Source organism: Pseudomonas shirazensis (assembly GCF_014268785.2).
Taxonomy (GTDB): domain Bacteria; phylum Pseudomonadota; class Gammaproteobacteria; order Pseudomonadales; family Pseudomonadaceae; genus Aquipseudomonas; species Aquipseudomonas shirazensis.
Genome location: NZ_JABWRD020000003.1, coordinates 744,308 through 856,698 on the forward strand (window position 1 = coordinate 744,308; position 112,391 = coordinate 856,698).

The window sequence follows — 112,391 nt, forward strand, 5'->3', positions numbered from 1 at the left end:
GCTTTGCCGCGCTGACCTGAGCAAAAAAAAAGGCCACTGCATGTGCAGTGGCCAATCTGGACGTTAGATCAAGGAGCTTCTAAATCAACGTCGTCGAGCGTGGCCTGCACTCAGGGCGGGGGAGTGCGCTGCGTGCTGGCCAGTGAAGTCAGCATAAGCCGCTGTTGCGGCGAGAAAAATAGCCCTAGGCGACATTCACCTTTACGCGCCGGGTAAGAGTCACTGCTCAAGCCGCGTAGCCCATCCGCCAGCTGATGTCGCGGGTGGCAGCCAGCAACTTCTGCGCCGCCGGGCCATGCTCATCGGCATGGAAAATCGAGGTCGGCCCTACCACGGTCATCACCGCTACGATGTGCCCCATGGCATTGAAGATCGGCGCCGACAATGCGTCGACGCCAGGCATCAACAGCCCATGCACATGGTGCAGCCCCTGCTCGCGAATCCCTGCCAGCAGTGGCTGATAAGCATCGAATGTCTGCGTCATGGCGGCCAACTCACGCTCACGCAGGTCAACCGTTTCGCGCTCGGGCAAATGCGCAGCGAACACCAGCCCGGTCGATGAGCTGAGCAGCGGCAGCACCGAGCCGATCTGCGTCACCACGGTAACGGCGCGCACCGCCGGCTCGATACTGACCACGGTCGCGCCCTGATTACCCCACACAGCAATGAAGCAGCTCTCGTTGAGCGCGTCGCGCAATGCCGACAGCGGCAGCGCCGCCACCTTGAGCACATCGATGCTGCCCAGCGCCGCCATGCCCACCCGCAACGCTTCGCGGCCCAGGCCGTAGTGGTTGGTGGCGCGATCCTGCTCGGCGAAACCGCTGGCAATCAGCGCCTGCAAATAGCGATGCACCTTGCTCGCCGGCATGCCGACGTGCTCGGCCAGGCGCGACAGCGAGGTCGACGGCGAAAGCTCGGCAAGGGCCTTGAGGATATCGGTGCCGACTTCCGCCGAGCGGACCTTTTGCTTGCCGGTGTCGGCAGGGGTGCTGGCTTTGGACATGGGGAAAGGAATCCACATTGACAGATGGCGACTTTATAACTTGACGACGGGCGGCGAGCAAATTACGTTATTCGTAATCTGATTACGACAATAACAATGCAGACGCGCTGCCAGCCACCGTGATACGGCCCGGTTCAGCCCAGCAGCCCCTGCCAGCATGGCTCTCAGTGAGCCTGGAGGCACAGATGACCCGCGACACCGCCCTCGACTACCTCAGCGGCTTTGGCAACGAGTTTGCCAGTGAAGCGCTGCCTGGCGCCCTGCCGGTCGGGCAGAACTCACCCCAGCGTGCGCCTTACGGCCTGTACGCCGAATTGCTCTCGGGCACCGCGTTCACCATGGCCCGCAGCGAACTGCGGCGCACCTGGCTGTACCGCATTCGCCCGTCAGCGCTGCACCCGCGCTTCGAACGCCTGGCGCGCCAACCGCTGGCGGCGCCACTGGGCGCGGTGACGCCCAATCGCCTGCGCTGGAACCCGCAGCCGCTACCGACCGAAGCCACTGATTTCATCGAGGGCTGGCGGCCGATGGTTGCCACTGCCGCGGCGGACAAGCCATCCGGCGTCAGCATCTATATCTACAGCGCCAACCGCTCGATGCAGCGGGTGTTCTTCAATGCCGATGGCGAGCTGCTGCTGGTGCCTGAGCAAGGCCGCCTGCGTATCGCCACCGAGCTGGGCGTACTCGATGTCGAACCGCTGGAAATCGCCGTGATTCCGCGCGGCATGAAGTTTCGCGTCGAGCTGCTCGACGGTCAGGCGCGTGGTTATCTGGCCGAAAACCACGGCGCGCCACTGCGCCTGCCCGATCTTGGCCCGATCGGCAGCAATGGCCTGGCCAACCCGCGAGATTTCCTCGCCCCCGTGGCCCATTACGATGACAGCGACGGCCCGGTCCAGTTGGTGCAGAAGTTTCTCGGCGAACACTGGGCCTGCGAACTGCAGCATTCGCCATTGGATGTGGTCGCCTGGCACGGCAGCAACGTCCCGTACAAATACGACCTGCGTCGCTTCAATACCCTCGGTACGGTCAGCTTCGACCACCCGGACCCATCGATCTTCACTGTGCTGACTTCACCGAGCAGCGTCCACGGTCTGGCCAACATGGACTTCGTGATCTTCCCGCCGCGCTGGATGGTCGCCGAGAACACCTTCCGCCCGCCGTGGTTCCACCGCAACCTGATGAATGAATTCATGGGCCTGATCCAGGGCGCCTACGACGCCAAAGCCGACGGCTTCCTGCCCGGCGGCGCGTCGCTGCATGGGGTGATGAGCGCCCATGGCCCGGATGCCGAGACATGCCACAAGGCCATCAATGGCGAGCTGGCACCGCACAAGATCGACAACACCATGGCCTTCATGTTCGAGACCAGCCAGGTCCTGCGCCCGAGCCAGAGTGCGCTTGAATGCCCGCAATTGCAGGCCGACTACGACAGCTGCTGGGCCACCTTGCCGAGCACCTTCAACCCGAATCGGAGATAACCCATGAACCACACCGCGACTGCCCGTAGTTGGGTCGAACAGGCCAACGGCCACAGCGACTTCCCGCTGCAGAACCTGCCATTGGGGATTTTCAGCCGGCCAGGTGAAGCACAGCGCTGTGGCGTGGCCATTGGCGATTCGATTCTCGACCTGCAGGCCGTGCTTGGCGCCGGCCTGTTCGAGGGTGAAGCCAAAACTGCGGTCGAGGCCACCGTCGACGCCACGCTGAATGCCTATTTCGCCCTTGGCCGTTCGGCCCGGGTTGCGTTGCGCCAGCGTTTGCTGGAACTGCTGGGCGAGCACAGCGAACATCAGGCTGCACTGCAAGCGGCGCTGTACCTCGCCAGCGACTGCCAAATGCACCTGCCGGCCAAGGTGGGCGATTACACCGACTTCTATGTCGGCATCGAACACGCGAAGAACGTCGGCAAGCTGTTCCGCCCGGACAACCCGCTGCTGCCCAACTACAAGTACGTGCCAATCGGCTACCACGGCCGCGCCTCGACCTTGCGCCCGTCGGGCACCGATGTGCGTCGGCCCAAAGGCCAGACCCTGCCTGCGGGTCAGACCGAGCCAAGTTTCGGCCCTTGCGCCCGGCTCGACTTCGAGCTGGAACTGGGCATCTGGATTGGCCAGGGCAATGACATTGGGCAAGCGATCCCGATTGGCGATGCGGCCGAGCATGTTGCTGGTTATTGCCTGCTCAACGATTGGTCGGCGCGCGACATTCAGGCGTGGGAATACCAGCCGTTGGGACCTTTCCTGTCGAAGAGCTTCATCACCACGCTGTCACCGTGGGTAGTCACTGCCGAGGCACTGGAACCGTTCCGCTGCGCTCAGCCGGCGCGTCCCGAGGGCGATCCGCAGCCACTGTCGTATCTGCTCGATGCACGCGATCAGGCCAACGGCGCGCTCGACATCGAACTGGAAGTGCTGCTGATCACCGAGGGCCTGCGTGAACAAGGCTTGCCGCCTCACCGCCTGAGCCTGAGCAACACCCTGAGCATGTACTGGACCGTGGCGCAGATGGTTGCCCACCACAGCGTCAACGGCTGCCAGTTGCAAGCAGGCGACCTGTTCGGCTCGGGCACGTTGTCCGGCGCGCAGCCAGGGTCACTTGGCAGCCTGCTGGAGATGACGGATGGCGGCAAGCAGGCGATCGAGCTGGCCAGCGGCGAGGTGCGCAAGTTCCTCGAAGACGGCGACGAGATCATCCTGCGTGCTCGCTGCAAGCGCGACGGCGCGGTCAGCATCGGCTTCGGCGAGTGCCGCGGCAAAGTCATCGCGGGCAACTGAGAGGGCTGGCCATGCAGCTGTTCGGCTATTACCGTTCGACCTCGTCCTATCGGGTTCGGATTGCCCTGGCGTTAAAGGGCCTCGCGTTCGACAACGTGCCGGTCAACCTGCTCAAGGGCGAGCAGCGCAGCGATGTCTACCTGGCGCTCAATCCGCAGGGCAGGGTGCCCGCGCTGGGCTGTGACAGCGGTAGTATGCTGGTGCAATCGGCGGCGATCATCGAGTACCTGGAGGAGCTTTATCCACAGCCGCCGCTATTGCCTGCCGAGGCTGAGGCGCGGGCGAAGGTACGGGGCGTCGCTGCGATCATCGGCTGCGATGTGCACCCGCTGCACAACGTCAGCGTACTCAATCAGTTGCGTCAGCTGGGGCTGGACGAGGCGCAGGTCAATCAATGGATTGCCCAATGGATTGGCCAGGGTCTGGCAGCGGTGGAGCAGTTGATCGATGATCAGGGCTTCTGCTTTGGTCTGGCGCCGGGTTTGGCTGATGCCTATCTGCTGCCACAACTGTATGCGGCCGAGCGGTTCAGTGTCGATCTGAGCCGCTACCCGCGGATCAACCGGGTGGCAGCGCTGGCTGCGCAGCATCCGGCGTTTATCCAGGCGCATCCATCACGTCAGCCTGATACCCCGCTTCAGTGAATCGATGGGCTGCTGGCGGGTAGGTGGCCAAGACGTTCGCTCAGCTTCAAGCGCTGCGCCGGGTCTTCGCTGAGCAGCAATGCCCGTTCCAGGTCAAAGCGCTCGGCCTGCGGGCAATCCAGGCGCTGGTACAGCGTGGCGCGCGCCAGATAATCGCTGACCAGCACCGGCCCCAGCTGCATGACCCGTTCGGCGTCGATCAATGCGGCGAGGTCATTGTCGTTGCTGATATGCAGCTGGCGCAGGTTGCGTGACAGCCGCTGCAGCATCTGCAACGGGCTGGCCACCTGCATGTGTTCAGCCGTCAACGCTACCTGTGGGCCGAACTGACGGGCCAGTAGCTGGCGGCACTCAGCCGGGTACAGACGGCGACCGCCGCACGGGTCGAGCAGGTGATCCGCGCCAGGCACGCGCAGCAGAAAATGGCCTGGGAAGTTGACCCCTTCCAGCGGGATCGACAAACTCCGGGCCAATTCCAGGGCGAGGATTGCCAGCGCCAGCGGCTGGCCACGGCGGCGCTGCAACACTTTGTCCATCAGTGCCGCGTGGGCACGCAGTGGCAGCATTTCGTCTTGCTGGAAGCCCAGCGTGTTGAGCTGGCGCAACAGCGGCTGGGCGAGCTCACTGAGTGGCAACATCGGCAGGCTGGCATTGATTTGCTGGTGCAGCTCACGCACCTGGGCGAGGGCGTGGGCGGGCACGACACTGGGATCGTGCTCGGCGGCAACCCACAAGGTTGCTTCCAGCAGGTCGACGGGCGCGCGTTCCAGGCACGCCAGGCAGGCTTTACGTGGGTTCATCAGACTCTCCCCGACACGCTTGAGTATTAGCTCTGACAGCGCGGTTCGTCCAGTGGTCCGACCAGCCCGCGCTGTGCATCGCGCTGCCTATACTGTCAGGAGCACCTCGCTGGAGGCGGTCGATGTTCGCGCTCATGCAAAGCACCCGCACGCAGTCACTGCACCTGTTCGTTGATCCACCCAGCGGCCTTAGAGCCGTGGTGGCGATCCACAACGAGCAGTTGGGCCCCGCCATGGGCGGCTGTCGCTACCTGGCCTATGCCGACGACGAAAGCGCCGTCACCGACGCCATTCGCCTGGCTCAGGGCATGAGCTACAAGGCTGCACTGGCAGGCCTGGCACAGGGCGGTGGCAATGCCGTGATCATGCGCGGGGCCCATGTGGAAAACCGCGCAGCACTATTCGAGGCGTTTGGCCGCGCGCTCGACAGCTTGAATGGGCGCTTCATCACTGCCGTCGACAGTGGCACCTCAACCCTGGACATGGACTGCATTGCCCAGAGCACTTCTCACGTCACCAGTACCACCGCTTCGGGAGACCCCTCGGCACATGCTGCCATCGGGGTGTTCGCTGGCATCCGGGCCACAGCAATGGCACGGCTGGGCACCGATAATCTGGAGGGCTTGCGGATTGCTGTACAGGGCTTGGGTAACGTCGGCTTCGCGTTGGCCGAGCAACTGCACGCGGCGGGCGCGGAACTGTTGGTCAGCGATCTTGACGCGGGCAAGGTACGTTTGGCGGTAGAGCAATTCAATGCCCAACCAGTGACCAATGATGCGCTGGTCAGCACCCCGTGCGACATCTTCGCACCTTGTGGTGTGGGCCAGGTACTCAGTGGCCAAAGCGTCACGCAATTACGCTGCGCTGCCGTGGCGGGGTCTGCCAACAACCAGCTGACGACCCTGCAGGTGGCCGATCATCTGGAAAAGCGCGGGATACTCTATGCGCCGGATTACGTCATCAATGCCGGTGGCTTGATCTACGTGGCACTGACCCACCGTGGCGAGAGCCTCAGCACCATTACCGCGCATCTGTCCCGAATTCCGTCACGCCTCACCGAAGTGTTCGGCCATGCCCAGGCGGAAAAACGCTCGCCAGCGCGGGTGGCGCAGATGCTGGCGGAGCGCTTGCTGTATGGCTGACGGCAGTTATTCTGCAGCGCTGCCCTCAAGCAGCTCGGCCAAGGCATCGGGCTGGCTCTTGAACGCTCGGGCGAACACATCGCGATTCTTCGCCATGTAAATGCCGGCTTCCTCGACTTGTTGTTCGGTCAGCGACGGCACCGCTTTTTGCAGCACATCAGCCAGGCGCTCGGCCAGCTCGAGCATCTTGTCGTGACGATCCGCTTCGGCTTTATCCATGAACAACTGCTCCGGGTCGCGACTGCTGCGGTATACCACTTCGACGGCCATTCATCACCTCTGTGCCTTTATAGCGGGTTATGCAAATAATTTACTGTATGGGTGTACAGTACTCGCATAGGCCACCCCAGCGCAACCCGATAGTGGCCATTTATCTGCACGAAAGCGTAGCTCATAGGTGCCTTGCGGCAATCGGTCGCCTTCCAACCCTCGTGTCTGGCCTTTTAACTGCATGGCACAAGCGTCACACAGGTGGCGCACCATCCTTCAGTCGTATCGGGGAATCGAGCATCGTGAACATCAAATGGGCAGAAAAAATGCGCAAGGGCCTGCACGGCTCTGCCGACTCGCTGGGCAACCTGTGCGTCGAGGGGTTTCACTACCTGGCGTTGTTCGGTATCGGCGGGATTACCGCGTGGGCGGCGGTCGAGGCGTTTCTGGACATGCTCAGCAAGGGCGGGGTCAGCGTCGATGACATTCTGCTGCTATTCATCTACCTGGAGCTGGGGGCGATGGTCGGGATCTATTTCAAGACCAACCACATGCCGATCCGCTTCCTGCTGTACGTGGCAATCACGGCCCTGACGCGCCTGCTGATCGGCGATGTGTCCCATCACAAGGCGCCGGACGTTGGCCTGCTGTACTTGTGCGGCGGCATCTTGCTGTTGGCCTTCGCGATTCTGGTGGTGCGCTATGCATCGTACCGCTATCCCTCAAGCCGGGCGCTGGACGCTCACGGCAAGGAAGTCGACGAAGGCCGCTAGCGCTCAGTTGGCGAGCTGGCTGGCGGCGTGACGTTGCTGGCCAGGGTCGCGGGTGAGGGCGGCGAGTACCTGCAGCGGGTTTTCGCCTTGTTCGATGGCCAGCCCAAGGCGGATGCTGTCGATGACCCGCTGCAAGCGTACCGGATCGTTGCGTTGGGCCTGGCTGATCAAACGCTTGGCCACGGCGCCGCTGTCGTCGGACAGGGTCAGCATGATGCTGCCGTCGAGGCGGGCGATGCTCAGGTTGACCCGATAACGCGGGGAGAAGGCATTGCTGATCTGATCGAATGGATTGTGCATGGTCGCGGATCTACAGGTTAACTGGATGGAAAAGTTGACCGGGTATTCGCGCAGATGGTTCACAGCCGCTGATCGGCGTGGCTTTGTGGTGAGTTGGTTGAATCAGAAAGGGCCGCGAAGCGGCCCTTGTGCGACTAACTGAACAGCGCTGTCATCACTCCTCGATTTCTTCATTCACTTCCAGCATTACACGCTTGCTGCGCAGTTTGCCGAACAGGTGATCCAGCGCGTGGTCGAGTTTGGTCGTGGCGCCCTCGACAGCCTGCTCCAGCGAAGTGGCCGTGTGGCTTACAGAAATCGGTTGATGGCCTTTGGGGCGAGCCTCCATCTGGCAACGTTTGTCATGCGGTCCGGGCTTGGCGCCGTTGTCGTCGCGCAGGTGCACCTCGATGCGGGTGAGGTCGTCCTCGTAACGTTCAAGACTGCTCTCAAGAGTACTACGGACCCACTCTTCAAGCCGGATGCTGCCGTCGATCTGGTTGCTGCTGTTGACTTGGATTTGCATGACTTCAATCCTTATTCAGCTTGCTCGCAAGAGTCGCCCAGGCCATTGAGGCCTGTGGAAAAATTATCGCCTCTTGACTGTAAGGTCAGGCATCCGCGCAGCGATTTCAAGCCCTTTTCAAATATAAATTTTTTGAATTAAATCACCTGGATGAGCGCAGCCGAGCGCAGCATGTTCGGCTTGGGGCGCCGATGCGCCCCTCACCCCGTCAGAATTCGACCGAGGTCTGAACGTACAACGTGCGTGGCTCACCGACATATTTGCCGCGATTGTTATCGTCGAACGAGCGCGTGTAGTACTCGCGGTTGAACAGGTTCTTCACCCCAATAGCGAGCTTCAGGTTCGATAGCTGCGGGCCAAAGTCGTAGCCCGCGCGGGTGCTTACCAGCATGTAGCCGGGGATGCGGCCATTGGCGCCATTGGCGCTTTCCTCGCGAGTGTTGGCGTTGTCGGCGAACTGGCTGCTCTGGAAACTGCTGTCCAGGTTCAGCTGCCACGGCCCATCGGTATAACCCAGGCCGAGGGTGCCCTTGTGGCGAGACGAGAACGGCACCTGATTGCCCTTGTTGGCGCCGTCTTCACGGATGGTCGCATCGACGAACGCGTAGCCAAGGTGCACATCGAAGCCGCTTAATACCGGGCTCAAACCATCGAGCGCGTAACGCAGGTTGGTCTCGATGCCCTGGTGGCGCGTTTCGCCGCGTGCGATGACCGCGTCGTTGCTCTGGTTGCTTTCATATTGGTTGTCGAAATTGATCAAGAATGCGCCGATCTCCGCCTGCAGGTCGCCATTGTCGTAGCGCGTGCCGACTTCCCAGGTGCGGGCTTTTTCCGGTTTCACTTCGCCGCTGGTGACGCGATTTGGCATCTGGCTGTACTGCACGCTGCCGAATGAGCCTTCGGTGTTGGCATACAGATTCCAGCTGTCGGTCAGGTGGTACAGCACGTTCAGGGCGGGCAGGGCGGTGTTGTAGCTGCCCTGGAAGCGCTGGCCGCTGATCTTGTTGCTCTGCTCGGAGTCGATCATCTCGTAGCGCACGCCCGGGGTGATGGTCCAGCGGCCGATATCGATACGGTCGTCCAGGTAGATCGCATGCGCTTCGGTGCTGCCACGGGTGTCGCGACCGAGGAAGCTGCTGCTGTTCGGCAGGTCGCCATTGACCGGTGCCTGGTAGCGCAACTCGTGGCCGGCTTCGTTGATGTAACGGTAGCCCACGCCGACTTCATGCCAGCTGTCACCCAGGGCGAGGCCTTGCGAGAAGCGCGTTTCGATGCCGCGTACCCAGTATTCGCGTGGCGACAGCGAGACGAAGTTGCCCTGGTCCAAATAGCCGCTGCGCAGGGTCTTGGTGAAGAAGCTGTTGACGCTGACCTGGCGATCATCCTGCTTGTAGTCGTAACCGACGTTGACCAGCGTGCGCCGGCCCCAGAATTTGTCCTTGAGTCGGGTCGACTGATATGGATCGGCGTCGTAGGCTGCCTGGCTCAAGCCGCCGGGCATCTCGGCTTCACCTTCATAGTATTGCGCCATGGCGTGCAGGCTGTTGGCCTCATCGAGCTGCAGCTTGCCCTTGAGCATCAAATCGTCGATCTGCGTATCGCTGTGCTCACGCCAGTCGCCGCCGCGGCTGCCGGAATACAGCAAGGCGCCGCCCAGGCCATTGGCGTTGGTGCCGCCGACCAGCAGGTTGGCGCTGTTCTTGATGCCATCGTGGCTGGATGACGGCGTCAGCTGGTTGTGCATGGCCGCCTTGAACGTGGCTTCTTCGGGGATCGCCCGGGTCACGAAGTTGACGATGCCGCCGACGTTCTGCGGCCCATAGCGCACCGCACCGCCGCCGCGCACCACGTCTACCGCGTCCATGTTGCCCAGGCTCAGCGGGGCCAGCGACAACTGCGGCTGGCCATACGGCGCGAACGGCACCGGGATACCGTCCATCAACACGGTCGAGCGCGAGGCCAGGCGCGGGTTGAGGCCGCGGATGCCGAAGTTCAGCGCCAGGTCGTGGCCGCCGGTGCCGCTGGTGTCCGGCGCATTCACCCCTGGGATGCGGTTGAGCACTTCACGCGGGCTGCTGGCGCCGCTGCGTTCGAACTGCTCGCGGCGGATCACGTCACGTGCGCCGGGGTGGTCGAAGACATTGTCGGCCTGCGCTTCGGCCAGCCAGTCACCGACCACGGTGGACGCGCCCAGCTCGATCGGCGCGCTGGCTGCAGGTGCCGCGACAGGCTGTAGGCTGAAGGCATTGGCACCTTCCTGGCGAGCCTGCAGACCGCTGCCGCGCAGCAGTGCCTCCAGGCCCTGATCAAGCGCGTACTCGCCTTGCAGGCCCGGGCTCTGCAAGCCTTGGGTGAGCTGCGAGCCATACGAAATCAACGCACCACTTTCGCGGCCAAACTGGTTCAGCGCCTGCTCCAGCGAGCCGGCGGCGATGTGGTACTCGGCGGCCAGCACGGCAGGCGCGGCGAGGCTGAAGGTGGAGGCAAGCAACAGGGCGAGGGAGCTGGGACGCAACAGCATGAGCGGGTCCTTGAGAGGGGGTCTGCCTTGTCTGTCACGCGAGCTTGCAGAAATGGCTCAGGTTATTTGAAAAATACTTGCTGACTAGCCAACGCGGCGCTCGAACGTGACCCAATAGCGGGTGAAACGACGCACGCTGACCGGCAGTGCGACTTCGAGCATCTGCAGGATCCGCTCGCTGTCATCCAGCGGATAAGAGCCGGAAATACGCAGGTTGGCGACTTGCTCGCTGCAGCTCAAGCGGCCGTGGCGGTAGCGGCTGAGCTCGTCGAGAAAGTCCGCCAGGCGCATTTGCGCGGCCACCAGCATGCCGTCGACCCAGGCACCGCGATCTGCCTGCAACGGCGCAATACCCTGCCAGCCAGCGTTGGCAAAATCTGCCTGCTGGCCCGCCAGCAATGACTGCCCGTCGAGACTGGCGCGGCCGCTGTACACCGCCACTTGGCTGAAGCCGCTGAACTGACGCAGGTTGAAGCGCCCCGGTTCCAGCCGCAGCACGCCTTCGGCGCTGCGCAGCAGCAGCGGCCGGCTATCGTTGACCACCTCAACTTGCAGCTCGCCCTCGACCAACCGCAGCAGCCGCTGCTGGCTGTCGAAACGCACATCGGCGGCGCTGCCGGTGTTGAGTTGCAGCTGGCTGCCGTCCTCAAGGCTCAGCCGCCGGCGCTGGCCGACCGGGCTGCGGTAGTCGGCCAGCAGCCCCGGCACGGGGCTATGTTGCTGCACAGCGAGCCCGCTGGCGCTTGCTACGCCCAGCAGCAAAGCCTTGAGCGCACGCCGCCGGGCAGGCGATGGCGGCGCCTGCAAGGTCGCATGCACAACGGGCGAGGCCACCCCACGCAAGCGCTGGTTGACCTGCTGGATATGCGCCCAGGCGCGCTGGTGCTCGCCGTCAGCCTCCAGCCAGCGCTGCAGCGCATGCTGCTGGCGCGCGTCGAAATCATCGCCCTGGGATTCGATCAGCCAGTGCACCGCCTGCTCGGCGACCTCGGCGCCAAAGCTGCTGTTCACAGGGCGAAGTAGCAGCGCAGGGCTGCCTTGCTCAGATAACGCTTCACCGTGGCCAGCGAGATACCCAGTTCACGGGCGATTTCGCTTTGCCCGAGGCCATCGACCTGGGCCAGCAGGAAGGCGCGCTTGACCAGCGGCGACAAGCCGTCGAGCAAGCGGTCCAGCTCCAGCAGGGTCTCGAAGATGATCGCCTTCTGCTCTTCGCACGGGGCGAACTGCTCGGGCACCTGCGCCAAAGCTTCGTGGTAGGCGCGTTCCAGCTCCTGGCGGCGGAAGTGATTGCACAGCACCCGCTTGGCCACGGTGGCGAGAAACGCCCGCGGCTCGAGCAGTTGCGGCGCCTCGCGGGCCTGGAGCAGGCGCAGGTAGGTGTCCTGGGCCAGATCGGCAGCGCTGTGCGGGCAGCCCAAACGACGCCGCAACCAGCTGGTGAGCCAGCTGTGATGCTCGTGATAGAGGCCTTCGATGGTTGCAGAAAGGGCGCTGGACACCGTAATGACTCCGGCGCTGATCGGCGCGAGTGCTAGTAAGAATGGTTCGCATTGTAATTTCCTAGCAGCATGTCGGCAATCCTCAAAAAACCGATAGAAGCCGCAGCCGAGCTTTGCTTATGAGAATTGAAATCATTATTATTGGTGGCTTCAATTAGCGGACCTTGTCATGAAGCGCAAAGCTGGCGGGATTCTCCTGAGCTATCGACTGGCTGTGGCCTCGCGCTGCCTGGCGGCATTGCTTGGCGGCTATCTGCTGGCGTCGATGGCCAGCGTCTGCATCACCTTGCTGGTGCCAATGACCCCGGTCGACGCGACCTTGACCGGGATGATGCTGTCGTTCGTGTTTTACCTGCTGGCGTTCATCTGGTGCTTCGCCTGCCGCACGGCCACCCGCGCCTGGCTAGGTGTACTGCTGCCAAGCCTTGCGCTGGCGCTGATCAATGGGCTGGCTTACTGGATGAAGAACCCATGAAAGAGGGCTTTCGCCAGGCCATGGCCTGGCTGCACACCTGGACTGGGCTGCTGTTTGGCTGGCTGTTGTTCGCGATTTTCCTGACCGGCACGCTGTCGTACTTCAAGGACGAGATCACCCATTGGAGCCAGCCCGAGGTACAGCGCCATCAGCTCGACCCGGCTGCCAGCCTTGGCCTCGCCAAGCGGTATCTGCAGAGCAACGCCGCCACTGCCGGCAGCTGGTTCATCCGCCTGCCCAGCGACCGCGAGCCTGCCCTCAGCGTCAGCTGGCGCGACCCCAACGCCACCGGGCGGCGCGGTTTCATCAGCCATGAGCTGGACGCGCGCAGCGGTGAGCGGGTAGAGGTGCGCGACAGCCGCGGTGGCGACTTCTTCTACCGCTTCCACTTCCAGTTGCAGATGCCGCACCCGTGGGGCCGCTGGCTGGCGACTTTCTGCGCGCTGATCATGCTGCTGGGGCTGGTCACGGGGATCATCACCCACAAAAAGATCTTCAAGGAATTCTTCACTTTCCGCCCCGGCAAGGGCCAGCGCTCGTGGCTGGACGGCCACAACGCGATCGGCGTGCTGGTGCTGCCGTTTCACCTGATGATCAGCTACAGCAGCCTGCTGCTGTTCATGTACATGGTCATGCCGGCGAGCATCATGGCGGCGTACAAGGGCGACTCCGACAGTTACTTCAGCGAGCTGTTCGGCCGTGACGACGCGCCCAAGGCCGCCGGCGTGGCAGCGCCGCTGACCGATCTGCCGGCGCTGTATGCCAAGGTGCAGACCATCGTGCCCGGCGCCCGTATCGGCTACTTGCAGATAGCCAACCCCGGCGACAGCAATGCCCAGGTGACCGTGACCCAGGCCGCCGCCGATCACGTCGCCTATCAGCGCAGCGCCAACTGGACCTTCGATGGAGTCAGCGGCGCGCTGCTCAGCCAGGGCGAGCCGGAAAGCGCGGCGATGATGACCTCGTTCACCATCGCCGGCCTGCACATGGGCAACTTTGCCGGGCCGTGGCTGCGCTGGTTGTACTTTGTGTTTGGCGTGGCGGGTACTGCGGTGATCGGCACCGGCCTGGTGATGTGGCTGGGCAAGCGCCAGCTCAAGCACGCCAAAAGTGGCCGCTTGCCGTTTGAGCTGCGCCTGGTCGAAGTGCTCAATATCGCCAGCATGAGTGGGCTGTTGCTCGGCGTGGCAGGGTTCTTCTGGGCCAATCGGTTGCTGCCTGTCGGCATGCAGGGGCGGGCTGATTGGGAAATCAACGTGTTCTTCCTGGCCTGGGCGCTGTCGCCGCTGCACGCGCTGCTGCGGCCGGGGCGCAAGGCCTGGGGCGAGCAATTGGCGCTGGGGGCGCTGGCGTTTGCCGGGCTGCCGCTGCTCAACGCGCTGGTCACCGGCCACGGCCTTGATCAGTCGATCGCCCGTGGCGACTGGGCCATGGCCGGCTTTGACCTTACCGCGCTGGGCACCGGGCTGTTCCTCGCCTGGGCCGCTGGCAAGATGCTGCGCACGCCCAACGTGCAGGCCAAGCGCGCACCGCGTGCTGCCAAAGCCGCCTCGACCACGGCCGAGGTGAACTGATGCTGAGCGTTGCCCTGATCACTTTCGCCGGGCTGGTGGCCCTGTGTCTGGCTATGGAAAAGCACTTCGGTGAGCTGCTCAAGCGCAAACCCAAGCCTGGGCAATTACCTGCCCTGCGTTGGGCAGGCTGGGCGCTGCTGGTGCTGTCGCTGATCCTTGCCGTCAACATCCGCGGCCTGGCCTTCGGCCTGGTTGAGTGGTTTGCGCTGGTGATGGCCGGGCTGACCCTGTGGGTGTTCGGCCTGCCTTATCAGCCACGGCTGTTGCTTGGCCTGGCACTGGTCAGCATGCTGCTCGGTCCGGTGCTGGCTGCGCTGGGTGTGTGAGCGCTTGAACGAGCCAACGCCCAGTAACCCGGCAGACGCCGACGCCGCCAGTGGTCGGGCGCGCTTCGTCCAGGTGTTTCTCGCCCAGCGCGGGCGTATGGAAGCGCTGGTCAGCCGCCGCGTGGGCTGCCGGGCTACGGCGGCGGACCTGGTGCAGGAGTTGTTCCTGCGCTTCTGGCGCCGGCCCGAGGTCAAGGTCGACGCACTGGATACCTACCTGCTGCGCTGCGCCGGCAACCTGGCGATCGACCACCTGCGCAGTGAGGGCAGCCGTGGCCGAGTAGTCGAAGGCTTGCCGGTTGCCGATGACAGCCCGGCGCCAGAGCAGGCGCTGGCTGCCGAGCATGATCTGCAGCGGATCGAGGCCGCGTTGCGCGGCCTGCCCGAGCGCAGCCGGCAGATATTTCTGCTCAGCCGCGTCCACGGCTGCACCTACGGCGAAATCGCCAAGGCCATGCAGTTGTCCCAGAGCGCTGTGGAAAAGCATATGATGCGCGCCCTCGAAGCGTGCAAGGCAAGCGTTGCCGCGCCGCGCAGGCCAGGAGGCGGCCTATGACCAGCCACACCGAGCCGAGCAGCCCGGCTCCCGAGCAGGCGGCGCTGCACTGGCTCACCCGCATCATTCACAATCCAGGCGAAGCCCAGGCTGCGCCGTTCAAACGCTGGCTGCTGGCCGACCCAGCCAATCGCGAGGCGTATGCGCACGCAGAGCATGTCTGGCAACTGAGCCAACTGCCGGCGGCCAAACTGGCCGAAGAACAGCAGGCCAGTCTGCGGCCTTACCTGGACGCTATCCGCCAGGCTCGCCAGCCCAAGCGCTGGGGCCGTCGTGGTGGTGCTTTGGCTGTCGCCGCCTGCCTGCTGCTGGCGCTGGGCAGCGTCGGCGGCTGGCAGCCGCAGCATTGGTTGCAGGATGCCCAGGCCGACTACCGCAGTGGTGCTGAGTTGCAGCAAATCACCCTGGCCGATGGTTCGCTGATGACCCTGGATGCGGGCAGCGCGGTGGCGGTCGACTTCGACCACGGTGAGCGGCGAATTCAGCTTTTGCGCGGCGCAGCGTTCTTTCAGGTGACCCACACCGGTCAGCCCTTTCTGGTCGACGCCGCTGGCGGTGAAGTGCGCGTGCTCGGCACCCAGTTCGAAGTACGCGAGCAAGGCGAGGGCGCCCAGGTCACGGTGCGCAGCGGGCGCGTTGCGGTAACGCCGACGGCAGGTCAGTCGGCCCGCGAGCTGACGGCCAACCAGCAACTGACCTATGCCGCAGGCCGCGCCGGGCAAATCGAAGCCGTCGACAGTGACAGCCGCCTGGCCTGGCGTCAGGGTTGGTTGAGTTATCAACAGGTGCCCCTGGCCGAAGTGCTGGAAGACCTGCGTCGCTATTACCCAGGGCGGATCGTGCTGCTCGACGACACCCTGGGCCAGCGCTTGGTCAGTGCCAGCATCCCGGCCAATCAGCCGCTGCTGGCGCTGGATTCGCTGGGTAAGGTGGTGGGTTTCTCGCAGCAGACGCTGCTCGGCCGGCTGACATTGATCAGATAATTACGCACTGCTGAAAAATAATTGCGAATTGTTGTGAGGTAAGCGGCGACGCCATCCGTGTAGTGAGTGAAAAGCGATTCATTCGCATGCGATCACCCTCTTTCAGGTCAGCGTCCATGAAGTTCTCCTCGCGTTGCGTTCCCCTCTGGCTGGGTCTTGCCACCCTGTCCGGCGCCGTCGTTGCCCCGCTTGCCAGTGCTGCGGCGCAAGCACAGCTGTACGGCTTCGCCCAGCCCAGCCAGCCGTTGCCGGCGGCACTCAACGCCTTCAGCCGCACCACCGGCCAGAGCCTGGTCTATACCGTCGAGTTGCCCAAGTTGCAGGCTCCGGCCCTGAATGGTTCACTCAGCGCCGAACAGGCCTTGCAGCAACTGCTGGGCAATGCCGGCCTGAGCTGGCGGCGCGTAGACGCGCGCACCCTCACTCTGGAGCCGGTGGATACTTCCGGCGCGCTCAACCTGCAGGCGATCAACGTCAATTCGCAAAGCGACCTGTACAGCTATCAACCCCCCGCCAACCCCTCGATCATGCGCGGCCAGGGCGCGGTGCAGGACATCCCCCACAGCATCAACGTGGTCCCGGCCCAGGTCATCCGCGACCAGGCGCCGCGTAACCTGGACGATGCCCTGGCCAACGTCAGCGGCATCACCCAGGGCAACAATTTCGGCGGCACTTCGGACACAGTGATGAAACGCGGTTTTGGCGACAACCGCGACGGCTCGATCATGCGCGACGGCATGCCGCTGGTGCAGGGGCGCAGCCTCAATGCCAGCACCGAGCGGGTCGAAGTGCTCAAGGGCCCGGCCTCGCTGCTGTACGGGATTCAGGATCCGGGCGGGGTGATCAACGTGGTCAGCAAGCGCCCGCAACTGGAGCAGTACAACGCCTTGAACCTGCGCGGCTCGACCTACGGCAGTGGCAAGAACGGCAGCGGCGGCGGCTTCGACAGTACCGGCGCGCTGGGCGACACGCCGCTGGCCTACCGGCTGATCATCGACCACGAAGACGAAGACTACTGGCGCAACTACGGCGTGCACCGCGAGTCGATGGTCGCGCCGTCGCTGGCCTGGTTGGGCGAGGATACGCAAGTGGTGCTGGCCTACGAGCACCGCGAGTTTCTCTATCCGTTCGACCGCGGTACCGCCTTCGGCAGCAATGGCCACCCGTTGAATATCCCGGCAACCCGGCGTCTTGATGAGCCGTTCAACGACATGCAGGGGCGCAGCGACCTGTACCGGCTCGAGCTGGACCACCAGCTCAGCGACGACTGGAAGGTCCATGCCGGCTACAGCTTCAACCGCGAAACCTACGATGCCAGCCAGGTCCGCGTGACCGGCGTCAACGAGGCACGTGGCACCTTGACCCGGAGTATCGATGGCACCCACGGCGCGATGAGCCGCGACCAGTTCGCCACCGTCAGCCTGAACGGCAACCTCGAATTGGCCGGGCTGCGCAATGACCTGCTGCTCGGCCTTGATCACGAAGACCGCAAGGTGTTTCGCGGCGACCTGATTCGCCAGACCAGCCGCTCGACCTTCAGCTACCAGAATCCGGTGTATGGCCAGGAGGTGGAAGGCAGCAACGTACGCGCCAGCGACAGCGACCAGACCGACAAGCTGCGCACCGACTCGCTGTTCGTGCAGGACGCGCTGCACCTCGATGAAAACTGGATTCTGGTGGCCGGCGCGCGCTTCCAGCAGTACGACCAGTACGCTGGCCGCGGCCGCCCGTTCAACGTCAACACCGACAGCAACGGCCAGACCTGGGTGCCGAATGCCGGCGTGGTGTACAAGGTCGATGAGCAGTTGTCGCTGTATGCCAGCTACAGCGAGTCGTTCAAGCCCAACTCGACCATCGCGCCGCTGAGCGTCGGCGGCGGTCAGACCCTGACGCTGGACGGCGGTGTTGCCCCGGAGGAGGGCAAGTCGTGGGAGCTGGGCGCCAAGCTGGACATGCCAGGGCAGTTGACCGGCAACATTGCTCTGTTCGACATCGCCAAGCGCAACGTGCTGGTCGCCGACGGTGACAGCAACCCAGGCACGATCATCTACAGCAACGCCGGTGAAGTTCGCTCGCGTGGGCTTGAGATGGACCTCAGCGGTCAGCTCAGCGAGCGCTGGAGCCTGATCGGTAGCTATGCCTTCACCGACGCCGAAGTGACCAAGGATCCAGAGCTCAAGGGCAAGCGTTTGCAGAACGTCGCGCGCAACAGTGGCTCGCTGTCGGCGGTGTATGACTACGGCAGCCTGTTCGGTGGCGACCGCCTGCGCCTGGGCGCTGGCGCTCGCTATGTCGGCGAGCGTGCCGGCAACGCGGCCAATGATTTCGACCTGCCGGCCTACACCGTGGCCGATGCCTTCGCCAGCTACGAAACCCAACTTGATGAGCACAAGGTGCGCCTGCAACTGAACGTGAAGAACCTGTTCGACAAGGTCTATTACAGCTCGGCAGTGAACCGTTACTTCGTTGCTGTTGGCGATACGCGCCAGGTCAGCCTGTCGACCACCCTGGAGTTCTAACCGCGCCAGGCTGCCCGGTATTCGCCAGGCGTCGCCGCAAAGGCCTGACGGAAACGGTTGCTGAAGTGGCTGGCGCTGGCAAAACCGCAGTGCAGGGCAATCTGCAGCAGGGGTTGTTGGCCGTGACGCAACATCTGGCAAGCACGCTGCAGGCGGCGGGCCAGCAGGTATTGATGCGGCGGCAGGCCGAAGCTTGCACGAAACATCCGCGCAAAGTGGTATTCGGAGAGGTTGCAGCGCAGCGCCAGCTCGCCGAGGCTGAGCGGCTGGTCCAGGTGCGCTTCGATGTACTCGGCCAGTTGCCGGCGCACACTTGGCGCCAGGCCGCCCTTGAGGCGTAAGCCCTGGCGCAGTCCGGCCTGGCTGAGCACCGCATGGTCGACGATGGCATGCGCCAGGCTGCTCGCCAGCAGGCGTTCGCCGGGTTCGTCCCAGGCCATGCCGATCAGCTGGCGAAAGCGCTGCGCCTGCTCGCGGTCATCGACGAAGGTCGCTTCGCGCAGCTGCATTTCCCGCGGTTCACGGTCGAGTAGGCGAATGCAGCCGAGGGCGAACTGTTCCTCGCTGATGTACAGGTGGGCCAGGCGGATCGAGCCGTTGACTACCCAGTTCGACTCGGAGCCAGCTGGCATGATGCACAGCTTGTCCGGGGCGCCCTTGTCCGAAGGGCGCTGACGGCGAAAGGTGCCGGTGCCGTCGCTGATGTAGCACGACAGCGTGTGGTGGCTCGGCGCCTGATAATCGCGGGCGTCGTCGCGGTTGCTCCACACCGCCGCCGACAGGCCGTCAGCCAGCTGCACGCTGTGCTCCAGGCGTGCGTTGGGCGCTGCATGCATGACGTTGAAGACTTGCAACTGGCTGAATGGGGTCATGGTGAAATCCTCTGATTGCCATCCTACTGCGCTGGCGCGCGGATGGCAGCCGCTGGCGAAGCAAAAGCGCAAGTTTGTGCAAGCGCCGCGAGCAGCCGAGCCGGACACTGCCTGCATCGTCATGCCTTGCCAGAGAGTCCCGCCATGAACCTGTCGCTGTACCTGCTGACCGTACTCATCTGGGGTACCACCTGGATCGCCCTGAAACTGCAGCTGGGGGTGGTCGCCATCCCGGTATCGATCGTCTACCGCTTTGCCCTGGCCGGGTTGCTGCTGTTCGTCATCCTGATGCTCACCCGTCGCCTGCAACCGATGAACCGGCGCGGGCATCTGATCTGCCTGGCGCAGGGCTTGTGCCTGTTCTGCGTCAACTTCATGTGCTTTTTGACCGCCAGCCAATGGATCGCCAGCGGCCTGCTGGCGGTGGTGTTCTCCACGGCAACCCTGTGGAATGCGCTGAATGCGCGGATATTCTTCGGCCAGCGCATCGCCAGTAACGTGCTGGCCGGCGGCGCACTGGGGCTGCTCGGGCTGGGGCTGCTGTTTTCGCCAGAACTGAGTAGCCACGGCGCCAGCCGCGAAACCTTGTACGGCATCGGCCTGGCCTTGCTTGGCACGTTGTGTTTCTCGGCAGGCAACATGCTCTCGAGCATGCAGCAGAAAGCCGGGCTGCGGCCATTGACCACCAACGCCTGGGGCATGCTCTACGGTGCCGGGATGCTGGGAATGTACTGCGTGCTGCGCGGGATTCCGTTCGACATGGAGTGGAACAGCCGTTACATCGGCTCGCTGCTGTACCTGGTGATACCGGGTTCGGTGATCGCTTTTACCGCTTACCTGACGCTGGTTGGGCGCATAGGCCCGGAGCGGGCCGCATACAGCACGGTGCTGTTCCCGCTGGTAGCGTTGAACGTGTCGGCATTTGCCGAAGGCTATCAATGGACCACGCCAGCGCTGTTGGGCCTGGTGGCGGTGATGGCAGGCAACGTGCTGGTGTTTCGCAAGCCCAAGGTCAAGCGGCCCGAAGCTGTAGCGGTGGCGCCGTAAACTTTAGATCGCTGGGGCTGCAAAGCAGCCCCCTACGGTAGATGATCAGCCCTTCCAAACCTGCGGATTGACCAAATCCCGCGGCCGCTCACCGAGCAGCGCCGAACGCAGGTTGTCCAGCGCGCGGTTGGCCATCGCCTCGCGAGTCTCGGCGGTGGCCGAGCCGATGTGCGGCAAGGTCAGCGCATTGGGCAGCCTGAACAACGGCGATTCAGCCAGCGGCTCATGCTCGTAGACGTCCAGGCCCGCGCCACGAATGGTCCCGGCCTGCAGCGCCTCGATCAGCGCCGCCTCATCCACCACCGGCCCGCGGGCGATGTTGATCAGGAACGCGCTGGGCTTCATCAGTCGCAGCTCGCGGGCGCCGATCAGCTTGCGCGTGGCCTCCGACAACGGCACCACCACGCAGACGAAGTCAGCTTCGGCCAGCAGTTGCTCGAGGCTGCGGTACTGCGCGCCGAGCTCTTGTTCCAGGGCCTGCTTGCGGCTGTTGCCGGCATACATGATCGACATGTTGAAACCGAAGCGGCCACGGCGGGCAATCGCCGCGCCGATATTGCCCATGCCGATGATGCCGAGGGTCTTGCCATGTACGTCAGTGCCGAAGCGCTCCGGGCCGACCGTGGCTTTCCAGTTGCCGGCCTTGGTCCAGGCATCCAGCTCGGCGGTGCGTCGGGCGCAGCCCATGATCAGCGAGAAGCCGAGGTCGGCGGTGCTTTCGGTGAGCACGTCGGGGGTGTTGGTCAGGGCGATGCCGCGCTCGTTGAAGTAGTCGACGTCGTAGTTGTCGTAGCCGACCGACACGCTCGATACCACTTCCAGCTTGGCCGCGCCTTCCAGCTGCGCGCGGCCAAGCTTGCGCCCGGCGCCGATCAGGCCGTGGGCCTCTGGCAGTGCTTCGTTGAACTGGGCGCTGATGTCACCCAATTTGGGGTTGGGCACGATCACGTTGAAGTCGTGCTGCAGGCGCTCGGCCATGGCCGGGGTAATGCGGCTGAAGGCCAGGACGGTCTTTTTCATCGGCAACTCTCTGCAAGGCGCTACGGGTATGCCGGCCTCGACGGCGTAGGTCGAGGCTGGCGCCAGAACAATGCATAGCAACCTACCATTGGTCCCGGCCCCAATGCAGCAGCTTTTTCAGTGGGCAACCAGCAGCTCGTGGGTTTTCAGGTCGGCTTCATGGGCGGCGAGGATCTCCGGCAGCGAGTTGCGCAGGTACTCGACCCAGGTCTTGATCTTGGCATCCAGGTATTGCCGGGACGGGTAGATCGCGTACAGGTTCAGCTCCTGCAGGCGGTAGTCCGGCATCACCCGCACCAGGCTGCCATCGCGCAGGCCATCGATGGCCGAGTAGATCGGCAGAACGCCGACGCCCATACCCGAGCGGATCGCGGTCTTCATCGCATCGGCCGAGTTGACCTGAAACGGCGAGCTGTTGATGTTGACCAGCTCCTGGCCCTCAGGCCCGTCGAACAGCCATTTTTCCAGCGGAATGACCGGGCTGACCATGCGCAGGCAGGCGTGCTTGAGCAGATCGGCCGGCTTGTGCGCCATGCCGTGGCGGGCGACGTATTCCGGCGAGGCACAGACGATGCTGTAGGTGATGCCCAGACGCTGCGAGACGAAGCCGGAGTCGGGCAGCTCGCTGGCGAGCACGATCGACACGTCGTAACCCTCGTCGAGCAGGTCCGGTACGCGGTTGGCCATGGTCAGGTCAAAGGTAACGTCCGGGTGGGTTTCGCGATAGCGAGCGATGGCATCGACCACGAAGTGCTGGCCGACGCCGGTCATCGAGTGCACCTTCAACTGCCCGCCGGGCCGCGCATGGGCGTCGCTGGCTTCGGCTTCAGCTTCCTCGACATAGGTAAGGATCTGCTCGCAGCGCATCAGGTAGCGCTTGCCCGCTTCGGTCAGGGCAATGCGCCGGGTGGTCCGGTTGAGCAGGCGGGTTTGCAGATGGGCTTCCAGGTTGGAGACCGCTCGCGACACGTTGGCGGTGGTGGTATCCAGTTGCACAGCGGCGGCGGTGAAGCTGCCCAGCTGGGCCACGCAGCTGAACGCACGCATGTTTTGCAGGGTGTCCATGGGTCACTCTCAAAATAGAGGCCGAAATTGTGACATGAAGTTACGAATTCGTTGCTTCGACCAAAGGCGGATTATCGCTGTTTTGGTAACAAAGATTCGCAGGTTTATGCGCTTATCGCCAGTCCGGCGGCCCCCTAGAATTGCCCGGCCTCATCCACTTCTCGGGAAATCGCAGCTGTGCCGCGTCGCATCATCGGAGCGCTGAATGCGCTCAGTGCCTGTGCCCTGAGCCTGACCTTGTCGGGCTGTATCGGAACCTGGGGCATCGCCCCGCAAACCCAGACGCTGCAAGCCAACACCCTGCTCACTGACCACGCCATCGCCGAGGCCGCCACGGACGCCCACTGGCCGCGCCAGCAGTGGTGGCGTGCCTATGGCGATCGCCAGCTGGATCGCTGGCTGGAACTGGCCATAGCCGACAGCCCAAGCCTGGCCATGGCCGCCGCGCGGGTCCGCGAAGCGCGGGCGCTGGCCGGTGTCAGCGAAGCGGCCGAGCAGCTGCAGGGCAATGGTCAGGCGAACCTGAAACGGCACAACTGGCCGGAGGACCAGTTCTACGGCCCCGGTGCGCTGTCGGGTGCCAACACCTGGGACAACAGCGCTGGCCTTGGTTTGAGCTACGCGCTTGACCTGTGGGGCGGTGAGCGCAGTGCCAGCGAGCAGGCGCTCGACCTCGCGCACATGAACGTGGCCGAAGCGCGCCAGGCCCAGCTCGAGCTGGAAAACAACCTGGTCAAGGTCTACATCCAGTTTGCCCTGCACTTTGCTCAGCGCGACATCGTCCAGGCCGAGCTTGAGCAGCAGGAGCAGCTCGTGGTCCTGGCCAGGCGTCGCCTTGATGGCGGCATCGGGACCCACTTCGAAGTCAGCCAGGCCGAGGCGCCGCTGCCCGAAACCCACCGCCAGCTGGATGCAGTCAACGAGGCGATTGCCCTGGCGCGTAACCAGCTGGCAGCGTTGGCAGGCAAAGGCCCGGGCGAGGGCGTGCAGTTGCAGCGGCCGACCCTGGCCCTCGCTGCGCCGCTGCAATTGCCCTCGACACTGCCCGCCGAGCTGGTCGGCCAGCGCCCGGATGTAGTCGCCAGGCGGTGGCAGGTGGCGGCTCAGGCGCGCGGTATCGAAGTCGTCCACGCCAGCTTCATGCCCAATGTCGATCTGGTCGGCAGCCTAGGGTTCATGGCCACCGGCGGTGGTGCGCTGGCGTTTCTCAGCGGGCGCAAGTTCAACTACAACGTCGGCCCGGCGATCAGCCTGCCGGTGTTCGATGGCGGCCGCCTGCGGGCACAGCTGGGGGTCGCTTCGGCCGGTTATGACGTGGCGGTGGCGCGCTACAACCAGACGGTGGTCAGCGCGTTGAAAGGCATCTCCGACCAGTTGATCCGCCGTGAGTCGATGCACGAGCAGGCGCACTTCGCCGAGCAGTCGGTGGCCGCCGCGCAGAAGACCTACGACATCGCCCTGGTGGCCTTCCAGCGCGGCCTGACCGACTACGTCAACGTGCTTAATGCGCAGACGTTGCTGTTTCGCCAGCAGCAGATTCAGCAGCAGGTACAGGCCGCGCGCCTGACTGCTCACGCCGAACTGGTCACGGCGTTGGGCGGCGGCTTGCAGGCCGGGGACGACGTGCCCGCGCCAGCGCAACAGGCCGCGCCGAAACCGCCGGCCAGCCTGGCCATAGTCGATCGTCTTGGCGACCGCCGATGAGCCTGCTCTGGAACTGGCTGCACAGCCTGGAATGGCGCCGCGGCTTCTTTGCCTGGGCGCGCACCGACGGGGTGACCTGGGTGTACATCTTCAAGGTGCTGGTGGCGGCGTTCATTACCCTGTGGCTGGCCATGCGCCTGGAACTGCCGCAGCCGCGCACGGCGATGATCACCGTGTTCATCGTCATGCAGCCGCAGAGTGGGCACGTCTTCGCCAAGAGCTTCTACCGGGTGTTAGGCACCTTGGCTGGCTCGGCGATGATGGTCGCGTTGATTGCGATCTTCCCGCAGAACAGTGAGCTGTTCTTGCCAAGCCTGGCGCTGTGGGTCGGCCTGTGCTCGGCCGGGGCCATGCGCTATCGCACCTTCCGTGCCTATGGCTTCGTGCTGGCCGGCTACACCGCAGCGATGATCGGCCTGCCGGTACTGGAGCACCCCGAGCAAGCGTTTATGGCGGCGGTGTGGCGGGTGCTGGAAATCTCCCTGGGCATCCTCGTGTCGACCCTGGTCAGCGCGGCGATCCTGCCGCAGTCGGCCAGCGCCGCCATGCGCAATGCCTTGTATCAGCGCTTTGGCGTGTTTGCCGGGGTGGTGGTCGAGGCGCTGCGCGGCAACACTCAGCGCGACCGTTTCGAAGCCAGCAATGTGCGTTTCATCGCCGAGGCGGTGGGCCTGGAGAGCCTGCGCAACGTCACCGCCTTCGAAGACCCGCACATGCGCCGTCGCAGCGGCCGACTGGTGCGCATGAACAGCGAGTTCATGGCCGTCAGCACCCGCTTCAATGCCCTTCATCAACTGCTCGAACGGCTGCGCGCGCGTGGCCCTTTGCAGATTGTCGGCGCCATCGAGCCGGGCCTGGAAACCCTCGTCGAGCTGCTCGAACCCTACGTGGGCCGGGCCCTGACCGAAGCCGACGCATTGCGCCTGACCCTCGAACTGGCCGCCTACAAAGATGGCCTGCAAGCCCAGGTGCGCGGCCTGCGCAGCGAGTATCTGCAAACCCATCCCAGCGAAGCCGAGCTGCTCGATTTTCATACGGCCTTTGAGCTGCTCTATCGCCTGGTCGATGAGATGTTCAGCTATGCCCAGACCCACGCCTCACTGTCGGCGCATAGCCACCAGCGCGAGCAGTGGGACGAACCGTACGTGTCGCGGACCAACTGGCTGGTGTCGCTGGCGGCCGGCCTGCGCGCCTCGGTGGTACTGCTCTTGCTCGGCAGCTATTGGCTGCTCAGCGACTGGCCGAGCGGGGCGATGATGACCCTGATCGCAACCGTCACCGCCGGTCTATCGGCTGCTTCGCCAAACCCCAAACGCATGTCGTTCCAAATGGCCTGCGGCACGCTGCTCGGGGCCTTCATCGGCTTTTTCGAAACCTTTTTCGTGTTCCCCTGGATCGACGGTTTCCCGCTGCTGTGCATGGTGCTGGCGCCGGTGTTCGTGCTTGGCGCGTTTCTCTCGTCGCGACCAGCCTATGCCGGTTATGGGATCGGCCTGCTGGTGTTCTTCGCGATCGGCTCGGTGCCGAACAACCTGACTGTGTACAACCCGTACACCTTCATCAACGACTACATCGGCATGCTCCTGGGCATGCTGGTCTGCGCCGCCGCCGGGGCCATCATCCTGCCGCCGAACAGCCGCTGGTTATGGAGCCGGCTGGAGCAGGACTTGCGCGAGCAGGTGCTGTTCGCCATCGGTGGGCGCCTGCGCGGGCTCGGTTCGGCCTTCGACAGCCGCACCCGCGACCTGCTCCATCAAGCCTACGGCCTGGCTGCCGGCAAGCCGCAGGTACAGAGCCAACTGATGCGCTGGATGTTCGTCGTGCTGGAAATCGGCCACGCCGTGATCGAGCTGCGCAAGGAGCAACACAACGCGCCCGTGCACCCGGCCTATGCCGAGTCGCAGCCTTGGCGCCAGGCGATCCGAGTCATGGGCCGTGCCCTGGCGCGGTTGTTCCTGCAGCCCAGCGCCAGCAACCACGAACGCGCGCTGGTCGCCGTCGACCACGCCATCAGCCGCGTGCAGGCCACCGACGAGCCGTTCGCCCGGCACTTCGACACCTCGCTGCTGCGCCGTGCGCAGAGCTACCTGCACTTCATCCGCAGCTCGCTGCTCGACCCCCAATCGCCACTGGCGCAAGGACTGCCGCATGCCCCGTGAAATTGCCTTCCATGGTGTGTACATGCCGACCATGACCTTGTTGTTTGTGCTTGCCGCAGGCCTGGCCTGGGGCCTGGACCGGTTTATCGCCAGCCATGACGGCTACCGCTTCTTCTGGCACCCGGCGCTGCTGCGCCTGTGCCTGTTCATCTGCCTCTTCGGCGCGCTGGCGCTGACTGTCTACTGGTGAGAACCCCTCGATGAAAAAGTTCTTCAGCCTGATCGCCACCCTGCTGGTGCTGGTCGCAGCCGTGGCCATTGGCCGCCAGCTGTGGCTGCACTACATGACCACCCCGTGGACCCGCGATGGCCGCGTGCGCGCCGACATCATCAATGTCGCCGCCGATGTGCCGGGCTACGTCACCGATGTGCCGGTGCGCGATAACCAGCGGGTCAAGAAGGGCGATGTGCTGATCCAGATCGACGCCGAGCATTACCAGGTTGCGGTCGACCAGGCCAAGGCGCTGGTGGCTTCACGCAAGGCCACCTGGGAGATGCGCAAGGTCAACGCCAAGCGCCGGGCCGATCTCGACAACCTGGTTATTTCCAAGGAAAACCGTGACGACGCCAGCAACATCGCCAACTCGGCCCATGCCGATTACCAGCAGGCCCTTGCGCAGCTGGCCGCCGCCGAGCTGGACCTGAAACGCACGCGCATCCTCGCCACCGTCGACGGCTACGTGACCAACCTCAACGTCCACCGCGGCGACTATGCGCGCACCGGTGAGCCGGTGATGGCGGTGGTCGACGAGCACTCGTTCTGGGTCTACGGCTTTTTTGAAGAGACCAAGCTGCCGCACGTGCGCGTCGGTGATCAGGCCGAGCTGCAGATGATGAGCGGCGAACGCCTCAGCGGCCATGTCGAGAGCATCGCCCGCGGCATCTACGACCGCGACAACCCACAAAGCCGCGAGCTGATCGCCGATGTCAACCCGACCTTCAACTGGGTACGTCTGGCCCAGCGCGTGCCGGTGCGGATTCGTATCGATGCAGTGCCGGAGGGGTTTCTGCTGGCGGCCGGGACGACCTGTACGGTGGTGGTGAGGCCTGGTGGAAAGTAGCGAACGCGATAGTGTCCATTACTGCTGGGGCGCTGCGCGGCCCTTTCGCGACACAAGGCCGCTACAAGTGACCGCGCACGATCGACTTACGCGGTCGCCGTAGGAGCGGCCTTGTGTCGCGAAAGGGGTGCGCAGCGCCGCCGGCGTACTCGAACCAAACGCAAGCTTCTAATCCGCCACCCCCACCAACACCGGTATCTCGACCCGATCCAGCACCTTGGCGCTGATCGACGGATCCAGCAGCCGCCCCAGCCGTGACATGTGGCGGTGGCCCATGACGATCAGTTCGCAGTCCAGCGCCTGGGCTTGAGCGATGATGGCATCTACCGGTTGGTCGGCACGCAGGCTGCCTTCAGCTACAAAGCCGCCAGCGCGCAAGGTCTGTACCGCGGCGGCGATGGCGGCCTCTGCGTGTTGCTGCTCTTCGCAGGCAGCGGGGTATTCCTCGCGCTCAGCCTGGGTGAAGGGCGCGGGTTGCTCATGCACGGCGAAGGTCGAGTCGATCGCCAGCAGCACATGCAACTGGTGCAGATCGGGGCGGCAGAAGCGCTGCGCCAGGGCCAGCAGGGTGCTGGTGGCGGGGGATGCGTCGATGGCGATCAGTACAGAGCGGAGCATAGGGGGTCCTCGCGAGGCGATGTGGCCGGCAGGCCATTTTGAGCGGAGCTCCAGCTGTGGATAAATGGCCCCGCACGCACGGTGTCGTTGCGTCTGGCGCAATCGTGCGAGCTGTTAACATGCACATTCCCACAACAGTCACGGAAACCGGCCATGCAACTCCCGGACATGAACCTGCTGGTTGCCCTTGATGCCTTGCTTGATGAGGGCAGTGTGGTCGGTGCTGCGCAGCGGATGAACCTGAGCCCGGCGGCGATGAGCCGGACCCTGGGGCGGATTCGCGATGCGCTCGGTGACCCGATTCTGGTCCGCGCCGGTCGTGGCCTGGTGCCGACGCCACGGGCGCTCGCCCTGCGCGAGCAGGTCAGCGTGCTGGTGGAACAGGCCGGACAGGTCTTTCGCAGTGCCGATACGGTCGATCTGGCCAACCTCGACCGTGCTTTCAACATCCGCACCAATGACCTGTTCATTGCCCTGTACGGCGCGCAGTTGCTGCGCATGATGCACGAGCAGGCGCCGCGTACGGTGCTGCGCTTCATCCCGGAAAGCCCAGGCGGCGACGACGACAGTGTGCTGCGTGATGGGCGCACCGACCTGATCATCAGCTCGACTGTCGATCTGGGCCCGGAGATCAAGGTACAGAGCCTGTTTCAGACGTTCTATATCGGCTTGGCGCGGCAGGACCATCCGATCTTCGCCGAGCCGGTGACAGCGCAGAGCTTTGCCAGTTATCCACAGATCAGCGTATCGCGCCGGGGGCGCGCCAACGGGCCGATCGATGTCGAACTGGCCCACTGCAAGGTGCAGCGGCGGGTGGCCCTGATCACCCCGAGCTTCCACTCGGCGTTGTTTTCACTACCCGATTCGGACCTGATTCTGCCGATGCCGGCGAATATTCTCAGCAGTGTCAGCAAGCTCGGCCTGCCGCTGCGCTCGTTCGAGATCCCTCTGGCGCTGGAGCGGGTCAATGTCATGCAGGCCTGGCACCCGCGCTTTGATAGCGACCCAGCGCACCGTTGGCTGCGCCAGACCTTGAAGGCCTGTTGCGGGCTTGAACCTTGAACTCGAGACAAATGCGGATTGCGTCTGACGCAATTTAAAGCTGGCGATAAGTCAGTTTTCGTAAGCATTCGATCTTTTTAAAATGCCTCCAGTGCAAATTGTTGCTGGAGATTTCGCTGATATGACCTCGCTTTCCGCCACCCCTGCGGCTTCCGCCCCCGCTCAGGCCGCATTTGGCCTGCGCGTGGTGGTCGGGCTGTTCGGTGTGCTGCTGGCTGTGCTCTGCGCCGGGTTGAATGAGGCGGTCACCAAGATTTCCTTGAACGACATTCGCGGCGCGATGGGCATCGGTGCCGACGAGGGCGCCTGGTTGCTGGCGGTCTATGCGGCTGCGTCGGTGTCGGCGATGGCCTTTTCGCCGTGGCTGGCGACGACCTTTTCCCTGCGTCGCTTCACCCTTTGCGCAATAGCCGTGTTTGCCATGTTGGGCCTGCTGCAACCCTATGCGCCGAACCTGCACAGCCTGATGCTGCTGCGGATCGTTCAGGGCCTGGCCGCAGGCGCCTTGCCGCCGATGCTGATGAGCGTGGCGCTGCGCTTTCTGCCACCGGGGATCAAAGTCTATGGCCTGGCCTGCTATGCCCTGACCGCTACCTTCGGACCCAATCTCGGCACGCCTCTGGCGGGCCTGTGGACCGAATACGTTGGCTGGCAATGGGCGTTCTGGCAGATCATCCTGCCGTCGCTGCTGGCCATGGCTTGTGTGGCCTGGGGCCTGCCGCAGGACCCGCTGCGGCTGGAGCGCTTCAAGCAGTTCAACTGGCGCGGCGTGCTGCTGGGCTTGCCTGCACTCAGCTGCATCGTCCTCGGGTTGTCGCTGGGCGACCGCTGGGGCTGGCTGGACTCGCCGCTGATCTGTTGGCTGCTCGGCGGCGGCCTGCTGCTGTTGCTGCTGTTCATGTACAACGAGTGGTCCGAGCCGGTGCCGTTCTTTCAGTTGCGCATGCTCTCGCGGCGCAACCTGAGTTTTGCCCTGCTGACCCTCGCCGGGGTGCTGATTGTGTTGTCCGGGCTGGGCTCGATCCCTTCGGCGTACCTGGCGCAGATTCAGGGCTACCGGCCGGCGCAGAGCAGCCCGCTGATGCTGCTGGTGGCGATGCCGCAACTGGCCGCGCTGCCGCTGACTGCCGCGCTGTGCAACATCCGCGCAGTGGACTGCCGTTGGGTGCTGGCGCTGGGCCTGGGCATGCTGGCGCTGTCTTGTGTGGGCAGCAGCCAGTTGACCTCGCAGTGGATTCGCAACGATTTCTACGGCTTTTACCTGTTGCAGGTGTTCGGCCAACCGATGGCCGTGCTGCCGTTGCTGATGCTCTCCACCAACGGCATGTCGCCGCAGGAAGGGCCGTTCGCTTCGGCCTGGTTCAACACCGTCAAAGGCCTTGCGGCAGTGATCGCTGCGGGCCTGCTGGAAGCCGTCGGCACGCTGCGCCGGCACTTTCATTCCAATCACCTGGTGGACAGCCTGGGCAATGCACCGCTGCTTGATGACCGCACAGTCGGGCTGGCTCAGCGCGTGCACCAGCAGGCGCTGGTGCTGACCTCGGCCGACCTCTACCTGCTGCTGGCCTGTGTCGCCGTGGCCCTGATTTGCCTGATTCCTTTTGCGCCCACCCGGGTTTACCCACCCCGCGCGGTGGCCTGAACCCGACTGAATTCGAGAACACTGAACATGAGCAACAATCGCAAGACTATCGTCATCGGCTCGGTGCTGGCCGTGGCTGTGCTGGCTGCACTGGTTGGGCCGTGGCTGCTGAGCAGTGATCACCGGCAGCAGACCAACGATGCCTATGTCAGCGCGGACTACACCGTGGTGGCGCCAAAGGTTGCCGGGTTTATCCAGGAGGTGCTGGTCGAAGACAACCAGCAGGTCCAGGCTGGTCAGCTGCTGGCCACTATCGATGCCCGCGACTATGAGGCGGCTTTGGCCGCCGCGCAGGCTCAGGTGCTGGTGGCCAAGGCGCAGAGCGCCGATGCGCGCGCCACCCTTGAACGCCAGGCTGCGCTGATCGCCCAGGCCGAGGCCGCGCTCAAGGCGGCTCAGGCGCAGGCGGCGTTTGCCGAACAGGAGGTCAAACGCTACGGCCGCTTGGCCGAGCAGGGCGCGGGCACCGTGCAGAACGCGCAACAAGCGCGCAGCCGGGTCGATCAGGCGCGGGCGCAACAAGCCAACAGCCAGGCCGCATTGGTAGCGACGCGCAAGCAGGTGGATATTCTCACGGCCCAGGTCGCCAGCGCCGATGGCCAGCTCAAGCGCGCTGAAGCCGGTGTCGACAAGGCCCAGTTGGACCTGTCGCACACCCGCATTACTGCGCCGGTAGCGGGCATGGTCGGCGAGCGCGCCCTGCGGGTTGGCGCCTATGTCACCCCTGGCGCCCGGCTACTGTCGGTGGTGCCGCTGGAGCAGGCCTACGTGGTCGGTAACTTCCAGGAAACCCAGCTGACCCATGTGCAACCGGGGCAGCCGGTCAGCATCAGCGTCGATACCTATTCCGACGTGACCCTCAAAGGCCATGTGCAGAGCATCGCCCCTGCCACCGGCGTGACCTTTGCCGCAGTCAAACCCGACAACGCCACCGGCAACTTCACCAAAGTTGTGCAGCGGATACCGGTGAAGATCGTTTTCGATGATGGCCAGCCGTTGCTGTCGCGCCTGCGCGTGGGCATGTCGGTGGTGGTCAGTATCGACACACAGGGCGATTCGCTCGACAGCCAGCAGGTGAGCACGCGATGAGTGCACTTGTCCGCTTCAGCCCGTTGCTGCTCGCTGTCGCATTGGCCGGTTGCAGCCAGGGCCCTGATTTTCAGCGCCCGGCCAGCCAGGCACCACAGCAATGGGCGCCGGTGCAAGGTGAGGCCGCCGCCAGCCAGCCCTTGGCCGAACCACTGCAAGTGCGTTGGTGGGAGAGTTTTCACGATGCCAGGCTGAGCGCGCTGATCCAGCGCGTCGCCGCCAACAACCTCGATCTGCAGATTGCCAGTGCGCGCCTGCTGCAAAGCCGCGCGCTGCGCAGCACGATTGCAGCTGACGAGACGCCTTCGTTAGGTCTGGATGCCGGCTACAGTCGCGCGCGCAACAGTGCCGAGGGTCTGAATGACCCGTCCGGCAATGCCGGCAAATCGGCCTACAACCTTTGGCAGGGCGACCTGGTTGCGGGCTGGGAGCTGGATCTATGGGGCCGGGTGCGCCGTCAGGTGGAAGCTGCCGATGCGAGCGTGGCGGTTGCCGAGCAGGACCGCCGCGGCGTGTTGCTGGCGCTGCTCGCAGAGACCGCCGGCGATTACATCCAGTTGCGTGCCGTGCAGCAAACGCTGGAGGTGACCGAAAACAATCTCAAGGTCGCTCGGCACAGCCTGCAACTGTCCCGCGACCGTCAGGCCGAGGGCGTCGCGACGCGCCTGGATGTCGCCCAGGCCAGCGCTCAGGTTGCCTCGATCGAAGCGCGTTTACCTACCTTACAAGCGAGGCGTGACGACCTGATCAATGCCCTCAGCCTGCTCGCCGCCGAGCCGCCGCGCAGTTTGCAGGCCGAGCTGCTGGCGCCGGGCGAACTGCCGGTGCCGCAGCAGCGCTTTGCAGTTGGCTTGCCGTCGGAGTTGGCCGAGCGCCGCCCGGATATTCGCCAGGCCGAAGCGCGCCTGCATGCGGCAACTGCCAGCATCGGCGTGGCCAAGGCGGACTTCTATCCGCGTATTCGGCTGTCGGGCAACGTCGGTATGCAAGCCCTGCAATTGGCGGACTTTAGCGGCTGGGACTCACGACGGTTTGCTTTTGGCCCGCAACTGTCGCTGCCGATCTTTGAAGGTGGCCGGCTCAAGGGCACGCTGCAGTTGCGTGAAGCGCAGCAGCAGGAGGCCGCGCTGAACTACCGCAAGGTGGTGCTCGGCGCCTGGCACGAAATCGACGATGTGCTGCGCCTGTACAACGCCAGCCAGCTGCGTCGCGATCACCTGGCCGAGGCCGTGCGCGAAAACCGCATCGCCCTGGACACCGCTCAGCAGCAGTACGTGGAAGGCGCGGTGGACTTTCTCAACGTGCTCACGGTGCAGACGGCGCTGCTGGCCAGCGAAGAGCAGTGGATCGACAGTTCGGCGGCCGTCTCGCAGGCGATGGTCGGCTTGTACAAGGCGCTCGGTGGCGGCTGGCAAGCATTCGCCGAGGCGCCGCCGAAGGCTTAGCTGTCAGAGCGGTCGTAACAGGCCAAAGCGCTTGCGCAGGATGCTGTCGAGCAAACGTCGCGGCAGCAGCCACGCCAACAGTGGCAGCGCCCGGCTGCCGTTGCCCAGCCGCACCAGGGCCGGCACCGGTGACTTGCCCGCTGCCGCCAGCACGCCTTGGGCGAACTCGGCGGTTGGCGTTGGCTTGTCCTGCGAGGCGCGGGCTCGCGCGCGGATGTGCTCGCGCAGCGGCCACCACGGTGAATCCGCCGCTATCAGGTGTTCAGCCTGCTGCTGGGCGTTGCTGGCAAATTGCGAAGCGATGGCGCCGGGCTGGACTTCCATCACGCGAATGCCAAACGGCGCCAGCTCCAGGCGCAGCGCGGTGTTCAGCGCGTGCACGGCGGCCTTGGACGCGCAATAAGTACCGGCGAATGGCGTCACCAGCACGCCAGAGACGCTACCGATGTTGATCACCAGGCCGCGATTACGCCGCAGCAGCGGGAACAGCGTGCGAGTTACCCCGACCAGCGCGAACACGTTGGTTTCGAATTGCTCGCGTAACCCATCGACACCGCCATCGAGCACAGGGCCCATGGCGCCGTAGCCGGCATTGTTGATGAGGATATCGAGGCCGCCATGGCTGGCTTGCAGCTCATCTGTGAGGCGTGTCAGCTCGGCGCTGTCATTGACGTCCAACTGTCGCGCGGTAAAGCCCGCTGCAGCCAGTTGGGCAACGGCTTCGGGCTTGCGCGCGGTGGCCCAGACCTCATGACCGGCATCACGAAAGGCATCGGCAAGGGCGCGGCCGATGCCGCTGGAGCAACCGGTGATCAGGACTGTGGGCATGGCGGGGCCTGTGGGCTGTGCAAGGTGCTCGATCATACCCCAGACAAATCAGCCTGCGGCTAGTTGGCAAACGAGCCTTGCAGGCGTTCGGCACGAAACTCCAGGGTTTGCGCGCGGTAGCCGGAGCGCAACGGCGGCAGTGGCAGGCAGTCGTTCCACTCGGCGCCTGGCTGCAGGTCGCCGGGGCCGCGATAGCGCGGCGTGCTGTAGGTGTTTTCGGCGAGGTTGACCGTGTCGCCGGGGGCGTAGGCGCCGACCTGCCAGCGCAGTTCGGTGAGCGGCACGCTGTTGGCGTTTTTCATGCTCACGCGCAGGCTGCGGTCGGCTGGGCACAGTTCAGGGGCGTATTGCAGGCGCAGGTCGAGGCGGGCCAGTTGGTTGGATTCGCGAGTGTCTTGCCAGGCAACCCAGAGGGCGATCAAACCGAGGCCGAGCACAGCAGCAAGGGAAATCGGCAGAGCCTTGGCCGGGTAGCGAATGAGCAGAACCAGCCAGGTCAGGATAAGCAGAGCGCCGATGATCATGGGGAGGGCAAGCCTTGGGTGTGCGGGTTGGCACATCCTAGCTGAAATAGTGGTGGGGATGAAAAGCGGTGTGACATGGACGACACGGTCGCGTGTAGGAGCGGCCTTGTGTCGCGAAAGGGCTGCGTAGCGGCCCCGCATTTTCAGCTTCGCCGCTGACATTGCCGGGCCAGCTACGCTGGCCTTTCGCGACACAAGGCCGCTCCTACACGGACCGTGTATGGCTGGGAGGATTACTGGGCGATGGTTTTCACCGAAATGCCGCGCTCGATCGGCGTGGCGCTGCGGCCGTAGACGTCTTCGAAGCGTTCGATGTCGTCTTCACCCAGGTAGCTGCCGGACTGCACTTCGATGATTTCCAGCGGGATCTTGCCCGGGTTGCGCAAGCGGTGCACCGAGGCGATCGGGATGTAGGTCGATTGGTTTTCGGTGAGCAGGAACACGTTCTCGTCACAGGTCACTTCAGCCGTGCCCGATACCACGATCCAATGCTCGGCGCGGTGGTGGTGCATCTGCAGCGACAGGCTGGCGCCGGGCTTGACGGTGATGTGCTTGACCTGGAAGCGGCCGCCCATGTCCACCGAGTCGTACGAGCCCCATGGGCGATACACCTCAAGATGGTTCTGGGTCTCGCTGCGGCCTTGCTTGTCGAGGGTGTTGACCATCTGCTTGACGCCCTGGACCTTGTCTTTGTGGGCAATCATCATGGCGTCCTTGGTCTCGACCACGACGATGTTCTCAAGACCGATCACCGAGACCAGCTTGCCGTTGCCGTGGATCATGCAGTTGTGGCTGTCCTGCACCACCACGTCGCCTTTGGTGACATTGCCGTTGGCGTCTTTCTCGTGCACATCCCACAGCGACGACCAGCAGCCGACGTCGCTCCAGCCTGCGGTCAGTGGCACCACGCAGGCGCGCTGGGTCTTTTCCATCACGGCGTAGTCGATCGAGTTGTCCGGGCAGCAGGCGAAGGTGGCTTCGTCGATGCTCAGGTAGTCGCCGTCTTCTTCGCTGCGCTCGAGTGCCAGCAGGCAGGTGTCGTAGATATCCGGATCGTGTTTTTTCAGCTCTTCGAGGAAGCGGCTGGCGCGGAACAGGAACATGCCGCTGTTCCAGAAGTAGCCGCCGCTGCGGACGAACTCGGTGGCGCGTTTTTCGTCAGGCTTTTCGACAAACTGCGCAACCCGGGCGACGCCTTCCGGCAGCAGGGCATCCTGGCTGGAACGGATGTAGCCGTAGCCGGTTTCCGGTTTGGTTGCCGGCACGCCGAACAGCACCATCTCGCCACGCTCGGCCGCCACGGTGGCCAGGGCGAGGGCACGTTGCAGGGCCTTCTGGTCATCGATCACATGGTCAGCCGGCAGCACCAGCATAAGCTCGTCGCTGCCTTCATTGACCAGTTTCATCGCGGTGATGGCCACGGCCGGCGCGGTGTTGCGGCCAAACGGCTCCATCAGGATCGCCTGGGTCTGCAGGTTCAGTGCAGTCAGCTGCTCGTTGACGATGAACTTGTGGTCCTTGTTGCAGACCACGATCGGCGCTTGCATGCCTTCGAACACCAGGCGCTCGAGGGTTTGCTGGAACAGCGTGTGCTCACCGGTCAGGGCGAGGAACTGCTTGGGGAACTGTTTACGCGACAAAGGCCACAGACGCGAGCCGCTACCACCAGAAAGGATTACCGGAATCATGATGTTTCTCCAAAGGTTGATAGAGGCAGAAATCAGTTGGTCGAGACAGGACGGGTTACCCACACCGGGGCCAGGCTGCTGCCGGAGCCGGTGACGTACAGCACGGCGGCTTCACCGCGTTCCAGCGCGACAGGTTTGATGTCGCTGACTTTCTTGTCGCCTTGGTACAGGGCCAGGTTGACCTTTACCGGATTGATCTCGCGCTCGCCGCGCGCATGGGCGGCTACCGGCTTGACCACTTCGGTCTTGCCGTCGGCGGTTTTCAGGGTCAGCGCCTGGTCGGTGAGGTTCTGCACCCGCACCAATGCCTTTTGCTTGTTCTTGAACGGTGGCTCTTCGATCAGTTGCGGGCTGCCGCTGGCGTTGTTGACCAGGGTGTAATACTTGTCCGAGGCGAGCTTCACCGGCACCGACTTGCCACCGACCTGGGCGCTGTAGTCGCCGCCCGGGAGGAAGCTGAAGTCACTGCTGGACTGCGCGCCGACCTGCTTGATCTGGGTGTTGCCGACACTGGCGGCAGTCGGTGCGCTGCTGGCGTTGTACAGGCGCACGAAGCTTGAGCCTTTCGGTGCGCTTGGGCCGTACAGTGCGGCGTCGGCGCCGGCGAAGGCTTGCAGCGAGGCCAGCGACAGGCCCGCAGCGAGGGTGAAGACTTTGGCAAAAGATGGCTTGATGGACATGTGCGTGTTCCTCTCTTTCAGTGTTCCGTCCGATTGGACGACAGGGCCAGGTTTTCTTCGGATTTACGGGTGTTCTTCAATTGCGCGATCCACTGCGGGTCGAACCCGCTGAGGTCGTTTTTCATCGGCAGGTAGCGTTCCGGGAATTCCCACACCACCACTTGCGGCGGGGCATCCCTGAAGGCGTCGCTTTGCAGGTACTTGAGCATCGGCAGCAACGGCCCATGGCCGTCTTCGGCGTAGTTGGCGACATCGCTGTGCAGCGCCTGCTGCAGCGCGCCGAGGAAATTCCAGTGCGGGTTGGCGCTGTAGCTGGTGCCAACCAGCGCCACCGGGATCTGGCTGTCGGCGAACAGCGCGTCACCGCTGTCGGCGTTGCCGGCAGCTGGGCGGGTAGTGCGTTTTTGCAGGTTGTCCGGCGCTGGCAGCAACTCGCTGAACAGCGGGTCGAGCGGCAGGAAGTTGGTCAGGTCGCCTTTGTACGGCGCACTGCTGCCAGCGTCGGTGACGTAGGCCTGCGGCTCGGCTTGCAACAGCTTCTGCCGGGAGACGGCTTCGGCCACGGTCTGCGCTGCTACCTCGGCGCCCAGCGGTGTCCAGTGCGTGTCGGTGCGCAGGAACACCTGGCCGCGGGCCTTGGCCTGCTCCATTGGTGCTTGCAGGTCAGGTGCAAATACGTTGGCCTGGCGCGCCTGGGCATGGAACTGGTTGAACAGGTCGCCATGCAGGCTGGCCGGCTGCTCTTCGCCGAGGTACTCGGAGTAGATTCGCGCCTTGGCCGGGATGATCGCCAGCACCAGCTGCACGCCCTGGCGTTGCAGGGTGTCGCGCACGCCGCGGATCAGCGCCAGGTTGTCCTGCATCAACTGGTCAGCACCGGCGGTGGGTTTGAACTCTTCGTCGCTGAACAGCCATTGCTCGCGGCCCAGCACCACGCCGGGGCGGCCTTCGTTGAACAGCTTGTAGTCCAGTGCGGCCCACAGGTTGGTGCTCAGGCGCTTGATCGGGAACTGCTCGTCGTAATGGGTCTCGGCGGCTTTGGCCAGCTTGCCGTTGAGCACCGTCATCTGCTCGGTGCGCTGGAAGCTTGAAGCGCCGCTCAGCGACCACACGCCAAGGCCGGTGAGCAGGCCAAGGAAGGTCAGCGAGTAGGTGATGCGAAGTGTCCGGGTCATGGTCGTCCGTGCCTCAGAACTGGAAGTAGAGGAATGGCGAATAGCTTTGCGCCGAGAGTTTCAGCACCGAGGCAACGAACAGCAGCAGCACCAGCACGCGGGCCATGACCCGGCTCCAGTCCAGGCCGATCGAGCCGTCGCTGTTGATCTGTACCGGGATTGCCTTGGGCGTTGGCTTGGCATTGCGGTAGAAGTCGCGCAGGCCGAAGAACGCAAGCGTTGCGTAGGCGATGAACATGGTTGCCACCTGCAGGCCGGTGAGGTTGGCGCGGTTGAGTTCCGACAGCTGCCATTGGCCGAAGCTGAACATGGCGGCGTACATGCGCCCGGCCACGTCGAGGTTCTCCGAGCGGAACATCACCCAGCCGGTCACCACCAGCAGGAAGGTGAACGCCCACTTGATCGGGTTGAAGCGCTGCGGGTTGGTGTCCAGGCCCAGCGCACGTTCGATCGCAAGCCAGATGCCGTGCCAGGCGCCCCAGAGGATGTAGGTGATGTTGGCGCCGTGCCACAGGCCGCCGAGCAACATGGTCAGGAACAGGTTGCGGTAGGTGTTGAAGGTGCCTTTGCGGTTGCCGCCCAGGGTGATGTACAGGTAGTCGCGCAGCCAGGTCGACAGGCTGATGTGCCAGCGCCGCCAGAACTCGGTGATCGACTGGCTGATGTACGGCTGCTTGAAGTTCTCCATGAAGCGAAAGCCCATCATCAAACCGAGGCCGATGGCCATGTCGCTGTAGCCGGAGAAGTCGAAGTACAGCTGCGCGGTGTAGGCCAGGGCGCCGAGCCAGGCGTCACCGGTGGTGGGGTTTTCCAGGGCGAAGCAATGGTCGGCAACCACCGCCAGGGTGTCGGCGATGAACACCTTCTTGATGAAGCCCTGCATGAAGCGGGTGCAGCCTTCGGAGAACTTGTCGAGGGTGTGAGTGCGGTTGTTGAACTGGTCGACCAGGTCCTTGAAGCGCAGTACGGGGCCGGCGATCAAGTGCGGGAAGATCGCCACGAACGCTGCAAAGTCGATCAGGTTGCGAGTCGCCGGGGTATCACCGCGGTACACGTCGATGATGTAGCTGATCGACTCGAAGATGTAGAACGAGATGCCGATCGGCAGCAACACGTGAGTGATGATGAACGGCTCGAAACCGAACGAGGTGATGATTGCGTTGAGGCTGTCGACGCCGAAGTTGGCGTACTTGAAGTAGCCGAGAATGGCCAGGTCGACACCTACGCCGAGCAGCAGCCAGCGTTGTGCGGGTTTGGTGCGCACGCCTGCGGCGCCGACTTTGAGGCCGATCCAGTAGTTCCACAGGGTCACGCCGGCGAACAGGGCGAGGAAGTCGACCCGCCACCAGGCGTAGAAGATGTAGCTGGCGACCAGCAGCAGCAGGTTGCGATAGCGTTGCCCGCTCAAGTAGTACAAGCCGAGGAAGATCGGCAGGAACAGGAACAGGAACACATTTGACGAGAAGACCATCCTCGTTCTCCTGATGGATGTACGTAGCTGGGGCAGCAGCCCCCCAAACCCCCCATTTAAAAATGGGGGGGATTCATGATCTGGCGAGGGCGTTGCCCTCGTTTCGCGACTGTAGGAGCGGCCTTGCCGGGGCGCCGGACCGGTCGCGATGGGCCGCGCAGCGGCCCCAATCCAGCCGCCGCTATTTCTTCTCGGCCGCCGCCGGGTCATACACCCGGGTCATGTTGCCGCCCAGGCGGAAACTGTCGAACGGCTGCATGCCATGCTTGCGCGACAGCGTGTCGCCAACGCACTGGTACAGCGCGCACCACGGCTCGAGCCAGGCGTACTTGCTGTCGACCTTGAGGTCTTTCATGTCCTGTTTTACGCCGGTACGGGCTACGAACTGACGCGGATCACGGGCACCGGCCAGCACCCCTTCGCCGAGGCGCTGCAGGGCAAAGTTGTTCTCGCTACGCAAGTCGACCCCGTTGACCTTGGCGAAGCTGGCGATCATCGCCAGCGGCGGCAGAGCGTAGTTGTGGTAGGCCAGCGCGCGCTGGCGGCGCTTGAGCTCGTTAGGCAAAAAGCCCTGCTCGTCGATCTGGTTGGCGCCGACGCGGTATTCCTTCACGGCCCAGTCGAACAGGTCGCGGCGGTCGGTGGCGACGGCAGTAGCCATCACCGACCAGGCGGCCCAGTAGCTGTGGTTGTTGATCTTCTCCAGCGGCAGGTCGCTCCAGTCCCTGACGGTCTGTTCGGCCAGGCGGGCGAACCATTTTTCGATGGCTTCGGCTTCGGCCTTGTGCGCCGCCAGCGGCTGCGAATTGGAGAACTTCAAGCGCAGCCAGGAGCCGCTCATGCTGCCCAGTGCCCATTTGCGCATGGACTTGCCGGTGTGGTTGTAGTCGGTCGAGAGCAAGGCATCGGCCTGCGCCCACTGGCTCAGCCAGCCAAGCGCGCAATCGAGCTGCGCCGGGCGGCCGTCACGCATGTACTGGCCGACCATCTTGCTGACGCCACGCTCGAGGGTGGTGATGTCTTTGGTCGAGTCGCGAAAGGCTTTTTCCGAGCGCAGGTTGAGCGTCGAGCGGGCCTTGTCCGAGCCTTCGTACTTGCTGCGAAACTGCAAGGCGCCGGTGTAAGGCTTGGGCGCCTGTTCACAGCGGAACTTGCCGTCGGTGGTTTTCATCTGCTCGATGCCGGCGTAGTAACCCTGTGGGGGTACCAGCTCGGCCTGCGCAGCGCCGGCAAACAGGGCCAGGGCGAGCAGGGCAGGGGCGAGCAGGGCAGGGGCGAAGGTCGTGCGGGGCTTGATCATGTGCACCTCACTGGCCAGCTTGCGCTGTGTGCGCAGAGCTGGCGAAGTTGTTGCGTTTGCAGAGCTTGGCTTCGACTTTCTGGGTGCCTTGTTCCGGGCCTTGCAGCTCCAGCGCGAGCAGGTTCTGGCTGGCCCAGTCTTCGTCTTCACGCAGTTGGAAGACAAAGCGCCCGTCGGTGTCGGAGGTCTCTGGTTTTTCGATCTTGATGTCCTCGTGGCGCCCGTTCAGATACCACAGGGTCGCTTGCAGGACCTTGACCGAAGTGTCTTCGAACTTGATGTCCATCTGCAGGTTGCGGTTGACCAGGTCCTTGATCACGCCGCCCTTGCCGTTGACCATGACTTCGTTGGTGCCGGGCTTGAGCGTGGTGCTGGCGCTCATCTGTGCTGGGCGGTCATCGCAGCCGTTGTCGAGCAGGCCGAGGATCTGCCGCCAGATGGTTTCCTGGTCGAGGCGATACAGCGGCGAGAATTCCCAGATGAGGATCTTCGGCGGGTGGGTCTTGAACTCTTCGCTGCCCAGGTACTGGATCATCGCACCTTCCAGGCCACCGCCCGGGAAGGCGACGTTGAGCACGTCGGCGCCGATGTATTGCTGCAAAAAGCCCGAGAAGTTGTAGTTCTTGCCGCTGTGGCTGGTGCCGACCAGGGTGATCTCGGCATTGCCGCTGTCGCCGAACAGGTCGTCGTCGCCGGCGGCGCCTTTCGGCTCGGTGGCGAACTGGTCCATGTACTGCACCGCGTAGCTGCTGCCGCAGAGCTGGCCGGCGACGTTGTGCAGGGTGCCGGTCTTGCCCATGCGCCCGGACTTGTGGGTTTCGAATTCCTTGCGCGGGATGTCGGCGAAGGCCGGCATCTGCTGCACGCTCTTGGCGATGATCTTCGCCGCTCGTTCAGCGCCATACGGCGTCCAGTGCTGGTCGCCACGGAAGTAGAAGTCCTTGCCCTGATCGGCTGCCGCCAGCTGCTCGTTGGTCAGTGGCGACAGGTCAGGCACGGTGTAGCCCATCTTGGCAAAGCGCTTGAGCATGGCCTGGTAGTTGCCCAGCGCCTTCTGGTAATCGAACGCGGCCTTGTCGGCCGGATTGAGCATGTTGCGGTTCACCAGGCCACGGGTCGGCTGATAGACCATCACCAGCTCGATGCCGCGTTTCTTGAAGGCATCGTGTACCTGCTGCAGGCGCTGGTAGCCGGCAGCGCTGGTGCTGAACTCGGTGCGCAGGTCTTCGCGGGTACGGAACAACCAGTCGCCCTGCGCCTGCACCAGGGTGGTGAAGTTCTGCTGGTAGCGGGTGGTGTAGCGGCTGGCGTCGTGCGCTGCGGGGCACAGCTGGCAGCATGGCTCGGCGGTGAAGCTCGGCGCCTGGACCTGTTCGGCGCGCACGCCCTGGCTGATCGCCAGCAGGGCGGCAGTCAGGCCGAGCAGTTTCATCAAAGGTGCAGTGGTCATGGTCAGCATTCCTTAATCGATCATTTCGGTCTGGCGTTCAACCGGGTCGATCAACACAGCCTTCTGCTGGCGCACCAGCAGGTCGAGGATTTCATCCTGGCGCTCGCCGAGCACGCCATTGAGGCTGATGCCGCTGGCTTTGCGCGGGGCGAGCATGGCCACCTTGTACAGCTCGACCGACAGCGGCGAGTCGATCGACAAGGGGCCGGAGCCATTGGCGGTCAACTCGCCGCCCACCACGATCAGCGAGACCTTGGTGTCGAACGGGTCGAGGGCGATGTCGCGGTCGGTGTCGGACAGGTCCTTGATGTGCCCGTAAACACCGACCAGGCCGTTGGCCATGGCGATGTTTTCGTACAGGCGAATGTTGACGCTGTTGCGCACGCGGATGCCGTGGCGACGGTTGTTGATGACCTTGTTGCCCCAGATCAGGTTGTCACCGCTTTCGTACACGGTGATGCCGTCGGTGTGGTTGCGGTAGATCTCGTTGTAGGCAATCAGGTTGTTGACGCTGTTACGGTCGATCACCACCCCGGAGAGCTTGTTGTCGTAGCTCTTGTTGTTGAAGATCCAGCTGTCGTTGACCTCACGCGAAACGATGATGCCGTGCTTTTTCCTGGTGCCATGCACGGTGTTGCCGGCGATGATCAGGCGGTGCGAACGGTCGTGCGGGTCGATGCCGTAGACGATGTTGTCGCGGTAGGTGCTGTCCTTGACCACGAAGTCGCTGGTCTCGTAGCAGTAGAAGCCGTACCACATGTCACTGAATTCGGAACCGATGATCCAGCCGGTCGGTTCGGCACGGCCCATCTTTTTCGCCATGTTCGGCGTGTACTGCGAGATGCTCACGCCGTACGACTTGGACTGGGAGTAGCCAAAGCTGGCCATCTTGCTGTTGACGATGTAGGTCTCGGTGCCGCCCCACGACAGCAGGAACGGGCGGAACTCCTTGGGCGAGCGGAAGCTTGCCGGGCCGTTGTCCTTCTCGCGCCAGCCGGTGACCTGGGTGTCGCTGACGAACAGCTTGCCGTCGTTGACCAGAAACGCGCCGCGCTCCTGCGACAGACGCAGCTCTTTGACCTTGCCGTTGATTTCCAGAACGCCCTTCTGTCCGACCACGATCGGCAAGCGTGCCAGATACACGCCCGGCGACACTTCGCTCAGGTACTGCTTGGGCACTTGCTTGCTCAGTTCGGTCAGGTCGACATGGCCGTCGTCGACAAAGATCGCCTGGGGGATACCCTGCTGGCGCTGGACCCACTCGGCGGCCTTGTTGTCGCCGCCGATGAATTCCTTGAGCGATTCTTCCTGAAGCATGCGGCGCACGCTGACCTTGCCCTTGCGGCTGCGGTCGATCTTGGCTTGCACCGCTTGCGCGGTGTAACCAGTCAGATCAGGCAGCTTCGGCGGCTCCATGTGCAGCGGCTCGACTGGCGCGCTGGTCACGGTGTAGGTCTTGGCCTGCTGCAGGCCTTTGGCCGTGCCTGGCTCGGCGGCCTGAGCCACGCCTGCGGCGAGCAGCAGGGCGCTGGCAAGCAGGCTGTAGCGAAGCTTGGGTTGCAGGTTCATATCCAGTCCTCGGCGCACGTCAGAAACGCCAGATCACGTCGACAAAGGCGCGGTGCATGTACGAGTCGGCCTCTTTGCCGTAGGCATCGCCAGGCTTGAACACGCCAGCACGCAGGCGTACCAGCGCCGACGGTTCGTCGATCGACTGGCTCAGCGATGCTGGCAGCAGGCCTTGCTTGAAGTACTTGGTGACGACCACGTCCATCTCCTGGCCCAGGTCCTTCTCGCCGTTGACCAGTGGCCGGTTGACGCCTTCGTCATCGACCACCGCATTGATGCCGCTGGAGCCGATGTTCTGCTGGCCGTTGACGCGCCAGAACTTGTGGTAGATCAAGCTGGCGTCGTAGTCGTCGCGCAGCTGCCAGGAGGCGAACAGGGTGGCTGCCTGCAGGTTGCCCAGCTCACCGCGGAAGGCTTCGCCGAAGCGGTGCACCCGCGAGCGGGTGCCGGTGAAGCTGGAGCGATTGCTCTCAAGGCCGGTCTGCTCGTAGTTGTTCGAACCCTTGCTGCCGCCGCCACCGCTGCCACGGGCATAGGCTGCGCCGACTTGCCATTGCGGGTCGAGGCGCAGGCGGATACCGAGGTCGGTAGCCCAGGCATTGACGTCGCCGCTCTGCTTGCCGGTGGCGATTTGCTCGTTGCCGACCAGCTCGCTGTTGAGCTTGTCGCGGTCACCGGTCAGCCAGGTCAGGCTGCCCCAGTAGTTGACGGTGTGCTGGTTGCGCCAGTTGTAGGCATCGCTGTTGGCTTCCAGGCCCAGCCAGGTCAGGTCGCCGGTGCGGCGCTTGTCCAGGCCATCAAGGCTCTCGCCAGTGTTTTTCAGGCTGCCGCTGTCATGGGTGTGGTGCGCGCGCAGGCCAACCCAGTGACCGGGGGTCCACTGCGTGGCAACGTCGCCGTAGAAATGGGTGCGGTCCTTGTCTTCCGGAGCCAGCTCGGTGAGGTCGGTGCGGTATTCGCTGAAGCGCTGGGCCATGCCCAGATTGGCCCGCAGCAGGGTGGTGTCGAAGGTCCAGTTGAGCGCTTCGATGTTGCTGTCACGCCACATGCCGTCGTCGTTGCGCAGGCGCTGGCGGCCGAGCCGCAGTTGCTCGCCGGGGTAGGCGGTGAAGCCGCTGTAGCCGACCCAGAACTCGCGCATGGCCAGGTAGCTTTTATCGGCTTTGCGGCCGTCGGCAGCGGTGTCGACGGTGCTGCCATCGTCGGACTGGCGCAGGGTGTCGGTTTCGATGGTGTCGGTGGCCGCGACCGCCTGGCCCATGGCAAAGGCGCTCCAGTTGCCACGCTCGCCGTAGACCCAAGGGCGCAGGTCCAGACCCAGGCCTTGCACATCACCGCCGGAGCGGGTGCCGAGGTCGCGGTCGTCTTCCGACTGGCCGGTGATTTTCACGTCGAGGCCGAAGTTCTTCTCGGCGGTGATATCGGCCAAGGTCGGGCACGACCAGAGCAGGGCGAAGCTCAGGCCGATCCCGGCCTTCACGAAGGGGTTGAGCGTCATAGGGAGGAATCCTCGGCGTCTTCATCGTCTTGCAGGGCTTCGATGGCCATCATGCTGTTGCCGGCTTTGGCCATGCTGCCGCGCGCCTGCTGCTCTTGCGCAAGCAGGCGCTGGGCCTGGCTGCGCTGCTCAGGCGTCAGTTGCTGATCGAGTTGCTGCAGCAGTTCGGTCGACTGCTGCGACGGGTTGGCCTGCGCCAGGCTGGCGAATACCCAGGCATTGCCAGGGTTCGGGCGGATGCCGTGGCCTTCGCTGTACAGCTGAGCCAGCGCATAGTCGGCGCTGAGCTGGCCGCCGCGGGCGGCGTTGAGCAGGTGATCGACCGCCTTTTGCGGCTCGACCTGGCCGAGGTAACCACGGCGGTACAACTGGCCGAGGTAGTAATGGGCGCTGATTTCGCCGGCAGCGGCGGCGGCTTGCAGATGAGTTTCGGCTTTGGCCGCATCGGCTGGCAGGGTCTTGCCTTCGTAGTACAGGCGGCCCAGCAGCAGCTCGGCACGCGGCTGTTCGGCGGCGCGGCCTTTGTCGATGTAAGCCAGCAACTGGTCGGTGTCGCCCAGCTCGGGGAAGTCATACAGCAACTGCGCCAGGCTGACCCAGGAGGCCGGGTTGGCCGGGGCAACCTGCTCGAGCAGGTCCTTGGCGGTTTTCTCGTCGGTCTGGCCCAGGCTGCGATCAGCCAGTACCCGCGCCACGCTGTCGACCCGGCTGGCCGGTACGCTGCCGCGGGCATAGGCCGACTTGAGCTGCTCAAGCAGGGCAGTGCGTTGCTCGGCCTGGTTGCGTTTCTGGTAGACGGTGGCCAGCTCGACATAGCAGATGTCGGTGCTGTTCAGGGCGGTTTTGCAGATGCGCTCGACGTCATCCAGGTGCTGATCGTAGCTGCCCTGGGTGCGGTAGAGGAGGATCTGCGCCAGGCCCGCTTCCGGGTTGCCGGCAGCGCGCCATTGTTCGATCTGTTGCTGCGCGTTGACCTTGGGGAAGCTCTGCGGGTATTGCAGATACAGCATCGCCAGCGGGATCAGGGTGTTGCTTTCGCCCTGGGCGGCGGCGCGCTTGAGCAGGCTTTCGGCCTCTTCGCGCTCGGCCTGGGTGCTGTCCGGTTTGGCTACCAGCAGGCGGCCAAGACGGGCCTGGGCCCGCGACGAGGTGCTGGCGGCGGCGCGGTAGGTGGCTTCGGCCTGCTGCAGTTGCGCAGGGTCGCGCGAGGCCACCTGAATATCGGCCAGGCCGACCTGCGCATCGCTGTAGCCGAGATCAGCCAAGGCCTTGTAGTTGCGCTCGGCAGTGGCGGTGTCGCCACGCTTGAGCGCTTCGTTGGCCAGGCGCTGATCGGGCAGGCCGGCGCAGCCACTCAGGGCAATGGCGATCGCCAGTGAGCACCAGGTGGCTGGGCGCGCGCCGGGCGACGCCATGGGTAGGTTGAACAGGCTCATGGTCAGATCCTCTTACAGCCCACGGGCCGCAGCTTTGCTGATCAGCCAATCCAGCGAAGGGCCGCGATCGCTGTTGACCGCTGCCGGGCGACCGGCCAGTTCGGCGGGCAAGGCACCGTCGGGTTTGATCTGCACGCGGATGTCGGAGGCTAGGTCTTCGCTGTTGAGGCTTGCGCTGCTGACGATCTGGCCAGTGCGCACTTCGTCTTCACCGGCGATCTGGAAGTTAACCTTGGTGCCCGGCTTTACCTCGTCGAACTGGCGGTAGCTGAAGCGCGCCTCGATCATCGGGTTGGTGGTGCGCGGTACCAGGTGGAAGATCGGCTGGCCTTTGCTGGCGTACTGGTCGTCATCCACCAGTTGCTCGGCGACGACGCAATCACACGGGCTGGTAAGGGTACCGGCGAGTTGCTTGCCGAACAGTTCCTCGACCTTGGCCGGCTCCAGCTGCGAGTCGTCCAGGTGGCCTTTGAGCATGTCCAGCATGCTGGTGCTGAAGCTTGCCAGTGGCGCGCCCTTGACCACTTGCCCGCCGCTTTCGACCAGGCTCTTGACGGTGCCGTCGCGGGGCATGGTCACGGTGGTGGTCGGCACGGCGACCACACCGGCTTCGGCGTGGCTGACGAAGTACATGCCATACAGCGACTTGGCGACAAAACCAAAGGCGGCGATACCGACCACGAACACGCCCAGGGTCACGGTCACGGCACGCAGGCGGCCAAACGCGCTCAGACCCGAGCCGCCGTCCTTCTGCTTGCGCGCCTTGGTGAAGTTGTCGCGTTGCAGGGTACTGAGCACGTCACCGGCAGTGATCAACTCGCCCGACAGGTGCGAGGTGATGATGTGGCGCAGGGTGGCGATGTCACGTGGCTCGAGGTTCTGGAACTCCGCACCGGTACGGCCGGTGGCGGCGTCGCTGGTGCGCACCAAAAACTCGATGTCCATCGACAGGCCGAGGTTGTCGACCACGAACTGCAGGCGACCGCGGATCACTTCGCCGATCGGCAGTGCGCGCTTGGCCTGGAAGGACAGGCCGCCAGCAGACAGGTCATCGACCTTGGCCTCTTGCGGCTCACGGTTGCCGTCCACAAAACGCAGCTTGGCGGGGATACGCACCCGGGCGTGTTGGCGCTGGGCTTCGGACTCATGCACGACATTGACGTTGACGGCGTTATTCATGGCGATTTCAAGTTCCTGTTAGTTCTGATCCGGAGGGGCTCACACGACCATGAACAGCACAGCAACGAAGATGCTGGCCGCCGAGAAGGTCATGGTCCGCGAGGACCAGGTGTTGAACCATTGTTGAAAGCTGGCAAGGTCACGCTTGAGGGCAGTCGGCTGACGCGTCCAGGACTGCTTGTCGAGGCGGAAGAACACGTAGATCTTCATCATCGCGCCGACGATCTGGTTGTAATAAAGGATCACGGGATAGGCCGGGCCGACCTTGTGCCCCGAGCACAGCAGCATGATCGTCAGGATCAGCCGGGTGATGCCGATCCACAGCAGGTACACCAGCAGGTATGCCATGCCGAATTTCAGGCTGGCGATCACCGCCACGGTCAGCCCGAGCAGGCTGGTCCACATCGACACACGCTGGTCGAACAGCACCAGGCTGGTGAACGGGCCGAGGCGCTTCAGGCCCAGGCCAAGGGCGCGCGAGTTCTGCCGCAGGTTGTTGCCGTACCAGCGGTACATCAGTTTGCGGCTGGCTTTGAGGAAGCTCTTTTCCGGCGGGTGCTCGACCGTGTTGATCGCCGCGTCCGGTACGTAGAAGGTGTCGTAGCCAAGGCGCATCAGGCTGAACCAGCTCGACTTGTCGTCACCGGTAAGGAACTTGAAGCGGCCCAGGCGCCAGTGCATCAGCGAGTCGCTTTCGACGTCGGCGATGAACTCGGGGTTGGTCACCACGCTGGCGCGGAACATCGACATGCGCCCGGTCATGGTCAGCACGCGCTTGGACAGGGCCATCGAGCACATGTTGATGTGGCGCTGGGCGAAGCGCAGCTTGTGCCACTCGCTCATGATGTAGCCGCCGCGCACTTCGCAGAATTCGTTGGTGGTCAGGCCACCGACATTGGGGTACAGCTTGAACCAGGGTACGGTCTTGCGCACGATGCCGTCGCCGAGCACGGTGTCGCCGTCGATCACGGCCACTACGGCATGCTGGTCGGGCATCATCCGCGAGATGGCACGGAAGCCGAAGGCCAGGCCATCACGCTTGCCAGTACCGGCAATACGCACGAAATCGAGGGTGACGTGCTCTGGTGGGTTGTATTTGGCCCACAAGCTTTTCACCAATAGCTCATCGCACTTTTCCACCAACGAGCAGACCACGGTGGTCGGGTAGCCGCAGTTGATCGCTTCGCGAATCACCGAGCTATACACCTGCGCGGTGGTCAGCGCATCGATGCGAAAGCTGGTGACCATCAGGTACACATGCGACGGCGCGGCGTCGTCGCCCAGCTTGCGTACCTTGTTGCGCAGGTACGGATAGACGCCATACAGGAAGATCATGCCGCGGATGAAATGGGTGGCGCCCATCGAGTAACGCCAGATGCCGACCGCACCGACCAGGAAGATGAAATGCTTCGACTCGGAATCGAAGATGTCGCTGGGCAGGGCCAGGGCGATCAACATGAGCAAGCTCATGTAGAGCAGCCATCCGGCGCACTGCATCAGTACTGTCTGGAACCTATGCATGTTCGGCATCCGTCACGAAATTCAGTAAAGAGCGGGGCCTTGCGGCCCCGCGTCAGGCTGGCTTACCAGCAGATGCCTTCGGTGCGGCTGGTGCTGCAGGTGGGCTTGCTCATGAAGCCAACCAGGTCGATCACTTGCTTGCCGGCCGGCGCTTGCTGGGCAAGGGCGCGGAACTGCTCGTCACGGTTGCCGAGAATGATGATTTCGGCGTCGTTGATGACTTGCTCGAAGTTGGCGTTGAGCAGCGACGAGACGTGGGGGATCTTCGACTCGATGTACTCTTTGTTGGCGCCGTGGACACGGGCGTACTCAACGTTCTGGTCGTAGATGTTGAGCTGGTAGCCTTTGCCAATCAGGCGCTCGGCCAGTTCCACCAGCGGGCTCTCGCGCAGGTCGTCGGTGCCGGCCTTGAAGCTCAGGCCGAGCAGGGCGATCTTGCGTTTGTCGTGGCTCTCGATGATGTCGAAGGCGTTCTGCACCTGCGATTCGTTGCTGCGCATCAGCGAGTCGAGCAGCGGGGCACGTACGTCGAGGCTGGCAGCGCGGTAGGTGAGGGCGCGCACGTCCTTGGGCAGGCACGAGCCGCCGAAGGCGAAGCCTGGGCGCATGTAGTACTGCGACAGGTTGAGCACGGTGTCCTGGCAGACCACGTCCATTACTTCGCGGCCATCGACGCCGACCGCCTTGGCGATGTTGCCGATCTCGTTGGCGAAGGTGACCTTGGTTGCGTGCCACACGTTGCAGGTGTACTTGATCATTTCGGCAACGGCGATGTCCTTGCGGATCACCGGCGCATCGAGCTCTTCGTACAGTGCTTGCAGGACGTCGCCGCTGGCGGTGTCGAACTCGCCGATGACAGTCATCGGTGGCTGGTCGTAGTCCTTGATCGCGGTGCTTTCACGCAGGAATTCAGGGTTGACCGCGACACCGAAGTCGACGCCGGCCTTTTTCCCCGAGCAGTCTTCCAGGATCGGGATGACCACGTTCTTGACGGTGCCCGGCAGCACGGTGCTGCGCACCACGATGGTGTGGCGGCTGGCTTTGTCACGCAGCACGTAACCGATTTCGCGGCAAACCGATTCGATGTACTCAAGGCCCAGGTCGCCGTTTTTCTTGCTTGGCGTACCCACGCAGATCATCGACACGTCGCTGGCGCGGATGGCCTCGGCGAAGTCGGTGGTGCCACGCAGCCGGCCATTGGCGATGCCCTGCTGCAGCAGTTGCTCAAGGCCCGGCTCGACGATTGGCGACTTGCCCTTGTTGATCAGGTCGATCTTGGTCTGCGACACATCCACACCAATCACTTCATGGCCCCGTGCCGACAGGCAGCCTGCACACACTGCACCCACATAACCCAAACCAAAAATGCTGATACGCATCGCTTTCACCTCAAGTGTTTATCACGCCGACTCTTCCACGGAAGTGCCGGCCGGTTTGATTAACCAGCATTAATTCGGGCGCACTTTGCCGAGGCGAGTGCACACTTCACCGAACGCAGGCATGAATAAATCCGGAGTGCACAACGGTGTGCACTCTAAGTAGGCAGTCAAAGACCGATCATTAAAAAACGTGCCCTGAAATGCAGCCGTCTTTACTGCAGCGCGCTACGTGGCGAACTGCTGTGCTTGTTCTTTCAAGTGGATAAATCCTTTGAAATCAACCACTAGGACGTTTAAAAGGGCTTGCATCTCCTTCAGCTGGCAGCGCGCTTGGTGGTTGCCGTGGCGTCTGCCTAAGTTCTTCGGCCGGGTAGTAGGTACCTGCCGCTTGTCATCTGTAAGTCATCTCTCACCTGCAGCGATGAAGATTCGTTACGGGTCCTATGAGGGGCACCTTGGGGGCAAAGTTCCTGAACCGAAACTGACGAAATGAAAGATTTCTAAATATTTATCTAAGTGCGCATAGTTGCATGGTGATAGCACGCGACGGTTTCACCCCGGTATATAAAGGGTGAACACCCAGCGGGATGGTTATATGCCATCACCGGAAAAATAATTGCAAAATTCGTCAAAAAACTACGAACGGTCTGCTGGCGCGGGGCGTCGGGCTTGGCTTGTCGATTATTTGGCGCCTGATGTTTGGCGTTTAATGCCGCTCCGCCCCGTCTATCACGCGGTGCTCTGCAATTGGGCTCACATGCCGTAACAGAGCAAGACCTTACGAACCCTAAGGGTTAGAGGCGGGGTGCCGTTAGAAATGATGGATGAGCTGCAGGTGCTGGCCTGGAACGATGGAGCGTCGTGGGCAGCCTTGGATCAGAAGTCACCTTCAGCAGCCAGTGAGCAGCGCCCATCCGATGAAGGGTGCGCGCTGCCACCCAGCAGATCCGATCCACGGAGCTGCCCAATAGGGAAGAGTCAATATGAGAAATCTAATGGTAGGCATCATGGGCGCTGTATCCCTGTCCACTGTGGGGCTGGCGCATGCTGGGCCGCCTGTAGAGGTAACATTCAAAAACATGGGGTCGGCGAAAGCGACCCTGAAAATAGTTACTTCCAATGAGTCCAGCACTTACTTGGCTGCCAAGCCAAAGCCCGCTGAAGAAGTCCCTGCTGGGGCTAGCAATAACTTTACGGTACAGCGAGTAATCAGTCCTGACGTGAACGCGGCTATGGTGCGATACACGATCGGTCAGAAGACGTGTGCTTTCGGCACCACGTTTCAGATGCGCGTGTTGCCCGGTGGAATAAAAAAGCCGGAATGGACCAAAACGGCCAACCCGTCTGGGGGAGCCACCTGTACGGCGATCATTACTGCTACTGCTGCTAATTACTCATGGCGAGTTGAGTTCGTGATGAAGTAGCGTTTTACTCAACAGCGCCGCCCGCTCAGGTGTAACGAGTGGGTTGCGCATGATCTGGGCGTGCGCTTAATCCAAGGCCGGCGCTCGAAATGAACAGGTGCATGATGCAAATAAAGAATAATGACTTCACCCTGAATAGCGCCAGTGAGGTACGAGTTTCCGCACACAATACTGGCGATCAAAGTTCACCTGTAGATGGTGTGGTTGTCAGCGAAAACAGCCAGGAAACCCTATCATCCCTTGCTCAGAGGCTGAGTGCAGCTGAACAACGCGCAAGTGCTCGTGACAGTCAATTAAGCCGTAAGGAATTAACCGCTCTGGCTGCATCCATCAGAGAAAAAGTGTATGGCGCAGTTTACGATCTCAACAAAGCAAAACATGATGCAGAATTACCTGGCAGCGATGACCCTCAGTGGCTTGCAAGTGCCCGCCAAGCGACGGATTTTATCAATGGTCGAAGTGAGAACCCATTCTTTGGCATGAGTGCACAGCAGTTGAGTGTTATTGCCTATGACGAAGGAGGTTCGTTCACGACTAATGAACGTCAGGCGGCGATGATTGAGTCAGGTCGGCAGTACAGTGAATGGTCAAAGTCTGTTGTTGGGAAAATGTGGGATGAGTATCAGCAGAGAGGAAAAAGCACCGAAGGTCTTAAGGAAATCTTGGCATATTACAAGGCGCTGCCAGCAATAGAGGAATCACGTTACGGCAATTATGAAGTGGAAATCATGCTTCAGCTGGACGTGCAGGAAGTTGACTGGCCAGAATTCAATACGTCTCTTCTTGATATGTTGGCCAACGAATGGAAACCCGCTAATGAACGCAAGGATGCGGCCGGCGACGAGGGCAGCGCCAAAGGTCTTGGCAACGAGGCAAGTCCCTCATGAGCGCCGCCATCTCGCTTGAACACGTCCACCGTTCACTCGGCGGCGAGGTAATCCTTGGTGATGTCTCGCTGTCGATCGCTCATGGTCAATCCTGCGCCATCGTTGGCCCGTCAGGCTCTGGCAAAAGCACGCTGCTTAACCTGATCGGTCTGCTCGATGAACCCTGTCATGGCCGTGTGCTGATCGGTGGTGAGAACATGACCGGTGCCAGCGGTGCGCAACGGGCAATGATGCGTAACCGCAGCATCGGCTTCGTCTTCCAAAGCTTCCACTTGCTGCCGCGCTTGACTGTGCTGGACAACGTTGCCTTGCCGCTTTTTTATCGCGGCATGCCTGTGCCGCGGGCCAGATGCGCCGCACGACGGCAGCTGCAGTTGGTCGGGTTGGGGGCGCGCATGAGCCATCGGCCAGCCGAGCTTTCCGGCGGCCAGCGTCAACGCGTCGCGATCGCCCGCGCGTTGGTCGGCGAGCCGCAGTTGTTACTCGCCGATGAGCCCACCGGCAACCTTGATGGCGAAGCAGCGGCAGATGTGCTTGAGCTATTGAAAGCGCTCAATCGTGAGCGCGGTGTGACGCTGTTGCTGGTCACTCATGATCCCGCGATGGCCAGCCACATGCAGCGCTGCTTGAACGTGCGGGCAGGGCAGGTCGGCGATGCTCGCTGAACATTACGGGCCGAGCGCTTCTCAGCGGCTGGCCGAATCGATAGCAAACCTAGGCACGATGGGGCGTCGCGCCTGGCTGGGCTTGTTGGGCGTTGCGGTGGGCTGCGCCGCAGTGGTGGCGTTGCTCAATGTCGGCCATAGCGCCGCCTTGCAATCTCGGCAGTTATTTCAAGGCATGGGCAGCGAGTTGCTGGTCGCCACTTTGCAGCGTGATAGCGAGACCCCGGCGATGACGGCTCAGCCGCCGCAGCTGTCAGCGGTTTCACCACTGTTGATCAGCGCAGCGCCGCTGGCGATGGCGCCGGTCGAGGTTCGTCTGGGCGCTATCAGTGAAGCGCTCATGGTCACAGGCAGTACACCGGCGTTAGCCACTGTTCTCGACCTGACCGCCGACCAGGGACGGTTGTTGTCAGAGCATGACGCCCACAACGCTTACCTGCTGCTGGGGGCGATCGCTGCGCAGCAACTGCAGGCCAGCGTGGGTGACCAATTGCAGCTGGGGCGCTATCTGTTCGAAGTGATCGGCATCCTTGGCCCGATAGGCTACAACCCTTTGCTGCCAGTGGCGGTCGATGACGGCTTGCTGATACCGCTGCAAGCCATGCGCCGCTTGTCATCGGCACCGCAGATCAGCGCGGTAGTGGCGCTGGCGCGCGATTCACAAAGCGTGCGCGTTGCTGCTGATGAATTGGCCGGTGATCTGCGCATGCAACTGCCCGGCGCTGAAGTCGAAGTGCAGGTACCCCAGCAGTTGCTTGATGGCATGGCCAGCCAGGCGCGCCTGTTCAGCTGGTTGTTGGCAGGCCTGGGCGCTATCGCACTGCTGGTTGGCGGCGTAGGCGTCATGAATGTAATGCTGATGAGCGTCATCGAGCGGCGGCGTGAGATCGGCGTACGCATGGCGCTAGGCGCACGGCCTGTGGATATCGCCTGGTTGTTTCTGCTCGAGGCGGTGATTCTGGCAAGTGGCGGGGCTGTGCTTGGTTCGATGGTTGGGGTACTGGCCGCCTGGTTGTTCGCTTGGCTGTCGGGCTGGGATTTTGCCCTTGATCCCTGGTCGATACCGCTGGGCGTGGTCAGTGCGCTGCTGATCGGGGTGTTCTTCGGCCTGCAGCCGGCGCTGGCTGCTGCGCGCCTGCAACCCGTGGCAGCGCTGCGTGATGAATGACCGGATGATGCGCTGCTGCCTGCTGCTGTGCCTGCTGGTGTGCCTGCTGCTGTGCCTGCTGCCTGGTATCACCGTAGCCGCCCTGCGCTCGCCTAGCCAGATCATCCCCGGGGCGGTTTCGGCCAAGGCGGTTGCAGCTCGTGACGAGCTGGTGTTGAGTCTGAGCGACGCGATTGCCTTGGCCTTGCGCGACAACCGCAGTATTCGCAGTGCTTACTTGCAGCGCATTGCTGACAAGTTCGAGCTGCGCGTTGCAGCTGACCGCTACGCGCCACAACTTTCCTTCAAGGCGCAGTATCAGGCCAACCGCAATCAGGACGATCGCTATCGCCAGGCGGAGTTAACGCCCAGCGCGAGTGTGCTGACGGCTTACGGCACCCGCGTGAGTCTCGATTGGGCCTACGGCCAGACTCGGGGCAATGCAGCTGGGCCGCGTTATCGTGACGGCGCTAACCTTATGCTGATCCAGCCGCTGCTCAGAGGTGCAGGGCGTGACATAGCCATGGCACCGTTACGTCAGGCGGAACTGGCTGAGCAGGCCAATCGACTGGCCCTCAAAGATCAAGTGTCACACACTATCACCAGCATCATTGGCCTGTATCGCGACCTGTTACGTGCGCAGGAACAACTAAACATCACCGATGATGCACGGCAACGGGCCAGCCAGCTGATTGCCGTTAACCGCGAGCTGATTGACGCCGGGCGCATGGCCGCGTTCGAGATTGTTCAGGCCGAAGCAGAGCTGGCCAATCAGGAACTGGCTCTGGAGGGCAGTCGTAATAACTTGCACGCTGGCCGCCTGGCGCTGCTGCAAGCACTGGCTCTGGATCTGGACACGCCCTTGCGCGTTAGCGAAGAGGCGGAAGCCGAGCCGATCGGGCTAGATCCGAGGCGAGCTTTAGCCCAGGCTGAAGCCTTACAGCCGATCTATCTGCTGCAGTTGCTGGCCGATCAGCAAGCAGACCTCGATCTGCGCCTTGCCAAGGATCAGCAGCGCTGGGACTTGTCGTTGATCGGTGCTACCAGCCAGGCCCGTGAGCGGCCAAATTCGGGCAAGGTCTGGGAACACTATCTGGGGTTGCAGTTGGAAATCCCAATTGCTGACTTGAGCCGGCGGCAAGGGCTGGTGCGGGCCCAAGTCGCCGTTGATAGTCGACGCTTGCAACTGGCCGACGCCCGTCAGCAACTGCAGCGCGAGGTTGTCGATGGCGTGCGCGAAGTGCAGGTCAGTTGGCGCCAGTTGCAAATCGCCGGGCGAGCACTGGATCTGTCACGGCGCAAGCTCGCCATCGAACAGGAGAAGCTAGCGCTCGGCCTGTCGAGCAACTTTCAGGTGCTCAGTTTCGAGAGCGATCTGCGCGGCGCACAGAGTGCACGGCTGGACGCGCAGATCGCCTATTTGAATGCGCAGACCGCCCTTGACTTGATTCTGGGCACGACATTGGACAGTTGGGACGTGGCCATCAATGACTAGGCAGCAGGTGTTGGCAATTTCGATGCTGGTGCTTGGCTGGCTTCTGCTGAGCCCATGGCGCCCTTGGCCGGCAGAGCTGAGCGAGAATAGCGTCGGGTCATGGCTGCGGATCGAGCCGCAACTCATCGAGCAGCGCCTTGGCGTGCTCGGGCGGATTCAGGCTGTTCGTCAAGTGACCGTGGCGGCGCCGTTTGCCGGCCTGCTTCAGGCGCTGCCGATAGCGCCGGGGCAGCAGGTGGCAGCGGGAGATATCATTGCTGTACTCGACACTGCTGAACTGGACCCGCAGGTTCGCCAAGCTGAAGCGCAGCTGCTGCAGAGCCAGCGCGCGTTGCGGCAACTGCAAGCCTGGGCAAGCGGCTCGGAGATGGCCCAGGCCAAACGTGCGCAGGCTATGGCCAGCAGCAGCCTGGAGCTCGCGCAGGTAGCCTTGAAGCAGACGCAGCGGCTGTTCGACCGGGGTATCGTCGCCCGTCAGGAAGTGGAGGCCTTGCAGCAACAAATGGTGATGCTGCAGCAGGACCTGCTTGATGCCAGGCAGCATCTGCGACAAACCCGTGAGCGCGGGCAAGGCGTAGATTTGCGACTGGCGAGCATTGAACTCGACGCTGCTCAAGCGCGCCAGCGCGAGTTGGCGGCGTTACGTAACCAGCGCGAGGTACGCGCACCGTTCAGTGGGCTGCTGGTGCCTCGGCCAAGCGAGGACCGCCAACTTGCGCTGCAAGTCGGCCAGTTGGCCAGTCAAGGCACGCCGCTGTTTGTGCTTGTCGATCTGAGCCAGTTACAGGTGCGCGCCGCACTGGAGCAAAGCGATCTGCATAAGGTCCACGAGGGGATGTTCGTGCAGGTAAGCGGGGAGGGGTTTGCTGGGCACACGCTCAACGGCCGGGTCGTCGCGGTTGGTCAGCAGGCCAGGGCCGAGGAAGGGCAGGGCGCCTGGTTCGATTTGTTGATTGCTCTGGATACTCAGCCAGACCCGGTCGCGCTGGGCGTTCGGCTGGGGATGAGCGCGCAGGTGACCGTGTTGCTGTACAGCAATGAGCAAGCGCTGGCGGTGCCCACAGCGGCGCTGCGTACTGACGACGGCAGTGGCCACTACGTGCTGTATCGCGCGGACGACTATCAGCCAGGGCGCAATGTTGTCGTCACTCCCCTTCGTGCAGTGCCGCAAGGCGTCGAAGTTCAAGGGCTGGAGGCGGGTTGGGTCTGGGTGGAGTAAGACGCTGCCAATAAGCACCTCCTTTGGCGTGCAGGAGCGGCCTTGTGTCGCGAAAGGCGCGCGTAGCGTGCCCTCATTTTCAGCTTCGCCGCCGACATCGCCGGGCCCGCTTTGCGGGCCTTTCCGACCGGTCCGGCGCCCCGGCAAGGTCGCTCCTACAGGTGATCGCGCAGAAACACCAGCTGATCCGGCTTCGACTGCTCAACACTGTAGTAGTACCCCTGCACATCGAACTGCTTGAGCTGCTCCGGATCGGCGATCCGCTCCTGGATCACGAACCGGCTCATCATCCCGCGGGCTTTCTTGGCGTAGAAGCTGATGATCTTGTACTGGCCGTTCTTCCAGTCCTTGAAATCGACATTGATGATCCGTGCCTTGAGCGCGCTGCGTTTGACCGCACTGAAGTACTCGTTGCTGGCCAGATTGAGCAGCACGTCGTCGCCTTGCTCGGCCAGTGCCTGGTTCAGCCATTCGCTGATGCGCGTGTCCCAAAAGGCATACAGGTCCTTGCCGCGTGGGTTGGCCAGCTTGGTGCCCATCTCCAGGCGGTAAGGTTGCATCAGGTCGAGTGGGCGCAGCAGGCCGTAGAGGCCGGAGAGCATGCGCAGGTGATCCTGGGCGTAGCTGAAGTCGTCTTCACTGAGGCTTTCGGCGTCGAGGCCGGTGTATACGTCACCTTTGAACGCGAGCAGCGCTTGTTTGGCATTGTCTGGGGTGAAGTCTGCGCTCCAGCTGCCAAACCGTGCGGCGTTGAGGCCGGCGAGTTTGTCCGAGAGGTGCATCAGCTCGCTGATCTGTGCCGGGCTCAGGTCGCGCAGTTGGCTGATCAGCGCCTGCGAGTGATCCAGATACTGCGGCAGGGTGAAACGCTCGGTCACCGGCGGGGTGTCGTAGTCGAGGGTTTTGGCGGGGGAAATCACCGTCAGCATCGGGTCGGCTCCTGAAATCGAATGGCGTCGATTCTACGGGCTGAACCGGGCAAGTCCAAACTATGCCGACGATAGTCACAGAACATCGTCGAGGGCCGCGCTATAGTGCCGGCCAGGATGAAATGGAGAATTTGATCGTGCGCATTGCCTTGGCCGTGCTGGCCAGTGTGTTGAGCCTGGCCGTGCAAGCCGCCCCGGTCGTCCCGGCCAGCTTTGATCGCAGCCTGTGGCCTGAGCAACTGGACAGCCCGGTGCTGTTCGATGTGGCGTCGCGGGCCGAGATCCTGTCGTTTGCCCAGGTGCTGCAGGAGAGCGAAATGCTCGACGAGCCGGCGCTGGCGGCGCGGCTTCAGCTCCGGCAGGTCAACCTGCCGGTAGTGCGCGCGGTGCGGGCGCGGATGTGGCAGCGGTTGTGGCAGAACTACCAGCAGGCCCAGCGCAGTTGCGAGCAGGATGCGTCGTTCTGCTATCCGCTCGAGTCGATGGCCGAATTGCGCACCCGGGCGGCAACGTTCAATGCCGATGTCGGCGAGTTCTATGTCGGCTGGACCGAACCCAGCCATAGCTTCCATCGGCGCTACCTGAATGAACAGCTGCGCAAGGCGGCGCTGTTCCCGCAGACCAGCAGCGAGATTGAACGGCTGTCCAGCCGCGAGCGCAACGGCGATGAATTGAATGACCGGATGTTCCTGCTGACCTTTGTTGGCGGACCAGGCGGGCAGGGCAGCAGCACCGACAACCTGGCCGATTACCTGCGCCGGCAGAAACTCAACGCCACCTTCTTCGTCCTTGGCAACCGCCTGCAGCAGCGCCGCGACAGCGGCGCTGGCCGATTGCAGGACGTGTACCGCAAGCAGTGCGTCGGCATCCAGGGCTGGGAGTACCGCTCCCACGCGCAATGGCAGGGTTGGCAGGATTCGCTGCGCCGCAGCCAGGCGTGGGTGCAGGCCGAGTTGCCCGAGCAGTACGTGCCGCTGTTCCGTCCGCCCTATGGCCAGCGGCGCAGCGATGGTGAGGCGTTCATGGCCAGCGAAGGGCTGCAGGTGTCGTTATGGGATATCGACGCAATGGACGATGGCGCACTGACCGCCGAGGCATCAGCCCAGCGTGTGGTGACGCTGATGCTGTTGTGGCGCAAGGGCGTTATCCAGTTTCATGACAACCAGATCAAGGCTCAGCCGGCACTGGAGTGGTTGCTGCAGCACACGGTGCAGAGCGGTATCGGTTGGCAGGACTGCAAGGAATACGGGCGCGGCGCAGACGCTGGCGCAACGGCGCAGAGCGGCGTAGGCGGATGATGACGATCGAGCTTGATATATGACTCTAGACCCATGCCGAGGCTTCGCCAAGGTCGGTTCGTCATTCGGAAAAATAAACTTCATCAACACGTAAAAAAGCTTTTTTTGTTCATCGTTTTTGCGGTATGAAAGAACCAGACAGCCGATTCCTGCAGCACAGGTGGCGTCATCCAGACCCTCCTTTGCCAGGTGAGCCCCCCGCCCGTAACAACGCGGATACGGGGAGAACGGCGTCACTCTGCGACGCAGCCAGAATGCGTCGCGCGGTTCTGACATAAGGTGCCCGAGTATGGATGACCATGGACGCAACCCTTCCTCCAGCAAGCCAATCCTGTATGTGCTCGATACCAACGTCCTGATCCACGATCCCAACGCCCTGCTCAACTTCGAGGAGCACCACGTCGCTATCCCGATGACGGTGCTGGAGGAACTCGACAAGCTCAAGACGGGCACAAAGACCATCGCCGCCGACTGCCGCCAGGCCATTCGCCTGATCGACCAGACCCTTGCCGACGCGTCACCCAATGACGTCGAACAGGGCGTGCCGATCCAGCGTGGCAAAAGCGGACCGAAGGGCTTCCTGTCGATCCTGATGGGCCCGCGCAGCGAGCCCAATCGCCTGCTGCCGGAAAACCTCGCTGACAACATCATCATCAACCAGCTGCTGGAACTGCGCGCCAAACGTGCGGATCTGGACGTGGTGCTGGTCACCAAAGACATCAACATGCGCCTCAAGGCGCGCGCCTGCGGCATTGCCGCCGAGGACTACAGCACCGACCAACTGGTTGACGACGTATCGCTGTTGTCCAAGGGCTATCACTCGGTCAGCGGTTCGTTCTGGGACCGCGTCAACAAGGTCGACACGCGTCAGGAGCGCGGCCGTACCTGGCACCGGGTACAACTGACCGACCCGTTGCCGTCGGTGCACGTCAACGAGTTCATCATCGACGAGCAAGGCTTCGTCGGCTGGGTCAAAGGCATCCGCGAGGGCGAACTGCTGTTGCTCGACCTGCACCAGGAGCCGCTGTTGCACCAGGAAGCCTGGGGCCTGAAACCGCGTGACATCCACCAGAGCCTGGCGCTGTTCGCCTTGCTCGATCCGGACATCCACCTGGTCAACCTGACCGGCGCGGCGGGTTCGGGCAAGACCATCCTGGCGTTGGCGGCAGCCATCGAACAAACCATGGTCAGCAAACGCTACCGGCGCATCATCGCCACCCGCAGCGTGCAGGGGCTGGACCAGGAGATCGGCTTCCTGCCCGGTACCGAGGCGGAGAAGATGGAGCCTTGGCTGGGCGCTATCACCGACAACCTCGAAGCCCTGCACATGGACGACGAGAGTACCCACGGCAGTGTCGAGTACATCCTTGAACGGGTACCGCTGCAGTTCAAATCGCTGAACTACATCCGCGGTCGCAGTTTCCAGCAGAGCCTGATCCTGATCGATGAATGCCAGAACCTCACCCCGCACCAGATGAAAACCATCATCACCCGTGCCGGTGCTGGCTCCAAGGTGGTCTGCCTGGGCAACCTGGCGCAGATCGACACCCCTTACCTGTCCGCAACCAGCTCGGGCCTGACCTACCTGACCGAGCGCTTCAAGGACTTCCCCCACGGCGTGCACATCACCCTGCAGGGTGTTCCGCGCTCGGTGCTCGCCGAGTACGCCGAGTCGCATATGTAAACCATCTGGCCGGGCGGTTCGCCGCCCGGTTATTTTCGCTGCGAAAAGCTGACTTGCAGGTTTACACTCTCTACTCCCTTCACAGGAGCAGAGCAGTGCTGACTCATCTCGATTCCCAGGGGCGTGCCAATATGGTCGACGTCACTGAAAAAGCCGTGACCCAGCGCGAGGCAGTGGCCGAGGCGCGTGTACGCATGTTGCCGCAGACCCTGCAGATGATCGTCGACGGTGATCACCCCAAGGGTGATGTGTTCGCCGTGGCGCGCATTGCCGGTATCCAGGCGGCGAAAAAGACCAGTGATCTGATCCCGCTGTGCCACCCGCTGATGCTCACCAGCGTCAAGGTCGAGCTCACGGCCGAGGGCGTTGATGCCGTGCGTATCGTTGCCCGCTGCAAGCTCGCCGGGCAGACCGGGGTGGAGATGGAAGCACTGACGGCTGCCAGCGTCGCCGCGCTGACCATCTACGACATGTGCAAGGCCGTCGACAAAGGCATGGTCATCGAACAGGTGCGCCTGCTGGAGAAGGTCGGCGGCAAGAGCGGCGACTTCAAGGCGGCCGCGCAATGAGCGTCGAGGTGGTGTACTTCGCCCGCTATCGCGAGCTGCTCGGGCGTGACGGCGAGCGTCTCGAGGGCGACTTCGAAAATGTTGAAGCAGTGCGCCAGACGCTACTTGGCAAAGGCCCGGAGTATGCCGTGCTCGCCGAGCAGAACCTGATGTGCGCGCGCAACCAGGACCTTTGCCGTTTGGCTGAGCCTCTGGCAGATGGCGACGAAGTTGCGTTTTTCCCACCGGTGACCGGAGGCTGAACATGGCCGTACGAGTGCAGCAACAGGCGTTCGATCCCGGCGCCGAGGTCAATGCCATGCACGCAGCCAATGCCGGCGTGGGTGCGGTGGTGAGTTTTGTCGGTTATGTGCGCGACTTCAACGACGGTCGCGAAGTGGCGGGGATGTTTCTCGAGCACGCCCCCGGCATGACCGAGAAGGCCCTGGCCAAGATCGTTGTCGAAGCCGAGCAGCGTTGGCCGTTGCTCAAGGTCGAGGTGTTGCACCGTATAGGGACGCTTCAGCCCGGCGAGCCGATCGTTTTTGTCGGCGTCGCCAGCGCGCACCGTCAGGCCGCCTTCGATGGCTGCAACTTCATCATGGATTACCTGAAAACCCGCGCGCCGTTCTGGAAGAAAGAAACTACCGGAGACGGACCACGCTGGGTCGAGGGCAGGCACAGCGATCAGCAGGCTGCCGAACGCTGGTAGTTCGGCAGGGCCTGCGATCGGACTATCAGTGCGCCTTGCGCGGCACCGCCTGGAGCAGTTCGTCAGGCGGCATTTCGCACTTGATCTTGCGACCCAGCAGGGCTTCGATGCCCGGCAACTGATACGAGTCGTCTTCACCCGCAAAACTGATCGAGATGCCAGCGGCGCCAGCGCGACCGGTGCGGCCGATGCGGTGCACGTAGTCGTCCGGATCTTCCGGCAGGGTGAAGTTGATCACGTGGCTGATGCCATCGATGTGAATCCCGCGCCCAGCAACGTCGGTGGCGACCAGTACGGTAACGCGCCCTTCGCGGAAATTCTCCAGCGTGCGGATACGCTTGTGCTGCGGCACATCGCCTGAAAGCTGGGCAGCGTTGATGCCATCGCGCACCAGGCGCTCTTCGATACGCCGCACTTCGTCCTTGCGGTTGGCAAAGACCATCACCCGTTCCCACTTCTGCTGGGTGATCAGGTTGTACAGCAGCTTGTACTTGTCGCTGCCGGCAACGGCGTAGACGTGCTGCTCGACAGTTTCGCTGGCGACGTTTTCCGGCTCGATCTCGACGATCGCCGGGTTGGTGGTCCACTGCTTGGCCAGGTTCATCACGTCGTCGGTGAAGGTCGCCGAGAACAGCAGCGTCTGCCGTTCGCTCTTCGGCGGGGTCTGGCGGATGATCTGCCGGACTTGAGGGATGAAGCCCATGTCGAGCATACGGTCAGCTTCATCGAGCACCATCACTTCGACCATGTCCAGGTGCACTTCGCCGCGCTGGTGGAAGTCCAGCAGGCGGCCCGGGGTAGCCACCAGAATGTCGCAGTGGCGGGCTTCAAGCGCTTTGAGCTGCTTGTCGAAGTCCATGCCGCCAACAAAGGTCATGACGTTGAGGCCGCTGTACTTGGTCAGGTCGGCGGCGTCCTTGGCGATCTGCACCACCAGCTCGCGGGTTGGCGCGATGATCAGCGCACGCGGCTCGCCCATGTAGCGCTCTTTCGGCGGCGGCGTCTGCTGCAGCTGGGAAATGATCGAAATCAGAAACGCGGCCGTCTTGCCGGTACCGGTCTGGGCCCGGCCGATGGCGTCCTGACCGCGCAGGGTATAACCCAGCACCTGGGCCTGGATCGGCGTGCAGTACGGGAAGCCGAGGTCTTGAATGGCATGCATCAGCTCGTTGCTGAGCTTGAAGTCGTGGAAGCGGGTCTTGCCTTCCTGAGCTTCGACGACAAAGTCTTCCAGCTTCCACAGGCTGGCTTGTGGCTTGGGCTTGCGTTCGCGGCGAGGCTTGGGTTGCGCAGGCTTTTCGCTGCGCGACGGGAAGACCGGCGCAACGGCAACGGCAGGCTCGGGGTGAGGCTGAACCTCGTTAGCAGGCGGTAGAACCGCAGGTACGGGTGCTGTTTCAGTGGCTTGGGGCGCAGCCGTTTGCGGTGCGGCGTCTCCCTTGCCGAATATCTTTTTCAGTGCCTTCAGCACGGTCATCTCGTTATTTGATTAAGGAATATACGCCGGCCAGTGTAATGCAAGATTCGGGCGCGGCGTAGGGGAATGCACCGGCAGCTGCCTGCCGGCCGGGTTCAGCGCAGTCGTTCGCTGAGCCAGTCGTGAATATCGGCAAGCTCGGCCACGGCCACTTCATGCTCCATCGGGTACTCCTGCCAGCGCGCGGCGACGTTCCATTGGCTCAGGTACTCGAAGGCGGTGCGGCCCATCGACGGGATCACCACCGGGTCATGGATGCCGTGCAGGCACAGTGCAGGAGTGCGCTCCTGGCAGGCACTGAGTTGGTGTTCGGCGCTGAAGGTCGGCGCGTAGGTCGACAGGGCAATGACCCCGCCGAGCGCTTCCTGCCACTTTATATAGGCAGTGTGCAGCACCACCGCGCCGCCTTGGGAAAACCCGGCGAGGATGATCCGCGCCAAGCTGATGCCTTTGGCCTGCTCGGCCTTGATCAGCTGGATGATCTGCTCGGCCGACTCGTCCAACTGCGCTTCATCGATGGCGCGCGCCGGGGTCATGGCCTTGATGTCGTACCAGCTGGGCATGGCGTAGCCGCCATTGATGGTGACTGGGCGGGTCGGCGCCTGGGGCATGACAAAGCGCGTGCTGAGCAAACGCTCCTGAAGAAATTCGGCCACCGGTAGGAAGTCGTAACGGTCGGCACCCAGGCCGTGCAACCAGATCACACAGGCGTCAGCGGTGGTTTGCGGTTCGATAATCAACGGGTTGGTCATAACTGCTCCGAATTTGTGCGCGTGTACGTATTAAGTGCATTAAAAAAAGGCAGGGGTAGCGAATGCCTTAACAAGATGTCGCAACTGTACAACTTTTACTACTTGACGACCGCTTAAACGCTTAAGCCGGCAACTGTGGTACGCGCCTTGCTATGGATCTACCGATGCGAAGGGATTGACCGGCGACGGTAACACCCCTCGTTTGGATCAAAGGCTGTCACAGAACAGCTCATTGCACCACGTGACCCAAAAACAAGCCAACAGGGGTCGGATGCGCCTCATAAGGGTGCGGTGCAATTCCGGCTCGACACAACAAGAGCGATTTGGAGGTTGTAGATGAAGATGTTGAAAACCACGCTGGCAGTCCTGACCGCTGCCGCCGCGCTGGGTGCAACCAGTTTTGCCCAGGCCGGCGCTACGCTGGATGCGGTAAAGAAAAAGGGCTTCGTCCAGTGTGGCGTGAGCGATGGCCTGCCGGGTTTCTCGGTACCTGACGCCAAGGGCAACATCGTCGGCATCGATGCCGATGTGTGCCGTGCGGTAGCCGCTGCAGTGTTCGGCGATGCCACCAAGGTCAAGTTCAGCCAGCTCAACGCCAAGGAGCGCTTCACTGCGCTGCAGTCCGGCGAAGTCGATGTACTCTCGCGCAACACCACCTGGACCAGCTCGCGTGATGCTGGCATGGGCCTGGTCTTCGCTGGCGTGACCTACTACGACGGCATCGGCTTCCTGGTCAACAAGAAGCTCGGTGTTTCCAGCGCCAAGGAACTCGACGGCGCGACCGTCTGCATCCAGGCAGGCACCACCACCGAACTGAACGTCTCCGACTACTTCCGCGCCAATGGCCTGAAGTACACTCCGATCACCTTCGACACCTCCGACGAGAGCGCCAAGTCGCTGGAATCGGGCCGTTGCGACGTGCTCACCTCGGACAAGTCGCAGCTCTACGCACAACGCTCCAAGCTGGCAGCACCGACCGACTACGTGGTACTCCCGGAGACCATCTCCAAGGAGCCACTGGGCCCTGTCGTGCGTAAAGGTGATGAAGAGTGGTTCAGCATCGTCAAGTGGACCCTGTTCGCCATGCTCAATGCCGAAGAAGCCGGCCTCACCTCGAAAAACGTCGAGGCTGAAGCCAAATCCGGCAAGAACCCGGACAACGCCCGCCTGCTCGGCGCTGACGGCGAATACGGCAAAGACCTCAAGTTGCCCAAGGACTGGGTGGTACAGATCGTCAAGCAAGTGGGTAACTATGGCGAAGTGTTCGAGAAGAACCTTGGCAAGAGCACCCCGCTGCAGATCGATCGTGGCCTGAATGCCCTGTGGAACAACGGCGGCATCCAGTACGCACCACCGGTGCGCTGATGGCTGCACCTGCGGCGGCATCCTGCCGCCGCAGGCTGTTCTGATCCCTTTTTTCCGGGGCACTTCATGCAAAATCAAATCGGCGCACCCAAGGGCTTTTCCCTTAGTGATCCACGTGTGCGCGCGTGGCTGTTCCAGATCCTCACGGTGGTCTGCGTGGTCGGTCTGGGCTGGTACCTGATCCACAACACCCAAACCAACATGCAGCACCGGGGCATCACCTCGGGCTTCGACTTTCTCGAGCGCAGTGCTGGCTTCGGCATTGCCCAGCACCTGATCGACTACACCGAAGCGGACACCTACTCGCGGGTGCTGCTGGTCGGCCTGCTCAACACCTTGCTGGCGAGTGTCATCGGTATCGTCCTGGCGACCTTGATCGGCTTTACCGTAGGGGTCGGCCGCCTGTCCTCCAACTGGGTGGTCTACAAGCTGGCCACGGTCTACGTCGAGACCTTCCGCAACATCCCGCCACTGCTGCAGATCCTGTTCTGGTACTTCGCGGTGTTCACCGCGTTGCCTGGGCCGCGTGGCAGCATCAATATCGATGACCTGTTCTTTATCAGTAGCCGCGGCGTGAACATGCCGGGCGCGTCGATGGCCGATGGCTTCTGGCCGTTTGTGGTTTCGCTGGTGGTCGCCATTGTCGCTGTGGTGCTGATGGTGCGCCAGGCCAACAAGCGCTTCGAGCTAACCGGGCAACCGTTCCACAAGTTCTGGGTCGGCCTGGCGCTGATGGTCGGCATTCCGGCCATGTGCGTGCTGCTGTTCGGCAACCCGCTGCAGTGGGAAGTGCCGCAGCTCAAAGGCTTCAACTTTGCCGGTGGCTGGGTGCTGATCCCCGAGTTCATGGCACTGACCCTGGCGCTGTCGATCTATACCGCTGCGTTTATTGCCGAAATCGTGCGTGCCGGCATCCGCTCGGTCAGCCACGGCCAGACCGAAGCCGCCCGTTCGCTGGGGCTGCGCGAAGGCCCGACGCTGCGCAAAGTGATCATTCCCCAGGCGCTGCGGGTGATCATTCCACCGTTGACCAGCCAGTACCTCAACCTGACCAAGAACTCCTCACTGGCAGCCGTTATCGGCTACCCGGAACTGGTCTCGCTGTTTGCCGGCACCGTACTCAACCAGACCGGCCAGTCGGTCGAGGTCATGGCGATCACCATGGCGGTTTATCTGACGATCAGCATCAGTATCTCGTTGCTGATGAACTGGTACAACAAGCGCATTGCGCTGATCGAGCGGTAGGAGTCGCGCATGAACGCCCATGTTTTCAAACCTGATATGCCACCACCGGTGAAAACCGTTGGTGTGGTGGCCTGGATGCGCGCCAACCTGTTCTCCAGCTGGGTCAACACGCTGCTGACCTTCTTTGCCATCTACCTGGTCTGGCTGGCCGTGCCGCCGCTGCTGCAGTGGGCGTTCATCGACGCCAACTGGACCGGCACTACCCGCGCCGACTGCACCAAGGAGGGCGCCTGCTGGGTGTTCGTCCAGCAGCGCTTCGGCCAATTCATGTATGGCTATTACCCGAGCGACCTGCGCTGGCGCGTCGACCTGACCGTGTGGCTGGGCGTGATCGGTGCTGCGCCGCTGTTCATCCGTCGCTTCCCGCGCAAGGTGGCCTACGGCATTGGCTACCTGCTGGTCTACCCGACCGTGGCTTACTTCCTGCTGCATGGCGGCAGCTTTGGCCTGAGCCAGGTACCGACCTCGCAGTGGGGCGGGCTTATGCTGACCCTGGTGATCGCTACCGTCGGTATCGCCGCGGCATTGCCACTAGGGATTCTGCTGGCACTTGGGCGGCGCTCGCGGATGCCGGTGATCAAGTCGGTGTCGGTGACCTTCATCGAGTTCTGGCGCGGTATTCCGCTGATCACTGTGCTGTTCATGTCTTCGGTGATGCTGCCGTTGTTCATGCCAGAGGGCATGAGCTTCGACAAGCTGCTGCGGGCGATGATCTTCGTCATCCTGTTCGAGTCGGCGTACATCGCCGAGGTGGTACGCGGTGGCTTGCAGGCTATCCCCAAAGGCCAGTACGAAGCCGCGTCGGCGATGGGCCTGGGTTACTGGCGCTCGATGGGCCTGGTGATCCTGCCGCAGGCCTTGAAGCTGGTCATTCCGGGCATCGTCAACACCTTCATTGCCCTGTTCAAGGACACCAGCCTGGTAATCATCATCGGCCTGTTCGACCTGCTCAACAGTGTGCGCCAAGCCACGGCAGACCCGGCCTGGTTGGGTATGGCGACCGAGGGCTATGTGTTTGCCGCCCTGGTTTACTGGATTTTCTGTTTCGGTATGTCCCGCTACTCCATGCACCTGGAGCGCAAGCTGGACACTGGCCACAAGCGTTAGGAGTTTCAAAATGAGTGAAGCGATCAAGCAGCCTGCCGGCCCCGAAGGCATCATCCAGATGCAGGGCGTGAACAAGTGGTATGGCCAGTTCCATGTGCTCAAGGACATCAACCTGAACGTGCGTCAGGGCGAGCGCATCGTCTTGTGCGGGCCGTCCGGCTCGGGCAAGTCGACCACCATCCGTTGCCTCAACCGGCTCGAGGAGCATCAGCAAGGGCGCATCGTCGTTGACGGCGTCGAGCTGACCAACGACCTCAAGCAGATCGAAGCGATCCGCCGCGAAGTCGGCATGGTGTTTCAGCACTTCAACCTGTTCCCGCACCTGACCATTCTCGAGAACTGCACCCTGGCGCCGATGTGGGTGCGCAAGATGCCCAAGCGCAAGGCCGAGGAAATCGCCATGCACTATCTGGAACGCGTGCGCATCCCGGAGCAGGCGCACAAGTTCCCTGGGCAGTTATCGGGTGGTCAGCAGCAGCGAGTGGCAATTGCCCGAGCGCTGTGCATGAAGCCGAAGATCATGCTGTTCGATGAGCCGACCTCGGCGCTCGACCCGGAGATGGTCAAGGAGGTGCTCGACACCATGGTGGGCCTGGCCGAAGACGGCATGACCATGCTCTGCGTGACCCACGAGATGGGCTTTGCCCGCACCGTGGCCAACCGGGTGATCTTCATGGACAAGGGCGAGATCGTAGAGCAGGCGGCGCCGGATGACTTCTTCGACCGGCCGCAGAGCGACCGGACCAAGTTGTTCCTCAGCCAGATCCTGCACTGATACAAAAAGGGGCCGCGATTGCGGCCCCTTTTGTTTATTTCTCTTCGCTCGGCGCTACCGGCGCCGGCGGTGGGCGCAGGCCCACTTCGGCGATCAGCTTGAGCTGCTTGCCATTGCGCATCACCTCGATCGCCACCTTGTCGGTCGGCTTGATCCGCGCCACCTGGTTCATCGACTTGCGCCCATCGCCCGCCGGCTCGCCGTTGATGCTCAGGATCACATCACCCAACTGCAAACCTGCGCGCTGCGCCGGGCCATCGCGGAAGATCCCCGCTACGACGATCCCTGGCTTGCCTTCGAGGCCAAACGATTCGGCCAATTCCTGGCTGAGTGGCTGCACCTCGATCCCCAGCCAGCCGCGAATCACCTGGCCGTGTTCGATGATCGACTTCATCACCTCCAGCGCCAACTTTACCGGGATGGCGAAGCCGATACCCTGCGAGCCGCCGGACTTGGAGAAGATCGCCGTGTTGATACCGACCAGGTTGCCATTGGCGTCGACCAGCGCACCCCCGGAGTTGCCGGGGTTGATTGCCGCGTCGGTCTGGATGAAATCTTCGTAGTTGTTCAGGCCCAGCTGGTTACGCCCGGTGGCGCTGATGATGCCCATGGTCACCGTCTGGCCAACCCCGAACGGGTTGCCGATGGCCAGCGAAACGTCGCCGATGTGGATAGTGTCGGAGCGGCCGATGGTAATCGCCGGCAGGTTCTTCAGGTCGATCTTGAGCACCGCCAGGTCGGTTTCCGGGTCGCTGCCGATCACTCGGGCCAATGTCTCGCGGCCGTCCTTGAGGGCGACCACGATCTGGTCGGCACCGCTGGTGACGTGGTTGTTGGTCAGCAGGTAGCCTTCGGGGCTCATGATCACCGCCGAACCCAGGCTCGATTCCCAGCGCCGTTGCTTGGGCAGGTTGTCACCGAAGAAGCGGCGGAACTGCGGGTCTTCGAATAGCGGGTGGGCACTCTTGTTGACCACTTTGGTGGTGTACAGGTTGACCACCGCTGGCGCCGCCAGGGTGACGGCGTCGGCGTACGACACCGGGCCCTGCATGATCCGCGTAGTCTGCGGCGCCTGCTGCAGGTTGACGTCCTGGCTGGGCAGGCCGACCCACTCCGGAAAGCGCTGGATGACCAGCATGGCGATCAATATGCCGGTAAGCAGTGGCCAGCCAAAGTAACGCAGAACCTTGAGCATCGAATCAATCCTGGAGTAGGGCAGGGCCGTCGCAGAGCGGCCCGGGGAGGCGCGCGCGATGATACACCTGAACACGGCGCGCGGCGACGGCCACTGCGGCGCATCGTCGGCGTGCGTTTGGCGGGCGCCTGCCAGCGGTATCCGCAGCGCCGGCGACAGCTCATAATGGCCGCCATTATAGGGCCTTGCGCCCTGCCTACATGCCACTGCGAGGAGATTTTTCATGGCCGTCGCCCTCACCACGCTGGTCACCGAAGCCGAACGCTATCTGAACAGCGCGCGGATCCAGGATTACTGCCCCAATGGCCTGCAAGTCGAAGGTCGGCCCCAGGTCAGCCGCATCGTCAGCGGCGTTACCGCAAGCCAGGCATTGCTTGATGCGGCAGTAGAAGCCGAGGCTGATCTGGTGCTGGTGCACCATGGTTACTTCTGGAAAGGCGAAGACCCCTGCATCACCGGGATCAAACAACGTCGCCTGAAGACGCTGCTCAAGCATGACATCAGCCTGCTGGCGTTCCATCTGCCGCTGGATGTGCACCCCGAGGTTGGCAACAACGTCCAACTGGCGCATCAGTTGGGCATCACCGTCGAAGGCCCGCTGGACCCAAACAATCCCAAGGTGGTAGGCATGCTCGGCTCGCTCGACGAGCCAGTCTCGGCGCGTGATTTCGCCCGCCGCGTGCAAGAGGTGCTGGGTCGCGAGCCGTTGCTGATCGAAGGCGAGCAACTGGTGCGGCGGATCGGTTGGTGCACCGGCGGCGGCCAGGGCTACATCGACACGGCAATTGCCCAGGGCGTCGACCTGTTCATCAGTGGCGAGGCCTCCGAGCAGACCTTTCATAGCGCCCGCGAAAACGGCATCAGCTTCATCGCTGCCGGCCACCACGCTACCGAGCGCTATGGGGTGCAGGCGTTGGGTGACTATCTGGCCCGGCGCTTTGCCGTCGAGCACCTGTTCATCGACTGCCCGAATCCGATCTGAGCGCCAGATTGCGTGCTGTTACACCTGCTGAAGCCCCAAACCGGCAGTCATATGGTTAGACCGTTTCGATCTAGCCGCCTGCCTAAATAGAAGCAGTCGCTGTGCTAAAGTGGCTCGCTCGAACACGGCCCGCTGGCCGTTCATAAGATCGTTTTACGTGAGTAGCCATGGTCGACAAACTGACGCACTTGAAACAGCTGGAGGCGGAAAGCATCCACATCATCCGCGAGGTGGCCGCCGAGTTCGACAACCCGGTGATGCTCTACTCGATCGGTAAAGACTCTGCCGTGATGCTGCATCTGGCGCGCAAGGCCTTCTTCCCGGGCAAGCTGCCGTTTCCGGTGATGCACGTCGATACCCAGTGGAAATTCCAGGAGATGTATAGCTTCCGCGACAAGATGGTCGAGGAAATGGGCCTGGAGTTGATCACCCACGTCAACCCGGAAGGGGTGGCGCAGGGCATCAACCCATTCACCCATGGCAGCTCCAAGCACACCGACATCATGAAGACCCAGGGCCTCAAGCAGGCACTGGACAAGTACGGCTTCGATGCCGCCTTCGGTGGTGCGCGCCGCGACGAGGAGAAATCCCGGGCCAAGGAACGGGTCTACTCGTTCCGCGACAGCAAGCACCGCTGGGACCCGAAAAACCAGCGCCCTGAGCTGTGGAACGTCTACAACGGCAAGGTCAACAAAGGCGAGTCGATCCGCGTTTTCCCGCTGTCGAACTGGACCGAGCTGGACATCTGGCAGTACATCTACCTTGAAGGCATCCCGATCGTGCCGCTGTACTTCGCCGCCGAGCGTGAAGTCATCGAGAAGAACGGCACCCTGATCATGATCGACGACGAGCGCATTCTCGAGCACCTCTCCGAGGAAGAGAAAGCCCGCATCGTCAAGAAGAAGGTGCGCTTCCGTACCCTTGGCTGCTACCCGTTGACGGGCGCGGTGGAGTCGGAGGCCGACAGCCTGACCGACATCATCCAGGAGATGCTCCTGACGCGCACTTCCGAGCGTCAGGGCCGGGTCATCGACCACGATGGCGCAGGCTCCATGGAAGACAAAAAACGCCAGGGCTACTTCTAATTTTCAGGGTTACTCCATGTCGCATCAATCCGATTTGATCAGCGAAGACATCGTCGCTTATCTGGCTCAGCACGAGCGCAAAGAACTGCTGCGGTTCCTAACCTGCGGCAACGTCGATGACGGCAAGAGCACCCTGATCGGGCGCCTGCTGCACGACTCGAAAATGATTTACGAGGACCACCTCGAGGCCATTACCCGCGACTCGAAAAAGTCCGGCACCACGGGCGAAGAAGTCGACCTGGCATTGCTGGTCGATGGCCTCCAGGCCGAGCGCGAACAGGGCATCACCATCGATGTCGCCTACCGCTACTTCTCCACCGCCAAGCGCAAGTTCATCATCGCCGACACCCCGGGCCATGAGCAGTACACCCGCAACATGGCCACCGGTGCGTCGACCTGCGACCTGGCGATCATCCTCGTCGATGCCCGCTACGGCGTGCAGACCCAGACCCGTCGGCACAGCTACATCGCCTCGCTGCTGGGCATCAAGCACATCGTCGTTGCGGTCAACAAGATGGACCTCAAAGGCTTCGACGAGCAGCTGTTCGAGTCGATCAAGGCTGATTACCTGCAGTTTGCGCAGGCCATCGACCTGACCCCGAGCAGCCTGCACTTCGTGCCGATGTCTGCGCTCAAGGGCGACAACGTGGTCAACCGCAGCGAGCGTTCGCCGTGGTACAGCGGCCAGACCTTGATGGAAATCCTCGAGACCGTCGAAGTCGCTGCCGACCGCAACTTCACCGACCTGCGTTTCCCGGTGCAGTACGTCAACCGGCCCAATCTGAACTTCCGCGGCTTTGCCGGCACCCTCGCCAGCGGCGTTGTGCACAAGGGCGACGAGATCGTCGTACTGCCGTCGGGCAAGAGCAGCCGGGTCAAATCCATCGTCACCTATGAAGGTGAACTGGAGCACGCCGGCCCAGGCCAGGCCGTGACTCTGACCATGGAAGACGAGATCGACATCTCCCGTGGCGACCTGCTGGTGCATGCCGACAACGTGCCGCCGGTGACCGACCAGTTCGACGCCATGCTCGTGTGGATGGCCGAAGAGCCGATGCTGCCGGGCAAGAAGTACGACATCAAGCGCGCCACCAGCTACGTGCCGGGCTCGATTGCCAGCATCGTCCACAAGGTCGATGTGAACACCCTCGACAAGGGCGCGGCCAGTTCGCTGCAGTTGAACGAGATCGGCCGGGTCAAGGTCAGCCTCGACTCCGCCATCGCGCTGGACGGTTACGACAGCAACCGCACTACGGGCGCGTTCATCGTCATTGACCGCCTGACCAACGGCACCGTTGGCGCCGGCATGATCATCGCACCGCCGGTACTGCCGCACGGCAGCACGGGTCAGCATGGCAAGCAGGCCCACGTCACCACCGAAGAGCGCGCTCTGCGCTTTGGTCAGCAGCCAGCCACCGTGCTGTTCAGCGGCCTGTCCGGCGCTGGCAAGAGCACCCTGGCCTACGCCGTGGAGCGCAAGCTGTTCGACATGGGCCGGGCGGTCTACGTGCTCGATGGCCAGAACCTGCGCCATGACCTGAACAAGGGCCTGCCACAGGACCGCGCCGGGCGCACCGAGAACTGGCGCCGCGCCGCGCATGTCGCGCGTCAGTTCAACGAAGCCGGCATGTTGACCCTGGCCGCGTTCGTCGCACCGGATGCCGAAGGCCGCGAGCAGGCCAAGGCCCTGATCGGCAAGGACCGCTTGATCACGGTTTACGTGCAGGCTTCGCCACTGGCGTGCCGCGAGCGTGACCCGCAGGGCCTGTACGCCGCTGCTGGCGATAACATCCCGGGCGAAAGCTTCCCGTTCGATGTGCCGTTGGATGCTGATCTGGTTATCGATACCCAGAGCAGCAGCGTCGAAGACGGCGTCAAGCAGGTGCTGGAAGTGTTGCGTCAGCGTGGTGCTATCTAAGGCCCGTTGAGGTAACTGAAAAACCCCGCTTCGGCGGGGTTTTTTGTTTTTGCGGCTGATCGAATCATGGCCAGCAAGCGCATGCCACAAGTTTTTGCAGCGCCTCTGGGATATGCACTCTGCCCGTACCGCACGAGTCTGAGATGTGCGTGGATGCTTCAGGAGGGCTTGAACCCATCCTTTCCATTGGCACTGCGCCATTCTTTGACGAGCCTTAGAACTTGCGCCGGCTCTCCCAGAGCCGGTGTAGCGGGCTTGTATAAAAGGTCATAGCCAGACGGGTGCTCGGTTATCTCACTAAAATGAATCAACAGTGCAGAGAGAATATGGTCAGGTTCTTCTTCATTGGCTTGATCAATGGCTTGGATGAAATCCAAAAATTCCGACTCTGTATAATCGCTCAACCTAGGCTTCAGGATCATTGTTTGCCTCCATAATGAATTGTGTTATGAGCTGCCGGTGTTACTATTCGGAGGTTGTCCATATCATAAACACCGCCGTTCTCGCTTATAGGTATGGCGTGGTGAAGTGCATACGAAGTTTGGCTCTTGTGTCTATCAGCGTAAGGTGCAATAGGTGCATATCCGTGTTTTTTCATCCGCTGCAGGTCTCTTTTGCTGAACTGCTCCGACAGCTCGGGATCGTTCGCAATGCTTTTCCAGAATGATCTCCGGAACGCATTGAAGTCACGGAATTCTCGACCCTTGAGCTGCTCAGCTATTTTAACTGGAACCGGAACACCACTTCGCGTACTGGCGTTTCCTAGCCACAACCCTTCAGTCTGCTCGCCGCTGCCGATTGCAACACCCGGTTCGTATCTAGGGCTGCTGAACACCAGGAGAATGGGTGGCAGCCCCGAGTCGATCGGGAATGTGATTACTAGCCGCTCTTGGTCGAACAGATCTAGCGCAGAGTATCCTCCTGATTCGTTGCTTACCGGCTCCAAGATACTCCCGGTGTAAACAACCGTCCCTGGTGGTATCGCTGGCAGGCCGGCCGAACCGCCTTGCTCCAAGCCAGGTGCACTAGCTGGAGTCCAAGTGAGGATGCGTTGCGGATTGTCTAGTGCGAGGCTGTAGACCTGGCGTTCAGTGTCAAAGGTTGCTGCGCGCACAGGGACGGGGCGTCCCCCTGGCTCTACGAATAGCCTCAGCTGGTCGCTGTTTTCACTACCTGACAGAACATACGGTAGATCGACAGTTGCCGCTGACGTCGCCATCGCAGTGAGGTCGGGGCCACCGGGCGGTGTCAGATCGGCGACAGGGATACTGATGAGATAGCGGCGTTCGCTGTTGCCAAGCGATGAGGGCCAGAGGAGCGAAAGGGCCCCAACCAGCAATGGTGTCGAGAGCGTTAGGCTGGCGTTCGCGAGCTGAGTGACCGCCGCTGTGGTTGCTGCCTGGAGGGTAGTGTAGGCGCTCGCTGTGATAGCGAAGGTTGCCTTGCCGATGGGTAGGATCAGCGGCCACGATGCGGCTAGCGGCATGGCTGAGTTAAAACTCATAGCCAGGCGCTGAGCCTCGTTTCTTTGCCTCGTTTCTTCCTGGCGTGCAGCTTCCTGTTTCAGTGCGGCAGCATGCATCTCTTGCAGTTGTTCAACTTCCAAGGCCCGCTGTATCAGGTTGTCCGACACGCCAGTGAATCGCTGCAGGTATCGAACTGACTCGTTCAGTGCCAAGGCTCGGTGATACTCTGCCCATAGAGGCCCTGCCCGTTTCAATCGCTGCTCATCGGTCAAGTGCTGCAATGCTTCTAGCTGCGGCTTGGAGAGTGGGCTTACAATTTCCGGATTGGTGCTGCTGAAGGCAGGGACATTCGTCTGTAGGGCGCTTATAGCTGACAAGGCGCTGGCTTTGTAAGCCGACAGCGTCGCGGTCAGATTCAGTGTTGGTTCAATGGGGGTGGCCTGGACCAACTGATTTTGCAGGAAGTTAGGTAGGCACTCGAAGCAGATGCGTCTTTCTTCCTGCAGCTGCAGCGTCCGGCGTTCGAGGGTTCGTGCCATCTCGAACATGGGGTCGCTCCGCTCTGCTTGGTCAACTATCGCAGCAAGCTCAGCGAAACCATCACTCAACGACTGAATGGTGATCGCATGCAGATGGAGTTTGTACGCGCCCTCTATAGAGTTATTCATCCGCTTCCAGAGTTCGTTGGCGAATGCTTCATCCCTCTCAGTAAACACGCCTGGATCGTAGATCCTGGTCATCATCGAGTCAGAGCGTTTGTAGAATGAGACGGCACCGTAGAAACTCAGAGCTTCAGGTAGGGCCGATAGATAGCTTTTTCGAGTTGCAGTGATGAATGAAGTGAGCTGTTGTTGCTCTGCCGATCGCTTGGCGAATGCGTTACCTGACAACGCATCGGCTTGTTGACGGATGCGTTCGCGATCCGCTGCGATCTTATTTACCAGATTACTGATCAATGGAGCGTACTGGGCAGCGTAGTGCTGATCGATACCCTGTCGCTCTTCGTCGAGAACTCTTCGAGCAGAGATTTCGCGGGCTAGGTTGCGATTAGGCCCCCCGGTGCCACGGGGGCGCCCTTCGCTTAGACCCCAGCCACCAAATCCTGAGCCGCCCCCGCCGCCTGGAAGGGGCGTCAGGGGTACCCGGTCGGGTGCAGCTGCGCTGATCCAAAGGCCTTCAGTTAAGTGATATGCATTGTCTTCAGCCATGTCGATCCTCCTGATCGTCCCATGGCTAAAAATGCATCAACGTTGTCTACCGGTATGTCAGGACCCGCTGTTGCTCAGGTAGGACTGATCCCACCCTGCGGCAGGCCATTTCTATATATGCTTTTCGGTAACCGGAACCACCCGCCGCTCCTTCACTGCCTTGTACGAAAAACTCGAATAGATCTCCTTCACCCCCGGCAACCGCTGTAACACCTCGCGGGTGAATTCGCCAAACGACTCCAGATCCCGCGCCAGAATCTCCAGCAAGAAATCATAGCGCCCGGACACGTTGTGGCAGGCAACGATCTCTGGGATTTGCAGCAATCGCCGCTCAAACGCCAAGGCCATTTCTTTGGTATGTGAATCCATCATGATGCTGACGAACGCGGTCACGCCAAAGCCCAAAGCCTTGGGCGAGAGCACTGCCTGATAGCCAGTAATGTAGCCGTTGTCTTCGAGCAGCTTGACCCGCCGCCAGCAGGGCGAAGTGGTCAGGGAAACCTGATCGGCGAGTTCGGAAACCGTGAGACGGGCGTTGTCCTGCAAGGCGCCGAGCAGGGCGCGATCGGTGCGGTCAAGGGTCGTAGGCATGGCTTGCCCTTCCAGAGAGTCAATTGTTGTTTTTATGCCCGTAGACGCCGGTTTTACTGGGCGACTTTGGAAAAATCCCGGTGGTTCGTTGGCATAAGCTTATAACAAACCACAAGAGGCTGTAGCCATGGACGTTGCCAAGCGCCAATCCGGATTCTCCACCCGAGCCATTCACCACGGCTACGATCCGCTCGCCCATGGCGGGGCCCTGGTGCCGCCGATTTACCAGACGGCTACCTATGCCTTCCCCACTGTCGAATATGGCGCAGCGTGCTTTGCCGGGGAGCAGCCGGGGCATTTCTACAGCCGTATTTCCAACCCGACCCTGGACTTGCTGGAACAGCGCATCGCCTCACTGGAAGGCGCTGAGGCAGGGCTGGCGCTTGCCTCAGGGATGGGCGCAATCACCGCCACCCTGTGGACCTTGCTGCGCCCTGGCGATGAGCTGATTGTCGGCCAGACGCTCTATGGCTGCACCTTTGCCTTTCTGCACCACGGTATCGGCGAGTTCGGCGTCAAGATCCGGCACGTCGACCTCAACGACGCTCAGGCGCTGGCAGCTGCGATCAACGACAAAACTCGCATGATCTATTTCGAGTCGCCCGCCAACCCCACACTGGAACTGGTCGATATTGCCGCCGTAGCACAGGCCGTGCACGGTCGTGATATTCATGTGGTGGTCGACAACACCTTCTGTACACCTTACCTGCAGCGGCCGCTGGAGCTCGGCGCGGATCTGGTGGTGCACTCGGCGACCAAGTACCTGAGCGGCCATGGCGACATCACTGCCGGGCTGGTGGCGGGGCGCAAGGCGTTGATTGACCGCATTCGTCTGCAAGGTCTGAAAGACATGACTGGCGCGGTGCTGTCGCCGCACGATGCGTCACTGCTGATGCGCGGAATCAAGACGCTCGGCCTGCGCATGGATCGGCATTGCGCCAATGCGGCGCAGGTGGCTACGTTTCTGCAAGGCCAGCAGCAGGTCGAGTTGCTGCATTATCCCGGCCTGCCGAGCTTCGCGCAGTACGCGCTGGCGCAGCGGCAGATGCGCTCGCCCGGCGGCATGATTGCCTTCGAGCTCAAGGGTGGTATCGAAGCCGGTCGGCGCTTCATGAATGCCCTGCAGCTGTTCAGCCGCGCGGTCAGCCTGGGTGATGCCGAGTCGCTGGCCCAGCATCCGGCGAGCATGACTCACTCCAGCTATACCCCCGTCGAGCGCGCGCAGCACGGCATAGGCGAGGGGTTGGTGCGGTTGTCGGTGGGGCTTGAGGATATCGAGGACCTGCTGGCTGATATCGAGCAGGCATTGCGCGCCAGCGTTTGAGTTGCACGTGCTCACGCTTCGCCCAGACAGCAAAAAGGCCTCTCGCGAGGCCTTTTCAATGTACAGCTCGGATCAGCGCTTGAGGCCGTAGCTCTCGTCGAGCATGCCCGGCGAGTTAGGCGTCTTGGGCGCGTAGTCACGCGGCACTTCGGCGGTGTCTTTCGGCGGCGTCAGGCGATCTCGATGGCTTTGCGCAGCCTCCGAGTGCAGCGCTGCCAGCAGACGCTGACGGGTCAGCTCGTCCAGGGCCAGGCGGTTGGCACCGTCGGCCAGGTGATCCTGCACGTCCTGGTAGCTCTGGGTCAGGCGTTGAACCAGGGCTGCGGTGCTGTTGAAGTGGGTGACCACTTCACTTTGATAACTGTCGAAACGTTGCTGGATATCATCCAGTTGACGCTGTGTGCTGCTGGGCGCTGCGTTGGGCAGCAGGCGGGCCACGACGAAGCCGACGACTACGCCGACGACCAGGGCCAGGGTCGGCAACAACCAAACAAGGAGCGAGAGTTCCACGAGTCCTTCCTCTATAAACGGCTTTGCTTTACGTTAACGGCTCAGACCTGCGCTGTATACCGCGAACGATCGCAAATATTTCAGAACAGAATTCATCAGCTAGACGAGTCGACCCCTTCCGAGGTCACGGAGTAGTGCTTTGCTTATCCGCGAAACCCCCTTGTTCATCGATGGCCCATGCGGCCAACTGGAAGCCTTGCAGCTGGAAGTGGCCGAGCCGCGTGGCGTAGTGCTGATCTGCCACCCTAATCCGGTGCAGGGCGGTACCATGCTCAACAAGGTGGTCTCGACCCTGCAACGCACTGCTCGCGATGCTGGCTACAACACGCTGCGCTTCAATTACCGCGGCGTCGGCCAAAGCGCTGGCAGCCATGACATGGGCGCGGGTGAAGTGGCTGATGCCGAGGCCGTCGCCGCCTGGGTGCGGACCAGCTACCCCGAACTGCCGCTGGTGTTGATGGGCTTCTCGTTCGGCGGTTTCGTTGCCGCGAGTCTTGCCGGGCGCCTGGAAAGCCAGGGCGCAACGCTGCAGCAGCTGTTCATGATCGCACCTGCTGTGATGCGTTTGAATGACGACTTCCCGCTGCCGCAGGTATGCCCGTTGATCGTCATCCAGCCAGACACCGACGAAGTCGTCGATCCCCAGCTGGTTTACGAATGGTCCGACAGCCTGTCGCGCCCCCATGAGCTGCTGAAAGTGGCAGAATGCGGACACTTTTTCCATGGCAAGCTGACCGATCTGAAGGATCTGGTACTGCCGCGCCTCTCGAACTGAGCCAAGCCTGATCAAGCGATTACCCATGACTACGCGCATTCTTACCGGTATCACCACCACCGGCACCCCGCACCTGGGCAACTACGCCGGCGCCATTCGCCCGGCCATCCTTGCCAGCCAGCAGCCCGGTGCCGACTCGTTCTACTTCCTGGCCGACTATCACGCGCTGATCAAGTGCGATGACCCGCTGCGCATCCAGCGTTCGCGCCTGGAGATCGCCGCCACCTGGCTGGCGGGCGGGCTCGACCCGGACAAGGTCACCTTCTACCGTCAGTCCGACATCCCCGAGATCCCTGAGCTGACCTGGCTGCTGACCTGCGTCGCCGGCAAGGGCCTGCTCAACCGCGCCCACGCCTACAAGGCGTCGGTAGACAAGAACCTGGAAAATGGCGAAGACCCGGATGCCGGCGTGACCATGGGCCTGTTCAGCTACCCGGTGCTGATGGCGGCGGACATTCTCATGTTCAACGCGCACAAGGTGCCGGTTGGCCGTGACCAGATCCAGCACGTGGAAATGGCCCGTGACATTGGCCAGCGCTTCAACCACCTGTTCGGCCAGGGCAAGGACTTCTTCGCCATGCCCGAGGCGGTGATCGAAGAAAGCGTGGCGACCCTGCCGGGTCTGGATGGGCGCAAGATGTCCAAAAGCTACGACAACACCATCCCGTTGTTCGCCAGCGCCAAGGACATGAAAGACGCCATCTCGCGCATCGTCACCGACTCCCGTGCCCCTGGCGAAGCGAAAGACCCGGACAGCTCGCACCTGTTCACCCTGTACCAGGCGTTCGCTACACCGGCGCAATCGGCAGAGCTACATGAAGCGCTGCTGCAAGGGCTGGGCTGGGGCGAGGCCAAGCAGCGCCTGTTCCAGCTGCTGGACGGCCAACTGGCCGCGCCACGCGAGCATTACCACCAGCTGATCGCACGTCCTGCCGACCTTGAAGACATCCTTCTGGCCGGCGCGGCCAAGGCGCGCAAGAGCGCGACGCCGTTCCTTGAACAACTGCGCGAAGCGGTCGGCCTGCGCTCGTTCCGCAGCAGTGTCCAGGCCAGCACCGACGTGAAGAAAAAGGCCGCCAAGAGCGCCCGTTTTGTCAGCTTCCGTGATGAAGACGGCAGCTTCCGCTTCCGCCTGCTGGCCGCCGATGGCGAGCAATTGCTGCTGTCGCGCAGCTTCGCCGACGGCAAGAGCGCCGGTGCGGTGAGCAAGCAGCTGCAGCAGGGTGGTGAAGCCGATGTACGCGTCGACGGCCTGAGCTTTGCCTTGTGGCTGAACGGTGAGCAGGTCGCGGAAGGCTCGCAGTTTGCCGATGCATCAGCGCGCGACGCTGCCGTGCAAGCCCTGCACGCAGCGCTCCAGCCACAAGCCGACTGAGGCATTTCGCCGCAAGTCTGATTGCCATTATGCGGGCCCGTCGCTACAGTGACGGCCCGCTTTTGTTACCTCGCCAGCGAACTATGACGCCTTTAGAACGATATCAAGCAGATCTCAAACGTCCCGATTTCTTCCATGATGCGGCGCAGGAAACAGCGGTGCGTCATCTGCAGCGTCTGTACGACGACCTGGTCGCGGCGCAGAACAACAAGCCCGGCGTGTTCGGCAAGCTGTTCGGCAAGAAGGACCAGGCCCCGGTCAAGGGCTTGTACTTCTGGGGTGGGGTAGGGCGCGGCAAGACCTATCTGGTCGACACCTTCTATGAGGCGCTGCCGTTCGAACAGAAGATGCGCACGCACTTCCACCGCTTCATGAAGCGCGTGCACGAAGAAATGCGCACGCTCAAGGGCGAGAAGAACCCGCTGACGGTGATCGCCAAGCGCTTCTCCAACGAAGCCAGGGTCATCTGCTTCGATGAGTTCTTCGTCTCCGACATTACCGATGCGATGATCCTCGGCACCTTGATGGAAGAGCTGTTCAAGAACGGCGTATCACTGGTCGCGACCTCCAACATCGTGCCTGACGGCCTGTACAAGGATGGCTTGCAGCGTGCGCGCTTCCTGCCAGCCATCGCCATGATCAAGCAGTACACCGATGTGGTGAACGTCGACAGCGGCGTCGACTATCGTCTGCGCCACCTCGAGCAGGCCGAACTGTTCCACTTCCCGCTCGATGCCGCTGCGCACGAGAGCCTGCGCCAGAGCTTCAAGGCGCTGACCCCGGAGTGCACGCAGGCGGTCGAGAACGACGTGCTGATGATCGAGAATCGCGAGATTCACGCCCTGCGTACCTGTGACGATGTCGCCTGGTTCGACTTCCGCGCCTTGTGCGACGGGCCGCGCAGCCAGAACGACTACATCGAGCTGGGCAAGATCTTCCATGCCGTGCTGCTGAGCAATGTCGAGCAGATGGGTGTGGCTACCGACGATATCGCCCGGCGCTTCATCAACATGGTCGATGAGTTTTACGACCGTAACGTCAAGCTGATCATTTCAGCTGAGGTTGAGTTGAAGGATCTGTACACCGGCGGGCGGCTGAGCTTCGAGTTCCAGCGTACGCTGAGCCGTTTGCTGGAGATGCAGTCGCACGAATTCCTGTCTCGGGCGCACAAGCCCTAAGTCTTCATCATTGGGGCTGCTTCGCAGCCCTTCGCGGGCAAGCCCGCTCCCACGCGGCGCTGCCTTGTCCTGTGGGAGCGGGTTTACCCGCGATAGGGCTGCGAAGCAGTCCTTACGGCCCTCACGCTTCCTGCATGAACTGCTGGCGATATTGGTTCGGCGACAGCTCGGTATGCTGGCGGAACAACCGGGCAAAGAAGCTCGCATCGTCGTAGCCCACCTCATAACTGATGGTCTTGATGCTCTTGCGGGTGCTCGACAGCAAACCCTTGGCGGTTTCGATGCGCAGCCGTTGCAGATAGTGCAGGGGCTTGTCGCCGGTAGCCGTCTGGAACCGGCGCATGAAATTGCGAATGCTCATGCCATGGTTGCGGGCGACGTCTTCAAAGCGGAATTTGTCCGCGAAATGCTCTTCGAGCCAATGCTGAATCTGCAGGATGATCAGGTCCTGATGCAGCTTCTGCCCACCAAAACCCATGCGCCCTGGGGTGTAGTTGCGTTGCACTTCATAGAGGATGTCGCGGGCTACCGCGCGGGCGACATTGGCCCCGCAGAAGCGCTCGATCAGGTAAATGTACAGGTCGCACGCCGAGGTTGCGCCGCCCGCGCAGTACAGGTTGTCGGCATCGGTCAGGTGCTTGTCCTGGTTCAGCCGAACAGTCGGGAAACGCTCGGCGAAGTCAGTGAAGAAGCGCCAGTAGGTGGTCGCCTCCTTGCCATCGAGCAAGCCCGCTTCGGCCAGCCAGTACACGCCGCTGGCTTCGCCACAGAGCACCGCGCCACGCGCATGCTGCTCGCGTAGCCATGGCAAGACCTGCGGATAACGTTGCTGAAGGTTGTCGAAGTCATCCCAGAACGCCGGCAGGATGATCACATCGGCATCGCCCAGGCCGCCGTCTACCGGCACCTGCACGTTGCTGAAGCTGTCCACCGGGGCAGCATCGGGGCTGACCAGGCAGATTTCGAACATCGGTTGCAGGCCCAGGCCCATTTGCTTGCCGTAGCGCAGGCTGGCCAGATGGAAGAAATCCTTGGCCTGCATCAGGGTCGAGGCGAACACATTATCGACGGCCAGAATGCTGACGCGCCGCAGTGAAGCGGTGGGTTGGGTAAACATCATTGTCATTGTTCTTATAGGGTAGAGTGGTCAATCACCGGCTGGATCGTCTTATTTTTTGGCGATTGTGTCTACCCCGTCCCGATCCGGCTGGCTGCGGCAGCGGGCTGACCCGCTGCCGCTTTGTTACGGCTGCATCACGGCGCCGGGTTTGGCTGATCCTGGTGCACCGCTTCGATGGCTGCCAGTAGCTCATCGCTCAAGTTCAGGTCGGCGCTGGCGAGGTTGCTTTCCAGTTGTTCAAGGCTGGTCGCACCGATGATGTTGCTGGTCACGAACGGCTGGCGGGTGACGAACGCCAGGGCCATCTGGGCCGGGTCCAGGCCATGCTCGCGGGCTATCTGCACGTAACGGCTGCAGGCGGCGACGGTCTGCGGGTTGGAGTAGCGGGCAAAGCGGTTGAACAGCGTCAACCGCGCGCCTTCAGGTCTGGCGCCGTTTTCATACTTGCCGGCAAGCATGCCGAATGCCAGCGGCGAGTAGGCCAGCAGCCCGCATTGCTCGCGTATCGCCACTTCGGCCAGGCCGATCTCGAAGCTGCGGTTGAGCAGGTTGTAGGGGTTCTGGATCGATACCGCCCGCGGCCAGCCGCGGCTCTCGGCCAGTTGCAGGAACTTCATCGTGCCCCATGGCGTTTCATTGGACAGGCCAATGTGACGGATCTTGCCGGCACGAACCTGCTCGTCGAGCACTTCGAGGGTTTCTTCCAGTGGTGTGAAGTGGTCCTGCGGCAGGTGCTGGTAGCCAAGCTTGCCGAAGAAGTTGGTGCTGCGCTCTGGCCAATGCAGCTGATACAGGTCGATGTGGTCGGTCTGCAGGCGCTCAAGGCTTGCATCCAGCGCGGCAATGATGTGTTGGCGGTTGTGCTTGAGCTGGCCGTCGCGGATGTGGCTGATGCCGTTGCCCGGGCCGGCAACCTTGCTCGCCAGAGTCCACTGGTCGCGATCGCCGTTGGCCTTGAACCAGTTACCGATGATTCGTTCGGTGGCGGCGTAGGTCTCCGGGCGCGGCGGCACCGGGTACATTTCGGCGGTATCGATGAAGTTGATCCCGCCGGCCTTGGCCCGGGCGATCTGGGCAAAAGCCTGGTCCTGATCGTTCTGCTCGCCCCAGGTCATGGTGCCCAGACACAGGGCGCTGACGTTGAGGTCGGTACGGCCGAGCTTGCGGTATTCCATCTGGAAGCTTCTCTCTGGCGAAAAAGACCATAAAAGCAGGTTGAATTTTTTTCTGCAATCTGGATAATCCTGCCCCTCTCCGTTTTGCGGAAGTGATGCACTGCATTACGAGAGAAACCCGCCGGATATTGGACGTGCCCGACCCGAGCCCCCAATAGCGTCCGTATTCGGCTGCGTGCTTGCTTGTCAAGTTGCGCACTATCCAGTAAGATTCGCCGTCTATTTTTTATTGCTTGGGCGGCCTCTGAGGCTTTAGAGATAATGAAAACTTTTACTGCTAAACCAGAAACAGTAACGCGCGACTGGTTCGTCGTCGACGCCGCTGGTCAGACCCTGGGTCGTCTGGCTACCGAAATCGCTCGTCGTCTGCGCGGCAAGCACAAAGCTGAATACACCCCTCACGTTGACACCGGCGACTACATCGTCGTCATCAACGCCGAGCAGGTACGTGTCACTGGTGCTAAAACTACTGACAAAATGTACTACTCCCACTCCGGCTTCCCAGGTGGCATCAAGCAAATCAGCTTCGACAAGCTGATCGCTAAAGCCCCTGAGCGTATCATCGAGACCGCGGTCAAGGGCATGCTGCCTAAGAACCCGCTGGGTCGCGACATGTATCGCAAGCTGAAAGTGTACGCGGGTGCTGCTCACCCACACACTGCTCAGCAGCCTCAAGAACTGAAGATCTAAGGGGATAGTTCATTATGTCGGCGACTCAAAATTACGGCACTGGCCGTCGCAAGACCGCAACCGCTCGCGTTTTCCTGCGTCCAGGTACCGGTAACATCTCCATCAACAACCGTCCTCTGGACACTTTCTTCGGTCGTGAGACCGCTCGTATGGTTGTTCGTCAACCGCTCGAGCTGACCGAGAACGTTGCCAAGTTCGACATCTACGTCACCGTTTCCGGTGGTGGTGTCAGCGGTCAAGCCGGTGCGATCCGTCATGGTATCACCCGCGCTCTGATGGCCTACGACGAAGCCCTGCGCCCTGCTCTGCGTCGCGCTGGCTACGTAACCCGCGATGCTCGTGAAGTCGAGCGTAAGAAAGTGGGTCTGCGTAAAGCACGTAAGCGTCCTCAGTACTCCAAGCGTTAATTTCGCTTCGGCAGTCGAAAAAAGCCCGGTTCCTTGGAACCGGGCTTTTTTTTTGCCTTGAACTAACCTGTCAGCATGTCCGTGGCGAGTCGCCTTATAGACGCAGATCAAGCAAAGCGTGGGTTGTAGCCCGGCCGGGACTAATCACCTTGTCAGTGTGTGGATTTGTTTCTTACCATGGCGACCAAAATTTAGTGCCACAGACATTCACAAAATACAGGCCTGGTTCAACAGGCCAGAGCAGCTGATGGGAGAGGACTGAATGAGTAATGACGGCGTCAACGCAGGCCGGCGCCGCTTCCTCGTAGCCGCCACGTCCGTGGTGGGTGCAGCGGGGGCTGTGGGGGCTGCGGTACCGTTCGTGGGGTCATGGTTTCCCAGTGCCAAGGCGAAAGCCGCCGGTGCACCGGTGAAGGTCAATATTGCCAAGATTGAACCCGGCCAGCAGATGGTTGCTGAGTGGCGCGGGCAGCCAGTATTCATCGTGCGACGCACAGAAGAGATCCTCAGCAATCTCAAGAAAATCGTCGGCGAACTCGCTGATCCAGAATCGCAGGCCTCGGTGCAGCCGACTTACGTCGACCCAGAGGTGCGCTCGATCAAGCCGGAAATCCTCCTGCTGGTTGGCCTGTGCACCCACCTGGGCTGCTCGCCGACCTTCCGTCCTGAAGTGGCGCCGGTCGATCTGGGGCCCAAGTGGGTAGGTGGCTATTTCTGCCCCTGCCACGGCTCTCACTACGACCTCGCTGGCCGCGTCTACAAGTCCCAGCCGGCACCTCTCAACCTGCCAGTGCCTCCGCACTCATACGAGACGGACGACATCATCGTCATCGGCGTCGATCAGGAGAACGCATGATGAGCAAGTTCATGGACTGGATCGATGCGCGCTTCCCCGCGACCAAGATGTGGGAAGAGCATCTGAGCAAATACTACGCGCCGAAGAACTTCAACTTCCTGTACTTCTTCGGCTCGCTGGCGTTGCTGGTGCTGGTCAACCAGATTGTTACCGGCGTCTGGCTGACCATGAGTTTCACCCCTTCGGCCGAAGAGGCGTTCGCCTCGGTCGAGTACATCATGCGCGATGTCGAGTACGGCTGGATCCTGCGCTACCTGCACTCCACCGGCGCCTCGGCGTTCTTCATCGTGGTCTATCTGCACATGTTCCGCGGGCTGCTCTACGGCTCTTATCAGAAGCCGCGTGAGCTGGTCTGGCTGTTCGGCATGCTGATCTATCTGGCGCTGATGGCTGAAGCGTTCATGGGCTATCTGCTGCCTTGGGGCCAGATGTCGTATTGGGGGGCGCAGGTAATCATCTCGCTGTTCGGCGCCATCCCGGTGATCGGCGATGACCTGACCCAGTGGATTCGCGGCGACTACCTGATCTCGGGGATCACCCTGAACCGCTTCTTCGCCTTGCATGTGGTGGCCTTGCCGATCGTCATTCTCGGCCTGGTGGTGCTGCATATCCTGGCGCTGCACGAAGTCGGCTCGAACAACCCTGACGGTGTCGACATCAAGAAGCACAAGGACGAAAACGGCATTCCCCTCGACGGTATCCCGTTCCACCCGTACTACACCGTCAAGGATATCGTCGGCGTAGTGGTGTTCCTCTTCGTGTTCTGTTCGGTGGTGTTCTTCTTCCCGGAAATGGGCGGCTACTTCCTCGAAAAACCAAACTTCGAGCAAGCCAACGCCTTCAAGACACCCGAGCACATTGCTCCTGTGTGGTACTTCACACCGTTCTACGCGATCCTGCGCGCGGTGCCCGACAAGCTGTTCGGCGTGATCGCCATGGGCGCCGCCATTGCCGTGTTGTTCGTGTTGCCCTGGCTTGACCGCAGCCCGGTACGTTCCATGCGTTACAAGGGCTGGCTGAGCAAGATCTGGCTGCTGGTGTTCTGCGTCAGCTTCGTGATTCTCGGTGTGCTGGGTGTGTTGGCGCCTACGCCGGGGCGGACCCTGCTGTCGCAGGTCTGTACCGTGCTGTATTTCGCCTACTTCCTGCTGATGCCGTTCTACACAAGGCTGGAGAAGACCAAAGCGGTTCCGGAAAGGGTGACTGGCTGATGAAAAAGCTTATTGCAGTACTGTTCCTGGCAGTGATGCCTGCCTTGTCCTTTGCCGCGGAACACGGCCTGGAGCTGGACAAGGTCGATATCGACCTGAGTGACAAAGCCGCCATGCAGGACGGTGCGCGGACCTTTGCCAACTATTGCATGGGCTGCCATAGCGCCAAGTTTCAACGCTATGAGCGGGTCGCTGATGACCTGGGTATCCCCCATGAGCTGATGCTGGAAAACCTGGTGTTCACCGGTGCCAAGATCGGCGACCACATGCAGATCGGCATGCAGCCGGCTGATGCCAAGACCTGGTTCGGCGCTGCGCCGCCAGACCTGACCCTGGTTGCACGGGTGCGTGGTACCGATTGGCTGTACTCGTACCTGCGTAGCTTCTATGAGGACAAGTCGCGGCCATACGGGGTCAACAACAAGGTCTTCCCCAACGTCGGCATGCCTAACGTGCTGGTTGGCCTGCAGGGTAATCAGGTGATTGGCTGCAAGCAGGTGCAGAGCGTCGTCGACGGCAAGAAGCAATATGACCCGTTGACGGGCAGCCCATTGACCCATGAAGCATGTGATCAGCTGACCATCGAGCCGAAATCCGGTACCCTGACGCCCGAGCAGTTCGACGAGAAGGTCAAGAACCTGGTGACCTTCCTGGCCTATTCGGCCAACCCGGTCAAACTGGAGAGCCAGCGCATCGGTACCTATGTGTTGCTGTACCTGGCTTTCTTCTTCGTGTTCGCCTATTTGCTCAAGCGCGAATACTGGAAGGACGTGCACTGATCACGCAGTAGTTTCTGGTTAGTTGAACGCGCCCTGAGGCGCCCCGTGCAACTGCATTGGGCCCCTCAGGGCGCGTTTGCATTTGTGTTTTACAAGCATCCCCACGAGGAGGCGCTGCATGGGCGTAACCAACAGGTTAGCCTGCTATTCCGATCCCGCTGATCATTACTCGCACCGGGTCCGCCTGGTGCTCGCCGAAAAGGGCGTCAGCGTGCAGATCATCGACGTCGATCCTGGGCGTGTGCCACCCAAGCTGGTTGAAGTGAACCCTTACGCCAGTGTGCCAACCCTGGTTGATCGCGATCTGGCGCTGTACGAGTCGACCGTGGTCATGGAATACCTCGATGAGCGCTATCCGCACCCGCCACTGCTGCCGGTGTATCCGGTCGCACGCGGCAACAGCCGCCTGCTGGTGCACCGCATCCAGCGCGACTGGTGCTCGCTGGCCGACGTGCTGCTCGACAAGCGCAGCACCGAGGCTGCGCAGGCAAAGGCGCGCAAGGAGCTGCGCGAGAGCCTGACCGGGGTTGCGCCATTGTTTGCCGAGATGGCCTGCTTCATGAGTGATGAGCAAAGCCTGGTCGATTGTTGTCTACTGCCCATACTCTGGCGTTTGCCGGTGATGGGTATCGAACTGCCGCGGCAAGCCAAGCCGCTGCTTGATTATATGGAGCGACAGTTCGCCCGCGAGCCATTCCAGGCGAGCCTGTCCGCTGCTGAACGTGAAATGCGCAAGCTTTAAGGAGCCGTTGATGAACTCCAGTCGCCCCTATCTGGTTAGAGCACTGTACGAGTGGATCGTCGACAACGATTGCACGCCCCATATGCTGGTCAATGCCGAGTTTCCGGCCGTCCAGGTGCCCCAGGGCTTCGCCAGTGATGGTCAGATTGTCCTGAACGTGTCGCCCAGTGCGGTGCGCAACCTGCACATGGATAACGACGCAGTGAGCTTTGAAGGCCGCTTCGGCGGCGTCGCGCATTCGTTGTTCGTGCCCACCGGCGCGATCCTGGGCATCTACGCCCGCGAGAACGGTCAGGGCATGGTGTTCGAGCTTGAGCCTTCGCTGCTGGATGACGAAGAGCTTGAGGATGAAGTAGACGAGCCGGATAACGACGGCCCGCCCGAAGGTGGTGGCCAGCCGCCGCGTCCAAGCGGACGACCGAGTCTGAAGGTGGTCAAGTAACGAAAAAGGCGATCCGAGAGGATCGCCTTTTTTGTAAGCGTTGGATCAGCAATTACAGGTCGGTAATGGTACGAACCTGATCCTTGTTGATGCGCGTGCGCTTGCCGTCCAGCTGTTCGAATTCATAGAAGCCAGAAGCGCGATCGAAGTGGGGCTGGTCCAATGCCTGCAGTTCACGGCCATCATTGAGGGTGATGATGCTCGGGCTGGAGCAGCCAGCCAGGGATGCACAGGCGCCGATCAGCAGCGCGGGCAGCAGAAACTTGGTCATGGAGTATTTCCTGGATCGGGTGAGGAGGGCGGGAGGACGCAGCCCTCCCGCCGGGTGCGACTTAGTCAATGTATTCGAACAGTTTGACGATTTTCTGCACGCCGGAAACGCTTTGCACCACGCTGGTCGCGGCGTTGGCTTCGCCCTGGGTAACCAGGCCGAGCAGGTAGACGATACCGTTTTCGGTGATGACCTTGATGCGCGAGCCAGGCACATTGGCGTCTCCAAGCATCTGCGCCTTGATCTTGGTGGTCAGCCAGGCGTCGTTGTTGCGCGCCAGAATCGAAGACGGCTGCATCACCTGGATTTCGTTGTGCACCTTCTTGACCCGTTGCACCTGGCCAGCAGTTTGCTCAGCGAGGCTCTTGAGGTCGGCACGCGGGGTTTGCCCGGCCAGCAGGACAACGCCGTTATAGCTGCTGACAACGATGTGCGAGCCTTTGTCCAGGTCAGGGTTGGCCTTGGCGATGTTGACCGAGACCTTGGTTTCGATCAGCGAATCGTCAATCTTGCTGCCGATGGTGCGGGTGCCGCGATCGTCCTCGATAGGATTGTCGCGGGTAGAGGTCAATACCGAACTGCAGCCGGAGAGGCTCAGGCACAGAGTCAGGGCCATCAGGCCAAAACGCTTGGGGATCATTCTTCACTCCCGAACAGTTGGCTGTCGATCAGATCACACAGGCAGTGGATCGCCAGCAGGTGGACTTCCTGGATGCGCGCAGTCACGTTCGACGGTACGCGAATCTCGACATCTTCGGGCAGCAGCAGCGAGGCCATGCCACCGCCGTCGCGCCCGGTCATTGCTACGACAATCATTTCACGATCATGTGCGGCCTGGATCGCTTGAATCACGTTCGCCGAGTTACCGCTGGTAGAGATCGCCAGCAGCACGTCGCCGGGCTGGCCGAGGGCGCGGATCTGCTTGGAGAATACTTCGTTGTAGCTGTAATCGTTGGCAATCGAGGTGATCGTCGAGCTGTCGGTGGTCAGCGCGATCGCCGGCAAGCTCGGGCGCTCACGCTCGAAACGGTTGAGCAACTCGGACGAGAAATGCTGAGCATCGCCGGCTGAGCCGCCGTTGCCGCAGGCGAGCATCTTGCCCTCATTGAGCATGGCATTGACCATGACCAGGCTGGCCTGCTCGATATGCGGCGCCAACATGTCCATTGCCTGTTGCTTGGTGTCGATGCTGGCCTGAAACAGCCGGCGAATTCGGGATTGCATGTCCATCTGGTGTGACCTTAAGAGGGGCGGTGGCCCGTGCGACGCGCAACAGGGACCAGCCCGCGAAACATAGAGCAAAAAATTCGCAGTGGGTTCAGCATTGGAAGGCGTTTTTCAGCCATTGCAGCGGTTGCCCTGCATGGCCGCTGCCTTGTAGAGCGATGACATCGAAGCGGCAGGGGTGATTGGCCCAGCGGAACTCCTTGTGCAGAAACATGCTGGCGGCCAGCGCCAGGCGTTTCTGCTTGCGCCCATCGATACTGCCGAGGGCGCCGCCGAAGTCTGCGTGCAGCCGATAGCGGACTTCGACGAATACTACTGTATCGGCGTCGAGCATGACCAGATCAAGCTCGCCTCCCTTGCATCGCCAATTGCGCGCCAGCAACTGCAGACCTTGCCCCAGAAGATACTCCAGGGCGTAGTCCTCAGCATCCTGGCCGGCGCGACCAGGCGATGCCGCCTGCATCAGCGCGGCGTGTCCGGCAGGCGTTTGACCTGGCCGCCGGCGAACTCTGCCCATGGCAGTTGCCGCTCGATGCGCTGGCTCGGATTCATGCTCAAGCTGCCGGACAGGCCCTGTACGCGGTTGTCAGGCAGTGCCTTCAGTTGGCCCAGACGCGGTGCCAGGCTATACGCATCAACGCCCATCGCATAAAGCCGGCCGAGGCTGCCAGCGGCTTGTGGCCACTGCTGCACGACTTGTTGGCGCAGGCTGTTGCTGCTGTCGAGCAGCCACGGCGTTTCGCAGAAGCGGATGCCGGTCATGTCGTTGTACTGGTTGACGTCACCGCTGGCGCTGTACAGGTTGGAGGTAGCGTAGACCGGCACATCCCCTGCGTACTGGAAGTTCAGCGTCGGCTTGATCTGTTGCGCCTGCTGCGGCGTGGCAGCGAGGAAGATGAAGTCGATGTCCTGGCGGCGTGACGGCTGTGCGGCAATGTTGCCACCGACCGTGCTTTGCAGGCTCTTGGCACGGCCTTCACTCTGGCGCAGTTGGAACAGCTCGGCGATTTGCTGAGCGAGGGCGACCGGCTGGGCGATACGCTCGGCAGCCAGCAGGGTGCCGCCGTTGCTTTCCCAGTCCTTGCGGAAGGCGGCCAGCACGCGGTCGCCCCATTCGCCGCTCGGCACCAGTGCAACAGCGCGGGCCAGGCCGTCGGCGCGTGCACGGCGCGACACTTCACGGGCTTCGTCTTCTGCGGCAAGGCCAAACTGGAACAGCTGCGGCGGTGCGCTCTGGCCGGCTTCGGCGTAGTTCAGGGCCAGGGTCGGCAGTGGTAACTGCGGGTAGGCGGCGAGCTTTTTCACCAGCGGTTTTTCCAGCGGGCCGACGACCAGTTGCACGCCATCGGCCTGAGCCTGGCGGTAGAACTCGTCCAGCGAGCTGATCCGCGAGCTGTCATAGACCTGGATCGCAGGTGCCTGTTGGCCTGCCTGCTGGGCCTGGAAGTGCGCGGCCATGAAGCCGTCACGCAAGGCGCGGGCGACGCCGGCCAGCGAGCCTTCCTGAGGCAGCAGCAGGGCGATCTTGGTCAGGGGCTGGCTGGCCAGTTCCTTGAGCTTGGTCAGCGCGGTCGGCAGTTGCTTGGCGGCGGGGTGCTCTGGATGCTGGTTGCGCCAGGCGTCGATTGCAGCCTGTTGCTGCTCCAGCGTGCCGGCACTTTTTACCGCCAGGGCCAGGCTGGTCCAGCCGGCCAGGGTGTCGTTGCCGGTCGATTGCAGCTGCTCGGCAGGCAAGGCAGCGACCAGTGCCCAGATCGCGTCGTTGTTGGCGCTGGCAGCCTGGTCGCTGAGCAGAGGCGCCAGTTGCACCCGCTGCTGCGCTGCGGCCAAGGTCTGGCCATCGGCTTCGAGGGCGGCGGCATGCACGCTGTAGGTGCGCACTTGCAGCTCAGCCGGCATCTCGCCCAGACGCTGCAGGCTAGGGTGGGCGAGGGCGGTCAGGGCAGCTTTGGACTGGTTGCGGCTCATGGCCAGCTCAGCGCTCAAGGTGCTGGCGAACACCTGCTGTGCAGGCTTGAGCGGGTCCAGTGGCACCTGCTCGAGAATCCGCGCTGCGCGTGGATAGTCCTTTTGCTTGTAGGCCAGGTCGGCAGCGCTCAGGCGCAGCAGGGCTGCGTCCTCGGGCGACTTGCTGGTGGCTGCCTGGTCGAGCAGTTGCTCGATACTGGCGTCCGGGGTGCGCGGGAGTTCGCCCAGGCTGGATGAGGGCGAGCTTGCGCAAGCTGCCAGCAAGGCAGCGAGGCAGAGGGCTGTGAGCAGCCGCAGACAAGCGATCATGTAAAAGTCCTGTTACTCGATCTGGTTGGCCGACGATTGTACCCAACCACTGGCCGGGGCGCGATGTCGCTGACGTGCAACCTTCACTATAGGTGGTTCGAAGCGGGCCGCCGGTGAAGATGTTTGCGCCCTGTTACCGGTGCTCGGGCTACAATGGCGCCTTTGATCCGAAAGACAGGTGCGCGCAGTGACAGATGTAGCAGGGGCTTCGAAATCCACCACAGGCACGCTGTATGTGGTGGCCACGCCGATCGGCAACCTCGATGACATGAGTGCCCGCGCGCTCAAGGTGCTGGCGGATGTAGCCTTGATCGCTGCCGAAGACACCCGCCATTCAATGCGCCTGATGCAGCACTTCGGTATCAACACGCCGCTGGCTGCCTGCCATGAGCACAATGAGCGCGACGAGGGCGGGCGTTTTCTGACTCGCTTGCTGGCGGGCGACGATATCGCGCTGGTCTCTGACGCTGGCACGCCGCTGATTTCCGACCCGGGTTATCACCTGGTGCGCCAGGCTCGCGCTGCCGGCGTGAAAGTGGTGCCGGTGCCCGGTGCCTGCGCGCTGATTGCTGCGTTGTCGGCCGCTGGCCTGCCGTCTGACCGGTTTATCTTCGAAGGCTTTCTGCCTGCCAAGACTGCTGGGCGGCGTGCCCGCCTGGAACAGGTCAAGGAAGAGCCACGCACGCTGATCTTCTATGAGGCCCCGCACCGCATTCTGGAATGCCTAGATGACATGCAGGCGGTGTTCGGTGCGGACCGCCCGGCGCTGCTTGGGCGTGAGCTGACCAAGGCGTTCGAAACACTCAAGGGCCTGCCGCTGGGCGAGTTGCACGCGTTTGTTGCCGCCGACAGTAATCAACAGCGCGGCGAATGCGTGGTGTTGGTGGGTGGCTGGAGTGCGCCCGAAGACGAGCAGGCGATCAGCACCGAGGCGCAGCGCGTTCTGGACTTGCTGCTGGCGGAATTGCCGCTCAAGCGCGCAGCGGCGCTGGCTGCGGAAATTACCGGGGTGCGCAAGAACCTGCTGTACCAGGCGGCCCTGGAAAAGCAGAAAGCCGATTGAGCATTAGCGACATCCTGTTGCTCTAAAGCTTGTTCTTGAGCGCGCCTGACGTTACCCTTGTCAGCGGAGAGTCGATTGGACAGTCGCTGCCTTCTTTTGTTCCGCAAAAGAGGGGGGAGGAAAGTCCGGGCTCCATAGGGCAGAGTGCCAGGTAACCCCTGGGAGGCGTGAGCCTACGGAAAGTGCCACAGAAAATAACCGCCTAAGCACTTCGGTGCCGGTAAGGGTGAAAAGGTGCGGTAAGAGCGCACCGCGCGACTGGCAACAGTTCGTGGCTAGGTAAACCCCACTCGGAGCAAGACCAAATAGGGTTCCATTAGGCGTGGCCCGCGTCGGAACCGGGTAGGTTGCTAGAGGCGTCCAGTGATGGCCGTCGTAGAGGAATGACTGTCCTCGACAAAACCCGGCTTATAGATCGACTCTCCACCTCTCCCTCCCTGCTGTAATCGACAGCAGAAGCACCTTGGTAATATCGAAAAAATCTTACTCTTAATAAATCACTTTAACTTTGGTCGCTATCTGACTGAGTTCGCACATTTTTTGCCCGCCATTTTTCCCTCTGTTTATCTTCCTTCATCTCTTTGTTGAGCTAAATCTCCGCTGTGTAAGGGATTTCCCTACGAGCGCGCCTTGACGGTGTACCGGGCGGATTCCTATAGTGTGCGCAAGTGGCAGAAAGTGGGTTGAAGTGGGTTTTCTGCCCCAAAAACGATAACATTGTGGGGAATCGCAGCCGTGTTCCGCGGAGCCAATGCCGTCAGCCTTGATGCAAAGGGCAGACTCGCCATGCCGAGTCGGTACCGTGACGAGTTGGATTCGCGTTGCCAGAGCCAGTTGATCGTGACCATCGATGCAGTCGATCGCTGCTTATGTGTATATCCCCTCGATGAGTGGGAACAGATAGAAGCCAAGTTGCGTGCCTTGCCGTCGTTGCGTGAGGAAAACCGCCGCCTGCAGCGCTTGCTGATCGGTAATGCGGTAGACCTGGAGCTCGATGGCAGTGGCCGTTTTCTGGTACCGCCGCGCCTGCGTGAGTACGCCAATCTGGACAAGAAGGCGATGTTGGTGGGGCAGCTGAACAAATTTCAGCTGTGGGATGAGGATGCCTGGAACGCGGTTTCGGCAGACGATCTTGCAGCTATTCAACAACCGGGCGCTTTGCCTGACGAATTGCGTGACCTGATCCTGTGACCATAGATAGCGGCTTCAACCACATCACCGTGCTGCTCGACGAAGCTGTCGAGGCACTGGCCCTGCGCGCCGATGGCTGCTACCTCGATGGTACCTTCGGCCGCGGTGGCCACAGCCGCCTGATCCTCAGCAAGCTGGGGCCGCAGGGGCGGCTACTCGGGTTCGACAAAGACCCACAAGCGATTGCCACGGGGCAAGCGCTGGCGGCCGAAGACGGCCGCTTCGTCATTGTGCAGCGCAGCTTTGCCGAGCTGGGCGAAGAAGTAGCCGAGCGCGGCCTGGCCGGCAAGGTCAGCGGCGTGCTGCTGGACCTGGGCGTGTCTTCACCGCAGCTTGATGACCCCGAGCGCGGCTTCAGCTTCCTCAACGATGGCCCGCTGGACATGCGCATGAACCCTGCGCAAGGCATCAGCGCCGCCGAGTTCATCGCCACCGCCCCGGCTGAAGAAATCGCCCGCGTATTCAAGCAGTATGGTGAAGAGCGCTTCTCCGGGCGTATGGCCCGGGCCGTGGTCGAGCGCCGCGAAAAGCAGCCGTTCACCCGCACGGCCGACCTGGCTGAAGTGCTCAAGGTCGCCAACCCGGCCTGGGAAAAGGGCAAGAACCCCGCGACCCGCGCCTTCCAGGGCCTGCGCATCCACGTCAACAACGAGCTTGGTGACCTGGAGACGGGCCTTGAGGCTGCGCTGGAGGCTCTGGAGATCGGTGGCCGCCTGGTGGTGATCAGCTTCCACTCGCTGGAAGACCGCATCGTCAAACTGTTCATGCGCAAGCTGGTCAAGGGCGAGGCGGACAACCTGCCGCGCAACCTGCCCGTGCAGCACACCGTCTTCGAGCCAAAAGTGCGCTTGATCGGCAAGGCGCAGTTCGCGTCCGAAGCCGAGCTCAAGGCCAACCCCCGCTCACGCAGCGCGGTCATGCGCGTTGCGGAGAAGCTCCGTTGAGCAAGCTCTTCGCCAAGCCATTGCCCGGCGGCAGCTCGCTGATGCTGCTGCTGTTCATCGCTGTGCTGGTTTCAGCGGTGGCGGTGTCCTATAGCGCGCACTGGAACCGGCAATTGCTCAACACCTTGTTCGGCGAACTGAACGAGCGTGACAAGGCGCAGGCAGAATGGGGCCGGCTGATCCTTGAGCAGAGCACCTGGACTGCCCACAGCCGCATTGAAAGCCTGGCCAGCGAACAGCTGAAAATGCGTGTTCCGGCCGCCGACGAAGTGCGGATGGTGGCGCCATGATGAAACTCGAAGGCGCACTCTACCCTTGGCGGTTCCGCGTCGTGATCGGCCTGCTGGCGCTGATGGTCGGTGCCATCTGCTGGCGCATCATCGACCTGCAGGTCGTCGACCGTGCCTTCCTCAAGGGCCAGGGCGACGCGCGCAGCCTGCGCCACATTCAGATTCCGGCACACCGCGGGCTGATCACTGACCGTAACGGCGAGCCATTGGCGGTCAGCACGCCAGTCACTACGCTGTGGGCCAATCCCAAGGAAATGCAGCCGTACAAGGAGCGCTGGGCGCAACTGGCGGCTGTGCTTGGGCAAAATCCGCAGCAACTGACCGAGCGCCTGACCCAGCAGGCCAACAAAGAATTCATCTATCTGGTGCGCGGGCTTACCCCTGAGCAAGGCCAGCAGGTGCTCGACCTGAAAGTGCCGGGTGTGTACGGCCTCGAGGAGTTCCGCCGCTTCTACCCAGCCGGTGATGTCACCGCACACATGGTTGGCTTTACCGACCTTGACGACCACGGTCGCGAAGGGGTCGAGCTGGCGTATGACGAATGGCTCGCCGGCGTGCCTGGCAAGCGCCAGGTAATCAAGGACCGGCGTGGCCGCTTGATCAAAGACATTCAGGTCACCAAAAACGCCAAGGCCGGTTCGACCTTGGCGTTGTCGATCGACCTGCGCCTGCAGTACCTGGCTACGCGCGAACTGCGCAACGCCATTGCCGAGCAGGAAGCCAAGGCCGGCAGCCTGGTGATCATGGACGTCAAGACCGGCGAAGTGCTGGCCATGGTCAACCAGCCTACCTACAACCCGAACAACCGCCGCAGCATGGTCCCGGCCGCGATGCGCAACCGGGCCATCATCGATGTGTTCGAGCCAGGCTCGACGGTCAAGCCGCTGTCGATGAGCGCTGCATTGCAGAGTGGCCGCTGGAAGCCGACCGACAAGGTCGAAGTGTATCCGGGCAGCCTGCAGATCGGTCGCTACACGATCAAGGACGTTTCGCGCAGCGAGGGTCCGGTGCTCGACCTGACCGGCATCCTGATCAACTCCAGTAACGTCGGCATGAGCAAGATCGCCTTCGACATCGGCGGCGAAGCCATCTACCGGGTGATGTCGCAGCTGGGTCTGGGTCAGTACACCGGCCTGGGCTTCCCTGGCGAGCGCGTCGGCAACCTGCCTAACCACCGCGAATGGCGCAAGGCCGAGACTGCGACCCTGTCTTATGGCTACGGCCTGTCCGTGACCGCATTGCAGCTGGTACACGCCTACGCCGCACTGGCCAACGACGGCAAGATGGTGCCGTTGAGCATCGTCAAGGTCGACAAGACTCCTGACTTCACCCAAGTGGTGCCCAAGGAAACCGCCGAGACCATCCAGGGCATGCTCCAGCAGGTGATCGAAGCCCCGCGCGGTGTGTACCGTGCGCAGGTGCCGTTCTATCACGTTGGTGGCAAGTCCGGTACGGCGCGTAAGGCCACCGTCGGCTCCAAGGGCTACACCGAAAACGCCTACCGCTCGCTGTTCGCAGGCTTCGGCCCGATGAGCGATCCGCGTTACGCAATTGTCGTGGTCATCGATGAGCCGAGCAAAGGCGGCTACTTCGGTGGCCTGGTCTCGGCACCGGTATTCAGCAAAGTCATGTCCGGGACCCTGCGGTTGATGAACGTACCACCAGATAACCTGCCACCGCCTGCACCCGCTACGCCTGCCGTACCGGCGCAAGTGAATGCCGCCGTAGCCAAAGGAGGGCGTGGTTGATGACGATGCCATTGAGCAAGCTGTTTGCCCATGCCAGCCGCGATCCGATGATCCGCGAGTTGACCCTGGACAGCCGGGCCGTGCGCCCGGGCGATCTGTTCCTGGCCGTGCCAGGTGCGCTGGTCGATGGTCGTGACCATATCGCCGACGCCTTGCAGCGCGGCGCGGCTGCCGTCGCTTATGAAGAGCAGGGCGCCACTGTGCTGCCGCTGACCGACGTTGCACTGATTCCGGTCAAGGGCCTGATCTCGCAGCTGTCGGAGATTGCCGGGCGTTTCTACGGTGAACCGAGCCGTCAGCTCAACCTGATCGGCGTCACCGGCACCAATGGCAAGACCAGCGTGACCCAGTTGCTGGCGCAGGCGCTGGACGCCCTCGGCCAACGCTGCGGCCTGATCGGCACGCTGGGCACCGGTTTCTCCGGCGCGCTGCAGAGCGGCCGCTTGACCACGCCTGACCCGATTGCAGTGCAGGCAACCCTGTACGACCTGAAAAAAGCCGGCGCCAAAGCCGTAGCCATGGAAGTGTCGTCGCATGCCCTGGAACAAGGCCGCGTTGCCGCCCTGGCCTTCGACATCGCCGTGATGACCAACCTGTCGCGTGATCACCTCGATTACCACGGCAGCATGCAGGCGTATGAAGCGGCCAAGGCCAAGCTGTTTGCCTGGCCGAACCTGCGTAGCCAGGTGGTCAATCTGGATGATGAGTTCGGTCGGCGGCTGGCCGAGGACTTTGCTCGCAAGCCAATCGCCGATCACGTCGAGACTCGCTTGCTCAGCTACAGCCTGGAAAATCCAGAAGCTTCGCTGTACTGCCGCGAAGCCAAATTCGACGACGACGGCGTGCGTGCGGTGCTGGTTACGGCACAGGGTGAAAGCATACTGCGCAGCCAACTGCTCGGTCGCTTCAACCTGAGCAACGTGCTCGCCGCGATTGCCGCGCTGATGTCGCTGGATTATTCGCTGGACGAAATTCTCAAGGTCGTGCCAACCCTGCAAGGGCCGGTCGGCCGTATGCAGCGCTTGGGCGGCGGTAACAAACCGCTGGTGGTGGTCGACTACGCGCACACCCCGGATGCCCTTGAAAAAGTACTCGAAGCCCTGCGCCCACACGCCCACGGCAAACTGCTGTGCCTGTTTGGTTGCGGCGGTGACCGTGACCGCGGCAAGCGCCCGTTGATGGCTGAAGTCGCCGAGCGGCTGGCTGACCGCGTGTTGGTCACTGACGACAATCCACGCACTGAAGAGCCTGCGGCCATCTTCGACGATATTCGCCCGGGCTTTGCCAAACCGTCAGAGGTCAGCTTCGTTGCTGGCCGCGGCGCCGCGATCGCGCAGTTGATCGCCTCTGCTGCGGCCGACGACGTGATCGTGCTGGCTGGCAAAGGCCACGAGGACTATCAGGAAATTCACGGTGAGCGCCATGCGTTCTCCGATCTGGTTGAAGCCGAGAAAGCCCTGGCAACCTGGGGGAGCCCACATGCTTAAGCCCTTGAGCCTGAGCCAACTGACCGCAGCGCTGCAGGCGCGCCTGGTTGGCAGCGATGTCAGCTTCGATGGCGTCAGCATCGACAGCCGCAGCGTCGGCGCTGGCCAACTATTCGTTGCCCTTACCGGCCCGCGCTTCGATGGCCATGATTACCTGGCTGATGTACAGGCCAAGGGCGCCGTCGCGGCCCTGGTCGAACGTGAGGTCGAAGGCGTCGATCTGCCGCAACTGGTTGTCGCTGATTGCCGTGTGGCGCTGGGTCAACTCGGCGCGCTCAACCGTGCCGGGTTCGACAAGCCAGTAGCAGCCATCACCGGCTCCAGCGGCAAGACCACTGTGAAAGAGATGCTTGCCTGCATCCTGCGCACCCGTGGCCCGGTGCTGGCGACCCGCGGCAACCTCAACAATGATCTGGGTGCACCGCTGACCCTCTTGGAAATTGCCAGTGAGCACAGCGCGGCGGTCATCGAACTGGGTGCGTCGCGCCTCGGCGAGATTCGTTACACCGTTGGCCTGACCCAGCCTCAGGTGGTCATCCTCAACAACGCCGGCACCGCCCACGTTGGCGAGTTTGGCGGCCCGGAAAAAATCGTCGAGGCCAAGGGCGAGATTCTTGGAGGTCTGGGCGAGGGCGGCACCGCGGTGCTCAACCTGGACGACAAGGCGTTTGCCATCTGGCACAAACGTGCTGGCGACAAACGCGTGCTGAGCTTCGCCCTGAACAACCCGCAGGCGGATTTTTACGCCAGCGATATCGGTCGCGATGCCCGTGGCTGCCCGGCGTTCACCTTGCATAGTGCCGCCGGTTCGGTGGCGGTGCAGTTGAATCTGCTCGGCACTCACAACGTCAGCAACGCCCTGGCTGCAGCGGCTGCTGCCCATGCCTTGGGCGTGAGCTTGCCCGGTATTGCCGCTGGCCTGAACGCGGTGCAGCCGGTCAAGGGCCGTACGGTCGCGCAGATCACTGCCAATGGCGTGCGCGTGATCGACGACAGTTACAACGCAAATCCCACCTCGATGTGTGCGGCCATTGATATACTCGCCGGCTTTTCCGGACGCACCGTCCTGGTGCTCGGGGATATCGGCGAACTGGGTCAATGGGCGCAGGAAGGCCACCAGCTGGTGGGCGACTACGCACGCGGCAAGGTCGATGCCTTGTACGCGGTAGGTAGCAACATGACTCATGCGGTCCGGGCGTTTGGCGCCGAAGGCCGACATTTCGCAACTCAGGCTGAGCTGATCGACGCTGTTAGCAGCGAAACCGCCAGCGACACCACAATCTTGATCAAGGGCTCGCGCAGCGCTGCGATGGAAAACGTCGTGGCTGCACTGTGCGGTGTCAGCGGGGAGAAACATTAATGCTTTTGCTGTTGGCTGAGTATCTACAGCAGTTCCATAAAGGCTTTGCGGTCTTCCAGTACCTGTCCCTGCGCGGGATTCTGGGGGTTCTGACTGCTTTGTCGCTGTCGCTGTGGCTGGGCCCCTGGATGATTCGCACCCTGCAGATCCGTCAGATCGGCCAGGCAGTGCGCAACGATGGTCCGCAATCGCACCTGTCCAAGTCGGGTACACCGACCATGGGCGGCGCGTTGATCCTGTCTGCAATCACCATCAGTACTTTGCTTTGGGCTGACCTGAGCAACCGCTACGTGTGGGTTGTGATGATCGTCACCCTGTTGTTCGGCGCGATTGGCTGGGTCGACGACTACCGCAAGGTCATCGAGAAAAATTCGCGTGGCCTGCCAAGCCGCTGGAAGTACTTCTGGCAATCGGTGTTCGGCCTGGGCGCGGCGGTGTTCCTCTACATGACCGCGCCGACCAGCGTCGAAACCACCTTGATCGTACCGTTCGCCAAGGACGTCACCATCGCCCTGGGCATCGGTTTCGTGGTGCTGACCTATTTCGTCATCGTCGGCTCGAGCAACGCAGTCAACCTAACTGACGGCCTCGACGGCCTGGCGATCATGCCAACGGTCATGGTCGGCGGCGCGCTGGGGATTTTCTGTTACCTGTCGGGTAACGTGAAGTTCGCCGAATACCTGTTGATCCCTTATGTGCCAGGCGCTGGCGAGCTGATCGTGTTCTGCGGCGCGTTGATCGGTGCCGGCCTGGGCTTTCTCTGGTTCAACACCTATCCGGCTCAGGTGTTCATGGGCGACGTCGGCGCACTGGCGCTGGGCGCTGCCCTGGGCACCATCGCCGTCATCGTTCGTCAGGAAATCGTCCTGTTCATCATGGGCGGTGTGTTTGTCATGGAAACCCTGTCGGTGGTGATTCAGGTCGCCTCCTTCAAGCTGACCGGCAAGCGGGTGTTTCGTATGGCGCCGATTCACCACCACTTTGAACTCAAGGGTTGGCCCGAGCCACGGGTGATTGTCCGTTTCTGGATCATCACCGTGATTCTCGTGCTGGTCGGCCTTGCCACCCTGAAGCTGAGGTAGATGAGCGTGTCATTGATCGCTTCCGACCAATTCCGCATCGTTGTCGGCCTCGGCAAGAGCGGCATGTCCCTGGTTCGCTTCCTGGCGAGCCGGGGCATTGCCTTTGCGGTCGCCGACACGCGCGAGCAACCGCCGGAACTGGACACCTTGCGCCGGGACTACCCGCAGGTGGAAGTACGCTGTGGTGAACTGGATGTCGACTTCCTCTGCCGCGCCAACGAGCTGTACGTCAGCCCGGGCCTGGCACTGGCGACGCCTGCTTTGCAGGCTGCTGCCGCGCGCGGAGTAAAGTTGTCTGGTGATATCGAGCTGTTTGCCCGTAACGCCAAGGCGCCGATCATCGCGATCAGCGGCTCCAATGCGAAAAGCACGGTGACAACGCTGGTGGGCGAGATGGCGGCCAAGGCCGGCAAACGTGTGGCGGTTGGCGGCAATCTCGGTACGCCGGCGCTGGACCTGCTCGACGACAGCATCGAGCTGTACGTAATGGAGCTGTCCAGCTTCCAGCTGGAAACCACTGACCAGCTCAACGCCGAAGTGGCCACCGTGCTCAATATCAGCGAAGACCACATGGACCGCTACAGCGGCCTGCCGGCCTATCACCTGGCCAAGCACCGGATCTTCCGCGGTGCCCATCAGGTTGTGGTCAACCGTCAGGACGCGCTGAGCCGGCCACTGCCGGTTGAAGGCCGGCCATGCTTCAGCTTTGGTTTGAATACGCCGGACTTCAAGGCTTTTGGCCTGCGCGAAGTCGATGGCGAAAAATACCTGGCCTTCGAATTCCAGAACCTGCTGCCGGTGCGCGAGCTGAAGATCCGTGGCGCGCATAACCAGAGCAATGCTCTGGCCGCATTGGCCCTGGGGCATGCCGCGGGCCTGCCGTTCGAGCCGATGCTTGCAGCGCTGCGCGAATTCGCCGGCCTGGCGCACCGCTGCCAGTGGGTTCGCGAGCACAACGCTGTCAGCTGGTACGATGACTCCAAGGCGACCAACGTCGGGGCGGCCCTTGCCGCCATCGAAGGGCTGGGCGCCGACATCGACGGCAAGCTGGTGCTGATCGCCGGCGGCGACGGTAAAGGCGCTGACTTTGCCGCCTTGCGCGAACCCGTTGTACGCTACTGCCGCGCAGTAGTGTTACTGGGCCGTGACGCTCAGCGTCTGGGTCAGGCCTTGGCCGAGCAAGTGCCGCAGATTTACGTCAACACGCTTGATGAAGCTGTGCTGCAGTGCGCTGCGCTGGCGCAGCCCGGCGATGCCGTGCTGCTCTCGCCAGCCTGTGCCAGCCTCGACATGTTCAAGAACTTCGAGCAGCGCGGGCAGCTGTTCGCGCAAGCGGTGGAGGGCCTGGCATGATTTTCGGCATCCTCAAACCGTATCCGTCGCCACTGATCAGTGGCCGTGGCATCGATCTCGATTTCGCTTTCCTTGCCGGCTGCCTGGCATTGCTCGGCCTGGGCCTGGTGATGATCACCTCGGCCTCGTCGGAAGTGGCTGCGGCCCAGTCGGGCAACCCGCTCTACCACATGTACCGCCACTTGGTGTACGTGGCCATCGGTCTGGCCGCCGGCGGCGTGACCCTGCTGGTGCCGATCGCCACCTGGCAGCGCATGGGTTTCATGATGCTGATCGGCGCCTTTGGCTTGCTGGTGTTGGTACTGGTACCCGGTATTGGCCGTGAGGTGAACGGTTCGATGCGCTGGATTGGTTTCAGCTTCTTCAACGTGCAGCCGTCGGAGATCGCCAAGGTCTTCGTGGTGATCTATCTGGCTGGCTACCTGGTACGCCGTCAGCAAGAAGTGCGTGAAAGCTGGATGGGCTTCTTCAAGCCGTTCATCGTGCTGTTGCCGATGGCCGGGCTGCTGCTGATGGAGCCGGACTTCGGCGCCACTGTAGTGATGATGGGCGCGGCTGCCGCGATGCTGTTCCTCGGCGGGGTGGGGTTGTTCCGCTTCTCGCTGATGGTGGTGCTGGCGGTGGTGGCCGTGTTCGTCCTGGTGCAGGCCCAGCCATATCGGATGGCGCGGCTCATCACCTTTACCGACCCGTGGTCCGATCAGTTCGGTTCCGGCTACCAGTTGACCCAGGCGTTGATCGCCTTTGGTCGCGGTGAGTGGTTGGGGGTTGGCCTGGGCAACAGCGTACAGAAGCAGTTCTACCTGCCCGAAGCGCATACCGACTTTGTGTTCTCGGTACTGGCCGAAGAGCTCGGCGTGGTCGGCACCCTGTGCACCGTCGCGCTGTTCGTGTTCGTCACCGTGCGTGCCTTGTACATCGGCCTGTGGGCCGAGAAGGCCAAGCAGTACTTCGCGGCGTATATGGCGTTCGGCCTGGCATTCCTGTGGATTGGTCAGTTCCTGATCAACATCGGCGTGAACGTCGGCCTGCTGCCGACCAAGGGCCTGACCCTGCCGTTTCTCAGTTACGGCGGCAGCTCGCTGGTGATCTGTTGCGCCTGCGTCGGCTTGTTACTGCGCATCGAGTGGGAGAGTCGTACCCACCTGGGCAGCGAAGAGCATGAATTCAATGAAAGCGATTTTGCCGAGGAGACCAGCAATCATGGCCGCTGACGGTAAAAACGTACTGATCATGGCCGGCGGCACCGGTGGCCACGTGTTCCCTGCGCTGGCCTGTGCCCGCGAATTCCAGGCGCGCGGCTATAGCGTGCACTGGCTGGGTACCCCGCGCGGCATCGAAAACGAGCTGGTGCCACAAGCGGGTCTGCCGCTGCACCTGATTCAGGTCAGCGGCCTGCGTGGCAAGAGCAAGTTGTCGCTGCTCAAGGCGCCGTTCACCCTGATCAAGGCGGTGATGCAGGCGCGCAAGATCATCGCCCAGCTCAAGCCAGTGTGCGTGATCGGCTTTGGCGGCTATGTCACCGGCCCCGGCGGCGTCGCTGCCAAGCTGTGCGGCGTGCCGCTGGTGATTCACGAGCAGAATGCCCGCGCCGGCACTGCCAACCGTCTGTTGGTACCACTGGCTGCGCGGGTCTGCGAAGCCTTCCCGGACACCTTCGCCGCCAGCGACAAGCGCCGTACCACAGGTAATCCGGTACGTCCGGAGCTGTTCCTCGAGGCCCAGCGCGCCCCACTCGGCGAGCGCCGGGCACGGCTGTTGGTGCTGGGCGGTAGCCTGGGTGCGGAACCATTGAACAAATTGCTGCCTAAGGCCCTGTCGGAAGTAGCCCCTGAGCTGCGTCCGGAGGTGTTCCACCAGGCTGGCAAGCAACACGCGCCGATCACCGCCGAGCGTTATCGCGAGGCGGGCGTCGAGGCGCAGGTCGAGCCGTTCATCAAGGACATGGCCCATGTCTACGGCTGGGCCGATCTGGTCGTGTGTCGCGCCGGCGCCCTGACCGTCAGCGAGCTCGCGGCGGCAGGCCTGCCTTCGATGCTGGTGCCATTGCCGCACGCCATCGACGACCACCAGACCCACAATGCCCATTATCTGGCCCGGGAAGGCGCTGCCTTCCTGCTGCCACAAGCGACAACTGGCGCAGCGCAACTCGCTGACCGCCTGAACGAGGTGCTGATGCAACCCGAGAAACTCAACACCATGGCCGGCACCGCACGGCGCCTGGCCAAGCCTGCTGCAACCAGCACCGTAGTCGATATCTGCCTGGAGGTGGCCCATGGTTGAAGCGCAAAAAGCCATGCCGCAACCAAAGATGGGCCGTATTCGCCGTATCCACTTCGTCGGTATCGGCGGTGTGGGCATGTGCGGCATTGCCGAAGTCCTGCTCAACCTGGGCTATGAAGTATCTGGCTCCGACCTCAAAGAGTCGCCGGTCACCCAACGCCTGCAGTCGTTCGGCGCACAGATCTTTGTCGGCCACCGTGCCGAGAACGCCGCCAATGCCGATGTGCTGGTGGTGTCCAGTGCGATCAACCCGGCCAACCCGGAAGTCGCCACTGCGCTGGAGCGTCGCATCCCGGTAGTACCGCGTGCGGAGATGCTCTCCGAGCTGATGCGCTATCGCCATGGCATTGCCGTGGCCGGTACCCATGGCAAGACCACCACCACCAGCTTGCTGGCCTCGGTGTTCGCCGCCGGTGGGCTGGATCCGACCTTCGTCATCGGTGGTCGTCTGACCGCAGCGGGCACTAATGCCCAGCTCGGCGCCAGCCGTTACCTGATTGCCGAAGCAGATGAAAGCGATGCCAGCTTCCTGCACCTGCAACCGATGGTTGCCGTGGTCACCAATATCGATGCCGACCACATGGCCACCTATGAAGGCGACTTCAACAAACTGAAGAAGACCTTTGTCGAGTTTCTGCACAACCTGCCGTTCTACGGGCTGGCAGTGATGTGCCTGGATGACCCGGTGGTGCGCGAGATCCTGCCGCTGGTGAAGCGTCCGACCGTGACCTACGGCTTCAGCGATGAGGCGGACATCCGCGCCATCAATGTGCGCCAGCAGGGCATGCAGACCCACTTCACCGTGCTGCGTCGCGACTGCGAGCCGCTCGATGTGTCGGTCAACATGCCTGGCAACCACAACGTCCTCAACGCGCTGGCGACCATCGCCATCGCCACTGACGAAGGCATCAGCGATGCCGCCATCGTTCAGGGACTGTCGGGCTTCCAGGGTGTCGGTCGACGCTTCCAGGTGTATGGCGAACTGCCGGTCGAAGGCGGTGAAGTGATGCTGGTGGATGACTACGGTCACCACCCAACCGAAGTGGCTGCCGTGATCAAGGCCGTGCGCGGCGGCTGGCCGAGCCGGCGCCTGGTGATGGTCTATCAGCCGCACCGCTATAGCCGCACCCGTGACCTGTATGACGACTTCGTTCAGGTCCTGGCCGACGCCAACGTGCTGCTGTTGATGGAAGTCTACCCAGCCGGTGAGGAGCCGATCCCGGGCGCCGACAGCCGTCAGCTGTGCCACAGCATCCGCCAGCGTGGTCAGCTCGACCCGATCTACATCGAGCGCGGCGTCGAGCTGGCGCCGTTGGTCAAGCCCCTGCTGCGTGCCGGCGACATCCTGCTGTGCCAGGGCGCGGGTGACATTGGTGGCCTCGCCCCACAACTGATGAAGAGCCCGCTGTTTGCCGGTGCCGTCGCCAAACAGGAGAAGCCGCAATGACCGCCACTTACGCCCAACTGCACTCGACGCTCGACGTCACCGCGTTTGGCCGCGTAGCGGTGCTGTACGGTGGCAAAAGCGCCGAGCGCGAAGTCTCGCTCAAGTCTGGTGAGGCGGTAATCGGCGCGCTGCAAAGCGCCGGTGTCGACGTCGTGGCCATCGATGTCGGTGATGATCTGCTCGAGCGTCTGCAGCGCGAGAAGATCGATCGCGCCTTCATCATCCTGCACGGCCGTGGCGGTGAAGACGGCAGCATGCAGGGCCTGCTCGAGTGCCTCGGCATCCCCTACACCGGTAGCGGCATCCTCGCTTCGGCGCTGGCCATGGACAAATTGCGCACCAAGCAGGTGTGGCAAAGCCTGGGTATTCCAACCCCGCGTCACGCGGTATTGGCCAGCGAACAGGACTGTATTGCAGCCGGTACGGAACTGGGCTTCCCATTGATCGTCAAACCGGCCCATGAAGGCTCCAGTATCGGCATGGCCAAGGTGAACAGCACGCAAGAGCTGGTCGCCGCCTGGCAAGACGCCGCCAAGTACGATTCGCAAGTCCTGGTCGAGCAATGGATCCACGGCCCGGAGTTCACTATCGCCGTATTGCGTGGCCAGGTGCTGCCGCCGATCGCCCTCGGTACGCCGCATGTGTTCTACGACTACGACGCCAAATACATCGCCAATGACACCCAGTACCGCATTCCGTGCGGGCTGGACAGTGTCAAGGAACAAGAACTGATCGATCTGACCGCGCGCGCCTGTGATGCCATCGGCATCGAAGGCTGGGGCCGGTTGGATGTAATGCAGGACGAGCAGGGCCGCTTCTGGCTGCTCGAAGTAAACACCGCGCCAGGCATGACTGATCATAGCCTGGTGCCAATGGCGGCCCGCGCGGCCGGCCTGGACTTCCAGCAGTTGGTGCTGGCGATCCTGGCTGCCAGCGTCGAGACGCGAGGTTAATCAGCATGCAAGGCGCGATGCTTCGTCAGCAGCCTCCTGCACCCGGCCGTAACAAGCCGGTGCCGCGCGGTGCCAGCCGAATGGTGGCCCAGGAGCCGATGTCTGCGCGCCTGCCCAAGGCCAACTTCAGCGTGCTCAAGCGCTTGCTGTGGCCGGTGCTGCTGGTGGCTGCGGGCTTTGCTGCCTACGAAGGCGCTGTGCGGTTGATGCCTTACGCTGACCGGCCGATCACCAAGATCGCCGTGCAGGGTGACCTCAGCTACATCAGCCAGCAGGCGGTGCAGCAACGTATCGCACCGTTTGTAGCGGCCAGCTTCTTCAGTGTCGACTTGGGCGCGATGCGTGCCGAGCTTGAACAGATGCCGTGGATTGCCCACGCCGAAGTGCGCCGGGTCTGGCCGGACGAAGTGGTCATTCGCCTGGAAGAACAACTGCCCGTGGCGCGCTGGGGGGATCAGGCGTTGCTCAACAACCAGGGCGAAGCGTTCACCCCGCGCGAGCTGGCCAACTACGAGCACCTGCCGCAGCTGTTCGGCCCGCAGCGCGCTCAGCAACAAGTCATGCAGCAGTATCAGGTGTTGAGCCAGATGCTGCGGCCGATGGGCTTCTCGATTGCGCGGCTGGAGCTGCGTGAACGCGGCAGCTGGTTCCTGACCACCGGTGCCGGCAGTGCCGGCCCAGGAATCGAACTGTTGCTCGGGCGCGACCACCTGGTCGAAAAGATGCGCCGTTTCATTGCCATATACGACAAGACACTCAAAGAGCAGATCACCAATATCGCCCGCATTGATCTGCGCTACGCCAACGGCCTGGCTGTTGGCTGGCGGGAACCGATTGCACCGACGACGGCCCAACCCGCCGTTGCGAAGAATTAGAGAGAGGCAGGACCATGGCAAACGCGCATAGCGGCAAAATGATCGTCGGGCTGGACATTGGCACTTCCAAGGTGGTGGCGCTGGTCGGTGAAGTCGGCGAAGACGGCACCCTGGAGATTGTCGGGATCGGCACTCATCCCTCCCGCGGCCTGAAGAAGGGCGTGGTGGTGAACATCGAGTCGACCGTGCAGTCGATCCAGCGCGCCGTCGAAGAAGCCCAGTTGATGGCGGGCTGCCGCATTCACTCGGCTTTTGTCGGAGTGGCCGGCAATCACATCCGCAGCCTCAACTCGCACGGCATCGTCGCTATTCGCGACCGCGAAGTCAGCACGGCTGACCTCGAGCGCGTGCTCGACGCTGCCCAGGCTGTGGCGATTCCGGCTGACCAGCGCGTGCTGCACACCCTGCCGCAGGACTACGTGATCGACAACCAGGAGGGCGTTCGCGAGCCGCTGGGTATGTCGGGCGTGCGTCTGGAAGCCAAGGTGCACGTGGTGACCTGCGCGGTCAACGCGGCGCAGAACATCGAGAAGTGCGTACGCCGCTGCGGCCTGGAAATCGACGACATCATCCTCGAGCAACTGGCCTCGGCCTACTCGGTGCTGACCGATGACGAGAAAGAGCTCGGCGTGTGCCTGGTCGACATCGGCGGTGGTACCACCGATATCGCCATCTTCACCGAAGGCGCGATCCGCCACACCGCAGTGATCCCGATTGCCGGCGACCAGGTCACCAACGACATCGCCATGGCCCTGCGTACACCGACTCAGTACGCCGAAGAAATCAAGATTCGCTACGCCTGCGCCCTGGCCAAGCTGGCCGGAGCCGGCGAAACCATCAAGGTGCCAAGCGTTGGCGACCGGCCGCCGCGCGAACTGTCGCGTCAGGCCCTGGCCGAGGTGGTCGAGCCGCGCTACGACGAGCTGTTCACCCTGATTCAGGCTGAGCTGCGTCGCAGCGGCTACGAAGACCTGGTCCCAGCCGGCATCGTCCTCACCGGCGGCACGGCGAAGATGGAAGGCGCTGTGGAGCTGGCCGAAGAGATTTTCCACATGCCCGTACGCCTCGGCGTCCCGCACAGCGTGCGTGGCCTCAGCGACGTGGTACGCAACCCGATTTACTCCACCGGTGTGGGCCTGCTCACCTACGGTCTGCTCAAGCAGTCCGAGGACCTGACCCTGACCGGCAATGGCAACAGCAGCAACAGCTATGGCGAGGAACCGAAGGCTCCAGTGCTTGAGCGTCTCAAGCGCTGGGTCCAGGGCAACTTCTAAGTTTCAAAGCAGTAGTGGTAGGCGAAACAACTAGAGAACTGTAAGGAGAGGGAAAATGTTCGAGCTCGTAGACAACGTCCCGCAAAGCCCGGTCATCAAGGTGATCGGCGTCGGTGGTGGTGGTGGCAACGCCGTCAATCACATGGTCAAAAGCAGCATTGAAGGCGTCGAGTTCATCTGCGCCAACACTGATGCCCAGGCGCTGAAAAGCATTGGCGCACGGACCATTCTGCAACTGGGTACTGGTGTTACCAAGGGCCTTGGTGCCGGTGCCAATCCGGAAGTCGGTCGTCAGGCCGCGCTGGAAGACCGTGAGCGTATTGCCGAGGTGCTGCAGGGCACCAACATGGTCTTCATCACCACTGGCATGGGTGGCGGTACCGGTACCGGTGCAGCGCCCATCATCGCCGAAGTGG

Annotated in this window: 107 protein-coding genes and 1 other RNA gene (2 of these 108 running past the window's edge); 67 read left to right on the forward strand and 41 right to left on the reverse strand. The window is 62.3% G+C overall.

Annotated features, from left to right (window positions below):
• Positions 1 to 20, forward strand: partial view of a GTPase gene (gene yjiA, locus HU736_RS19325; RefSeq protein ID WP_186701039.1) — the final stretch only. 952 nt of this gene lie to the left of the window's left edge; only the last 20 of its 972 coding nucleotides appear in the window; the start codon falls outside the window, past its left edge; it ends in the stop codon at positions 18 to 20.
• Positions 21 to 226: 206 nt separating this feature from the next.
• On the opposite strand, the gene HU736_RS19330 is transcribed toward yjiA, so the two are convergent.
• Positions 227 to 1,003, reverse strand: a complete 777-nt coding sequence (locus HU736_RS19330) for an IclR family transcriptional regulator (RefSeq protein WP_103438548.1) — start codon at positions 1,001 to 1,003, stop codon at positions 227 to 229.
• A gap of 185 nt (positions 1,004 to 1,188) precedes the next feature.
• On the opposite strand from HU736_RS19330, the gene hmgA reads away from it, so the two are divergent.
• The 3 genes from hmgA to maiA are packed head-to-tail and all read left to right on the forward strand — an operon-like array spanning position 1,189 to position 4,424.
• Positions 1,189 to 2,484, forward strand: coding sequence for a homogentisate 1,2-dioxygenase (hmgA, locus tag HU736_RS19335; protein WP_103438547.1), 1,296 nt, complete (start codon positions 1,189 to 1,191; stop codon positions 2,482 to 2,484).
• A 3-nt stretch (positions 2,485 to 2,487) separates the two neighbouring features.
• Positions 2,488 to 3,780 (forward strand): fumarylacetoacetase, encoded by a 1,293-nt coding sequence (gene fahA, locus HU736_RS19340; RefSeq protein ID WP_186701040.1) that lies wholly within the window; start codon positions 2,488 to 2,490, stop codon positions 3,778 to 3,780.
• A gap of 11 nt (positions 3,781 to 3,791) precedes the next feature.
• The gene (gene maiA / locus HU736_RS19345; RefSeq protein ID WP_103438545.1) at positions 3,792 to 4,424 is read left to right on the forward strand and encodes a maleylacetoacetate isomerase; all 633 of its coding nucleotides are present in this window, start codon (positions 3,792 to 3,794) and stop codon (positions 4,422 to 4,424) included.
• Here the strand turns inward: maiA and HU736_RS19350 are convergent.
• Positions 4,418 to 5,224: a SirB1 family protein gene (locus HU736_RS19350; protein ID WP_186701041.1), complete on the reverse strand. Its 807-nt coding sequence runs from the start codon at positions 5,222 to 5,224 to the stop codon at positions 4,418 to 4,420. The two genes, maiA and HU736_RS19350, sit on opposite strands and share 7 nt — an antisense overlap.
• A gap of 122 nt (positions 5,225 to 5,346) precedes the next feature.
• On the opposite strand from HU736_RS19350, the gene HU736_RS19355 reads away from it, so the two are divergent.
• Positions 5,347 to 6,366 (forward strand): Glu/Leu/Phe/Val dehydrogenase family protein, encoded by a 1,020-nt coding sequence (locus HU736_RS19355; RefSeq protein ID WP_103438543.1) that lies wholly within the window; start codon positions 5,347 to 5,349, stop codon positions 6,364 to 6,366.
• A gap of 6 nt (positions 6,367 to 6,372) precedes the next feature.
• Here HU736_RS19355 and HU736_RS19360 read toward each other — a convergent pair whose 3' ends face one another.
• A complete protein-coding gene (locus HU736_RS19360) occupies positions 6,373 to 6,636 on the reverse strand; it encodes a YebG family protein (RefSeq protein ID WP_186701042.1) in 264 nt (87 codons plus the stop codon).
• Positions 6,637 to 6,878: 242 nt separating this feature from the next.
• On the opposite strand from HU736_RS19360, the gene HU736_RS19365 reads away from it, so the two are divergent.
• Positions 6,879 to 7,349 (forward strand): phosphate-starvation-inducible protein PsiE, encoded by a 471-nt coding sequence (locus HU736_RS19365; RefSeq protein ID WP_101322077.1) that lies wholly within the window; start codon positions 6,879 to 6,881, stop codon positions 7,347 to 7,349.
• A 3-nt stretch (positions 7,350 to 7,352) separates the two neighbouring features.
• Here HU736_RS19365 and HU736_RS19370 read toward each other — a convergent pair whose 3' ends face one another.
• The 5 genes from HU736_RS19370 to HU736_RS19390 all read right to left on the reverse strand — a co-directional run bounded on the left by HU736_RS19370 (position 7,353) and on the right by HU736_RS19390 (position 12,177).
• Positions 7,353 to 7,649, reverse strand: a complete 297-nt coding sequence (locus HU736_RS19370) for a DUF3509 domain-containing protein (RefSeq protein ID WP_103438537.1) — start codon at positions 7,647 to 7,649, stop codon at positions 7,353 to 7,355.
• Between the two features lie 154 nt (positions 7,650 to 7,803).
• Positions 7,804 to 8,154: an HPF/RaiA family ribosome-associated protein gene (locus HU736_RS19375; RefSeq protein WP_186701043.1), complete on the reverse strand. Its 351-nt coding sequence runs from the start codon at positions 8,152 to 8,154 to the stop codon at positions 7,804 to 7,806.
• A gap of 208 nt (positions 8,155 to 8,362) precedes the next feature.
• A complete protein-coding gene (gene fecA, locus HU736_RS19380) occupies positions 8,363 to 10,675 on the reverse strand; it encodes a TonB-dependent Fe(3+) dicitrate receptor FecA (protein ID WP_186701044.1) in 2,313 nt (770 codons plus the stop codon).
• Positions 10,676 to 10,759: 84 nt separating this feature from the next.
• Positions 10,760 to 11,686 (reverse strand): FecR domain-containing protein, encoded by a 927-nt coding sequence (locus tag HU736_RS19385; protein WP_186701045.1) that lies wholly within the window; start codon positions 11,684 to 11,686, stop codon positions 10,760 to 10,762.
• On the reverse strand, positions 11,683 to 12,177 hold the full coding sequence (locus tag HU736_RS19390) for a sigma-70 family RNA polymerase sigma factor (RefSeq protein WP_186701046.1): 495 nt from the start codon (positions 12,175 to 12,177) through the stop codon (positions 11,683 to 11,685). The genes HU736_RS19385 and HU736_RS19390 overlap by 4 nt, the downstream gene beginning before the upstream one ends.
• A 169-nt stretch (positions 12,178 to 12,346) precedes the next feature.
• Between HU736_RS19390 and HU736_RS19395 the strand changes: the two genes are divergently transcribed.
• The 6 genes from HU736_RS19395 (at position 12,347) to HU736_RS19420 (ending at position 18,610) form a co-directional block, all read left to right on the forward strand.
• The gene (locus HU736_RS19395) at positions 12,347 to 12,652 is read left to right on the forward strand and encodes a DUF3649 domain-containing protein (RefSeq protein WP_186701047.1); all 306 of its coding nucleotides are present in this window, start codon (positions 12,347 to 12,349) and stop codon (positions 12,650 to 12,652) included.
• Positions 12,649 to 14,226: a PepSY-associated TM helix domain-containing protein gene (locus HU736_RS19400; protein ID WP_186701048.1), complete on the forward strand. Its 1,578-nt coding sequence runs from the start codon at positions 12,649 to 12,651 to the stop codon at positions 14,224 to 14,226. The genes HU736_RS19395 and HU736_RS19400 overlap by 4 nt, the downstream gene beginning before the upstream one ends.
• Positions 14,226 to 14,552 carry a DUF3325 domain-containing protein gene (locus tag HU736_RS19405; RefSeq protein WP_103438531.1) on the forward strand — a complete coding sequence of 109 codons (327 nt, stop codon included), beginning with the start codon at positions 14,226 to 14,228 and terminating at the stop codon, positions 14,550 to 14,552. The genes HU736_RS19400 and HU736_RS19405 overlap by 1 nt, the downstream gene beginning before the upstream one ends.
• 4 nt (positions 14,553 to 14,556) lie before the next feature.
• Positions 14,557 to 15,108 (forward strand): RNA polymerase sigma factor, encoded by a 552-nt coding sequence (locus HU736_RS19410; protein ID WP_186701049.1) that lies wholly within the window; start codon positions 14,557 to 14,559, stop codon positions 15,106 to 15,108.
• Positions 15,105 to 16,091: a FecR family protein gene (locus HU736_RS19415; protein ID WP_186701050.1), complete on the forward strand. Its 987-nt coding sequence runs from the start codon at positions 15,105 to 15,107 to the stop codon at positions 16,089 to 16,091. Before HU736_RS19410 ends, HU736_RS19415 begins: the two co-directional genes overlap by 4 nt.
• A 116-nt stretch (positions 16,092 to 16,207) precedes the next feature.
• Positions 16,208 to 18,610 (forward strand): TonB-dependent siderophore receptor, encoded by a 2,403-nt coding sequence (locus HU736_RS19420; RefSeq protein WP_186701051.1) that lies wholly within the window; start codon positions 16,208 to 16,210, stop codon positions 18,608 to 18,610.
• On the opposite strand, the gene HU736_RS19425 is transcribed toward HU736_RS19420, so the two are convergent.
• Entirely contained in the window at positions 18,607 to 19,482 is an 876-nt protein-coding gene (locus tag HU736_RS19425; RefSeq protein WP_103438528.1) for a helix-turn-helix domain-containing protein, read from the reverse strand. The two genes, HU736_RS19420 and HU736_RS19425, sit on opposite strands and share 4 nt — an antisense overlap.
• Positions 19,483 to 19,626: 144 nt before the next feature.
• Here HU736_RS19425 and HU736_RS19430 point away from each other — a divergent pair, with 144 nt between their 5' ends.
• Positions 19,627 to 20,529, forward strand: coding sequence for a DMT family transporter (locus HU736_RS19430; RefSeq protein ID WP_186701052.1), 903 nt, complete (start codon positions 19,627 to 19,629; stop codon positions 20,527 to 20,529).
• Between the two features lie 45 nt (positions 20,530 to 20,574).
• Here HU736_RS19430 and HU736_RS19435 read toward each other — a convergent pair whose 3' ends face one another.
• Together HU736_RS19435 and HU736_RS19440 are read right to left on the reverse strand one after the other, a co-directional pair.
• Positions 20,575 to 21,549, reverse strand: coding sequence for a 2-hydroxyacid dehydrogenase (locus HU736_RS19435; RefSeq protein WP_186701053.1), 975 nt, complete (start codon positions 21,547 to 21,549; stop codon positions 20,575 to 20,577).
• Positions 21,550 to 21,666: 117 nt separating this feature from the next.
• Complete coding sequence (locus HU736_RS19440; RefSeq protein ID WP_101322063.1) at positions 21,667 to 22,614, reverse strand: LysR family transcriptional regulator; 948 nt, start codon at positions 22,612 to 22,614, stop codon at positions 21,667 to 21,669.
• A 177-nt stretch (positions 22,615 to 22,791) separates the two neighbouring features.
• Here HU736_RS19440 and HU736_RS19445 point away from each other — a divergent pair, with 177 nt between their 5' ends.
• Genes HU736_RS19445 through HU736_RS19460 form a run of 4 tightly spaced genes read left to right on the forward strand, consistent with a single transcriptional unit; the run spans position 22,792 to position 27,538 of the window.
• Positions 22,792 to 24,318 carry an efflux transporter outer membrane subunit gene (locus HU736_RS19445; RefSeq protein ID WP_186701054.1) on the forward strand — a complete coding sequence of 509 codons (1,527 nt, stop codon included), beginning with the start codon at positions 22,792 to 22,794 and terminating at the stop codon, positions 24,316 to 24,318.
• Positions 24,315 to 26,477, forward strand: coding sequence for an FUSC family protein (locus tag HU736_RS19450; RefSeq protein WP_186701055.1), 2,163 nt, complete (start codon positions 24,315 to 24,317; stop codon positions 26,475 to 26,477). The genes HU736_RS19445 and HU736_RS19450 overlap by 4 nt, the downstream gene beginning before the upstream one ends.
• Positions 26,467 to 26,667, forward strand: coding sequence for a DUF1656 domain-containing protein (locus HU736_RS19455; RefSeq protein ID WP_103438523.1), 201 nt, complete (start codon positions 26,467 to 26,469; stop codon positions 26,665 to 26,667). Before HU736_RS19450 ends, HU736_RS19455 begins: the two co-directional genes overlap by 11 nt.
• Positions 26,668 to 26,677: 10 nt before the next feature.
• The gene (locus HU736_RS19460) at positions 26,678 to 27,538 is read left to right on the forward strand and encodes an efflux RND transporter periplasmic adaptor subunit (protein ID WP_186701056.1); all 861 of its coding nucleotides are present in this window, start codon (positions 26,678 to 26,680) and stop codon (positions 27,536 to 27,538) included.
• Between the two features lie 168 nt (positions 27,539 to 27,706).
• Here HU736_RS19460 and HU736_RS19465 read toward each other — a convergent pair whose 3' ends face one another.
• On the reverse strand, positions 27,707 to 28,156 hold the full coding sequence (locus HU736_RS19465; protein ID WP_186701057.1) for a universal stress protein: 450 nt from the start codon (positions 28,154 to 28,156) through the stop codon (positions 27,707 to 27,709).
• 153 nt (positions 28,157 to 28,309) lie between these two features.
• Between HU736_RS19465 and HU736_RS19470 the strand changes: the two genes are divergently transcribed.
• From HU736_RS19470 to HU736_RS19485, 4 genes are all read left to right on the forward strand, one after another.
• Complete coding sequence (locus HU736_RS19470) at positions 28,310 to 29,218, forward strand: LysR family transcriptional regulator (RefSeq protein ID WP_103438520.1); 909 nt, start codon at positions 28,310 to 28,312, stop codon at positions 29,216 to 29,218.
• Positions 29,219 to 29,339: 121 nt separating this feature from the next.
• Entirely contained in the window at positions 29,340 to 30,860 is a 1,521-nt protein-coding gene (locus HU736_RS19475; protein ID WP_186701058.1) for an MFS transporter, read from the forward strand.
• Between the two features lie 27 nt (positions 30,861 to 30,887).
• The gene (locus HU736_RS19480) at positions 30,888 to 31,949 is read left to right on the forward strand and encodes an HlyD family secretion protein (protein WP_186701059.1); all 1,062 of its coding nucleotides are present in this window, start codon (positions 30,888 to 30,890) and stop codon (positions 31,947 to 31,949) included.
• Positions 31,946 to 33,394: an efflux transporter outer membrane subunit gene (locus HU736_RS19485; protein WP_186701060.1), complete on the forward strand. Its 1,449-nt coding sequence runs from the start codon at positions 31,946 to 31,948 to the stop codon at positions 33,392 to 33,394. The genes HU736_RS19480 and HU736_RS19485 overlap by 4 nt, the downstream gene beginning before the upstream one ends.
• 3 nt (positions 33,395 to 33,397) lie before the next feature.
• Here HU736_RS19485 and HU736_RS19490 read toward each other — a convergent pair whose 3' ends face one another.
• The 14 genes from HU736_RS19490 to HU736_RS19555 all read right to left on the reverse strand — a co-directional run bounded on the left by HU736_RS19490 (position 33,398) and on the right by HU736_RS19555 (position 51,092).
• Positions 33,398 to 34,222 (reverse strand): SDR family oxidoreductase, encoded by an 825-nt coding sequence (locus HU736_RS19490; RefSeq protein WP_103438516.1) that lies wholly within the window; start codon positions 34,220 to 34,222, stop codon positions 33,398 to 33,400.
• Positions 34,223 to 34,281: 59 nt separating this feature from the next.
• Positions 34,282 to 34,746, reverse strand: a complete 465-nt coding sequence (locus HU736_RS19495) for a multidrug transporter (protein WP_101322052.1) — start codon at positions 34,744 to 34,746, stop codon at positions 34,282 to 34,284.
• 233 nt (positions 34,747 to 34,979) lie between these two features.
• Complete coding sequence (locus HU736_RS19500) at positions 34,980 to 36,434, reverse strand: mannose-1-phosphate guanylyltransferase/mannose-6-phosphate isomerase (protein ID WP_103438515.1); 1,455 nt, start codon at positions 36,432 to 36,434, stop codon at positions 34,980 to 34,982.
• Positions 36,435 to 36,466: 32 nt separating this feature from the next.
• The gene (locus HU736_RS19505) at positions 36,467 to 37,114 is read right to left on the reverse strand and encodes an alginate O-acetyltransferase AlgF (RefSeq protein ID WP_186701061.1); all 648 of its coding nucleotides are present in this window, start codon (positions 37,112 to 37,114) and stop codon (positions 36,467 to 36,469) included.
• A 17-nt stretch (positions 37,115 to 37,131) separates the two neighbouring features.
• Complete coding sequence (locus HU736_RS19510; RefSeq protein WP_103438513.1) at positions 37,132 to 38,289, reverse strand: alginate O-acetyltransferase; 1,158 nt, start codon at positions 38,287 to 38,289, stop codon at positions 37,132 to 37,134.
• A 13-nt stretch (positions 38,290 to 38,302) separates the two neighbouring features.
• Positions 38,303 to 39,760 carry an MBOAT family O-acyltransferase gene (locus HU736_RS19515; protein ID WP_186701062.1) on the reverse strand — a complete coding sequence of 486 codons (1,458 nt, stop codon included), beginning with the start codon at positions 39,758 to 39,760 and terminating at the stop codon, positions 38,303 to 38,305.
• Between the two features lie 181 nt (positions 39,761 to 39,941).
• Entirely contained in the window at positions 39,942 to 41,060 is a 1,119-nt protein-coding gene (locus tag HU736_RS19520) for a mannuronate-specific alginate lyase (RefSeq protein WP_186701063.1), read from the reverse strand.
• Positions 41,061 to 41,067: 7 nt separating this feature from the next.
• Entirely contained in the window at positions 41,068 to 42,510 is a 1,443-nt protein-coding gene (locus HU736_RS19525; RefSeq protein WP_186701064.1) for an alginate O-acetyltransferase, read from the reverse strand.
• Positions 42,511 to 42,522: 12 nt separating this feature from the next.
• On the reverse strand, positions 42,523 to 44,079 hold the full coding sequence (gene algG, locus HU736_RS19530) for a mannuronan 5-epimerase AlgG (RefSeq protein WP_186701065.1): 1,557 nt from the start codon (positions 44,077 to 44,079) through the stop codon (positions 42,523 to 42,525).
• Positions 44,080 to 44,098: 19 nt separating this feature from the next.
• Positions 44,099 to 45,577, reverse strand: a complete 1,479-nt coding sequence (locus tag HU736_RS19535) for an alginate export family protein (protein WP_186701066.1) — start codon at positions 45,575 to 45,577, stop codon at positions 44,099 to 44,101.
• Positions 45,574 to 46,992, reverse strand: coding sequence for an alginate biosynthesis TPR repeat lipoprotein AlgK (gene algK / locus HU736_RS19540; protein WP_101323102.1), 1,419 nt, complete (start codon positions 46,990 to 46,992; stop codon positions 45,574 to 45,576). Before algK ends, HU736_RS19535 begins: the two co-directional genes overlap by 4 nt.
• A 33-nt stretch (positions 46,993 to 47,025) precedes the next feature.
• A complete protein-coding gene (locus HU736_RS19545) occupies positions 47,026 to 48,192 on the reverse strand; it encodes an alginate biosynthesis protein Alg44 (protein ID WP_101322044.1) in 1,167 nt (388 codons plus the stop codon).
• A gap of 39 nt (positions 48,193 to 48,231) precedes the next feature.
• Entirely contained in the window at positions 48,232 to 49,722 is a 1,491-nt protein-coding gene (locus tag HU736_RS19550; RefSeq protein WP_101322043.1) for a glycosyltransferase family 2 protein, read from the reverse strand.
• 53 nt (positions 49,723 to 49,775) lie between these two features.
• Complete coding sequence (locus HU736_RS19555) at positions 49,776 to 51,092, reverse strand: nucleotide sugar dehydrogenase (RefSeq protein WP_101322042.1); 1,317 nt, start codon at positions 51,090 to 51,092, stop codon at positions 49,776 to 49,778.
• 1,007 nt (positions 51,093 to 52,099) lie between these two features.
• Here HU736_RS19555 and HU736_RS19560 point away from each other — a divergent pair.
• From HU736_RS19560 to HU736_RS19585, 6 genes are all read left to right on the forward strand, one after another.
• Positions 52,100 to 52,516 (forward strand): hypothetical protein, encoded by a 417-nt coding sequence (locus HU736_RS19560; protein WP_225913078.1) that lies wholly within the window; start codon positions 52,100 to 52,102, stop codon positions 52,514 to 52,516.
• Positions 52,517 to 52,617: 101 nt separating this feature from the next.
• Positions 52,618 to 53,403, forward strand: coding sequence for a hypothetical protein (locus tag HU736_RS19565; RefSeq protein WP_186701068.1), 786 nt, complete (start codon positions 52,618 to 52,620; stop codon positions 53,401 to 53,403).
• Complete coding sequence (locus HU736_RS19570; RefSeq protein ID WP_186701069.1) at positions 53,400 to 54,068, forward strand: ABC transporter ATP-binding protein; 669 nt, start codon at positions 53,400 to 53,402, stop codon at positions 54,066 to 54,068. The genes HU736_RS19565 and HU736_RS19570 overlap by 4 nt, the downstream gene beginning before the upstream one ends.
• 58 nt (positions 54,069 to 54,126) lie before the next feature.
• Positions 54,127 to 55,236 carry an ABC transporter permease gene (locus tag HU736_RS19575; protein WP_225913079.1) on the forward strand — a complete coding sequence of 370 codons (1,110 nt, stop codon included), beginning with the start codon at positions 54,127 to 54,129 and terminating at the stop codon, positions 55,234 to 55,236.
• Between the two features lie 4 nt (positions 55,237 to 55,240).
• On the forward strand, positions 55,241 to 56,710 hold the full coding sequence (locus tag HU736_RS19580; protein WP_437180468.1) for a TolC family protein: 1,470 nt from the start codon (positions 55,241 to 55,243) through the stop codon (positions 56,708 to 56,710).
• Positions 56,703 to 57,929: an efflux RND transporter periplasmic adaptor subunit gene (locus HU736_RS19585; protein ID WP_186701071.1), complete on the forward strand. Its 1,227-nt coding sequence runs from the start codon at positions 56,703 to 56,705 to the stop codon at positions 57,927 to 57,929. The genes HU736_RS19580 and HU736_RS19585 overlap by 8 nt, the downstream gene beginning before the upstream one ends.
• Before the next feature lie 155 nt (positions 57,930 to 58,084).
• Here the strand turns inward: HU736_RS19585 and yaaA are convergent, their stop codons facing one another.
• Positions 58,085 to 58,858, reverse strand: coding sequence for a peroxide stress protein YaaA (gene yaaA, locus HU736_RS19590; RefSeq protein WP_103438501.1), 774 nt, complete (start codon positions 58,856 to 58,858; stop codon positions 58,085 to 58,087).
• Positions 58,859 to 58,995: 137 nt separating this feature from the next.
• Here yaaA and HU736_RS19595 point away from each other — a divergent pair, with 137 nt between their 5' ends.
• The 5 genes from HU736_RS19595 (at position 58,996) to moaE (ending at position 63,100) form a co-directional block, all read left to right on the forward strand.
• Positions 58,996 to 60,156, forward strand: a complete 1,161-nt coding sequence (locus tag HU736_RS19595; RefSeq protein ID WP_186701097.1) for a polysaccharide deacetylase family protein — start codon at positions 58,996 to 58,998, stop codon at positions 60,154 to 60,156.
• 289 nt (positions 60,157 to 60,445) lie between these two features.
• Complete coding sequence (locus HU736_RS19600) at positions 60,446 to 61,840, forward strand: PhoH family protein (protein WP_101322034.1); 1,395 nt, start codon at positions 60,446 to 60,448, stop codon at positions 61,838 to 61,840.
• A gap of 95 nt (positions 61,841 to 61,935) precedes the next feature.
• On the forward strand, positions 61,936 to 62,409 hold the full coding sequence (moaC, locus tag HU736_RS19605) for a cyclic pyranopterin monophosphate synthase MoaC (RefSeq protein ID WP_186701072.1): 474 nt from the start codon (positions 61,936 to 61,938) through the stop codon (positions 62,407 to 62,409).
• Entirely contained in the window at positions 62,406 to 62,651 is a 246-nt protein-coding gene (locus HU736_RS19610; protein WP_103438499.1) for a MoaD/ThiS family protein, read from the forward strand. Before moaC ends, HU736_RS19610 begins: the two co-directional genes overlap by 4 nt.
• 2 nt (positions 62,652 to 62,653) lie before the next feature.
• Positions 62,654 to 63,100, forward strand: coding sequence for a molybdopterin synthase catalytic subunit MoaE (moaE, locus tag HU736_RS19615; RefSeq protein WP_186701073.1), 447 nt, complete (start codon positions 62,654 to 62,656; stop codon positions 63,098 to 63,100).
• Between the two features lie 25 nt (positions 63,101 to 63,125).
• Here moaE and rhlB read toward each other — a convergent pair whose 3' ends face one another.
• Together rhlB and HU736_RS19625 are read right to left on the reverse strand one after the other, a co-directional pair.
• Positions 63,126 to 64,571 (reverse strand): ATP-dependent RNA helicase RhlB, encoded by a 1,446-nt coding sequence (gene rhlB / locus HU736_RS19620; protein WP_217862396.1) that lies wholly within the window; start codon positions 64,569 to 64,571, stop codon positions 63,126 to 63,128.
• A 101-nt stretch (positions 64,572 to 64,672) separates the two neighbouring features.
• Positions 64,673 to 65,329, reverse strand: a complete 657-nt coding sequence (locus HU736_RS19625; RefSeq protein ID WP_101322030.1) for an alpha/beta hydrolase — start codon at positions 65,327 to 65,329, stop codon at positions 64,673 to 64,675.
• A gap of 336 nt (positions 65,330 to 65,665) precedes the next feature.
• Here HU736_RS19625 and HU736_RS19630 point away from each other — a divergent pair, with 336 nt between their 5' ends.
• The 4 genes from HU736_RS19630 (at position 65,666) to HU736_RS19645 (ending at position 69,821) form a co-directional block, all read left to right on the forward strand.
• Positions 65,666 to 66,694, forward strand: a complete 1,029-nt coding sequence (locus HU736_RS19630; protein ID WP_101322029.1) for an amino acid ABC transporter substrate-binding protein — start codon at positions 65,666 to 65,668, stop codon at positions 66,692 to 66,694.
• 66 nt (positions 66,695 to 66,760) lie between these two features.
• Positions 66,761 to 67,939 carry an amino acid ABC transporter permease gene (locus tag HU736_RS19635; protein ID WP_101322028.1) on the forward strand — a complete coding sequence of 393 codons (1,179 nt, stop codon included), beginning with the start codon at positions 66,761 to 66,763 and terminating at the stop codon, positions 67,937 to 67,939.
• Between the two features lie 9 nt (positions 67,940 to 67,948).
• Positions 67,949 to 69,046 (forward strand): amino acid ABC transporter permease, encoded by a 1,098-nt coding sequence (locus tag HU736_RS19640; protein ID WP_150570648.1) that lies wholly within the window; start codon positions 67,949 to 67,951, stop codon positions 69,044 to 69,046.
• Between the two features lie 10 nt (positions 69,047 to 69,056).
• Positions 69,057 to 69,821 carry an amino acid ABC transporter ATP-binding protein gene (locus HU736_RS19645; RefSeq protein ID WP_103438495.1) on the forward strand — a complete coding sequence of 255 codons (765 nt, stop codon included), beginning with the start codon at positions 69,057 to 69,059 and terminating at the stop codon, positions 69,819 to 69,821.
• 34 nt (positions 69,822 to 69,855) lie between these two features.
• Here the strand turns inward: HU736_RS19645 and algW are convergent, their stop codons facing one another.
• Entirely contained in the window at positions 69,856 to 71,016 is a 1,161-nt protein-coding gene (algW, locus tag HU736_RS19650) for a Do family serine endopeptidase AlgW (RefSeq protein WP_101322025.1), read from the reverse strand.
• A 223-nt stretch (positions 71,017 to 71,239) separates the two neighbouring features.
• Between algW and HU736_RS19655 the strand changes: the two genes are divergently transcribed.
• From HU736_RS19655 to cysN, 3 genes are all read left to right on the forward strand, one after another.
• Positions 71,240 to 71,998: a Nif3-like dinuclear metal center hexameric protein gene (locus tag HU736_RS19655; RefSeq protein WP_103438494.1), complete on the forward strand. Its 759-nt coding sequence runs from the start codon at positions 71,240 to 71,242 to the stop codon at positions 71,996 to 71,998.
• A 167-nt stretch (positions 71,999 to 72,165) separates the two neighbouring features.
• The gene (cysD, locus tag HU736_RS19660; RefSeq protein WP_103438493.1) at positions 72,166 to 73,083 is read left to right on the forward strand and encodes a sulfate adenylyltransferase subunit CysD; all 918 of its coding nucleotides are present in this window, start codon (positions 72,166 to 72,168) and stop codon (positions 73,081 to 73,083) included.
• A gap of 16 nt (positions 73,084 to 73,099) precedes the next feature.
• A complete protein-coding gene (gene cysN / locus HU736_RS19665; RefSeq protein ID WP_186701075.1) occupies positions 73,100 to 75,001 on the forward strand; it encodes a sulfate adenylyltransferase subunit CysN in 1,902 nt (633 codons plus the stop codon).
• Between the two features lie 158 nt (positions 75,002 to 75,159).
• Here cysN and HU736_RS19670 read toward each other — a convergent pair whose 3' ends face one another.
• The 3 genes from HU736_RS19670 to HU736_RS19680 all read right to left on the reverse strand — a co-directional run bounded on the left by HU736_RS19670 (position 75,160) and on the right by HU736_RS19680 (position 78,266).
• Positions 75,160 to 75,423: a bacteriocin immunity protein gene (locus HU736_RS19670; RefSeq protein ID WP_186701076.1), complete on the reverse strand. Its 264-nt coding sequence runs from the start codon at positions 75,421 to 75,423 to the stop codon at positions 75,160 to 75,162.
• Positions 75,420 to 77,675 carry an S-type pyocin domain-containing protein gene (locus HU736_RS19675; RefSeq protein ID WP_186701077.1) on the reverse strand — a complete coding sequence of 752 codons (2,256 nt, stop codon included), beginning with the start codon at positions 77,673 to 77,675 and terminating at the stop codon, positions 75,420 to 75,422. Before HU736_RS19675 ends, HU736_RS19670 begins: the two co-directional genes overlap by 4 nt.
• A 111-nt stretch (positions 77,676 to 77,786) precedes the next feature.
• Positions 77,787 to 78,266 (reverse strand): Lrp/AsnC family transcriptional regulator, encoded by a 480-nt coding sequence (locus HU736_RS19680; RefSeq protein ID WP_186701078.1) that lies wholly within the window; start codon positions 78,264 to 78,266, stop codon positions 77,787 to 77,789.
• A 127-nt stretch (positions 78,267 to 78,393) separates the two neighbouring features.
• Between HU736_RS19680 and HU736_RS19685 the strand changes: the two genes are divergently transcribed.
• The gene (locus tag HU736_RS19685) at positions 78,394 to 79,590 is read left to right on the forward strand and encodes a methionine gamma-lyase (RefSeq protein ID WP_186701079.1); all 1,197 of its coding nucleotides are present in this window, start codon (positions 78,394 to 78,396) and stop codon (positions 79,588 to 79,590) included.
• A 72-nt stretch (positions 79,591 to 79,662) separates the two neighbouring features.
• On the opposite strand, the gene HU736_RS19690 is transcribed toward HU736_RS19685, so the two are convergent.
• A complete protein-coding gene (locus HU736_RS19690; RefSeq protein WP_101322017.1) occupies positions 79,663 to 80,100 on the reverse strand; it encodes a Z-ring associated ZapG family protein in 438 nt (145 codons plus the stop codon).
• Between the two features lie 139 nt (positions 80,101 to 80,239).
• Here HU736_RS19690 and HU736_RS19695 point away from each other — a divergent pair, with 139 nt between their 5' ends.
• The 3 genes from HU736_RS19695 (at position 80,240) to zapE (ending at position 83,428) form a co-directional block, all read left to right on the forward strand.
• Positions 80,240 to 80,875 (forward strand): alpha/beta hydrolase, encoded by a 636-nt coding sequence (locus HU736_RS19695; RefSeq protein ID WP_186701080.1) that lies wholly within the window; start codon positions 80,240 to 80,242, stop codon positions 80,873 to 80,875.
• 25 nt (positions 80,876 to 80,900) lie between these two features.
• Entirely contained in the window at positions 80,901 to 82,250 is a 1,350-nt protein-coding gene (locus HU736_RS19700) for a tryptophan--tRNA ligase (protein WP_186701081.1), read from the forward strand.
• 83 nt (positions 82,251 to 82,333) lie between these two features.
• Positions 82,334 to 83,428, forward strand: a complete 1,095-nt coding sequence (zapE, locus tag HU736_RS19705) for a cell division protein ZapE (protein ID WP_103438487.1) — start codon at positions 82,334 to 82,336, stop codon at positions 83,426 to 83,428.
• Between the two features lie 121 nt (positions 83,429 to 83,549).
• Here zapE and HU736_RS19710 read toward each other — a convergent pair whose 3' ends face one another.
• Together HU736_RS19710 and HU736_RS19715 are read right to left on the reverse strand one after the other, a co-directional pair.
• Positions 83,550 to 84,446, reverse strand: coding sequence for a GlxA family transcriptional regulator (locus HU736_RS19710; protein ID WP_181003856.1), 897 nt, complete (start codon positions 84,444 to 84,446; stop codon positions 83,550 to 83,552).
• 236 nt (positions 84,447 to 84,682) lie between these two features.
• Positions 84,683 to 85,723, reverse strand: a complete 1,041-nt coding sequence (locus tag HU736_RS19715) for an NADP(H)-dependent aldo-keto reductase (protein WP_103438486.1) — start codon at positions 85,721 to 85,723, stop codon at positions 84,683 to 84,685.
• Positions 85,724 to 85,984: 261 nt separating this feature from the next.
• Here HU736_RS19715 and rplM point away from each other — a divergent pair, with 261 nt between their 5' ends.
• The 7 genes from rplM to HU736_RS19750 all read left to right on the forward strand — a co-directional run bounded on the left by rplM (position 85,985) and on the right by HU736_RS19750 (position 90,850).
• The gene (gene rplM, locus HU736_RS19720; RefSeq protein ID WP_103438485.1) at positions 85,985 to 86,413 is read left to right on the forward strand and encodes a 50S ribosomal protein L13; all 429 of its coding nucleotides are present in this window, start codon (positions 85,985 to 85,987) and stop codon (positions 86,411 to 86,413) included.
• Between the two features lie 14 nt (positions 86,414 to 86,427).
• Positions 86,428 to 86,820, forward strand: coding sequence for a 30S ribosomal protein S9 (gene rpsI, locus HU736_RS19725; protein WP_101322010.1), 393 nt, complete (start codon positions 86,428 to 86,430; stop codon positions 86,818 to 86,820).
• 262 nt (positions 86,821 to 87,082) lie between these two features.
• Positions 87,083 to 87,676: a ubiquinol-cytochrome c reductase iron-sulfur subunit gene (gene petA / locus HU736_RS19730; protein WP_103438484.1), complete on the forward strand. Its 594-nt coding sequence runs from the start codon at positions 87,083 to 87,085 to the stop codon at positions 87,674 to 87,676.
• Positions 87,676 to 88,887: a cytochrome b gene (locus HU736_RS19735; RefSeq protein WP_101322008.1), complete on the forward strand. Its 1,212-nt coding sequence runs from the start codon at positions 87,676 to 87,678 to the stop codon at positions 88,885 to 88,887. Before petA ends, HU736_RS19735 begins: the two co-directional genes overlap by 1 nt.
• Entirely contained in the window at positions 88,887 to 89,666 is a 780-nt protein-coding gene (locus tag HU736_RS19740) for a cytochrome c1 (protein WP_101322007.1), read from the forward strand. Before HU736_RS19735 ends, HU736_RS19740 begins: the two co-directional genes overlap by 1 nt.
• Positions 89,667 to 89,784: 118 nt before the next feature.
• On the forward strand, positions 89,785 to 90,408 hold the full coding sequence (locus HU736_RS19745; protein ID WP_101322006.1) for a glutathione S-transferase N-terminal domain-containing protein: 624 nt from the start codon (positions 89,785 to 89,787) through the stop codon (positions 90,406 to 90,408).
• A gap of 10 nt (positions 90,409 to 90,418) precedes the next feature.
• Positions 90,419 to 90,850, forward strand: a complete 432-nt coding sequence (locus HU736_RS19750) for a ClpXP protease specificity-enhancing factor (RefSeq protein ID WP_181107751.1) — start codon at positions 90,419 to 90,421, stop codon at positions 90,848 to 90,850.
• A gap of 52 nt (positions 90,851 to 90,902) precedes the next feature.
• Here the strand turns inward: HU736_RS19750 and HU736_RS19755 are convergent, their stop codons facing one another.
• From HU736_RS19755 to HU736_RS19775, 5 genes are all read right to left on the reverse strand, one after another.
• Complete coding sequence (locus tag HU736_RS19755; protein WP_101322004.1) at positions 90,903 to 91,121, reverse strand: YgdI/YgdR family lipoprotein; 219 nt, start codon at positions 91,119 to 91,121, stop codon at positions 90,903 to 90,905.
• Positions 91,122 to 91,182: 61 nt separating this feature from the next.
• Complete coding sequence (locus HU736_RS19760; RefSeq protein ID WP_101322003.1) at positions 91,183 to 91,761, reverse strand: BON domain-containing protein; 579 nt, start codon at positions 91,759 to 91,761, stop codon at positions 91,183 to 91,185.
• Complete coding sequence (locus HU736_RS19765) at positions 91,758 to 92,351, reverse strand: phosphoheptose isomerase (protein WP_101322002.1); 594 nt, start codon at positions 92,349 to 92,351, stop codon at positions 91,758 to 91,760. The genes HU736_RS19760 and HU736_RS19765 overlap by 4 nt, the downstream gene beginning before the upstream one ends.
• Before the next feature lie 88 nt (positions 92,352 to 92,439).
• Complete coding sequence (locus HU736_RS19770) at positions 92,440 to 92,811, reverse strand: YraN family protein (RefSeq protein WP_103438482.1); 372 nt, start codon at positions 92,809 to 92,811, stop codon at positions 92,440 to 92,442.
• On the reverse strand, positions 92,811 to 94,625 hold the full coding sequence (locus HU736_RS19775; protein WP_186701082.1) for a penicillin-binding protein activator: 1,815 nt from the start codon (positions 94,623 to 94,625) through the stop codon (positions 92,811 to 92,813). The genes HU736_RS19770 and HU736_RS19775 overlap by 1 nt, the downstream gene beginning before the upstream one ends.
• A gap of 187 nt (positions 94,626 to 94,812) precedes the next feature.
• Between HU736_RS19775 and rsmI the strand changes: the two genes are divergently transcribed.
• The 17 genes from rsmI to ftsZ form a co-directional block, all read left to right on the forward strand.
• The gene (rsmI, locus tag HU736_RS19780) at positions 94,813 to 95,688 is read left to right on the forward strand and encodes a 16S rRNA (cytidine(1402)-2'-O)-methyltransferase (RefSeq protein WP_103438480.1); all 876 of its coding nucleotides are present in this window, start codon (positions 94,813 to 94,815) and stop codon (positions 95,686 to 95,688) included.
• A gap of 67 nt (positions 95,689 to 95,755) precedes the next feature.
• An RNA gene (rnpB, locus tag HU736_RS19785) (RNase P RNA component class A) lies at positions 95,756 to 96,115 on the forward strand.
• A gap of 308 nt (positions 96,116 to 96,423) precedes the next feature.
• Positions 96,424 to 96,879, forward strand: a complete 456-nt coding sequence (gene mraZ, locus HU736_RS19790; RefSeq protein WP_101321998.1) for a division/cell wall cluster transcriptional repressor MraZ — start codon at positions 96,424 to 96,426, stop codon at positions 96,877 to 96,879.
• Positions 96,876 to 97,823, forward strand: a complete 948-nt coding sequence (rsmH, locus tag HU736_RS19795; RefSeq protein ID WP_103438479.1) for a 16S rRNA (cytosine(1402)-N(4))-methyltransferase RsmH — start codon at positions 96,876 to 96,878, stop codon at positions 97,821 to 97,823. The genes mraZ and rsmH overlap by 4 nt, the downstream gene beginning before the upstream one ends.
• A complete protein-coding gene (gene ftsL / locus HU736_RS19800) occupies positions 97,820 to 98,113 on the forward strand; it encodes a cell division protein FtsL (protein ID WP_101321996.1) in 294 nt (97 codons plus the stop codon). Before rsmH ends, ftsL begins: the two co-directional genes overlap by 4 nt.
• On the forward strand, positions 98,113 to 99,861 hold the full coding sequence (locus tag HU736_RS19805; RefSeq protein WP_186701098.1) for a peptidoglycan D,D-transpeptidase FtsI family protein: 1,749 nt from the start codon (positions 98,113 to 98,115) through the stop codon (positions 99,859 to 99,861). The genes ftsL and HU736_RS19805 overlap by 1 nt, the downstream gene beginning before the upstream one ends.
• Positions 99,861 to 101,348 carry a UDP-N-acetylmuramoyl-L-alanyl-D-glutamate--2,6-diaminopimelate ligase gene (locus tag HU736_RS19810; protein WP_186701083.1) on the forward strand — a complete coding sequence of 496 codons (1,488 nt, stop codon included), beginning with the start codon at positions 99,861 to 99,863 and terminating at the stop codon, positions 101,346 to 101,348. The genes HU736_RS19805 and HU736_RS19810 overlap by 1 nt, the downstream gene beginning before the upstream one ends.
• Positions 101,341 to 102,708, forward strand: a complete 1,368-nt coding sequence (locus HU736_RS19815) for a UDP-N-acetylmuramoyl-tripeptide--D-alanyl-D-alanine ligase (protein ID WP_186701084.1) — start codon at positions 101,341 to 101,343, stop codon at positions 102,706 to 102,708. The genes HU736_RS19810 and HU736_RS19815 overlap by 8 nt, the downstream gene beginning before the upstream one ends.
• Positions 102,708 to 103,790 (forward strand): phospho-N-acetylmuramoyl-pentapeptide-transferase, encoded by a 1,083-nt coding sequence (gene mraY, locus HU736_RS19820; protein WP_103438476.1) that lies wholly within the window; start codon positions 102,708 to 102,710, stop codon positions 103,788 to 103,790. The genes HU736_RS19815 and mraY overlap by 1 nt, the downstream gene beginning before the upstream one ends.
• A gap of 6 nt (positions 103,791 to 103,796) precedes the next feature.
• Positions 103,797 to 105,143 carry a UDP-N-acetylmuramoyl-L-alanine--D-glutamate ligase gene (gene murD / locus HU736_RS19825; protein ID WP_186701099.1) on the forward strand — a complete coding sequence of 449 codons (1,347 nt, stop codon included), beginning with the start codon at positions 103,797 to 103,799 and terminating at the stop codon, positions 105,141 to 105,143.
• A complete protein-coding gene (ftsW, locus tag HU736_RS19830) occupies positions 105,140 to 106,357 on the forward strand; it encodes a putative lipid II flippase FtsW (protein WP_103438475.1) in 1,218 nt (405 codons plus the stop codon). Before murD ends, ftsW begins: the two co-directional genes overlap by 4 nt.
• The gene (gene murG, locus HU736_RS19835; RefSeq protein WP_186701085.1) at positions 106,347 to 107,426 is read left to right on the forward strand and encodes an undecaprenyldiphospho-muramoylpentapeptide beta-N-acetylglucosaminyltransferase; all 1,080 of its coding nucleotides are present in this window, start codon (positions 106,347 to 106,349) and stop codon (positions 107,424 to 107,426) included. The genes ftsW and murG overlap by 11 nt, the downstream gene beginning before the upstream one ends.
• Complete coding sequence (gene murC / locus HU736_RS19840) at positions 107,419 to 108,873, forward strand: UDP-N-acetylmuramate--L-alanine ligase (protein ID WP_186701086.1); 1,455 nt, start codon at positions 107,419 to 107,421, stop codon at positions 108,871 to 108,873. The genes murG and murC overlap by 8 nt, the downstream gene beginning before the upstream one ends.
• A complete protein-coding gene (locus HU736_RS19845; protein WP_103438473.1) occupies positions 108,870 to 109,826 on the forward strand; it encodes a D-alanine--D-alanine ligase in 957 nt (318 codons plus the stop codon). The genes murC and HU736_RS19845 overlap by 4 nt, the downstream gene beginning before the upstream one ends.
• A 5-nt stretch (positions 109,827 to 109,831) precedes the next feature.
• Positions 109,832 to 110,701 (forward strand): cell division protein FtsQ/DivIB, encoded by an 870-nt coding sequence (locus HU736_RS19850; RefSeq protein WP_101321987.1) that lies wholly within the window; start codon positions 109,832 to 109,834, stop codon positions 110,699 to 110,701.
• Positions 110,702 to 110,715: 14 nt separating this feature from the next.
• Positions 110,716 to 111,975: a cell division protein FtsA gene (gene ftsA, locus HU736_RS19855; protein ID WP_186701087.1), complete on the forward strand. Its 1,260-nt coding sequence runs from the start codon at positions 110,716 to 110,718 to the stop codon at positions 111,973 to 111,975.
• A gap of 55 nt (positions 111,976 to 112,030) precedes the next feature.
• Positions 112,031 to 112,391, forward strand: partial view of a cell division protein FtsZ gene (gene ftsZ, locus HU736_RS19860; protein ID WP_101321985.1) — the beginning only. The gene runs 836 nt beyond the window's last position; only the first 361 of its 1,197 coding nucleotides appear in the window; its start codon is at positions 112,031 to 112,033; the stop codon falls past the right edge of the window.

Excerpts from the sequence above, each read along its gene's own strand:
- HU736_RS19535 (WP_186701066.1), bottom strand. The coding sequence starts at position 45,577 with ATGACGCTCAACCCCTTCGTGAAGGCCGGGATCGGCCTGAGCTTCGCC.
- HU736_RS19655 (WP_103438494.1), top strand. The coding sequence starts at position 71,240 with ATGGCCGTCGCCCTCACCACGCTGGTCACCGAAGCCGAACGCTATCTG.
- HU736_RS19370 (WP_103438537.1), bottom strand. The coding sequence starts at position 7,649 with ATGCACAATCCATTCGATCAGATCAGCAATGCCTTCTCCCCGCGTTAT.
- HU736_RS19700 (WP_186701081.1), top strand. The coding sequence starts at position 80,901 with ATGACTACGCGCATTCTTACCGGTATCACCACCACCGGCACCCCGCAC.
- HU736_RS19805 (WP_186701098.1), top strand. The coding sequence starts at position 98,113 with ATGAAACTCGAAGGCGCACTCTACCCTTGGCGGTTCCGCGTCGTGATC.
- HU736_RS19415 (WP_186701050.1), top strand. The coding sequence starts at position 15,105 with ATGACCAGCCACACCGAGCCGAGCAGCCCGGCTCCCGAGCAGGCGGCG.
- HU736_RS19600 (WP_101322034.1), top strand. The coding sequence starts at position 60,446 with ATGGATGACCATGGACGCAACCCTTCCTCCAGCAAGCCAATCCTGTAT.
- HU736_RS19355 (WP_103438543.1), top strand. The coding sequence starts at position 5,347 with ATGTTCGCGCTCATGCAAAGCACCCGCACGCAGTCACTGCACCTGTTC.
- HU736_RS19745 (WP_101322006.1), top strand. The coding sequence starts at position 89,785 with ATGGGCGTAACCAACAGGTTAGCCTGCTATTCCGATCCCGCTGATCAT.
- HU736_RS19685 (WP_186701079.1), top strand. The coding sequence starts at position 78,394 with ATGGACGTTGCCAAGCGCCAATCCGGATTCTCCACCCGAGCCATTCAC.
- HU736_RS19670 (WP_186701076.1), bottom strand. The coding sequence starts at position 75,423 with ATGATCCTGAAGCCTAGGTTGAGCGATTATACAGAGTCGGAATTTTTG.
- rpsI (WP_101322010.1), top strand. The coding sequence starts at position 86,428 with ATGTCGGCGACTCAAAATTACGGCACTGGCCGTCGCAAGACCGCAACC.
- HU736_RS19610 (WP_103438499.1), top strand. The coding sequence starts at position 62,406 with ATGAGCGTCGAGGTGGTGTACTTCGCCCGCTATCGCGAGCTGCTCGGG.
- HU736_RS19645 (WP_103438495.1), top strand. The coding sequence starts at position 69,057 with ATGAGTGAAGCGATCAAGCAGCCTGCCGGCCCCGAAGGCATCATCCAG.
- HU736_RS19740 (WP_101322007.1), top strand. The coding sequence starts at position 88,887 with ATGAAAAAGCTTATTGCAGTACTGTTCCTGGCAGTGATGCCTGCCTTG.
- fecA (WP_186701044.1), bottom strand. The coding sequence starts at position 10,675 with ATGCTGTTGCGTCCCAGCTCCCTCGCCCTGTTGCTTGCCTCCACCTTC.
- HU736_RS19585 (WP_186701071.1), top strand. The coding sequence starts at position 56,703 with ATGACTAGGCAGCAGGTGTTGGCAATTTCGATGCTGGTGCTTGGCTGG.
- HU736_RS19775 (WP_186701082.1), bottom strand. The coding sequence starts at position 94,625 with ATGATCGCTTGTCTGCGGCTGCTCACAGCCCTCTGCCTCGCTGCCTTG.
- HU736_RS19770 (WP_103438482.1), bottom strand. The coding sequence starts at position 92,811 with ATGCAGGCGGCATCGCCTGGTCGCGCCGGCCAGGATGCTGAGGACTAC.
- HU736_RS19765 (WP_101322002.1), bottom strand. The coding sequence starts at position 92,351 with ATGGACATGCAATCCCGAATTCGCCGGCTGTTTCAGGCCAGCATCGAC.
- HU736_RS19675 (WP_186701077.1), bottom strand. The coding sequence starts at position 77,675 with ATGGCTGAAGACAATGCATATCACTTAACTGAAGGCCTTTGGATCAGC.
- HU736_RS19495 (WP_101322052.1), bottom strand. The coding sequence starts at position 34,746 with ATGATCATCGGCGCTCTGCTTATCCTGACCTGGCTGGTTCTGCTCATT.
- HU736_RS19505 (WP_186701061.1), bottom strand. The coding sequence starts at position 37,114 with ATGTCCATCAAGCCATCTTTTGCCAAAGTCTTCACCCTCGCTGCGGGC.
- HU736_RS19525 (WP_186701064.1), bottom strand. The coding sequence starts at position 42,510 with ATGACCACTGCACCTTTGATGAAACTGCTCGGCCTGACTGCCGCCCTG.
- HU736_RS19845 (WP_103438473.1), top strand. The coding sequence starts at position 108,870 with ATGACCGCCACTTACGCCCAACTGCACTCGACGCTCGACGTCACCGCG.
- cysN (WP_186701075.1), top strand. The coding sequence starts at position 73,100 with ATGTCGCATCAATCCGATTTGATCAGCGAAGACATCGTCGCTTATCTG.
- hmgA (WP_103438547.1), top strand. The coding sequence starts at position 1,189 with ATGACCCGCGACACCGCCCTCGACTACCTCAGCGGCTTTGGCAACGAG.
- rplM (WP_103438485.1), top strand. The coding sequence starts at position 85,985 with ATGAAAACTTTTACTGCTAAACCAGAAACAGTAACGCGCGACTGGTTC.
- mraY (WP_103438476.1), top strand. The coding sequence starts at position 102,708 with ATGCTTTTGCTGTTGGCTGAGTATCTACAGCAGTTCCATAAAGGCTTT.
- HU736_RS19350 (WP_186701041.1), bottom strand. The coding sequence starts at position 5,224 with ATGAACCCACGTAAAGCCTGCCTGGCGTGCCTGGAACGCGCGCCCGTC.
- cysD (WP_103438493.1), top strand. The coding sequence starts at position 72,166 with ATGGTCGACAAACTGACGCACTTGAAACAGCTGGAGGCGGAAAGCATC.
- moaE (WP_186701073.1), top strand. The coding sequence starts at position 62,654 with ATGGCCGTACGAGTGCAGCAACAGGCGTTCGATCCCGGCGCCGAGGTC.
- HU736_RS19625 (WP_101322030.1), bottom strand. The coding sequence starts at position 65,329 with ATGACCAACCCGTTGATTATCGAACCGCAAACCACCGCTGACGCCTGT.
- HU736_RS19425 (WP_103438528.1), bottom strand. The coding sequence starts at position 19,482 with ATGACCCCATTCAGCCAGTTGCAAGTCTTCAACGTCATGCATGCAGCG.
- HU736_RS19760 (WP_101322003.1), bottom strand. The coding sequence starts at position 91,761 with ATGATCCCCAAGCGTTTTGGCCTGATGGCCCTGACTCTGTGCCTGAGC.
- HU736_RS19575 (WP_225913079.1), top strand. The coding sequence starts at position 54,127 with ATGGGGCGTCGCGCCTGGCTGGGCTTGTTGGGCGTTGCGGTGGGCTGC.
- ftsW (WP_103438475.1), top strand. The coding sequence starts at position 105,140 with ATGATTTTCGGCATCCTCAAACCGTATCCGTCGCCACTGATCAGTGGC.
- fahA (WP_186701040.1), top strand. The coding sequence starts at position 2,488 with ATGAACCACACCGCGACTGCCCGTAGTTGGGTCGAACAGGCCAACGGC.
- HU736_RS19430 (WP_186701052.1), top strand. The coding sequence starts at position 19,627 with ATGAACCTGTCGCTGTACCTGCTGACCGTACTCATCTGGGGTACCACC.
- HU736_RS19500 (WP_103438515.1), bottom strand. The coding sequence starts at position 36,434 with ATGATTCCGGTAATCCTTTCTGGTGGTAGCGGCTCGCGTCTGTGGCCT.
- HU736_RS19810 (WP_186701083.1), top strand. The coding sequence starts at position 99,861 with ATGACGATGCCATTGAGCAAGCTGTTTGCCCATGCCAGCCGCGATCCG.
- yaaA (WP_103438501.1), bottom strand. The coding sequence starts at position 58,858 with ATGCTGACGGTGATTTCCCCCGCCAAAACCCTCGACTACGACACCCCG.
- petA (WP_103438484.1), top strand. The coding sequence starts at position 87,083 with ATGAGTAATGACGGCGTCAACGCAGGCCGGCGCCGCTTCCTCGTAGCC.
- HU736_RS19640 (WP_150570648.1), top strand. The coding sequence starts at position 67,949 with ATGAACGCCCATGTTTTCAAACCTGATATGCCACCACCGGTGAAAACC.
- algG (WP_186701065.1), bottom strand. The coding sequence starts at position 44,079 with ATGAACCTGCAACCCAAGCTTCGCTACAGCCTGCTTGCCAGCGCCCTG.
- HU736_RS19570 (WP_186701069.1), top strand. The coding sequence starts at position 53,400 with ATGAGCGCCGCCATCTCGCTTGAACACGTCCACCGTTCACTCGGCGGC.
- HU736_RS19630 (WP_101322029.1), top strand. The coding sequence starts at position 65,666 with ATGAAGATGTTGAAAACCACGCTGGCAGTCCTGACCGCTGCCGCCGCG.
- HU736_RS19580 (WP_437180468.1), top strand. The coding sequence starts at position 55,241 with ATGATGCGCTGCTGCCTGCTGCTGTGCCTGCTGGTGTGCCTGCTGCTG.
- HU736_RS19750 (WP_181107751.1), top strand. The coding sequence starts at position 90,419 with ATGAACTCCAGTCGCCCCTATCTGGTTAGAGCACTGTACGAGTGGATC.
- HU736_RS19555 (WP_101322042.1), bottom strand. The coding sequence starts at position 51,092 with ATGCGTATCAGCATTTTTGGTTTGGGTTATGTGGGTGCAGTGTGTGCA.
- algW (WP_101322025.1), bottom strand. The coding sequence starts at position 71,016 with ATGCTCAAGGTTCTGCGTTACTTTGGCTGGCCACTGCTTACCGGCATA.
- HU736_RS19375 (WP_186701043.1), bottom strand. The coding sequence starts at position 8,154 with ATGCAAATCCAAGTCAACAGCAGCAACCAGATCGACGGCAGCATCCGG.
- HU736_RS19565 (WP_186701068.1), top strand. The coding sequence starts at position 52,618 with ATGATGCAAATAAAGAATAATGACTTCACCCTGAATAGCGCCAGTGAG.
- HU736_RS19455 (WP_103438523.1), top strand. The coding sequence starts at position 26,467 with ATGCCCCGTGAAATTGCCTTCCATGGTGTGTACATGCCGACCATGACC.
- HU736_RS19545 (WP_101322044.1), bottom strand. The coding sequence starts at position 48,192 with ATGAATAACGCCGTCAACGTCAATGTCGTGCATGAGTCCGAAGCCCAG.
- HU736_RS19465 (WP_186701057.1), bottom strand. The coding sequence starts at position 28,156 with ATGCTCCGCTCTGTACTGATCGCCATCGACGCATCCCCCGCCACCAGC.
- HU736_RS19405 (WP_103438531.1), top strand. The coding sequence starts at position 14,226 with ATGCTGAGCGTTGCCCTGATCACTTTCGCCGGGCTGGTGGCCCTGTGT.
- HU736_RS19680 (WP_186701078.1), bottom strand. The coding sequence starts at position 78,266 with ATGCCTACGACCCTTGACCGCACCGATCGCGCCCTGCTCGGCGCCTTG.
- HU736_RS19515 (WP_186701062.1), bottom strand. The coding sequence starts at position 39,760 with ATGGTCTTCTCGTCAAATGTGTTCCTGTTCCTGTTCCTGCCGATCTTC.
- murC (WP_186701086.1), top strand. The coding sequence starts at position 107,419 with ATGGTTGAAGCGCAAAAAGCCATGCCGCAACCAAAGATGGGCCGTATT.
- HU736_RS19420 (WP_186701051.1), top strand. The coding sequence starts at position 16,208 with ATGAAGTTCTCCTCGCGTTGCGTTCCCCTCTGGCTGGGTCTTGCCACC.
- HU736_RS19475 (WP_186701058.1), top strand. The coding sequence starts at position 29,340 with ATGACCTCGCTTTCCGCCACCCCTGCGGCTTCCGCCCCCGCTCAGGCC.
- HU736_RS19470 (WP_103438520.1), top strand. The coding sequence starts at position 28,310 with ATGCAACTCCCGGACATGAACCTGCTGGTTGCCCTTGATGCCTTGCTT.
- HU736_RS19520 (WP_186701063.1), bottom strand. The coding sequence starts at position 41,060 with ATGATCAAGCCCCGCACGACCTTCGCCCCTGCCCTGCTCGCCCCTGCC.
- HU736_RS19400 (WP_186701048.1), top strand. The coding sequence starts at position 12,649 with ATGAAAGAGGGCTTTCGCCAGGCCATGGCCTGGCTGCACACCTGGACT.
- HU736_RS19560 (WP_225913078.1), top strand. The coding sequence starts at position 52,100 with ATGGGCGCTGTATCCCTGTCCACTGTGGGGCTGGCGCATGCTGGGCCG.
- HU736_RS19850 (WP_101321987.1), top strand. The coding sequence starts at position 109,832 with ATGCAAGGCGCGATGCTTCGTCAGCAGCCTCCTGCACCCGGCCGTAAC.
- HU736_RS19635 (WP_101322028.1), top strand. The coding sequence starts at position 66,761 with ATGCAAAATCAAATCGGCGCACCCAAGGGCTTTTCCCTTAGTGATCCA.
- algK (WP_101323102.1), bottom strand. The coding sequence starts at position 46,992 with ATGGCGTCGCCCGGCGCGCGCCCAGCCACCTGGTGCTCACTGGCGATC.
- maiA (WP_103438545.1), top strand. The coding sequence starts at position 3,792 with ATGCAGCTGTTCGGCTATTACCGTTCGACCTCGTCCTATCGGGTTCGG.
- HU736_RS19715 (WP_103438486.1), bottom strand. The coding sequence starts at position 85,723 with ATGGAATACCGCAAGCTCGGCCGTACCGACCTCAACGTCAGCGCCCTG.
- HU736_RS19550 (WP_101322043.1), bottom strand. The coding sequence starts at position 49,722 with ATGCCGAACATGCATAGGTTCCAGACAGTACTGATGCAGTGCGCCGGA.
- HU736_RS19435 (WP_186701053.1), bottom strand. The coding sequence starts at position 21,549 with ATGAAAAAGACCGTCCTGGCCTTCAGCCGCATTACCCCGGCCATGGCC.
- HU736_RS19440 (WP_101322063.1), bottom strand. The coding sequence starts at position 22,614 with ATGGACACCCTGCAAAACATGCGTGCGTTCAGCTGCGTGGCCCAGCTG.
- HU736_RS19510 (WP_103438513.1), bottom strand. The coding sequence starts at position 38,289 with ATGACCCGGACACTTCGCATCACCTACTCGCTGACCTTCCTTGGCCTG.
- HU736_RS19490 (WP_103438516.1), bottom strand. The coding sequence starts at position 34,222 with ATGCCCACAGTCCTGATCACCGGTTGCTCCAGCGGCATCGGCCGCGCC.
- HU736_RS19395 (WP_186701047.1), top strand. The coding sequence starts at position 12,347 with ATGAAGCGCAAAGCTGGCGGGATTCTCCTGAGCTATCGACTGGCTGTG.
- HU736_RS19460 (WP_186701056.1), top strand. The coding sequence starts at position 26,678 with ATGAAAAAGTTCTTCAGCCTGATCGCCACCCTGCTGGTGCTGGTCGCA.
- HU736_RS19450 (WP_186701055.1), top strand. The coding sequence starts at position 24,315 with ATGAGCCTGCTCTGGAACTGGCTGCACAGCCTGGAATGGCGCCGCGGC.
- HU736_RS19360 (WP_186701042.1), bottom strand. The coding sequence starts at position 6,636 with ATGGCCGTCGAAGTGGTATACCGCAGCAGTCGCGACCCGGAGCAGTTG.
- zapE (WP_103438487.1), top strand. The coding sequence starts at position 82,334 with ATGACGCCTTTAGAACGATATCAAGCAGATCTCAAACGTCCCGATTTC.
- HU736_RS19485 (WP_186701060.1), top strand. The coding sequence starts at position 31,946 with ATGAGTGCACTTGTCCGCTTCAGCCCGTTGCTGCTCGCTGTCGCATTG.
- ftsA (WP_186701087.1), top strand. The coding sequence starts at position 110,716 with ATGGCAAACGCGCATAGCGGCAAAATGATCGTCGGGCTGGACATTGGC.
- HU736_RS19480 (WP_186701059.1), top strand. The coding sequence starts at position 30,888 with ATGAGCAACAATCGCAAGACTATCGTCATCGGCTCGGTGCTGGCCGTG.
- HU736_RS19330 (WP_103438548.1), bottom strand. The coding sequence starts at position 1,003 with ATGTCCAAAGCCAGCACCCCTGCCGACACCGGCAAGCAAAAGGTCCGC.
- HU736_RS19815 (WP_186701084.1), top strand. The coding sequence starts at position 101,341 with ATGCTTAAGCCCTTGAGCCTGAGCCAACTGACCGCAGCGCTGCAGGCG.
- murG (WP_186701085.1), top strand. The coding sequence starts at position 106,347 with ATGGCCGCTGACGGTAAAAACGTACTGATCATGGCCGGCGGCACCGGT.
- HU736_RS19755 (WP_101322004.1), bottom strand. The coding sequence starts at position 91,121 with ATGACCAAGTTTCTGCTGCCCGCGCTGCTGATCGGCGCCTGTGCATCC.
- HU736_RS19735 (WP_101322008.1), top strand. The coding sequence starts at position 87,676 with ATGAGCAAGTTCATGGACTGGATCGATGCGCGCTTCCCCGCGACCAAG.